The sequence below is a fragment of the Pseudomonas sp. FSL W7-0098 genome (assembly GCF_005930585.1).
GTDB classification, from domain to species: Bacteria; Pseudomonadota; Gammaproteobacteria; order Pseudomonadales; family Pseudomonadaceae; genus Aquipseudomonas; species Aquipseudomonas bubulae.
Window position 1 is genome coordinate 459,283 of sequence record NZ_RXHW01000001.1, and the last position, 115,343, is coordinate 574,625.

Consider the following 115,343-nt stretch of genomic DNA (forward strand, 5'->3'; position numbering starts at 1 on the left):
AACTACAACACCCTGAGCAAGGCACAGTTTCAGAAGTCGGGCCGTGGCCTGGACTATGCCGAAATCCCGATCTACAACAGCAGCGGCAAGTTGACCCAGTACTACAAGATCAACCGCAACCCGTTTGAAAACGCATCAGCCACCCTGACCCAGCGCTTTCAGTTGCGTGACGACCTGGCGCTGACCATCGCGCCCTACTACTTCTGGTCCAATGGCGGCAGCTTCAGCGGCCAATCGGCGACCGGGCTGTCTTCGACCAGCGACAAGGCCGGCAACTTTGACCTCAGCGGACTGGCCTACGACACCTACTACCGCCCATCATGGACCGAGAGCTGGCGCCCTGGCGTGACCACCAAACTGAAATGGGACTTCAACGAAGCCCACAGCATCGATGTCGGTTACTGGTATGAACGTGCCCGCCAGCGCCAGACCCAGCCTTTTATCAGCATCACCGAAAACGGTACGCCGGATGATATCTGGGGCGACTACAACAGTGGCAACCAGCTCACCGACAAAAATGGCGCCACGGTACAGGGCCGTCACCAGTACACCGTCACCCCGGCACAGAAAATCTGGGCCCAGGACGTGTGGACGGTCACCCCTGACCTGACCCTCACCGGCGGCATTGCCTACCAGTACGTCGAACGCGACGGCAACAACCTCGGCAGCCTGTACAGCGCTCCCGAAAAGCGTGACGCCAGGTACCACGAGTTTTTGCCCAACTTCAGTGCGCGCTACCAGATCAACGAGCAGCACCAGGCGTTCTACAACGTCACCCGCAATATGCGTACGCCGCCCAACTACGTGCTCTACAACGCCGGCGACTCCATCAGCCTGGCCCCGGAACTGAGCTGGAACCAGGAACTGGGTTGGCGTTTCACCCAGGACGACATGCTGCTGAGCGCCACCCTGTTCCATATCTCGTACAAGGATCGTCAGCTGTCGACCACCAATGCGGACGGTGACTACGAAATGCTCAACGTCGGCAGCGTGGTCAACAAGGGTCTGGAACTGGAGTGGAGCGGCCTGCTGCCCTACAACTTCAACTACTACACCTCTTACACCTATACCAGCGCCGAGCAGCAGGATGACGTGACCACACGCAACAAGGGACTGCCCACCTCCGGCAAGCAACTGGCCAACGTGCCGAAAAACATGCTCAACGCCAGCCTGGGTTACGACAACAAGCGCTACTACGGCAACGTGGCCGCCAAGTATGTGGGCAGCTACTACGGCGACCTGACCAACGACCAGGAAATCTCCGGGCGTACCACCTTCGATATCAACGCCGGGGTGCGCCTGCCGGTGGACAAGAAGATCCTCAAGTCGGCGGCCATCCGCGTTTCGATGCTCAACGTGTTTGACAAGGAGTACCTGTCATCGGCGCGCACCGTGGTGCTCAACGCTGCACCGGTCAACGGCGTCAGCGCCGCCACGCCTTACTACAACGTCGGTGAAGAACGCACTGCCATGGTCTCTTTCGAAGCCAGCTTCTGACCCCCGCACCCGGGCCTGCCAGCACGACAGGCCCGGGTCATGAACGTATTTAGAGGACACCCCGAATGAACATGAATCTGCTCCACGACATCACCTTCTACGTCATGTACGGCGCCGCTGCCCTGGCCGCTTTTGTGGTCGTCGAACGCTGCATCTTCTTCAGCTACTCGCTGCGCAAGGCGCGTCAGTTGGTGCCTGCGGTCAATGGCAAAGTCCGCAGCATCGCCGACCTGCCTGCCGGGCTGACCGCGCGCGACAGCCTGCCCCTGCAACTGCTCTCGCAGATCTACGACGGCCGTCGCCAACTGCATTCGCACCAGGAGCTTGAAGACCTCGGCCAGGCCATTTACATCTCCATGCGCGGCAAGCTGTCCCACAGCCTGTGGATCCTCGAAGCCGTGGTCGCCGGTGCGCCGCTGCTGGGCCTGCTCGGCACCATCATGGGCATCATCGACACCTTCAAGGCACTGGCCGAGGCCGGTGTTTCCGACCCGGGCGAAGTATCCCGTGGCATCGGTACGGCGCTGTATGCCACCGCACTGGGGATCTCCATCGCGCTGGTGGGCATGGTCTTCAATAGCCATCTGCAAGATCGCCTTGAACTGATCAACGACCACCTCAAGATGCTTTTGCTGCGCGCAGGCCTGGGCACGCAATACGTCACCTCGTCAGCACCTGCCGCCGCCACTGCTGGCCAGCCACGTACCGCCTGACCGGCACCAAGGAGCTTGCATGTCGAATCTTCTCTCGCGTCTGCGCAGTGCCAGTATGGTCATCCCGGCAGCATTGGTGCTGGCCGCCTGCCAGCAACCGGTCAAGCCGGTCGCTATCAATATTGCCGCGATCAACGATTTTCACGGCAATCTGGCCGCCACCCCGCTCACCTACACCGATGCCACGGCACCGGCTGGCAAAGTGTCGCTCAAGGCGGGGGGTATCAACGCCCTGAGCGGCGTGGTTGGCGAACTGCGCAAACAGGACCCGCAACTGCTGTTGATTGGTGCGGGCGACATGATCGGCGGCAGCCCGCCGATGTCTTCGATGTGGGCCGATGAGCCGACGCTCGAAGCCCTCGGCGAACTGGGGCTGAAGTTCAGTGTGGTTGGCAACCATGAACTGGATCTGGGCAAACTGGAGTTGCAACGCCAGATCAATGGCGGCTGCGTGTCGCCGCGCCCGGACAAGGCCTGCCAGTTTGACAACAACTACAGCGGCACGCGCTTCCCCTATATGGCGGCCAACCTGATCGACGCGCAAACCGGCAAACCACTGCTGCCTGCTTACCGTATCGAGCAGGCCAACGGCGCCAAAATCGCCTTTGTCGGCGCGGTGTTGCGCGACCTCCCGGCCTATGTAAGCCAGCAGAGCATGGACGGTCTGTACACCATTGACGAGGCCGAGGCGATCAACGCGCAACTGCCCGAACTGCGCAAACAAGGGGTGGATGCCGTGGTCGCGGTGATCCACCAGGGCGGTGAAACCACCGAACGCTTCGACCAGCAGGATTGCAGCCAGCTCAAGGGCGATATCGTCGATGTGGCCAGGCGTCTGGACCCGCAAATCAAAGTGGTGGTCACCGCCCACACCCACCAGGGCTACCTGTGCCGCCTGGGCGACAAGCTGATCACCCAGGGCAGCTCGTTCGGCCGCCTGCTGACCCATATCACCCTCACCGTGGACCCGGTCAACCACCAACTGCTCGATGCTAAGGCACAAAACATCGTGGTTGACCCCGCGCGCTACACGCCGCTGCCAGAAATTGCCGCGCTGCAGGCCGATATTGAAGCGCGCAGCAACGAACACCTGAACAAACCCGTGGCCCGTATCGCCACCCGCGAAATCAACCGCACCCTTAACGACGCTGGAGAATCGGCCATGGGCGACCTGATCGCCGATGCACAACTGCACGCCACCCGCGCCCTGGGCGCCGAGCTGGCACTGACCAACCTGGGCGGCATCCGCACCGACCTGATGCTCGAACCCGGCCAGCAGCACCTGACCTATGGCCAGGTAGCCTCCGTACAACCGTTCAACAACACCCTGAACATCCTTACCCTCAGCGGTGCCCAGCTCAAGCAATTGCTGGAGCAGCAATGGCAGAACAACGGCTTCGGTTTTTATCCCCTGCAGCCATCGGCCACCCTCAGCTATCGCTGGGATGCCAGCAGGCCCCAGGGCCAGCGGATCATCGCCGACAGCCTGAAAATCGATGGCAAACCGGTGCTACCCGAGCAGACCTACCGGATCACGGCCAACTCATTTATGGCCGGGGGAGGTGACAACTTCAGCGTACTCAACCAAGCCAGCCAGCGGGTGGATACCGGCCTCAACGATCTCCAGGCACTGGTCGATTATCTGCAAGCCCAGGACCGCGCCGGGCAGCCAGCGGGAGCAAGCACGCCACAACAACGGATTGAAAAAGTTGCCCAGACCCTGGCTGACGTCACCGCGAGCAACGCCCCATGAACCGCAGCCCCGAAGCTCAGGCGCAGTACGAGCGCCTGTTACCTGAAGCGATTGCCGCAGCCCGGGCAGCCTGGTGCCCGCACTCGAACTTCCCGGTGGGTGCGGCGCTGCTCACCGCCGATGACCGGATCATTCGCGGCTGCAACGTCGAGAACGCCTCATACGGCCTGACCAACTGTGCCGAACGCGGCGCCCTGTTCAGCGCCATTGCCCAGGGCCATGCACCTGCCAGCTTCAAGGCGATGCTGGTGTATGCCCCGAACGTGGCGCTGATCTCCCCGTGCGGCGCCTGCCGTCAGGTCATGCACGATCTGATGAGCCCTCACTGCGTGGTGTATTGCGTCGGCCACGAAGCGGCGGCGGTACGCGAGTGGACGGTCGAGCAATTGCTGCCCGGTGCCTTCGGTTTCTGAACCGGTGCGACCTTGATGCGTGACATACGGGAATCTGGTCAATGAGTTTCGTTGGAGTGGTGGTATTGATTCTCCTGGCGGTGCTGCTGTCCAGCAACCGCCGGGCAATCAAGTTGCAGACCGTAGTCGGGGCATTTGTATTGCAGGCAGGCCTGGGTGCCTTCGCCCTCTATGTGCCATGGGGCCAGGCAACGCTGGCTGCGATCAGCGATTCGGTTGCCCTGCTGCAAGACTATGGCAATGAAGGCATCAGCTTTGTCTTCGGCCCTCTGGCAGGTAGCAAAATGAGCGAAGTGTTTGGCAGCCAGGGCTTTGTTTTTGCGATCAAGGTGCTGCCGCTGATTGTGTTTTTCAGCAGCTTTATCGCCATCCTTTACTACCTGGGCATCATGAGTGTGGTGATCCGCCTGTTTGGCGGCGGCTTGCAGCGGGTGCTGGGCACCAGCCGTACCGAGTCGATGTCGGCCACGGCGAATATTTTTGTCAGCCAGTCCGAAGCGCCCATTGTGGTGCGCCCGTTTCTGGACGGTATGACCCGCTCTGAACTGTTTGCGGTGATGGTCGGCGGCATGGCTTCGGTCGCAGGTTCGGTGCTGATCGGCTATGCCAGCCTGGGCGTGGAGCTTAAATACCTGATTGCCGCCAGTTTTATGGCTGCCCCCGGCGGTTTGCTGATGGCCAAGCTGATGGAGCCGCAAACCGCTGAACCGCGCGACAACTTCAGTGACATCGAGGTATACCCCGACGATAAACCGGCGAATGTCATCGACGCCGCCGCACTGGGAGTCAGTAACGGCCTGCAACTGGCCCTTAATGTGGGCGCGATGCTGCTGGCCTTTATTGCCCTGATAGCCATGCTCAACGGCATCCTGGGCTGGGTGGGCAACTGGTTCGGTTTTGCCCACCTGAGCCTGCAACTGATTCTTGGCCATGTGTTTGCGCCACTGGCTTTTGTCCTCGGTGTACCGTGGAGCGAGGCCATGACGGCAGGCAGTTTTATCGGCGAAAAACTGGTGCTCAACGAGTTCGTCGCCTATGTCGATTTCGCGGCCTATCTTGACCCGGTCCAAGCCGCTGCCAAAGGCATCCAGATACTGTCGGGGCCCACCCAGGTGATCGTCACCTTTGCCCTGTGCGGTTTTGCCAACCTGTCGTCGATTGGCATCCTGCTCGGCAGCCTGGGCGTCATGGCGCCCTCGCGACGTCAGGATATTGCCCGCCTGGGCCTGCGCGCAGTAATTGCCGGCACCCTGTCCAATCTGATGAGTGCTGCGTTGGCGGGGGTGTTTATTTCCCTGTGAAGCCCGCCCCCATAAACAAGCCTGCATCCCCCCTCTCAGACCTTTATGCCTGGATAGACTGCCAATGAAACTGCTGCGTACCCATTTACTGATCGTCGTCTGCACCCTGCTGCTGACCGCCTGCGCCAATCATGTCGAGCCTGAAGCTGGCCGGGTCTCGCTAATGACCTGGAACGTCGAAAACCTGTTCGACACCGAGCACGACAACGGCAAGGACGACTTCGCCTACCTGCCCCTGAACGTCAAGCGCTCGCACCCGGAGTACCTGGCCAGCTGCGCAAAAATCCAGGTCCCGGCGTGGCGCAAGGAGTGTGAAGAAAACGACTGGACCCCGACTTTGCTCGATGAAAAACTCAAGCGCCTCAGCGCCGTGATCAAACAGATCAATCAAGGCCGCGGGCCGGATATCCTGATGCTCAACGAAGTTGAGAACATCAAGGTTGTCGAGCAACTCAATGCCCGCCTGAACACGTCCGGCTACCAGACCCGCGTACTGATCGAGGGCTGGGACGAGCGCGGTATCGACACCGCAGTACTCAGCCGTTTGCCTCAATGGGACACCGCCCGCCTGCATCCAGTGCCCTACCAGGCGCTGGGGAATGATGACCCGGCACGGGTGAGCAAAACCCGGGGCATTCTCGAAGTTCGCCTGTTGTTGCCTGATGGCCAGAAAGCGGCGATTTTCTCCCTGCACCTGCCCTCAGGCGGTGCCCCGGGCTACCTGCGCCAGCAGGCCGTCGCCTACCTGGCCCGGCTCAAGCGCGAACTGCCGGACGATGTACTGCCCATTGTCGGCGGCGACTTCAATATCAATGCCGGCGAAGAACAGCAGCACGGCTATATCGCCAAAGACCTGGCCAGCACCTGGGCGGTGTCCCAGTTCATCGGCTGCGCGGGCTGCAAAGGCAGTTACTACTACCACAGCAAACGCGAGTGGTCGTTCTTCGACATGCTTCTGTTCCCGCCACAGATGACCGCTGCCAGCGGTTTCAATGGCTGGCAGGTTGATCCGCAGAGCATTCGCCTGGTGTACAGCAGCCCTTATCAGGTCAACCGCTGGGGCACCCCGGCACGCTTCGATGGCGCCCGTCATGCCCAGGGCGTATCGGATCACTGGCCGTTGTACGCCGAGATTTTCCGCACAGCGCCCCCTGGCAATTGACCTATGCTGTGTCGTCAGCCGCAGCCCTCTCCTGTCGTGATAAATCAGGTACTCGATGAGCAACCCGAAAGTAAAGATCCGCCGCAAAAACGTCGAAAAAATCCTTTTGGCCGCAGAGAAAGTCTTCGCCGAACAAGGCTATGCCGGGACCAAGATGGCCGATATCGCCCTGCAAGCCGCACTGCCGCGCTCCAACCTGCACTACTACTTTTCCACCAAGGACGAGCTGTACCGCGAAGTTCTGGTCAACCTGCTGGACACCTGGGGGCTGGAAGGTGCCTGTTTCGAAAAGTTCGACGACCCGCGGGTGGTGCTCACCAGCTACATCATGGAAAAGATGAACCATTCGCGTACCCGGCCTCACGGCTCCAAACTGTGGGCCAACGAAATCATGCGCGGTGCACCGATGTTCCAGGACATGCTCGATGAGCATATGGCCAAGGGCGCCAAACTCATGGAGCAGAAAATACGCCAGTGGGTGGACGAAAAACGCATCAACCCGGTGGAGCCTTCAGCGTTGTTGTACATGATCTGGGCCTCGACCCAGCACTATGCCGACTTCGACTATCAGGTCTGCGCACTCAACGGCCATCAGCCGCTGTCCGACCAGCAATACCATCAGGCGGTACAGACCATCACCTCGGTAATATTGCGCGGGGTGGGGCTGAGCCTGTAGAAACTCGGTTGACGATCAGGCCCTCCTGTGGGAGCGAGCCTGCTCGGTTTTGCTGGTCAGCGTTGCATGCCCCAGCGCTTGACCGTGACGCGCTCCAGGGTATCGAACACCAGGTTCTCCACCAGCAGGCCGATCAGAATCACCACCGCCAGCCCGGCGAACACCTTGTCGGTGTACAGCTCGTTGCGGTTCTGGAAGATATACCAGCCCAGGCCGCCCTTGCCGCTGGTGGCACCAAACACCAGCTCGGCGGCGATCAGCGTGCGCCAGGCAAAGGCCCAGCCGATTTTCAGACCGGCAAGGATCGAAGGCAGCGCCGCCGGAATAAGAATAAACAGCACAAAGCGAATTCCCTTCAGCCCGTAATTGCGCCCGGCCATGCGCAGGGTCTCCGACACCCCGAGAAACCCGGCATAGGTGTTCAGGGCCAGGGCCCAGAGCACCGAATGCACCAGCACGAAAATCAGGCTGTTCTGCCCCAGGCCGAACCACAGCAGCGCCAGCGGCAACAGGGCAATCGCCGGCAGCGGGTTGAACATCGAAGTCAGGGTACTCAGCAGATCACGGCCCAACTGAGTCGAAACCGCCAGCGTGGTCAGGGCAAACGCCAGCACGATGCCGATCAGATAGCCCTTGAGCAGTACCACCAGGGAAATACCCACCTTGCTCAGCAACTCGCCGCTGATAAGGCCGTCATACAGCGCACTGGCTGTTTGCAAAAACGTCGGCAGCAGCAGGTCGTTGTCCTGATAGCGTGCCACCAGCTCCCAAAGCACAGCCAGCACGATCAGGATCAGGCTTTTACGTAACCAGCCCTGCTGCCACAGACGCTGGCTCAACGGCAATTGGCGCTCCAGCGGCACACTTAGCAGCGGTTCCAGGACCACTTCATATTCCTGGCGTACAGATGATGATTGATTCATCGGACAATCCTCCACAGCTCAATATGCGATACGGATATCGGCGAAATTCAGCGGTTGTTCGTCGGTACCGGCGTGCGCTTCATCAAACAGCAGCCGATGGATGCGCTGCGCCGTGTGCTGAAATTGCGCACCGCCAAGGCTGTGCAGGTTGTACTGATGGCTGTTGATCTCGGCCCGCACCCGCCCCGGATGCGGCGACAGCAGCAGGATACGGTTGCCGACCACCAGCGCCTCTTCGATCGAGTGGGTGACAAACAGCAAGGTAAAGCGCACCTCCTCCCAGAGCAGCAGCAATTCTTCCTGCATCTTGCGTCGGGTCAGGGCGTCGAGAGCTGCAAAGGGTTCGTCCATCAACAGGATTTTCGGCTGCATGGCCAGGGCACGGGCAATCGCCACCCGGGCCTTCATGCCACCGGACAAGGTGTGCGGGTAAGCATCGGCAAATGCCGCCAGACCGACCTTGTCCAGATAATGCAGGGCCCGCTCCTCGGCCTCGCGCCGAGGCAAGGTTTTCGACGCCAGCAACGGGAACATCACGTTTTGCTTGAGCGTTTTCCAGGGTGGCAACTGGTCGAACTCCTGGAACACCACCATGCGGTCAGGCCCCGGGGCGGTGACGGGTTGGCCCTGCAGGCGGATCTGCCCTTCACAGGGAGCATGAAAACCGGCCACAGCCTTGAGCAAGGTCGACTTGCCGCATCCCGAAGGGCCAAGCAGGATAAAACGGTCGGCCGGATCGATTTCAAAGCTGACCTGATGAGTCGCCCGCACCACACGCTGCGGCGTGCGGTATTCAAGGCTGACCTGGTCGACCGACAACAGGGCTGGCCCTGTTGCATTCAAGTGGCTGGCCGTGTGGCCTTGCACCGAGGCATTCATTATTGTCAGCTCCCCTGCAACGGTTTTGCGTCCTGGAAGAAGTAATCCTTCCAGGAGTCAGGTTTATTTTTGATCGCACCCACGCGGTACAAGAACTCGGCCAGCGGATAGGTATTTTTCGGCGTTACGCTGAACTCGTACTGCGGGTTGTCGATGATTTTAAGCAACTCGGCGCGGTCGATATTGGCCTTGGTCACGCGGATATAAGTGTCAGCGGCCGCGCCCTTGTCGTTCTGGGCAAACTCGGCGGCTTCAGCCAGGGCCTCGATAAAGGCCTTGTAGGTTTTCGGGTTGTCGCTACGGAACTTCTCGGTGGCAAACAGCACCGTTGGGGAATTGGGGCCGAGCAAGTCGTAGGTGTTGAGCACCACATGCACATTTGGATTTTTCAGCGCCTGATCCTGGAACGGCGGGTTGGAAAAATGCCCGCTCAGCTCCGTACCACCTGCGATCAGCGCAGCGGTGGCATCCGGATGCGGGACGGCGATGGTGTACTTGTCCAGCCGGTTGAAGTCCTTGTCGCCCCACTGTTTGGCAGCGGCGTATTGCAGGAAGCGCGACTGCACTGAAACGCCCACGGCCGGTACCGCGATACGGTCTTTTTCGGTGAAGTCGGCGATGGTTTTGACCTGCGGGTTATTGCTCAGCAGGTAGTACGGGAAGTTGCCCAGCGAGGCCACGGCCTTGACGTTCTGCCTGCCATGGGTGCGGTCCCAGATGGTCAACAGCGGGCCGACGCCGGCCCCGGCAATATCGATGGAGCCGGACAACAAGGCATCATTGACTGCCGCGCCACCTGACAACTGAGTCCAATCGACCTTGATATCGATGCCCTCCTCCTTACCGTGCTTCTCGATCAGGTTTTGATCGCGCACCACGTTGAGCAACAGGTAAACAATGCCGAACTGCTCGGCGATACGGATTTCGCCTTCGGCATGGGCGACGTTCGGTGCCACGAGGCTGCCGGCAAGCAGACTAAGGCTCAGGCCCAGACTTGCGGCCACGGTTTTGATGGATGCGGGCATGGCAATGCTCCTTGAAATGAGTCAATCAGAAAGGCGCGTTGCCCTGGATGGTGGTGCGATACAGCTTGCGGCGCAGATGGCTTGGGCATCCGGCGGCGAGATGGATCAGCGAACGGTTGTCCCAGAACACCAGGTCATGGGGCTGCCACTGATGGCGATAGATGTTCTGCTCCTGCACGCTATGGGCGTAAAGCTCGGCCAGTAACTGCCGGCTCTCGTCCTCGGGCAGGCCGACAATGCGAGTGGTAAAGCCCTCACTGACAAACAGCGCCTTGCGGCCGTTTTCCGGATGGGTACGCACCACTGGATGCACCACCTCGTTCACCTGTGCCAGTTGCTCCGGGGTCAGGGTCGGACGCCAGTTACCCTCGAATTTGCTTTCGCTGTAGCGCGCCGTATAGGAATGTGCAGCCGAACGCCCTTCAACCGCCTTGCGCAAGGCCTGAGGCAGGCCATCCCAGGCCTTGTGCATATCGGCGAACAGAGTGTCGCCGCCCTCGGCAGGCAGCTCCTGGGCATGCAGCATCGAGCCCAGGCTTGGCAGCTCTTTATAGGACAGGTCCGAATGCCAGAACTTGCCTGCATCGCCCAGACCAATGGACTGGCCGTTTTCGATGATGTTGGAGACGATAAGGATTTCCGGGTGACCGGTCAGCAGAAATTGCTTGAGCACATGGATCTGCAAGATGCCGAAGCGACGGCTGAAGTCGATCTGTTGTTGCGGGGTAATGCACTGATCACGAAACACCACCACGTGATGCTGCAGATGAGCACGATGGATACGCGCAAAGTCCTGGTCATTGACCGGCAAAGCCAGATCCAGACCCATGATTTCGGCACCCACGGCGCCGCTGAAAGGACGGATTTCAAAGGCTTGAGGCGCGATGCTCGCGGCAATCCCAGAGGCAGACGGTGCAGACATAAATCACTCCCACGCAGGGCACGCCCAATGGCGCGCAGATCGATCAGAAACTCACGGTGGCCCCGTGCTGGTTCATTTCGTGCGGCGCGTCGATTGGTCGACCTGTACGCAGGGGTATGACTTTATAGATATAAGAAATTAAATTTAAATACTTTTATCGCATAAGCATATGAGCGCTTGCCCGGCTTTTTTCCGCCGCGCTATTAAAGAGCCAGCGCAACCTGCCGATGTCCTGTAGGACAACGAGTCTAAAGGACGCATCGACATGGTTGGCAGCATCAATCCCCTGGCATCGAGCCTGAATATTCAGAGCACCCCCGCCGCCACGGCCAGCAAGGCCACGGACAGCACGGCCGTGAGTGATGCCGGCGCGACGGCCACCGAGCAGGTCAAGCCACGGGCGGCCCGAGACGCTAATGCGGCGCCTGCGGCTGACAGTGATGACGACAGTTCGGACACGGTCAAGCAGCTGAAAAAACAGATCGCACAGCTGCAAAAGCAGCTTCAGCAGCAGATGCAGGCCCTGCAAAGCATCCAGGCCAGCGACCAGAACGAAGCCAGTAAAGCCGCCGCCGTGGCCGGAGCCCAGGCCCAGGTGACTGCGACAGCAGCAGCGCTGCAGGCGGCGACGGCAGCCTTGCTGCAAGCATTGACGGCCCAGGGCAGTGGCAGCTCGGGGTCGATGGTCAGCACATCGGCCTGACAATCCCCCGTAGCTGCTGCCGAAGGGGTACGAACCAGCAGTGAAAAATATACCCTTTTACCTTTCCTGCACCTGTTGGACCTGGGCCTGTCCATGATCTACAACGGGGTGAAGCCCGATGAAGACAAACTTGAAGACAAGCCCTCACAACAATCCTTCTGAATTCTGGCGGTCACCCATATAGCGCCGCAGGCATCATGCACGCCATCAAAACCTTTAATGGATCCACTATCATCGACCACCTTTGCATTTTGTGTTCGGTAATCGCCACAAACCCTATTAAAACCCTATATTACTCCAGAGCAAAATTGACTTGAAAGATCCCTATACCGCCTAATGGATCCATAAGAGCAATAACACCTGATCTGGAGATTGGTCATGTACCCAAAAAACACCTGGTACGTCGCATGCACCCCCGATGAAATCACCGACAAGCCTTTAGGCCGGCAGATTTGCGGCGAGAAAATGGTTTTTTATCGCGGCCATGAAAACAAGGTCGCCGCTGTCGAGAACTTTTGTCCGCACCGCGGCGCCCCTCTGTCATTGGGCTATGTCGAAAACGGCAACCTGGTGTGCGGCTATCACGGCCTGGTCATGGGCTGCGACGGCAAAACCGTCGAGATGCCCGGGCAACGGGTACGCGGTTTCCCGTGCAACAAAACCTATGCCGTAGTCGAACGCTACGGCTTTATCTGGGTATGGCCCGGTGATCAGGATCAAGCCGATCCTGCATTGATCCACCACCTGGAGTGGGCGGTGAGCGATGAATGGGCCTATGGCGGCGGCTTGTTTCATATCGGCTGCGACTATCGCCTGATGATCGACAACCTGATGGACCTGACCCACGAAACCTACGTACACGCCTCCAGCATTGGCCAGAAGGAAATCGACGAAGTCGCACCGAACACCACGGTTGAAGGCAACGAAGTCATCACGGCGCGGCACATGGAAAACATCATGGCTCCGCCGTTCTGGCGCATGGCATTGCGCGGCAATAATCTGGCCGACGATGTGCCGGTAGACCGCTGGCAGATATGCCGCTTCTCGCCACCCAGCCACGTCCTGATCGAAGTCGGGGTCGCTCACGCGGGCAAAGGCGGCTATCACGCAGCCCCCGAGTTCAAGGCATCGAGCATCGTGGTCGACTTCATCACCCCGGAAACAGACACCTCGATCTGGTACTTCTGGGGGATGGCACGCAACTTCAACCCGCAGGATCATGCGCTTACCGCGACCATCCGCGAGGGCCAGGGCAAAATCTTCAGCGAAGACCTGGAGATGCTCGAACAACAGCAACAAAACCTGCTGGACCACCCGCAACGCGCACTGCTCAAGCTCAATATCGACTCGGGTGGCGTGCAGTCACGCCGCGTCCTGGACCGCATCATCGCCAGCGAACGCACGCCCGAATCACAACTTATCGCCACTGCGCAGTAATTTCCGCACGGGGGGGGGGGGGGCTAGCACACTTGGGCCAGCCCCTTCAATGGCAACGCTTTGAGGAAGCAGCATGATTGATGTGGTGGTGGTATCTCGCAACAACGAAGCGCAGGGCATTTGCAGCTATGAATTGGCCAGCACCGATGGCAGCGCCCTGCCCGCTTTCAGTGCAGGCTCGCACATTGATGTGCACCTGCCCGGCGGACTGATTCGCCAATACTCCCTGTGTAACCATCCTGACGAACAGCATCGCTACCTGATCGGCGTGCTCAAGGATCCAGCCTCACGGGGCGGCTCGCAAAGCCTGCATGAACAGATCAATAGGGGCGATTGCCTGCGCATCAGTGAACCGCGCAACCTGTTTCCGCTGGTCCACGAAGCTCGGCGCAGTTTGCTGTTTGCAGGGGGCATAGGGATCACCCCGATTTTGTGCATGGCGGAGCGTCTGGCCCACAACGGCGCAGATTTCGAACTGCATTACTGCGCACGGTCCGGCGAGCGAGCGGCCTTTGTCGAACGCCTGCGCAACTCGTCTTTTGCTGACCGGGTGTTCATGCACTTCGACGAGCAGCCTGAGACCGCCATGAATGCAGCCCAGGTACTGGCCAACCCGCAGCCCGGCACCCATTTGTACGTGTGCGGCCCCGGTGGTTTCATGCAACATGTTCTCGACAGTGCGCGCGCCCAGGATTGGCAGGAGCACGCCCTGCACCGGGAGTACTTCGCCGCCGCCCCGGTTGACAGCAGCAACGATGGCAGCTTTTCGGTCAAGGTGGGCAGCACCGGCCAGGTCTTCGATATACCTGCGGACAAAACCGTGGTCCAGGTCCTGGAAAGTCATGGCATTGATATACCCATGTCGTGCGAGCAAGGGGTGTGCGGCACGTGCCTGACCCGCGTGCTGGAAGGCGTTCCGGATCATCGCGACATGTACCTTACCGAAGATGAGCAAGCCTGCAACGATCAGTTCACTCCGTGCTGTTCGCGCTCGAAATCGCCCCTGCTGGTGCTGGATATCTAAGCTTCAATCGGAGCGGTGGATCACTTTCATCCGCTCATTGGCGGTGGCCGAACCGAAGATTTCGGCATAACGCAACGTCGCGTTGGCGTGCTCGCGCATGATGGCTTCGGCGCGAGCGCCCTGACGACTGACCAGCGCATCGAACACCGAATGATGCTGCATATGGGCATAGTTGAAGCGACGGTATTCACGGACCATGTCTTTGCGATCAACCGCCAGCGCCGTCACTGATGCAAACGGCAAATGATCATTGCGTGCCAGGGCATCGGCTATGGCCGGGTTGTGACTGCCCTCAACGATAACCTGATGAAAACGCATATTGAGGTCGTGATAGATCTCAAGATCGTCCTCGGTGACGAAGCCTTTATCGAACAGCTCATCCCCCTGCAGCAGGCACAACTCCAGGGCGGCCCGCGCATCTCCCGACAGCCCGCGCTCAGCCGTCAAACGTGCCGCCAGGCCTTCAAGCACCCCGCGTACCTCCACCGCACCGGCGATATCATTGGCACTGACCGAACGCACCTGAAAACCGCGCCCGCCGAAACGCACCAGCAAGCCTTCCTGCTCAAGCGTGCGAAAGGCCATGCGTACCGGCATGCGGGAGACGCCGAACAACTCGGCAGTGGGAATTTCCATGAGGCGTTCGCCAGCGGCAAGCTCGCCTGAGGCAATCATCTTGCGCAGTGCAATCAGCACCAATTGACCGGGTTTGCTCATCCAGGCAGCATCCAGAAAACATGAGCGGCCATAGTAACGCATGAGCAGCTATAGAGATTGAGCGGCGCACAAATCGGCCCTGGCGAGCACGCCATCGCAGGCAAGCCCGCTCCCACAGGCAGTGCGCCGCTCTCAAAACCTACTGCCTGGCACACCTCATTGTGGGAGCGGGCTTGCTCGCGAGGGCATCGACGCAATTCGGCAGACATTCCGAGCTGCCTGCATCGCAGCCCCCCCCTACATCGACAACGGATAACTCACGATCACACGGGTCTGGTCGAAGTCGCTGTTGAAGCTGCGACGGTTGGTGGCGTTGTTGACGCGCAAGCTGAGGTTCTTCAGCGTGCCGCTCTGGACTGTATAGCCAACCTCGGTATCGCGCTCCCACTCCTTGCCGTTAGCCCCCTGTTTGGTGGTGGCGTTGTCGCCATGACCATAGCGAACCATCGCCAGCAACCCGGGCACCCCGAGCGCGGCAAAGTTGTAGTCGTAACGCGCTTGCCAGGAGCGCTCGTCGGCATTGCTGAAGTTGCCGTTGAACATGTCGTTGCCCAGCGTGCGCCCGCTACTGCCGTACACCGACATCCAGCCGCTATCCCCGCTGACCCTCTGCAACCCCAGGTACAACGTGTGTCCGCCCGTAGCCGCCGAGAACAATCCGTACGCTGTGCGACTGCTGACCCGACCGATACGCTCGCTGCCATCGTCCTTATCAATGAAGTAACCCAGATTGGCGCCCAGCATCCAGTCACCCACCGGCTGTTTGTGCAGCAGATTGAAATAGCTCTGCTGATAAATATCCGCCAACTGCGAATGCCACGCCCCCACCTGGGTACGCTGTTCATTGAAACGGTACTCAGCCCCCGCGTAGTTGAATCGGTCCGAGGTCACACCCGGCGCAGCCCACGCCGCGAGATCCTGCATGTCCGAAGAATTGCGCAAACTCACGGCCCGGTATTGCCCTGCCTGCAGCCCCAGGCCTTCAATCTCCCTGGACACCAGCATGGCGCCACGGAAGGTCTGCGGCAGCAGTCGCCCATCGTCGTAACGCAACACCGGAACATCCGGCAGCAGTTCGCCAACCTTCATTTCCGTTTGCGAAAAACGCGCCTTGGCCGCCAGCCCTGCCCGGCCAAAGTTATCGGCCGCGCGACCATCGCTGTTCACCGGCAGCAGTTCTGAACCGCTGGCCACGCGACTGCTGTCGAGCTTGATCCCAAGCATGGCAATCCCTTCCAGGCCAAAACCCACAGGCCCCGGGGTGTAACCGGAGCTGAATTTCAGGATAAAGCCCTGCGCCCATTCATCCACCTTGCTTTTGCCTGCGCTGTGGTCACGAAAATCTCGATTGAAGTAGTAGTTGCGCAACATCAAATCTGCTTTCGCACCGTCAAAAAAACCTTCACCCTCGGCCATTGCCGAGGCACAAACAGACAACGACAGCACACCTGTAAGCATCTTCATTATTATTGTTCTCCGAATTTTGGGCGCAGCCGCTCCCCGCAGCGGACACAGCCCGCCCAGACAGATAGATAGACATGGGTATGCGCCCGGCCAGGCCGGGCTTTGATCAGAAGGTTGAATCAGGCCTGCGCCAGCGCCGGTTGGGCCTGCGAAGTAGACGGCTTGAGCAGCAGCAAGCAACCGGCCGCGATCACGAAGACGATTGCAAACACGCCATACAGGTGCAGGGGCTGCCAGCCGGCATCCAGCAGAAAACCGGCCACAATGGGCGACAGGATAGCGCCGATACGACCAATGCCGATCCCCCAGCCCACGCCCGTCGCTCGTACGGATGCGTCATACACTACTGGCGACAATGCATAGAGCCCGGCAACGCAGCCGTTGGAAAACAGCCCGATCAGCAACCCAAGCCCCAACGCGGCCATGACCGAAGACCCCGAGCCGACAAACAGCACCAGCAAGCCCGCGGTAATCAGCATGAACAGCGACAATACCCGGGTCAGCGGCCAGCGCGATGACAAGCCGCCGATCAGCGCCGCGCCAAAGATCCCCCCAACGCTCAACAGCACGCCACCGGTAATGCCCTGTTGCGCCGAAAGCCCGGACGAGACCAGCAGTTTTGGCGTCCAGCTCATCACAAAGTAAAAGCCGAACATTACCAGGAAGAACAACAGCCAGATCAGCAGCGTAGTGCGGCGCAAGGCAGGCGCCAGAAGTTTGCTCAGGCCGGTACTGTGACCCGCCGGATTCACCACTGCAGCAGGCATCTGGCTCAAGACTGGCTGCCCCAGGCGCCGGGCCAGGCTATTGATACGCTGCAAGGCCGTGGCCGGGCGGCGCGCAAGCAAAAAGTCCAGCGACTCGGGCAGCCACAACAGCACCAGCGGGATCACCGCAAAGGTCACAACCCCGCCGAAAACAAACACCGAACGCCAGCCCCAATGGGTCAACAACCAGACTGCCAGCAACCCCCCCAGCGTTGCGCCCAGGGCATAGCCGGTGGATTGCAGACTCACTGCCAGGCCACGCCAGCGCTTGCTGGCATACTCGCTGGCAATCACGTTGCTGCTGGCCAGAATCCCGCCAATCCCCAGCCCCGTAAGCCCGCGCAGAAACGCCAACTGCACCGGTGTCTGGCTCAATGCCGAAAGCAGCATGCCCGTGCCGCTGACCGCCAGGCACAACAGGATCAATGGGCGTCGACCAATGCGATCCGCCCAGGGGGCGAGAAACAGTGAACCCGCCGCCATGCCAAACAACCCGGCACTGAGCAACATGCCGATCTGCGCTCCACTCAGGCCCCACTCGGCCGACACCGAAGCCGCCGTGAACGCCATCACCAGCACATCAAAGCCATCGATCATGTTCAAAACAATGCAGATCCCGATGGCGAGCCATTGAAATCGCACCATCGGACCGTTATCAACGCGAGCTTTCAGATTGATATCCATCATTGCACCTGCCTGTCGCAAGCAACCCGGGCAAGGCAAGCGCAAAACACGGCAGTACGCGCAGACATAAAGCGGACAGAACTGTGACAGTTCTGTGCTCTGGATAAGCCTTTCATGACGAGACCCTTTTTTGTAATTTTTATGGGCGACGGTCAGGAAGAAATCCAGCCAACGCCAGGGCGCTAGTCAACCCGTTAATGGATCCACAGGCAATATGAGGGTTTGTCAGAATCTCAATAATTCGGTCCATCAGATACAGAAACCAACACATATAAATTGTTTTTATCTTTTGAATTCAATGTGTTAGCGCATCAGGACCAGCTAAACTTTAGGGTGCGATTATCGACCAATCTCGTGGCCAGAGATCTTCTCTGGCCAGAAACCCATTATTACTCACTCTAAGAACCGCTTATTGGATCCACTGAGGCCATGCGTTCCGGGTATCACTCGACAAACGCCAGCCTCGCCATTGCGCCACGGATGGAGGCAATGCGGTAGTCGGCTTCTGGCAATACATAGGCAAAAAAGAACTGCGCAGTCTGTAGTTTACTGGCCCGTACCGGGTCGCTGTCGGGCAGCAAACGGGACACACGCGCCCCTCGTACCCAGGCAAACCCCAGCAGGGCCACCCCGCACAACCGCAGAAAGTCCCCGGCAACCCGATAGGGATACTCGACGTCCTCGCCAGCGCGCTCACGAACTGCAGCCACCACCGCTTCAAGCTTGTCGCACAGTCGCTCCAGCTCAGCGGCAAAACCGGCACACTCCGAGGCGTCCAGGGCCAGCGCGGACTCCTGGCGCATCACCGCCAGCAACGCGGCAAACGCCCGACCGTCATCGCCCAGCACTTTGCGCAACAGCAAGTCATTGGCCTGGATCTCGTTGCTGCCCTCATAAATCATCGCAATACGGCTGTCGCGCAGGGTTTGCTCGATAGCGAATTCGCTGACATAGCCGTAGCCGCCGAACACCTGCAAAGCGTTGCTGGCCTGGCGAAACCCCTGATCCGTGAAAAACGCCTTGATCACTGGCGTCAGCATTTCTGCCAGCTGCAGGGCGTGCTGACGGTCAGCCTGGCTCCCTTGGTGCTCTGCCTCATCGAGCAGATGCGCCACCCAATAGCCCACGGCCCGCATGCCCTCGGTACAGGCGCGCAACTCCAGCAAGGTACGACGCATGGCCGGGTGAAAATGGATCGGGTCGGCGGCGTCAGCACTGATCCCGGCAGGCCGAACCGGCGCACGCATCTGCTTGCGCTCCAGGGCATAGTCGCGAGCGTTCTGCCACGCCGCTTCGGCGTGCCCCAACCCCTGCAGCCCCACATGCAGCCGCGCCGAGTTCATCATCACGAACATCGCCGCCAAGCCTCGGTTGGCCTCACCAATCAGCCAGCCTTGTGCCTGCTCGAACACCAGCGAACAGGTCGCGCTGCCCTTGATCCCCATCTTGTGTTCGATACCGTCGCAACGCACGCTGTTGACCTGATGGTGGTCCAGCAGCTTGGGCACCAGAAACAGCGAAATGCCCCGACTGCCAGCAGGCGCACCGGGCAATCGTGCCAGCACCAGATGCAGGATATTTGCGCTCAGGTCATGATCGCCACCAGAGATAAACAGCTTGCTGCCGCTTACCCGATAACTGCCGTCGTCTTGCGGTTCGGCACGACAGCGCAGCAGGCCGACGTCGCTGCCTGCCTGCGGTTCGGTCAGGCACATGGTGGGCAAGACTTCACCGCTGACAATCTGCGGCAAATAACGCGCCTTGATCCACTGCGGGGCATGGGCCTTGAGGCACAGATAGGCACCGTGGGCGATGCCGGTGTACATGGCCCAGCCATGGTTGCTGGCATAGAGCATCTCCTGCAGCGCCGCGTCGAGTAGCTGTGGCAAGCCCTGACCGCCGTAGGCCTCATCGCAGGCCAGGGCTGACCACCCGCCTTCGGTGTAGGCAACATACGCCTCGACAAAGCCAGCTGGCGTTGTCACCCGGCCCGCTTCGAAGCTGCACCCCTGGCGGTCGCCACTGCTGTTGATCGGCGCAAGCACCTGGGAGCTGAACCGCCCGGCTTCTTCAAGCACCTGGCGGGCCAGCGCCAGATCGAGATCCTGGAATCGCTCTGTTTGTGCCCAGGCCTGCGGGGCCTCGAGCCAGTGTTCAATGACAAATTGCATGTCGCGCAGCGGTGCCTGGTATTGCCACATGGGAAAACCTCAAATCTTGGAAAAATGCGGATTCTCGATCAGTACCGCCATGCCCTGCCCACCCCCGACACACGCAGCGGCAATGCCATAACGCAGATTCTGCTCGCGCAGCTGCCGCGCCAGGGTCAGCACCAGGCGCAGGCCGGTGGCAGCCAGGGGATGCCCCAGAGCAATGGAGCCGCCACGGCAGTTGAGTTTTTGCCGGTCCAGTTCCAGTGCCTGTGCCACTGCCAGAATCTGTGCGCCCTGCGCCTCGTTGATTTCAAACAGATCAATCGCGTCCAGCGCCAAACCGCTGCGCTTGAGCAGCAACTGGATCGCAGGTACCGGGCCGATACCCATCCGTTGTGGCGCAACACCGACCACCGCCGTCGCCAGCAAATTTGCCAGGCCCGGCTGCCCCGCCGATGCACGGGCGACCAGCGCGGCAGCGGCGCCATCCACCACTGCGCAACTGTTACCCGCCGTTTGCACACCATCTGGGTGAATGGCTCCCAGCCTGGCAAGGGCCACGGCGTCGGTGGCACGCGGATGACTGTCGAGGCTGACAGACTCACATCGACGCGGCAGGCTGATACCACGCGGCTGACAGCCCTCCAGCTCAAACACTTCATTGCGCAGGGTGACGATTTCATCCCCCAGCCAGCCGCTGGCCTGGGCGCGAAGTGCCTGCTGGTGACTATTGAGGGCATAGCCGTCCACTGCCTCACGGCTCAGGCCATAATCCTTGGCCAGGTTTTCCGCCGTGGCGATCATGTCCACGCCGGGAGCCGGGTCGTACAGCGCTTCCCAGAGAAAATCCTTGAACTCGACCGGCGCCCCCAGGCGGAATCCACCACGATGGGTGTAGGCGGCAATCGGGTTGCGGGACATGGACTCGGTGCCCACACACAGCGCCAGTTCAATGCCGTCATGCAACTGCCCGGCAGCCTGGCGCAACAGTTCAAACCCTGTGGCGCAAATACGCTGCACCGCCAGGGCAGGCACCTGTTGTGCCACCCCGCTGTAGAGGCCGATATGACGCGGCAACATGTACGCATCAAAACTGGCCTGAGCCATTGAACCCGCCAGTACCGAGTCCACTGCCTGCCCGTCCAGCCCGGCACGGGCCAGCACTTCACGGGCGACCTTGATCCCCATATCGATCGGTGAAACCTGGGCCAATGCCCCACCCAGGTCGACCCATGGTGTACGAACCGCCTCAAGAATGGCGACATCGGTGAATGCCGAGTACTGCCCTCCAGGGCTCACGACGGCTTGCCTGCACGCAGGATCGAAGGCGCCTGCCCGCGATAAAGTGCTTCCACATGCGCCGCTCGCCATTGCAGCACTGCACGCTGATTGATCGAACCCTTGTCGGTGATTTCACCGCGATCGATCGACGCGGCCTCATCCTGCAGCGCGATCCATTCCAGGCGACTGGCATTGCCACTGGCCTGGAGATTGAGCCGCTGCAACCAGTCAGCAAACCACTGGCGTACCGGTTCACTGGCCAACACCTGCGCATCGCTGGCGTCCGCAGGCAAGCCCGACAACTGTCGGCACTCGTACAGACGGGCAAATACCAACGCACCCAGACACTCGCGATCCGGCGCTGCGATCACCAGATCCTGAACATAGGGCGAACCCTCGAGCACGGCCCGGTTTCGCAGCGGCCCCACGCTGACAAATACCCCGGAGGACAATTTGAAGTCCTCGGCCAGTCGTCCATCGAACATCAACCCCCACTGCGGATTGCAAGGATCGGCCAGCTTGATGGCATCACCTGAGCGGTAAAAGCCCTCATCGTCAAACGCCTCGGCACTCTGCTCGGGGGCGCGCCAGTAACCGGGCATGATGTGCGGGCCACGAAAGCGCCCCTCCAGCTTGCCGTCCACCGGCACCAGCCGGACCTCACAGCCCGGCGCCGGCAGACCGATATAACCGGCCATCGACAACGGCCCGGTGGTGAAGGTGCATGAAGGCGAAGCCTCGGTCATGCCCAGCCCGGCCATCATGCGGATGCGCTCGCCACAGTGTTGCTCGGCAACCCGGTCGAGCCGGTCCCAGATACTTTGCGAAAGGCCCGCTGCGGCGAAAAAGAACAGTTTGATGCGGGCAAAAAATCGTGCCCGCAAGTCGCTGTCAGTTTCCAGCGCAGTGACCAGCTCTTCCCAGCCCTTAGGCACGGTGAGGTAGGCAGTCGGCGAGATTTCCTTGAGATTGCGCAGGGTTTCGGCAAAGCCCTGAGCCGTTGGTTTACCGCCATCCAGGTACAGCGTACCGCCGTTGTACAGAACGATACCGAGGTTATGACTGCCGCCAAACGTATGGTTCCAGGGCAGCCAGTCCACCAGCACCGGGGGCTCTTCGGCAAATACCGGAAAGGTCTGCAACAGCATTTGCTGATTGGCACAGAGCATGCGTTGGGTGGTAATCACCGCTTTGGGCAGTTTGGTAGAGCCTGAAGTGAAGAGGAATTTGGCGATGGTGTCCGGGCCTGACGCCATGAACGCAGCCTGGGCCTCGGCGCCGCCCGCCTGCTCCAGCAAGCTGGCAAAGCTCACCTGGGGCCGCCCCGCCATCTCGCCACGTACCGCTACCAATGGCGTCCCTGCGGGCAATACTGCGTGCACGGCACGTTGATAGTCCGCCGCATCACTGACAAAGATCAGGCCTGGCTGCAACAGGTCGCAGACATGGCGCAACTTGGCAAAATCCTGGGACAGCAACGAATAGGCAGGTGAAACCGGGCAGTAAGGAATACCGGCGTACATCGCCCCCAACGCCATCTGCAAATGCTCAATATCGTTGCCTGACAGGATTGCCAGCGGACGCTCTGCCCCCAGACCATACACCAGCAGGCTTTGCGCAATGGCGCGAACGTCTTCCAGCATTTGGGCATAGCTGATGCGACGCCACTCGCCATCACTGTCCCGTGCAGCGATAAAGGTGTGCTCGGGCCGGACCTGCGCCCAGTGCACCAGGCGATCAAGCAAGCGTTCGGGCATCGGCTCCAGGGTTTCCAGGGAGCGCATGTGCAAGATGCCGCCGACCTCAAGCACTTCGACCGCCGGGTGACCGATGGCCACCTCGCGATAACGTGCCGGGGACGTAGGGGACTTGGCCAGGGATTTGAATTCGAAACTCACGTCATGCTCCTCCAACAAGGCATGCGCGGCCCGTCCGACACTTAAGCGGCATGGCGCAGGCATGACTCCTTATTATTGTTATGCCTTGTGCAGACAATCAGATCGGGTAGTGGCGCGGCCCGTTCTGCAAGGTGATCCAGCGCAACTGGGTGAATTGCTCGATCGACGCCTTGCCGCCAAAACTGCCGTAACCGCTGGACTTGACACCACCAAAGGGCATTTGCGCTTCATCGTGGACCGTAGGGCCGTTGATATGGCAAATGCCCGATTCGACCCGTTGGGCCAGTGCCAGGGCACGCCCGGTGTCCCGACTGAAAATCGCCGCCGACAAACCGAACTCCGAATCGTTGGCCAGACTCAGCAAGGCCTCATCGCCGTCCCCGCGCAGTAGCACGGCAACCGGGCCAAAAGACTCTTCGCGGTACAGGCGCATACTCGGGGTCACACCATCGAGCAACGTTGGTTGCATGATGCTGCCATCGACCTGACCACCCACCACCAGCCGCGCGCCTTTACCGACCGCATCGTCGATCAGCGCCTTGATCCGCACACCGGCGCTGGCGTCCACCAGCGAGCCGAGTACCGAGTCGTCCGCCTGGGGATGACCGGCGCGCAAGGTGGCAACCTTGGCTGCCAGCTTGTCGATAAAGGCATCCGCCACCTTGCTGTCCACGATCAGCCTCTCGGTGGACATGCAGATCTGGCCCTGATTGAAGTAAGCGCCAAAGGCTGCGGCGTCGACTGCGGCGTCAAGGTCAGCGTCATCCAGTACCAGAAACGGCGCCTTGCCCCCCAGCTCAAGAAGGGCCGGCTTGAGGTGACGGGCTGCCAGCTCGGCAACAATGCGCCCCACGTGGGTTGAGCCGGTAAAGTTGACCCGACGCACCGCCGGATTGGCGATCAGTCGCTCTACAATCGCCGGCGCATCTACCGGAGCATTGCTGATCACGTTGACCACGCCATCGCCCAGTCCCGCGTCCTGCAATACCTGGCCAATCAGCCGGTGAACGGCCGGGCTCAGCTCGGAAGCCTTGAGCACCACGGTGTTGCCGCACGCCAGCGGCATGGCCAGAGCACGGGTTGCCAGAATCACCGGGGCATTCCAGGGCGCGATGCCCAGGATGACGCCACAGGGTTGGCGCAAGGCCATCGCAAAACTGCCGGGCACATCGGAGGGGATTACTTCGCCGTTGATCTGGGTGGTCATGGAGGCGGCTTCACGAAGCATGCCGGCCGCCAGCTTGACGTTGAACCCGTACCAGTTGGCCATAGCCCCGGTTTCACCCGCTGCCTCGATAAACTCGCTCGCCCGTGCCTGCATCAACTCGGCAGCAGCGAGCAACCGGGTACGCCGTTCATTGGGCGCCAACGCGGCCCACACGGGAAAAGCAGCCTGAGCCGCGGCAACTGCGGCATCGGCATCTTCCAGGGTGGCGGCGGCCACGCGTGATACCACCTCACCCGTCACCGGGTTGCAGCGTTCGAACGTTCGACCATCACGGGCCGGGCACGACTTTCCGCCAATGAGCAGGGGCACGTCCAACATGGTGATTCCTCTTTATTGTCGTTATCGGGAATTCATTTACAGGGTGCGCCCGGCGCACCCTGAACAGCGAGATTAGCGCTTGTAGGCTTGCAGGCCTGGCTTAATGCTCTTGTCATCGAGGAACTGCTTCATGCCCTGCTCACGCCCGCCTTCGGTATCCAGCAGTCGCGACTGGTCGAGCTTGGCGTACAGATAATCTTCGTTCTGCTCCCAGGTCAGTTCGCGGCAACGCTTGAAGCCATGCTTGGCCGCACGCAGTACAACCGGGTTTTTCTCCAGCAGATTGCGCGCCAGCTCAATGGTGACTTCACGCAACTGCGCCAGCGGTACGCTCTCATTGACCAGGCCCATCTCGGCGGCTTTACGCCCGTCGAAGGTCTTGCCGGTCATGATGTAGTACAGCGACTGGCGATGGCCTACGGTGTCTGCCATAGCCTTGCTGACCAGGTTGCCCGGTGGAATGCCCCAGTTGATTTCCGACAGGCCGAACGTTGCCTCGTCAGCGCAGATGGCCAGGTCGCACGCCACCAGCGGGCTGAAACCACCACCAAAGCACCAGCCATTGACCATGGCAATCGTTGGCTTGGCGTACATGCGCAGCAACTTCCATTGCCACTGCGACGCTTCACGGCGGATTTTCTCCTGAAGAATCTCGGGGCCAGCGTCCACTTCGCGAAAGTACTCCTTCAAGTCCATGCCCGCCGTCCAGGCATCGCCCGCGCCGGTCAACACCAAAACACCCGCCTGCGGGTCCTGCTCGAGGGTTTCCAGCACGTCGATCATTTCACGGTTCAGGGTCGGGCTCATGGCATTGCGTTTTTCCGGACGATTGAGTATCACCCAGGCGATGCTGTTTTCGATTTCGACTTTGACGGTTTTCCAGCGGCCTTCGTATTGGCTCATAGCGATTGCTCTCTTGTTGTTCGCTTGAAGATGAGTGAAAACTAACCGGCATAATTAGTTATGTCAATTAACCATTAATTAAATTAACCAATTTTTTTTGCGGCAAACGCTCGTAAAATAACGCAGCGATGGCTATCAACCAGCAACCGCGGCAAACTAGATACGTTTATTAACTTCATTCGAGCAAGGACCCCTCTATTTATGGCCAAGCCAGCCACCCCTGTCGTCGCCCAAGAGGCCATGCCTGAAAGCCCGGACGTACAGGCTCCTCTGGACACCGCGCTGGACGAACTGATCGGCTATGCCATGCGCCGCGCCCAGCTCAAGCTTTTCCAGAACCTGATCAACCGGCTGTCGACCCACGACCTGCGTCCGGCGCAGTTTTCGGCAATGGCGATCATTGATCAGCATCCCGGGCTGATGCAGGCGGACCTGGCCCGGGCGCTGGCGATTGAGCCCCCGCAAGTGGTGCCATTGTTGAACAAGCTGGAGAGTCGGGCGTTGGCGGTACGGGTTCGTTGCAAACCCGACAAGCGCTCCTACGGCATATTCCTGAGCAAGACCGGCGAAGCCCTGCTCAAAGAGCTCAAGGCCATCGCTGCCCAAAGCGACATCGACGCGACCTCGGCGCTGGATAGCGCCGAGCGTGAAGAACTGCTGCGCCTGCTGAAAAAGGTGTATCAGGAATAGCCCAGCGCTGTAGCTACCAAATCCGCAACATGCGCAGTGCCTGATCAATAGTGAAAGCTGATTTCACGACTGCTGCGCAGCCGAACGCAGCCTCGCACGGCTCGTCAGCTGCTACGTATTTCACAACTCATGCCACTGCGTAGCAGTTGACGAGTAGAACGAGGCTACGTTCGAGCGTGAAGCGGTCGCAAAACCGCAACACGCGCAGGGCCTCGCACGGCTCTCCAGCAAATAGACAATTGGCCCTACCAAATCGGCAAGGTATAGATGGCCAGGAAGCGGGTCTGGTTTTCGTCGCGAAAGGCCGCACCTGCCGGGAAGTCATTGCGGTAAATAGACTTCCTCGCCAAAAGGCCCAGGTTTTTCAGCGGCCCGCTCTGAATCACGTACCCCAGCTCCATCTGAAACTCGCGCTCCTTGCGATCATCCGCATTCAAGGACGCCAGTTCGATATTGTCACCGCGCACATAACGCAACCGCCCTTTCAATCCCACTACCCCCACCGCCGTGAAGTCGTAGTCGTAAATGGCCTGCCAGGTGCGCTCCTTGGCATTGAGAAAATCCGAACTCATGGTCATTTCGCTCATGCCCATCAACTCTGTACCCGAGATGTAAGGCGTCGCCGTATCACCGCTGGAATGCATGTAGCCCACACTTAAACGATGCCCTCCCAGCCGATAACCCAACAGCGCCGATGCGTTGATGTTGTCGACCTTGCCTGCTTTGGCACTGCCCGCCTCATCACTGAAAAAACTGCGCAGGTCGGTGGTCAGCACGCCATCACCCAGGGGCAGATCGTGCAGCAATGCCAGGGTGCTTTGCTTGTACAAATCCGCCACCTCGACATGGTAGGCGCGCACGCTCAGGTTCTTGTTGACCTGATAATCACCACCGCCGTAAGCCAGGTGCGAGGTTTCAGCCGAGCCCTTGAATCGGCCATTGGGCGACGCGATAGTCATGGCCTGGTAGTTGGTGGAGTCACGTTTGTTGATCGCGTCGATATATCCGGTGTTGAAGGTCAGGCCGTCAATTTCTTTGGAGCTGACGGTGGTCCCGCGAAAGGTCTGGGGCAACAGCCGCGACGGGCTGGCAAAGGCAAACGGCAGAAAAATCGACACATCACCGGTCTTGAGCGTGGTCTGGCTAAAACGCAGCTTGCCGGTGAAGGCCAGTCGCGAGTACTCATCCGCAGCCTGTTTGTCGCTATTGACCGGCAGCAGTTCGGTGCCGCTGCGGTCAGGCGAAGAGTCCAGCTTGACCCCCAGCAGACCACGCACATCCAGCCCGAAACCGACCGTGCCCTCGGTAAAGCCCGACTCCATGTTGGCAATGAAGCCCTGGGCCCATTCCCGCGCTGCGGTCTTGACGCCATCGTCCTTGTAATCACGGTCCATGTAGTAGTTGCGCAAGGTCAGGGTGGCGTGACTGTCTTCGATAAATCCCTGGGCCCAAACAGGGGTACTGAGCAGGCACAGGGCAATGCACGAAAGCGGGAACAAGCGCAGGGCGCCTTGGTTGAGCGTATGCATATTGAATGTCCATTTATTGTTGTTTTTGACAGAACCAGAACGCTCTCATGGCGTTTCCTGGGCCAGAGAATGGAAACAAGTCAAAGCAACGTCAATCTTGAATGATCGATAATCGAACATTATGTTTCTTATCTATTTTTGATAATTACAGGCACGCACTGGCTAAAAGCCTGTTTTAAACACGTTTAAGCTGATTTTTTAGCAAATACCTTCGCAGCTTCTTTTTTTAGTTATCTTTGTTAATCTTTATTTGGCTCGCTGAAAGCCCCCCTACAAAAACAATAACGAGGTTCGTCCATGAACACTCCACAGCATCGTTCGACGCTGACAATCGCTTTGTGCTTTATCGTTGCGCTTATCGAAGGGTTTGACCTGCAAGCCGCGGGCACTGCCGCCGCCGGCCTGCGTCAAACCTTTGACCTGGACCCGAAAATGATGGGCTGGGTGTTCAGTGTCGGGATCATCGGCCTGCTGCCCGGTGCATTCTTCGGCGGCTGGATTGCCGATCGAGTCGGCCGTAAAAAGATCCTCATCGGCGCGGTCATCCTGTTTGGCGTCTTCTCCCTGCTGACCGCCTATGTAGACAGCTACTACCACTTGCTGCTGGTGCGATTCATGACGGGCCTTGGTCTGGGAGCTGCCCTGCCCAACCTGATCGCCCTATGTGCTGAAGCGGTAGACGAACGCCGTCGTGGCACAGCGATCAGCATCATGTATTGCGGCGTGCCACTGGGTGGCGCAATGGCAGCGGTAGTGGCGATGTTCTCCCATGACCACTGGCAAACCACCTTTATCATCGGCGGGCTAGCCCCGTTGCTTGTCGTGCCGCTGATGATCATCCTGCTGCCCGAGTCCCGGGTTTTCCGCCAGGACGCCAGCCAGGCTTTGCGCGTGTCTACGGGCCAGGCACTGTTTGGTGAAGGTCGTGGCCGTTCGACCCTGGCGTTGTGGCTCAGTTACTTCTTTACCCTGACCGTGATGTACATGTTGCTGAACTGGCTGCCCACACTGCTGCTCGCCCAGGGTTTCACCAAGCCGCAAGCGGGCATGGTGCAAATGCTGTTCAACATAGGCGGTGCTTTGGGCTCCTTGCTCGGCGGCCTGCTGCTGGACCGCTGCAACCCGATCAAGGTGGTTCTGGGCGTCTATGCCGGGCTACTCGCATCACTGGCCGGGATCGGCTTTTCGGTAGGGATTGTGCCCGTGGCCACTGCAGGCTTTGCTGTGGGCCTGTTTGTAATGGCGGCGCAGTTGGTGCTCTATGCAATGGCTCCGCCGCTGTATCCGACAGCCGTACGGGCAACCGGCGTCGGCGCTGCAGTCGCTATCGGGCGCCTGGGTTCGGTTGCAGGTCCCTTGGCAGCAGGTCAGATCCTCGCCGCCGGGGCCGGAACGACCGGGGTGCTGCTGGCGACTTCACCGGGACTGGTCATTGCGGCATTGGCGGTCATCACGGTGATTACCCGTGCCAATCAAAGTGCAAGCCTGAAACCGGGACTTTGTGGCCGCTGACAAGTAACTCCAGGCTGCACTCTATGGCCTGGAGCATCTCGACAGCGTGTTTGTTCAGGTTCTGCCGATCTCAGGATTCAAAGGTTTGAATCCTGAGATCAGGGGTTGTCTCTTCTGCCTCGCCACCAACTCCATGTTGTAGTCGTTGACGAGTGGAACGAGGCTGCGATCGGGAGGGTGCTGATCATCGTGTAAACCTGCCGGGGCTCTAGCCTTGCGCCAAAGCCCCGGTATGTCAGGCCTGTGCGGCGCTGCGGTTTAGCCGGTACATGGTCCAGGCGTAGAACACCAACGCCAGCCCCGCCAGCGAACCACCTGCCAGCCCGATCCAGGCAAAACCGAAATGGCTGCCCACCGAACTGCCCAGCAATGCCCCGCCGCCAATGCCGATATTGTAGATACCGGAAAACATCGCCATCGCCACATCCGTCGCGTCCGGCGCCAGGGTCAGTACTTTGGACTGCATCGCCAGGCCAAAGCCCATGATCGCCATCCCCCAAATGATGCTCAACACCCCCAGGGATTCAATCCAGTTGCTGGCCGGCAACAGCAACAGCAGGCTCAGCGCGATCAGGCCCACAGCGGTCAGCAGGAAGCCCAGCGGGCTGTATTTGTGGAACCAGCTAAAACACAGCGAACCGAAAATCCCCGCACCGCCGAAGAGCAGCAGGATCAGGGTCACGGTAGCGCCGCTCATACCCGCCACGTTCTGCACAAAGGGTTCGATATAGCTGTACGCGGTAAATTGCGCCGTGATCACCACCGCCGTCAACAGATACACAGCCACCAGTGCAGGGCGCTTGAACAGCACCGGCAAGCTTCTGAGCGAGCCGGAATTCTGGCTTGGCAGCAACGGCAAAGTGCGCGCCAACCACAGCACCAGCAACACCGCCAGCGCTGCGATCACCAGAAAAGTGGTACGCCAGCCCATGGCCTCGCCCAGCAAACGGCCCAGGGGCACCCCCATCACCATCGCCAGCGAAGTACCGGTGGCCAGCAACCCCAGCGCTTGCACCTGCTTGCCCTCAGGCGCCAGACGCACCGCCAGAGAGGCTGTTATCGACCAGAACAGCGCATGGGACAGCGCCACGCCGATCCGGCTAAGCAACAAAATGCCGAAGCTGGTCGCCAGACTCGACAGTACATGACTGGCGATAAACAACCCGAACAGCACCAGCAGTAACTTGCGCCGCTCAACGTTGCGCGTCACCAGCATGATCGGCAAGGAAGCCAGTGACACCACCCAGGCATAGATGGTGAGCATCAGCCCGACCCGGGCCGTGGCCATGTCAAAACTTGCGCCAATCGCACTCAGCAGCCCCACCGGCACAAACTCGGTGGTATTGAACACAAAAGCGGCCAGCGCCAGCGCGATTACAGGCTGCCAGTTGGCTTTAGAGGTAGAGGTGGGGTTGCTCATTTAATGAATGCACTACTCGCTATCGATGATGAACCGGCTCCGACGCTTCAAGCCGGAACCACACAGGCTGACAGTTTATAGCCTTCACGCAGAGCCGTTGGCGAGATTTTGCAGATACTCGGCAGGCGGCGTTTGGTCGAGGCGCCGAGGTGCCCGATAAAAAGACCGCAGCAAGGATTTTGCAACAATGCGTAAAGAATAGTTAAGAGCATTGATTATCATTTGCACAAATGTAAAACTTTGTAACTAATTCTCGTTTACGCAGTTCCAGCCCGGAGTATCCGCAGATCATGCGCTCACTGTTCAGCCTTCCGACGTCCGCCCTTACACTTGTCGCACTGGGCATGCTCAATTCGGCATCAGCCGACGAATACACCTTGAACCTGCCTTCCACCAGCGTCACCGGCACCGCCGACAGTGAAGATGCACCACCGGGCTATCAAGCCAAACCCGCCGCCACTACCACGCGATTGAACCTCACCGCCGGGCAAACACCCCAGGGCATCACCAGCATCAAGCGCGAGCAACTTGACGACTTCAAGCTCAACAGTATTCGCGATGTGCTGGACAGTACCCCCGGAGTCAACGTGCAAAAGGTCGAGACCGACCGGACTTACTTCACTGCCCGCGGTTTCGACATCACCAACTTCCAGTACGACGGCATGGGCATGGGGCTCACCGGCGGCGTGCTGGTGGGTGATATCGACACCGCACCCTACGAGCAGGTTGATGTATTGCACGGCGCCAACGGCCTGATGACCGGCACTGGCAACCCGTCGGCCACGGTTAACTTTATCCGCAAACGCCCCACCTATGAGCCTGAGGCCAAGGTCAGCGTCAGCGCCGGCTCCTGGGACAAGCGCCGGGTCGATCTCGACGTCTCCGGGCCGCTGACCGATGCGGGCAATGTGCGCGGGCGAGTGATCTATGCCAACGAAGTGGGCAACTCTTATCTGGATCGTTATTCCCGGGAAAAGAACATCTTCAGTGGCATGCTCGCCTTCGACCTGAGTGACGACGACACGCTGACCGTCGGTTATGAAGACCAGAAAAGCAATGCCAACGGTGCCAGCTGGGGCTCCCTGCCGCTCACCGACAGCAGCGGCAACGCCCTGCACTACAGCAGCACCAGTGCCAACATTGCCCAGCCCTGGGTGTACTGGGATGTACGCACCAGTCGCGCCTTCGCCGAGTGGCAGCACCACTTCGCCAATGACTGGAAGTCCACGCTGACCGTAACCGCCATGGAGCATCGCGAAGACACCGACATGTTCTACATCTATGCCAACAGCGCCTCTGGCACCGGCTATACCGGGCTGGCCTCCAACTACAAAGGCAAGACCCGCGAGCTGGATGGCGACCTCTCGTTCAGCGGGCCTTTCAGCCTGGGCGGCCGCGAGCACCAGTTGACCTTCGGCGCCAACGTGGCCCGTTCCCGTACCCAGGAAACCTCGCTGTACGGCACCTCCTCGTACTACACCCCGGTGTCGCTGGAAGATGCCCTCAACGGCGTCATCCCCAAGCCTGCTTACAACATGGCCAATGCCGACGCGACCTCCAATTACACCGACCGCCAGAAGAGTCTCTACGCCGGTACACGGTTGAGCCTTACCGACGACCTGCACCTGATCGTCGGTGCGCGCATGCTCAGTGCCGACAGCGACGGTGAAAACTACGGTTCGGGGCGGGACGTGAGCATTCATGGCAAAGTCACCCCGTACGCTGGCGTAGTCTATGACCTGACGCCGCAGTACTCGCTGTATGCCAGCTACACCAAGATTTTCAACCCGCAGTACTACCTCAATACCCAGGGCCAGGTGCTCGACCCGCTGGAAGGCAAGAGCTACGAGGCCGGGATCAAGGGGCATCTGCTGGACAAGAAACTGGACGTTTCGGCAGCGGTATTTCATACCAAGCAGGATAACGTTGCCACCTACTCAGGTTTCAACCCTTCCCTGGGCGGTTACCTGTATGACGGCATGTCGTATAAGAGCAGCGGTGTAGAACTGGAAGCTTCGGGCGAACTGGCGCCGGGCCTGCAAATCAGCGGGGGCTATACCTACGTCTATATCACCGATGCCGACAACAACCGCGGGCGCAAGTTTATACCGCGCAATGCCCTGACCACCTCCATGGCCTACAAGCTGCCGATGGCACCGCAGGTGAAAGTGGGCGGCAGCCTCAAGTGGCAAAGCAAGGTCGAGAACGACGACGCCCCGGCAGCAAACCAGGCTGCCTATATGCTGGTGGGCCTGATGGCCAGCTATGATATCGACCCGCACTGGAGCACCCAGCTCAACCTCGACAACCTGACCAACGAGAAATACCTGCAAAGCGTACGTTACGGGCAAAGCAACTACGGCTCCCCGCGCAACGTCACGGCATCGGTGAGCTGGAAGTTCTGATGAAGTGCCGGGCCAGTTCCCCTGGCCCGACATGAACTGCGTATGAACGTGCCGGGTACTGAAATATCCTGCATTTAAAGCTGGCAATAACGTAATGTCAGTGACATACAGCCCTTACATATTCGTCTCGTGTTCAACTCACTGAGTGAGATCTGCCATGAGCCATACCCATATTGCTTTATCTATCGCTACCGGCCTGGGTTTGACATTCACCGTCATGTTGTCCCATGCCGCGCCCCCTGATACCTCCGACGCCCAAAACTACAAAAGCCACAAGGCCTTGTTGATTGGTGTCGACGGCATGCAATACGAAAAACTTCAGCAAGCCATTCAAAATAATATGGCCCCCCATATTGCCGGCCTGAACCCCGCCAAAAGTTACATCGGAGGGATTGACGGAACTGCGACAGAGCAAACTACCGGTAGCGGCCCGGGCTGGACGACAATACTGACCGGCACCTGGGTAGACCGACATAAAGTCCCCTCCAACAACAACGCATGGCGCAACAAAGCGCCCAGCCTGTTCAAGCAACTCAAGCAGGCGGATCCTGAACGCAAGACGAGCAGCATTGTCAGCTGGAATACCATCAACAACAACTTCGCCGATGATATTGCCCAAGGCTTTATCGACCTTGCCATCAAATGCTCCGACGTCGATCAATGCGTCGCCGACAAGGCCAGCTATGAGCTTGAATATGGTCGCTCGGACCTGGTTTTCGCGCACTTCGACGAGCCTGATAATGTCGGCCATAGATACGGTTTTTCAACCCGCTATCAGACCGCAATCCAGGGCGTCGACGACAAGGTCGGCCAGTTACTGTCGGCACTCAAGCGCCGTAAACAAAGCAACCCCGATGAAGACTGGCTAGTACTGGTGACAACTGATCATGGCCGGCGCCTGCCCGATGGGCGTAATCATGGCGCCCAAACCCTGAGCGAGAAAACCACGTTTATCGCACTCAACAAACCCGCCAACGAGCAACTTACCCGCCCCATCACCAATCCGGACAATCCGGGCCACGACAACCTCTACGGTTTTGCCAGCCAGGCGGATATTACTCCGACCCTGCTGGCCCATTTTGGCATCGAGCCCGTACCTGCCCGGCATGCCATGGACGGTCTGCCCCTGACCGGGCCTCTGGGTGCAAGGCTATTCTCTGCCCGGTTAGCGCCTGACGCAGCACAGGTGAATCTGACCTGGAATGGCGATGGCAGCGCAGACAAGCCCGTGCACATTTATCGCAATGGCAAGCAAATCGCCTCTGTCGACTACTCCCGGCGTGGTTATATCGACAACGACATCAAGGAACTCAAAGGGCCAGTCAATTACACGGCAGTGATTGATAAAGTGCCTGTGTCACGCTTGATCACTCTGGGCGACAAAAAACCATAAAAAAAAGCGCTGCCCGATCACTCGGACAGCGCCTTTTTTACGTCCAGGCGTTACGCCAGACTTTTGCTGACCACTTCAAACACATCGCTGGACAGTTCGCCCGAGCTGCGGATGCGCTCAAGCTCTGCCTTCATCAGCGCCTGTCGTGCAGCGTCGTACTTGCGCCAGCGGGTCAACGGCGCCAGTTGCCGAGAGGCAATCTGCGGGTTGAAACCATTCAGTTCGATCACCAGGTCCGCCAGGAAACGATAGCCCGAACCGTCCGCAGCATGGAAGTTGATCAGGTTTTGCCCGGCAAAGGCACCCACCAGGGCCCGCACTTTGTTCGGGTTCTTGATGGTGAACGCCGGATGTTGCATCAGCTCGCGCACGCGCTGCAAACCGCCGGGCAAGGTGCTGCCCGCCTGCACGCTGAACCATTGATCCATGACCAGCGGGTTGTCCTTGAATTGCTCGGCAAAACTGGCCAGCGCCGCAGCTTTTTCCGCCTCGTAGGGCGAGTTGACCAGCACGGCCAGCGCCGTCAGGCGTTCGGTCATGTTGTCGCTGTGCTCGAACTGCTCCAGCGCCGCCGCCAACACTTGCGGCTTGCCGCTGAGCATCAGGTAGGACAGCGCGATATTTTGCAGTGCGCGACGGGCAAAGTGCTCGGCTTCAGCCACATAAGGCGTGGCTTTGGACACTTCGCGGTTGGCCTGGTAACGCGTCCACAGGGCGTCGAACAGGCTGTCTGCCAGTTGCTTGCGAGCGAACTCGCGGGCAACGTGGATGGCTTCGACATCGGCCACGTCACTGATTTCGGTCAGATAGGCTTCGCCCGGCAGCGAGAGCATCTCTGCCACCATTGCCTGATCCAGTTGCTCATTGCCCAGCACCGTGCGCAACGCCTCGACCAGACGCTGATCCATGACCAGTGCTTCACCGCGCTGATGCTGTGCAATCAACTCTTGCAGCACCTGCACCGCCAGTTGCTGACCAGCATCCCAACGGTTGAACCCGTCGCTGTCGTGCTGCATCAGGAACATCAACTGGTCACGGCTGTAATCGAAGCTCAGCTTCACCGGTGCCGAGAACCCGCGCAACAGGGACGGCAGCGGTTTTTCGTTGATGCCGACAAAGGTGAAGGTCTGTTCGGCTTCAGTCACTGACAGCACGCGGCTGGTGCCCGAGGCCGCAGCTTCGCCCGCCAGTTGCAGGGCAATTTCACTACCCCCGGCGTCCAGCAGGCCCAGTTCGACCGGAATGACGAACGGCAGTTTTTCGATCTTGTCCGGAGTTGCCGGGCAGCTTTGCGCAAAAGTCAGGCTATAGGTGTGTTGTTGCGCATCGTAGTGCTCGCTGACGGCCAGCCGCGGTGTACCTGCCTGGCTGTACCAGCGCTTGAACTGGCTCAGGTCGGCGCCATTGGCATCTTCCATGGCCTTGATAAAGTCGTCGCAGGTCACCGCCTGGCCATCATGACGCTCGAAGTACAGGTCACTGCCTTTGCGAAAACCCTCGGCGCCCAGCAGGGTGTGGATCATACGCACCACCTCAGAACCCTTCTCGTAAACGGTCAGGGTGTAGAAGTTGGAGATCTCGATAAAGCTCTCCGGGCGCACGGCATGGGCCATGGGGCCGGCGTCTTCGGCGAACTGGTGAGTGCGCAGGTAGGCCACGTCCTGGATGCGCTTGACGGTGCGCGAATTCATGTCGGCCGAGAACTCGGAATCACGGAACACCGTGAAGCCTTCCTTGAGCGACAGCTGGAACCAGTCGCGACAGGTCACGCGGTTACCCGACCAGTTGTGGAAGTACTCGTGGGCGACGATGGCTTCGACCCGCTGGTGCGCGGCATCGGTGGCGGTTTCGGCGCGGGCCAGTACGGCGCTGGAGTTGAAGATATTGAGACCCTTGTTCTCCATGGCGCCCATATTGAAGTCGTTGACGGCCACGATCATAAAGATGTCCAGATCGTATTCACGACCGTAGGTCTCTTCGTCCCAGCGCATGGATTTTTTCAGGCTGGTCATGGCGTGCTGGCACTTGTCGATGTTTTCCGGCTCGACATAAATGCGCAGCGCCACGCTGCGCTCGCTCATGGTGGTGAAGGTGTCTTCGACGCACCACAGGTCACCGGCCACCAGTGCAAACAGGTACGCCGGTTTCATGAACGGGTCTTCCCAGGTTGCCCAGTGCCGGCCGTCTTCGTCGGGGCCGCTGGCGATCGGGTTACCGTTGGACAGCAGAATCGGGTAACTGTGCTGCTCGGCCACCACGGTGGTGGTGAACTTGCTCATCACGTCCGGGCGGTCGAGGTAATAGGTAATCTTGCGAAAGCCTTCGGCCTCGCACTGGGTGCAGAACATCCCGCCGGACTTGTACAGGCCTTCCAGCGCGGTGTTGGATTCGGGGTGGATGCGCACGCTGGTATCGACCACGAACTGTTCGCTGGTCGGGTGCAGGATCAGGTGGCTGTCGCTGAGCTGATAATCCTCGGCGGTCAATTCGATATCGTCGAGGCTGACCGACAGCAGCTCCAGCTGCTGGCCATCCAGCGCCAGGGCCGGCAGGCCGGCGCCACGGGCCGGGTTGCGGCGCATCAGCAGTTGCGCATGAACCAGGGTGTGATCCTCGAACAACTCGAAGGTCAGGTGCGTCTCGTCGATCAGGTAATCGGGCGCCTGGTAGTCCTTCAGGTAGATCATTTGCGGTTGTTCGGTGCGCATGCTGGAGTCCTTTTACTGATGCACGGCCAGCTGGTAGGCCGTGTATTTGCGGATATTGATAACGCCGGTGTCAAAGATCAGGTATTGGCCCTTGATCCCCATCAGCGTGCCTTCGACGATCGGATCTTTATCCAGATTGAAGCTGACAATCTTGGTCGGATACTGCTCGACCGGGTAGCAAATCTCGATGGGCTCGACGCTATGCAAAGGCTGTACCGCTTGCAGGCCGAAACGTTCCTGCAGGGTGTGCAGGCCTTCGGCGCAACTCTCGAACAGTTGCGCACGCACTGCGGCGAGGTCTACCGGCGCTGCGTCGCCCTTGAGCAGTGCACGCCAGTTGGTCCGGTCAGCCACTTGCGAGCGGAACAGGTCTTCGACAAACCCCGATTGCTGACGGGTCGCCACGCGCACGATCGGCAATGCCTGGCTGGCACCCTGGTCGAGCCAGCGGGTCGGCAACTGGGTGGCACGGGTAATGCCCACCTTGACCCCGGAGGAGTTGGCCAGATACACCACATGATCGGTCATGCAGAACTGCTCGCCCCACAACGGATCACGGCAAGTGCCCGCGTCATAATGGCAACGCTCCGGGCTCATGATGCACACATCACATTGTGCCAGCTTGGTCATGCACGGGTAGCAGTAGCCCTGGCTGAAGCTCTTCTTGGTTTTACGCCCGCAGTGAGAGCAGTTGATCTCCCCCAGGTATTCCAGACGCAGTTTAGTGCCAATCAAGGGATTGACCGGCACCTCGGTATCGCCCAAACGGAACGCATATTGAACGGTCGGCGTTTCCAGGCTTGCCGACATCTTGCTGATTGCACCGCGACCAATCTCAATCAATGGATGGCATCCGACTTGAACAGGATATTGGGCACCGGCGCCGATTTCGAGCTGCATTCCTGCGGGCCCATATAACCGGTGCGCTGGTCTTCAGGCAGGTTCTGCACTTCCCAGGCAATCATCGCCTGCAACGACAGCTCGCGCTGTTCGGCAGTGAGTTTGTTGCCGTCCGCCCATTTACCGATTTCCACGGCCAGTTTCAGGCTCTGGTAGATCTCGGGGGTGATGTTTTGAATCATTTCGTTGAAAGAGGACATGGTTCTGTTTCCGCTCTTTAAAAATCAGATGGCATTTCTATCTGTGGGAGCGGGCTTGCTCGCGATTCAGGCAACTCGGTGCATCTGAATCAACGGGTTGAACCCATCGCGAGCAAGCCCGCTCCCACGCGACAATTCGAAACTTTATACAGCCTGCCTGCGCCGCGCCCAAAGCCCGCCCAGCAAGCCGGTCAGGCAACCGATGACCAGTCCGCCCACATGGGCGGCATTGGCGATCTGGCCAAAGCCGATCATCGACACCAGCCCCGACATGCACAATGCCAGCCACACCAGCATCATCACCAGCACACCGCGCGGCAGGTTATACAGGGGGTTTGGCGCCATCAACTGATAGATCCAGACATGCCCCAACAGCCCGTACAACACCCCCGACAACCCGCCAAACAGGTTCGGGCCGCCCACCAGGTACTGGGCGAAGTTGGACACCAGGCTGAACAACAGGCTCAAGCCGATCAGGTTGACGCTGCCCTGGCGCATTTCAATGCGCCGCCCCAGCTCCCAGTACCACATGCCGTTCATGGCGATATGCAGGAAACCGAAGTGAATCAACATCGGCGTAAACAGTCGCCACCACTGCCCGGACGCCAGGCTGTCAGACAAGGGGACAAAGTCGATGTACTGGCCATAAATGCTGAAGTCCAGAAACGTGAAAAACCTCAGGGCCGACAAATTGTCACCCAGTTGCGTCACCGCGGCCACGATTACGCACAGCAGCAACACGATGGCTGTGGCCGGGCTATCGCGCAGCTGCTGCGCAAAACCCGGGCGGGTCATGGCCTGCGGCCGTTCGACAACGGGTAAGGCGTGATCGGGGTCACCCAGCGGAAAACGCTGGTACAGGCTGCGCACGTCGTCGGCAATGGACTCAGGTGCCCACAGCACCTGCTCGCCTGCCTCTTCACTGACCCGATGGGGCACCTGCATGCGCCGCAGCAAAGCAACAAAACCGCTCAGGTCCACAGACAACGGCAAACGCAATACCGCTACAACACTCATTGAATGGCCTCAGGGCGATCTACATTCACCCATACAAATTTGTCCGGATCGAGCCGGGTTTCCTGGTCAAGGCGATAAGCCACCAGTTTGCCGTACAACACCGCGCTGTAATCCAGGCACGCCAGGTTCGGACGGATCGGCGCGGGCCGGCCGCTGCGCCAGTAGTGCCCGACAAACAACAGCGGTTCATCAATGCCGTAACGTAACAGGGCACTTTTTTCAGTGGAGGACAGCGGCTGCTGTGCCACCCGTTCAGGCAGCGCGTCCGGCTGGAAAACGATATCGCCGTAAGTCTTGGGGTCGTCTTCCCAGAACTTGGTGCGAAAGAATGCCCGCGTCAGGCCGTCGCCACCGGTCAGGGTCATGCCCCCCGGCAGGCGCATGTCAGTGCCACGCAACAGGCGGTTGAAGCTCAGGCTGGCAAAGCTGTCCGACACCGCCGCGGCCTGCAAGAAGGCCTCGTCAATGCAGCCGTCGGGGTATTGCGCACGCAGGGTGGCGATCACTTCGCTGTCCCAGCAGGCATGTACCACCCGGAAGCGCCCGGCATCGACAAACAGCGGCATGTCGTAAAACCACTGCACAAACTCGCGCCATTCAGCGGGATACTTGTCGAACTGTTCGAGGGTTTCGTGGATCAGCCGGGCATGGCGCGGCGTGTGCTCGCGCACAAACTGCTTGCCACTTCCGGCTGGCGCGGGTGTGCACCAGCCCAGCGCGTTGAATTCATGGTTACCCATCAGGCACAGGGCCTGACCGCTGCGTACCATGTCGTAGACAATATGCAGCGACTCGCGAATGCGCGGGCCGCGATCAATAATGTCACCCAGAAACACCGCCATCCGTTGCGGGTGTCGCCAGATACCGGCGAGTTTTCGATAGCCCAGACGCTCCAGCAGGTGCTCAAGGGTATGAGCACAGCCATGCACGTCACCGATCAGATCGTAACTGCGCGCTGGATCGAGCATCAGTCAGCCCTGCCGCCCAGTCGGCTACCCCAGCCAAGCTTGGTCCGACACACTTCGTAGTAGTTGTGGTCCAAAGGATGAATCAGGCGCAGTTTTTGCGCTTTTTTGCTGACGTTGATGGTGTCGCCCGGCGCACAGGTGAAGTGGTTCTGACCATCACACGAAACCTGCGGGTAGATCTGCATGTCCTTGGCCACCACTATTTTCAACTCACTGTTGCCATCGACCACGATCGGGCGGCTGCTCAGGGTATGCGGGTACATGGGCACAATCACGATCGCGTCGAGCTTGGGGTGCATGATCGGGCCGCCCGCTGACATGGCATAGGCCGTTGAGCCCGTGGGCGTGGCCACGATCAGGCCGTCGGCCTTCTGGCTGCAGACGAACTGGCCATCGATATGCAGTTCGAACTCGATCATGCGCGTGGACTTGCCCGGGTGCAGCACCACATCATTGAGGGCATCGCCCTGGCCGATGGCTTCGCCGTGACGGCGCACTTCGGCCTGCAGCAGAAAACGGTTTTCAACCAGGTAGTGGCCGTCAAGCACCTCAGCAACTTTGACTTCCAGTTCATCGGGACGGATATCGGTCAGAAAGCCCAGACTGCCACGGTTGATACCCAGCACCGGTACATTGTGCCGGGCCAGCGCGCGGGCGGCGCCCAGCAAACTGCCATCGCCGCCGACCACAATCACCATGTCGCAGACTTCGCCAAGCATTTTGCGTGACGAAGTTTGCAGGCCGTGACCGGGCAACACCTCGGCGATCGTGTCTTCAAGGATCACGTGCATATGCCGCTCGAGCAGGAATTTTTTCAGTCGGCGAACCGTATCGAGCACTTGCGAGCTGCCCAGACGACCTATGATGCCGATATTACGAAATTGCTCCATGGGGCTCCTGCGGGATTCTATGCGTGCGAAAATAACGATTATGGGCGAAAGACGACGATAGACAAAACCCTTTCAGCCCCGTGAACGGCTATGCTCGCACAATGACCCTCTTCCCCGACTTGCTCAACCTGCCCCATCAATTGCGCCACCCCGAGGTGCGCGATCTGGCGTGGGTGATCCTCGCACCACCGATGCTGACCCATACCCCCTGGCCCCAACGCCATCCATTGGCAGGCAGCGACTGGGTCCAGGCGCCGGAGCAACTGGAGCACTGGCTGCGCGAGCTGGACCGCAACTGCCAACCACTCCTGCACTGGCTCGAACTGGCCACCACCCGACGTCTGGGGCGCTATTACGAGCGCTTGTGGCAGTTTGCAGTGCAGCATGCCCCGGGCGTCGAGCTGATTGCCGCGAACCTGCCGATCCGCCTGGGCGGGCATACCCTGGGTGAGCTCGATTTAGTGCTGCGAGACCGCGACGGCGTGCATCATCTGGAACTGGCGATCAAACTCTACCTCGGCCCCCAGGACGGTGATGGCGCAGACCCTGCGCAATGGCTAGGCCCCGGCAGCAATGACCGCCTGGACCGCAAGCTCAAGCATTTCTGCCAGCACCAGCTACCCATGTCCAGCCGCCCGGAAAGCCGTGAAGTGCTGGCCGGGCTGGATGTGCAGGCGTTCAGCGCCCATTTGTGGCTTGGCGGCTACCTGCTGTATCCGTGGCCAGGGCAGGCCCGACCACCAGCCGGTGCCAACCCGCAACACCTGCGCGGGCGCTGGTTGCATCAGCGCGACTGGACGGCGTTTATCCGCCAGAGCGCCACCGGTTGCTGGCAACCCCTGCCCCGGCATGCCTGGCTGGCTCCGGCGCGCTATGGTGCTGAGGGGATATGGGCGGCACAACAGCTGGATATCTGGCTGGCAGAACTGCACCCGCAAGCACCGGCGCAGCTGCTGGTTCGCCTGACTGAAAACGATGAGGGCGACTGGGAAGAGGCTGAACGCCTGTTTCTGGTTTCCGATCTTTGGCCTAATGTGCCGGGAAGCCCTGAAAACTGACACATCTCAAGTGCAAGATTGCTCAGGCCACTTAGAGTAAAGGAACTCCGTCAACAAGAACGGGGACTTTAGACCTGAACCGTGAGGAACCACCATGACCTGGAAAAGCACCGCCCATCACTACAGCCGGATGTCCATCGCCCTGCACTGGCTGATGGTGCTGCTGTTTATATTGATCTACGCCTCGATCGAGTTTCGCGGGATCTTCCCCAAGGACAGCGACGGGCGCAACCTGATGAAGGATGCGCACTTCATGCTCGGGTTGACGGTGTTTGCACTGGTCTGGCTAAGGCTGCTGGCCCGAACCCTGGGCGTTGCGCCGAAAATCACCCCGACACCACCCGCCTGGCAGACCGCTCTGGCCACTTTGATGCACTGGGCGTTGTACCTGTTCATGATCGCCATGCCGGTGCTGGGTTACCTGGTGCTGAGCTACAACGACAAGCCGGTGTACTTTTATGGTTTCGATATCCTGCCCCTGACCGCCAAGGACCCGGACTTCGCCAAGCAGATCAAGAGCTGGCATGAACTGGGCGGTACCATCGGTTACTGGCTGATCGGCCTGCATGCCGTGGCCGGTCTGGGGCATCACTATCTGATCAAGGACAACACTTTGCTGCGCATGTTGCCCGGGCGTTCTTAAAGCCCCAGGTCAAACCCCCGGCGGCCTTGCAGGCCGCCGGTGTGAACAAACACCACACGCATTCCCCGTGTAATGCCCCCCTTTTCAACCGCCTGGGCCAGTGCCATCAAAGCCTTGGCCGTGTAAAGCGGCTCCAGTGGTATGCCACTGGCCACTTCATTGGCCCGCATAAACGCCAGCAAGGCGTCGTCCACCTTGGCAAAACCGCCACGACTGGCATCGACCAGCTCAAAATTACGCTCCTGCAGCCCGCCAGCCTGCAAAATGGCCTCAACCTGCGGGGCCACGCCGTGGTCCTCGGGAACCGCCAGCGCGCCATATACCCGACGCCTACCCTCCTCGCCCAGCACCAGCCCGGCCAGGGTGGTGCCGGTCCCCGCGGCCAGCCACCAAGCGTCGTAATCTTGCCAACCTATAGTCGCCAATTGCTCGCGCACCCTGCTTACCAACGGCATGCAACCCAGGGCACCCGCCAGCCCGCCGCCCCCCTCGGGCACCTGATGCAGGTTCGGGTACAGGGCGTGCCACGGTTGCCAAAAGTCCGGCTCATGCCGCGCCCGATACCCGGCAAATCCCAGCCAGTGCAGTTGCATGCCAAAGCGCTCAAGGTCGAGCGTGGTGGGGGTTTGTTGAGGGTGACCGCGCAACAGCCCCACGGTGGCAAAGCCAAAACGCTTGCCGGCAGCTGCCAGGGCATGCAAATGATTGGAATGGGCGCCGCCCAGGCTGATCAGCCCGTCAGCCCCTGCTGCCCGTGCCCTGCGTAAATGGTCAGTGAGCTTGAACCACTTGTTGCCGCTGATCAGCGGGTCGATAAGGTCCAGCCGCAATACGGCTGCTTCGATCCCGGCCTGCTGCAGCCACTCTACGTTTAAAGGCTGCAAAGGTGCATGAGGGTACCAGTCGATCAGAGACAGCATTAAGGGTCGATTTCCTCTAAAAACAGGGATTTTACTTCATTGTCCCGTATTCAACATGCTTTTTGATACAGGCCGCTTACATATCAAGCCTGGCTAACTTTACCTACAACTTACGACTACAACATTAAAATGCCTACTAAATCACAAGAAAAAAACTCTATTCCCCAAGACCAAGCTCATGCAATCTGAGGGAGCTGGCAGACTACGCCGGTATCTTTCCCTACAAACAACTATGAAAAGACCGAAAGATATGAACATCAACTGTATTAGCGCAATGTTACTTGGCAGCCTATGTTCCTTGAGTGCATTCACCCCTGCTCTAGCGCAGGAGCAAACACTGTGGTGGAGAAGTCACGAGTCAAAGCCCGGATTCGTCGAAGCCCTGGCAGAATTCAACCTTTCACCACAATTATTGAACAGCGATCCCGACAAGGCCCTCACAGACAGCAATGATCCTCTGACACCCCTCTACTGGATCCGCAAAACACTAGAGCAATATACTGGCGACACCTCAGGAAATTACAAAGTACCTGTAACCGAAGGTCATACTAATGGACGAAACAGGACAAGCATGCATGGCAGGCATGGTTTTTTTACTACCCCTGTATTTTTGAGCACCTCACAGTCTGTAGAAATCACAAGAACCCCATCCGACAGCAATATAACTTGCAGTGCCTGGACCATCCCAGACTTCAATGTGCCTTCAAGTTTACATGATGAGCTCAGGCTCCCTGCTGCCCCGACCGAGTACACGGTCACTTACACAGCCTCCAGAAATGGGACTCTGCTGCTTTCGTGCCAAGACCCGACACGCGACATGCAGAACGCCGGAAAAATGATTCCCCTACACGTCAACAAGGGCAATGCACAACATGTACCGATGTTTATTTTTGGCATAACAACAAAAGAAGAATGGAAAACAACCCTCAGCCAACAGCCCAATCCATCAGGAGAGGTGCTGTTATTCGACGGGCGGACCCGCTTCTACATGCCAGCTAAAGTCGCTAACCGCAACAAGAACATTGACATTATGCGGTTAATGCGCGAGCACCTGCTCATGACACTGGTAAACGACCGGCTCAATGGATTTGACAGTCAGTCGATAGCGGCCCCGCTCGACTTGCCCACGCCAGGCTTGATCAATGCTTCTTATGCTGCATGTTGCAGTGCATCAGGTGGCCAGGGACTCATCAAGATCAACTTTGGCGGAGCTGCCGTTCCCACCTCATGGGGTTACTGGCATGAATACGGCCACATGAATCAGGTCGGATGGACGTGGGGGGGGCTCTCGGAAGTTACGGTCAACCTTTACTCAGTCGCCGCTTGCCGTCGCCTTCAAGGGTCGTATGAATTGAAGGACTGTCATCCGGGCGCTGCCTACTCGGACAAAACCTGGGATCGGGAATCCGTGGGCAACTATTTAAAATCAGGCAAGGCTTATAACTTTGACGGCGCAATTGAAGGAGGTGACTTTAATCGCTCGGTCATGTTCAACCAATTGGCGGCCTCCTATGAGAACCTTTACCCCCAACTTGGAAAAGCTTTTCGTAAAGAGTTCAACTATGCAGACAACGCGACTGCTTTCAATACCAACGCCAAGAAAAAAGATTGGTTCGTTGTCAATGCCAGTCGTTTTTCCGGCCGTGACCTAAGAAGCTTTTTCGACAAATGGGGGGTGGCTTACTCAGCCGAAGCCAGCAAGACCATCGCAAACATGGAACTGGCACAACCTTTACAACCTGTAGGAGCTGACACCCGCAATAACTGGGCTATCGCGGCAAACAGTGCAAGTTCAACACATGGCCAGATGCAGGATGGTAGTGCAAAAAATATTGCATACGTCGCATACAACATCAATGAAGGCCCTGTGGACTTGACATGGGCAGACTCCAACTACACGAAACTGATCGTGCCTGCCTGGGATCAATCAAATAAAATCAGTTACCTCACTTTCCGGGGCACACGCAGCAACGGGGGCTGTGCAAAACGCTCTTTAAACTCCGCGACTGGCTGTGCTCAACCGGGTTACAGCTATTGGAACATCGAATACCACCCTCAAGACAATCCTGGGCTTAAAGGCAACCTAAGAGGCCGTATTCAACTCGCTGCAAGGGATTGGAAGTTACCTGCCTGGGGTGCCCAACTGGATATCCCGTTTACAGTGGCTGATACATTTCAATAAATGTATTAACAGTCTGCGGGCACATGTATCCCCGCCAGCTTAAGCGTGGCTTGGCTGTAGTCCTTTTCGCTCGAAGGGAGGAGAGGACTACACGCTTTCTTGGTCGGAGTCCAAAGCCACTCAGCAGGCCCACTGCCCGTCGGCTTTCATCCACATTTCGGCCAATAAACTGACTCAAGCACAGGCTTCTTGGTAAGGTGTGCGCCGAATTTCGTAGCCAGCTAACGACCTGCTGGCTGCTGCTATCTGTTTTCTGACGCGAGACACCCCGGATATGCCTGAGCCGATCCCTCTTAAAGATCACGATTCCGAAAAACGGCTGGTCAATAAAAGACTGATCGCCTGTGCGGCGCTGGTGCTGGCTATCAGCTGCGCCCTGATCGGTCGCATGTATTTTCTGCAAGTCACCGAGTTCGACTACAACTCCACGGTCTCCGAGAACAACCGGGTGCACGTGTTGCCCATCCCCCCGGAGCGCGGTTTTATCTATGACCGCAACGGCGTGCTGCTGGCCGATAACCAGCCCAGCTTCAATATGACCATCACCCGCGAGCGGGCTGGCGATACCGCCAAGGTGCTGGATTCGGTGATCAGCATCCTGCACTTGCCCGAAGAAGATCGCGCCGTATTTGCCAAGGCGATGAAACAGGCGCGCCACCCGTTTGACCCTTCAACCCTGCTGTACGAGCTGACGGAAGATCAGATCGCCCTGCTGGCCGTCAATCAGTTCCGCCTGCCGGGTATCGATGTCGAGGCGCAATTTGTACGCCACTATCCCCAGGGCGATCACTTTGCCCACTCAGTCGGCTATGTCGGGCGCATCAACGAGAAAGAAGCCAAGCAGCTGAATGCCACTCAATACCGTGGCACCCAATCGATCGGCAAAACCGGCATCGAACGCTTCTATGAGAACGAACTGCACGGTCAGGTCGGTTTTGAAGAAGTCGAAACCAATGCACAGGGCCGGGTCATGCGCGTGCTGCGCCACACCGATGCGGTGGCGGGCAAGAACATCGTGCTGAGCCTGGATATCAAATTGCAGGAAGCCGCCGAGGATGCCCTGGGCGACCGCCGTGGCTCGATCATTGCCCTGGACCCGAAAACCGGCGAGGTGTTGGCGATGGTCAGCAAACCGAGTTTCGACCCCAACCTGTTCGTGACCGGTATCAGTTCCAGGGACTACTCGGGCTTGCGCGATTCCATCGACAAACCGCTGTTCAACCGGGCCCTGCGCGGGCTGTATGCACCGGGATCGACCATCAAGCCCGAGGTGGCGATTGCAGGGCTGGACAGCGGCGTAATTTCCGCCTCGACCCGGGTGTTTGACCCCGGCTATTTCCAGTTGCCCAATGTCGACCACAAATACCGCAACTGGAACCACAGTGGTGACGGCTGGGTGGATTTGAACGCGGCGATCATGCGCTCCAACGACACCTACTTTTACGACCTGGCATCCAAGCTGGGCATTGACCGCATGCACGATTACATGGCCGAATTCGGGCTGGGGCAAAAAGTCTCGCTGGACATGTTTGAAGAGTCATCTGGCCTGATGCCGTCCCGCGAGTGGAAGCGCAGCACCCGCCGTCAAGCATGGTTCCCTGGCGAAACAGTGATCCTGGGCATCGGCCAGGGTTATATGCAGGTTACCCCGCTGCAACTGGCCCAGGCCACCGCGCTGATTGCCAACAAGGGCGTATGGAACCGTCCGCACCTGGCCAGGACCGTGGACGGTACGCCACCGGTGGATGAACACCCGATCCCCAATCTGGTGCTGCGTGATCCGCGGGACTGGGATCAGGTCAATCACGCCATGCAGTTGGTGATGCACGACCCGCGCGGTATTGCCCGGGCAGCAGCCCAGGGCGTGCAATACCGGATTGCCGGCAAAAGCGGTACGGCGCAGGTGGTGGCAATCAAGCAGGGCGAGCGTTACAACCGCCTCAAGACCGCCGAGCGCAATCGGGACAACGCCCTGTTTGTTGGCTTTGCCCCGGCGGAAGATCCGCAGATCGTGATTTCGGTGATGATCGAGAACGGCGAAGCCGGTGGCCGGGTGGCCGGCCCGGTGGTGCGCAAGGTGATGGATGCCTGGTTGCTGGACAACCAGGGCCTGCTCAAGCCGCAGTACGCCAGCCCGCAGGTCAAGGGCCATGCCACGCCGCATGTGTGAAAGCCGCACCCTCGCCCTCAGGGTGAGGGTGGCCATGGCGATTTGACTCAAGCTCCCGAGTCACCCACTCTTGCACCCATATGCATGCCTGTTTCTGGATATTGGATGACCCAGCCCCGCCGTTACCTCGTAATCAGCCTTGTGTCAGCACTTGTTGCCGGCGGCCTCTGGTATTCGATGCGCCCTGATCCTGCCGCCCCTACTCCTTCGGTAAACCAGCGCTACTCCATCGCACTGGATATGGCCCATAACGGCAAACCCGGTGCCGCCCGCGTGCTTTACCAGCAACTGGCTCGCACCGACTTGACCGATACCCGCCGCGCGGGCCTGCATGCCGAACTGCCCAACTACCCGAGCCCGCAAGCGCTCAAGCTGGCCGACGCCGATTTGCATAATCCTTCACCCCTGGTACGCAAAGCCGCGATCCAGAGCATAGCCGGGCTGGTGCCCAACGCCCAGCGCACGCTATTGCTGGGACCATTGCTCGATGACAGTGAACAGAGTGTGCGTTTTGCGGCTGCCAATGCCCTGCTTGGTCTGTCGCCAGATGAACAGGGGCTGTACTTCGGCCCCTTGCAGCAAGTGGTCGACGAATTCGAACGCGACCTCAAGACCCGCCCCGATGATCCGCAGGCTCAAGGCCAACTTGCCCGGCTGTACCTGCATGAAGGCCAGCTGGACGACGCCCAGGCTGCACTGGAACAAGTCACCCGCCTGGACCCCGACAACCTCAAGGCCGTCGTTGCGCAAATCGAACTGCTGGACAAGCGCGGTAAAGCCGACCAGGCCCGGCAATTGCTGGCCAGACAACTTCAAGCCCATCCTGACTCAGCCTATCTGCAGCATGCCCTGGGCATCTGGCTGCTCAATCACGGCCAGACCGAGTACGCCCTGCTTGGCCTGGCCAGGGCCGTTGAGCTGGAGCCCGACAACAGTGATTACCGTTACAAACTGGCCACAGCCCTGCACGACCTCGACCAACTGGAAGCCGCGCAACGTCAGCTCGAAGAGCTGCTGCAACGCCAGCCTGCCAATCGCAAGGCTCGCGTGTTGTTGATTCGCTACTGGAAGGAGGCCGGGCAATTGCAGAATGTGCAGGTGCTGCTCGCGCAACTGGAGCAGCAAAACCCGGATGACCCGGCGTTGCAACAGGGCTTGTGAAGCACTGAACCTGCAGTGGCGGGCTTGCTCGCAATGCAGGCAAGCCGGCCTGTCTGAGGGGCGCGGGTGATGCCATCGCGAGCAAGCCCGCTCCCACAGGTTTCGGCATGAATCAGATGCTCAGGCCAGCAGCTTCTGGATCTGCGCCTGCAAGGTGTCGAGGTCGAACGGCTTGGCCAGGATCGGCGCCGTCAGGGTAATGGGGCTGCCCGTGTCGCGGATCTCGGCCGGGTAACCGCTGATAAAAATGACTTTCAGGTCCGGGCGCAGCTTGAGCGCAGGCTCGGCGATCTGTACCCCGGAAATCCCCCCCGGCAAACGGAAGTCGGTAACCATAAGGTCCAGATGCGGCTTGCTCGCCAGGATCTCGAACGCCTGTTCGCCGTTTTCGGCCTGCAAGACCCTGTAGCCCTCGCCCGACAGATAGGCGCTCAGGACCATCAGGATTGAAGGATCGTCTTCGACAATCAAAACAACATCTTGCGCATCTTCACTCATAGGAAACCTTAATTCATGCCATCGCTGCCAGTATGACCCCAGGCGCGGTCATAGGTTGCGCCCAATTTATGTCTTTTGTACCAACGGCAGGCAAACCCTGAATAATGCCCCCTCACCCAATGTACTCTGCACGCTGATGGTGCCGCTGTGCGCAGCCACAATCTGCTCCGAGATAAACAGCCCCAGGCCTAGACCTGCAGTGACATGGCTGGCTGAAACCCGTTCGAATTGCTGAAAAACCCGCTGCTGGTTTGCTTCGCTGATGCCGATGCCCTGATCGCGCACATCGACCACGGCTTGATCGTCGTCAATGTAAACAGATACCTCAATGGGCTTTTTCGCACCATAACGTAGGGCATTAGTCAGCAGGTTGCTGATTACCTGCTCGATCCGGAACTCATCCCACTGCCCCACCACCGGCTGCACCGCCGTGAAGTTGACACTTGATTGCGCTGCGCTGATCTGTGCGGAGAAGCTCTCCAGCAACTGTGCAACGACCTGGGCCAAATCAACCGGCGCAGGGCGGATAGACAGCTTGCCGGTGCGAATACGCGACACATCGAGCATGTCTTCAATCAAGCGAATCAGGCTCTGGATCTGGCGTTCGTCACGCTCGACCATGGCCTGCATTTTGTCCAGGGTAAATGCCGCGGCGTTGTCGCGGGCCAGGTGCATCTTGCGCAGCTGGGTCTCGAGAATCAGCCCGTTGAGCGGCGTTCGCACCTCATGGGAGACGATCGACATAAAGTCATCACGCATTCGCACAGCATGCTCCAGCTCCACCTGGGTCAACTGGAGCTGCGCCAGCAGGGTCTCCTGCTCGCGGCGGCTCTGCTCCAGTGCTTCGACCTGCTGCTTCATGGCCTTGCTCTGACGATACAGCTCAACGAACACGCTGACCTTGCTTTTGACCGCATGGATATCCAGCGGCTTGTGCAGAAAGTCTACCGCACCGCTTTCGTAGCCCTTGAAGGCATAGTTCATCTCACGGCCGGCGGCACTGACAAACACGATGGGGATGTTTTTGGTCTTGGCCGTACCACGCATCATCTCGGCCAGTTCAAAACCGTTCATGCCGGGCATCTGCACATCCAGAATGGCCATTGCGAACTCGTGCTGCAACAGCAGCGACAACGCCTCGTCGGCAGACAGGGCCTTGTAGACGAGGCGATCCTCACGCTTGATCAGCGCTTCAAGGGCCAGCAGATTTTCCGGCAGATCATCGACGATCAGCAGTTTGGCTTGAATATCATTTAGCAGCATTGGATATGTTCCAGCTCGACAAGCAGACGGCCAATGCCGCGCAAGGGAAGGATGCAGTCCGGTTGAAAAAGCTCCAGGGCTGCGCGGGGCATGGTCGATACATGGGCTTCGTCCGGGTCCTGGATAATGGTCAGGCCGCCCGCCTGCTTGACCTGGCTCAGCCCCAGCGCACCATCGCGATTGGCACCTGTCAGCAATATCGCGGCCAGGCGTTGTTGATACACGTCGGCCGCAGACTCAAAAAGGTAATCAATCGCAGGTCGCGAAAAATGCACCCTCTCCTCCTGGCTCAGGGAAAAACTCTGATCCTGCTCCACCGAGACATGGTAGCCGGGCGCGGCAAAATACAAGGTACCCGGCTCGATCGGCTGCTTGTCCTGAACCTCCCGCACCGGCAGGGCCACGCGCTTGGCAAACACTTCTGCCAGCTGGCTGCGGCGCTCGTCGGGCAAGTGCAACACCACGATGATCGGCAGACAATAGCCAGGTCGCAAATCGCCCAGCAGGGCCAGCAAGGCTTCGACCCCGCCCGCCGAGGCACCGATCACCACGGCTTCTACTGGTCTGTGTGCAGCCATCAGGCTGTGCCGGGCTGTCATAGCTTGCGGTAGATCCGTTCTTGCTTGAGCACCGGGGTGAACTGTTTGCTGTAGTTCGAAAAATCCAGGGTTTCCTTGCTGCCCAGCATCAGAAAGCCACGGTGGCAGAGCGATTCATGAAACAGGCCAAAGGCTCTGTTTTGTAAATCTTTATTGAAGTAAATCAATACGTTACGGCATGAAATTAAATTGGTTTCTGAAAACACGCTGTCCGTTGCCAGACTGTGGTCGGCAAAGGTCACGTTCTCACGCAACGTCTTGTCAAAAATCGCGTAGTCGTAGGCGGCGGTGTAGTAATCGGCAAACGAACGCTGACCACCGGCCTTCTGGTAGTTGTGGGTATAGGCGCGAATGTTCTCCAGGGAAAAAATCCCCTGCTTGGCTTTTTCCAGAGACCGCGGGTTGATATCAGTGGCGTAAATGATAGTGCGATCCAACAAGCCTTCTTCGCGCAACAGGATGGCCATGGAGTAAACCTCCTCACCGGTGCTGCACCCCGCAATCCAGATTTTCAGCGACGGGTAGGTCTTGAGGATGGGCACCACCTCCTGGCGAATGGCCAGGAAGTGTTCCGGATCGCGAAACATCTCGCTCACTGGAATGGTCAGGAACTGCAATAACTGCATAAAGGCCGTAGGGTCATGCAGGATGCGCTCCTGCAAGGCCGAAATGGTCTGGCAATCGAACTGACGCAATGCATGATTGACCCGGCGCTTGATCGAAGCGCCGGAGTAATCGCGAAAGTCGTAACTGTATTTGAGATAGATCGCTTCAATCAGCAACCGTAACTCGATATCGGTGTTTCGTTGCACTTAGAGTCGTTCCATTTTCGGTAGCCAGACCCGGATCAACGAAAACAGTCGATCCAGATCGATAGGTTTGGCCAGGTAATCATTGGCGCCTGCCTGCAGGCAACGCTCCTGATCGTCCTTCATCGCCTTGGCCGTCACCGCAATGATTGGCAGCTTGCGCCAGCGCGGGTTCTTGCGAATTTCGACGGTGGCCTCGTAGCCATCCATTTCCGGCATCATCACGTCCATCAACACCAGGTCGATGTCTTCAACTTCATCCAGGCGTTCGATGGCTTCGCGGCCATTACGGCCGATCACCACAATGGCGCCTTTTTGTTCCAGTGCGCTGGTCAGGGCAAAGATATTGCGGACATCGTCATCCACCAACAGAATCTTGCGCCCTTCGAACACCTTGTCGCGGCTGCGGGCGGTCTTGAGCATTGTTTGCCGCTCATGGGACAACTGAGATTCAACTTTGTGCAGAAATAATGTCACTTCATCGAGCAAGCGCTCCGGTGAGCGGGCGCCCTTGATGATGATCGAGCGCGAATACTTGCGCAGTTCAGCCTCTTCATCGCGGGTCAGGTTACGCCCCGTATAAACAATAACCGGCGGGAACGAGCAGATTTCCTCGGTGGACATGCGCTTGAGCAAGTCGTTGCCGAGCATGTCCGGCAGTTTGAGGTCGATGATCATGCAGTCGTAGATCGTGTCGCGCAGCAGGTCCAGTGCCTCCTGGGCAAAACCTACGGCGGTGATTTCAATGTCATCGTCGCCGATCAGGCGGGCAATGCTGTCACGCTGCAGGTCGTCGTCCTCTACCAGCAGCACGCGCTTGACCTTCTGGGTCAGCTTGGCTTCCAGGCGGGCGAAGACGTTTTTCAGCTCTTCACGGGTGGTCGGCTTGACCGCGTAGCCCACCGCGCCCATATGCATCGCGGCCTCGACCCGATCCTCGACGGAAATCACATGCACCGGTATATGCCGGGTCGGCGCAAGGGCCTTGAGGCGCTGCAACACGGTGAGCCCCGAGTGGTCCGGCAGGCGCATGTCCAGCAGGATGGCATCGGGAATAAACTGTGCGGCCAGGCTGAAACCTTCGTCGGCACCGTGGGCGACCAGGCAACGATAGCCGAGTTCATGTGCAAGATCGAAGAGGATATGCGCAAAGTTGGGCTCATCTTCAATTACCAGGATGCAACGCGTGGCAAACGGCGCCTGCTCGCGATCATCCATAAAGCGCGCAATCTCTACCGGTGGCACAACGACGGGTAACGGCTGAGACCTGAGGGCCGCGGGTGCTGGCCGTGGCGCGGCAGTGGCGGACAGTTGCGCCAACTCCTCGGCCGACTCCACATATTGCTCCGGCAGCACCAGGGTAAAGGTGCTGCCCTGCCCCGGCTCGCTGCTGACCGTGATCGAACCACCGAGCAAGGTCGCCAGGTCGCGGGAAATCGACAGGCCCAGGCCAGTTCCGCCGTAGCGGCGGTTGCTGGTGCCATCAGCCTGGCGGAAGGCTTCGAAAATGCTTTCCTGCTGATCCGCGGCGATGCCTATGCCCGAATCGGTCACAGCAAAGGCCACTCCTTCTCCCGGCTCACGGGACACGACCAGGCTGACCTGGCCTTTCTCGGTGAATTTGACCGCATTGGACAGCAGGTTTTTCAGGATTTGCTCCAGACGCTGACTGTCGGTGTAGATCATCGGCGGCGTGCCGGGTTGAACTTGCACGTCAAAGCCCAGGATTTTTTCACCTGCCAGTGGCTGAAACATCCCGCGCAAGCCTTCAACCACACGCCCGACGCTGGTGTTCTCGGGGCGCACTTCAAGCTTGCCGGCTTCGACCTTGGAAATATCCAGAATGTCGTTGATCAGGTTGAGCAGGTCATTGCCCGCCGAGTAAATCGACTCGGCAAACTTCACCTGCTCTGCGCTAAGGTTTTGCTGCGGGTTCTCGGACAGCAGCTTGGCCAGAATCAGCGAGCTGTTCAACGGCGTGCGCAGCTCATGGGACATGTTGGCGAGGAACTCCGACTTGTACTTGCTGGAGCGCTGCAACTCATCCGCGCGGTCTTCAAGCTGGATCTGGACCCGGTTCAGCTCGGTGTTCTTGCGATCCATCGCGTCACGCTGGCCAGCCAGCTCTTCGTTGGTCTGCTCAAGTTCCGCCTGCTGGGTTTCGAGGCTGGTTTGCGACTCTTTGAGGATGCGCGACTGCTCTTCGAGTTCTTCGTTGGCGGTTTTCAATTCTTCCTGCTGGACTTGCAGCTCCTCGTTGAGCTGCTGGGTTTCGGCCAGCACTTCCTGCAGGCGCTGACGATAGCGGGCAGCTTCGATCGAAGTGCCGATATTGTCGGCAATCAGTTCGAACAGCTCGATATCGCGCGCGCTCAGCGGGCGCAGAAACCCCAGCTCAATCACCCCGTTGACCCGGTCATCATCACTGGTCGGTACCACCAGCACACTGTGCGGGCTGCCCTGGCCCAGCCCGGAGGTTACTTTGAGGCTGTAGTCGGCAGGCACATTGTCCAGACGAATCAGCTTGTCCTGCTGCGCGGCCTGCCCGACGATGCCTTCGTCGTTGTGAATCAGCTGGTCCTGTACCTCTTGCTCACGGGAAAAACCGTAGCTGGCCACACGCTTCAGGCCGCCATGATCTTCACGCACGTAAACCGCCGCCACCACCGACCCCAGATACTGGGCGCAGAATTGCAGGATATTGCGCCCCAGCATATTCAGGGTCAGACGCCCCAGCACCTGTTCGGCCAGTTCAGTCTGACCGTTGCGTAACCACGCCTGCTGCTCCAGGCGCTGCGCAGTCTTGATCTGCGACTCGAAGACATTGTTGTAACTATTTGAAAGCTCTATTAAATCTCGACGCCCTACATAGGCCAGAAAGCCGCTCAAGCCCAGTACAAAACACAGGTACAGGGCGATACAGATAATCGTGGTACGGCTGACGTCTTCACTGCGCGCCATGCGCAGTTGCTGCTCCATTTGAATAAAATCGTCATATTCCTTACGGATTTCATCACTCAGGCGCTTGCCGCGTCCGGCCTGCACTGCCGAACGGTAGTCACCGTCCTGGCGGCGCAGGTCGACCATCGACTGTGCGTAGACATTCCACTCATCCTGCAACGCTTCAAGACGCTTGAGGCGGTCAATCTGCTGGGGGTTATCGCTGACCAGCTCCTGCAAACCTTTTAATTGCACATTGATTTGCGGCTTGGCGACGGCATAGGGGTCGAGGAAATGCTCATCACCGGTGATGAGAAAACCGCGCATGCCGGTTTCGAGGTCGACCGTCAGGCGCACCGCGTCATTGGCATTGCTGATGACCCGATCACTGTGCTCGACCCACCTGATCACCGACAGCAAATAGCTGACCATAACCACAAACAATGCAGCACTGAGCACACCGACGGCCAAAGGCAAACCGACGTTGCGACTCAGGAGCTTGCGAAAGCTTCGCTCGTCGATTGATGCAGGTGCGTTCATTTTCAGGCCCGTGACAGTCATAAAAAACTGGAGTTTGCCGGATTATCGAGCAATAGTTCTAATTTCTTACCTTTAAATACGTTTTTACACACATAGGGAGGCAGGTGAAGGCTATGCTTACTCGCTGTGGCAACTGCGCTTAAATTTTTATCGAGATCATGATTATGTCCGCAACACCCTCCACCATCCTTGTGGTCGAAGACGACGCCATTGTTCGCATGCTGATCGTTGATGTACTGCAAGAACTGGAGTTCAGCGTGCTTGAAGCCGATGGCAGCGAGCGCGCTCTGGAACTGCTTGAGGACACAGCCCGCAACATTGACCTGCTGATGACCGACGTTGGCCTGCCGGGAATGGACGGCCGCACACTGGCTGCCAAGGCCCGCGAACTGCGCCAGACATTGCCAGTGCTGTTTGCCAGCGGCTACGCCGAGACCCTGGAGATTGCAGAAGGCATGGCGGTGATCGGCAAGCCTTTCTCCATTGACCAACTGCGCGCAAAAGTCAAAAGCATGCTGATCAATGCATGAGAAGTCTGTGGGAGCGGGCTTGCTCGCGATCGCGTCACTGCGGTGCCCCTGAAAGACCGCGTTACCCGCATCGCAGGCAAGCCACACACATGAAAATCAAAAGCCAGGCATACCTCTGCAATTGACGGCCCCACAGGGCTGTGGTTTCCTACACATCTTGTATCAGGTGCCCTTCACAGGGTGAAACGGGAAACCGGTGCGTCAGGCTTTTGCCCTGACAAGTCCGGCGCTGCCCCCGCAACGGTAAGCGAGAGAAACATCACGTCCACTGTGCCACTGGCATGGGAAGGAGATGTTTGCAGGTTCAGCCCATGACCCCCTCGCAAGCCCGGAGACCGGCCTGATTATTTCGAATAACAAACCCGCGGTGGGCGGGCGCTGTTAAACCCTGCGAGCTTCGTTCGCGGGGTTTTCTTGCGCTTTGCTGCCCGTCGTCCGACCCGAGGCAAGCGCCATGTCCATCAGCACCAGCCGTACCCACTCCGCTGCGAGTAGCACCACCCAAAGCCAACGTATCGTGGCCGCTGTCGGCGCTGCCGTACTGGGCGCTTTCCTCGTTTACTTCGCCGGTTTTTCGCATATCGATGCCGTGCACAACGCAGCTCATGACACCCGTCACAGCTCCGCCTTTCCGTGCCATTGAGACTGCCTGCCATGATCACGCGTATCGCTCGAACGGCAGGCTTTACCGGCCTGCTTTCCGCCCTGCTGCTGACCCTGCTGCAAAGCTTTTGGGTTGCCCCGCTGATTCTGCAGGCCGAAACCTACGAAAAGCCCGCAGCTAGCGAAGTGCACGAACATGCCGACATGGCCATGCCTGCACATGAGCATGACGCCGAGGCCTGGGAGCCGGAAGATGGCTGGCAACGTGTACTGTCGACAACCGGTGGCAACCTCGTGGTCGCCGTCGGTTTTGCCCTGATGCTGGCGGGCCTGTACACCCTGCGCGCACCCGCCCGCACATCCCAGGGCCTGCTCTGGGGCCTGGCCGGCTATGCCGTGTTCTGCCTGGCACCGACCATGGGCTTGCCGCCTGAACTGCCGGGCACTGCCGCGGCGGATCTGTTGCAACGCCAGCTCTGGTGGGTCAGCACTGCAGCCTCGACGGCCGTGGCCATTGCCTTGCTGGTATTTGGCAAGCATTGGGCACTCAAAGTGCTGGGTGTGGCGATTGTGCTGGTGCCGCATCTCTTTGGCGCGCCGCAGCCGCTGGTGCATTCAAGCCTGGCACCTGAGGCACTGGAGTCGCAGTTCAAGCTTGCCGCGCAACTGACCAACCTGGCCTTCTGGCTGGCCCTGGGCGTGATCAGCGCCTGGCTGTTCCGCCGCAAGCCTGAAGGTCAGTACTCGGCATGACAGCGACCGGCGCAGCGCCAAGCCTGGTGATTGGCCTGGGTTGTCGCCGGGGTTGCAGCGCACAAGCGCTATTGGCGTTGATCGAAGACAGCCTGAGCCAGGCCGGCATTGCACTGAGTGCGATCCGTGCCCTGGCCAGTATTGACCTCAAGCGCCACGAGCCCGGGCTGCTGCAACTGGCAACAGAGCTAAACCTCGAACTGGAACTGTTCAGCGCCGCGCAAATGGCCGAGTTTTCACCCCGGCTCAGCCATCACTCGGCTACCGCGTTCGCTCAAACCGGTTGTTTTGGCATTGCCGAAAGTGCTGCCCTGGCCCTGGCCACACAGCTGGCCGGGGCACCGGCGACTTTGTTGATCACACGTAAAAAAACCTCCATGGCCACCTTTGCGTTAGCCTGCGCCCGGTAAAACCCGCGATAATCCCCCGCCTCACTATGAGCGTTGTTCACGAACAGCTCTATCTCGACCTTTTCAAGAGACTGCCATGACCGTTTATTTCATCGGCGCCGGGCCCGGCGATCCAGAGCTGATTACTGTCAAGGGCCAGCGCCTGATTCGCAGCTGCCCGCTGATCATTTATGCAGGTTCACTGGTGCCGCAAGCGGTCCTGACAGGCCACCAGGCCGAGCAAGTGATCAATAGCGCCGAGCTACACCTTGAACAGATCATCGAGCTGATCAAGGTGGCCGACGCCAAAGGCCAGGATGTGGCCCGCGTACACTCCGGCGACCCGAGCCTGTATGGCGCGATTGGTGAACAGATACGCTGCCTGCGCGAGCTGGGCATCGCTTTTGAAATCATTCCGGGAGTGACAGCCACGGCGGCCTGCGCAGCCATTTTGGGGGCGGAACTGACCCTGCCTGATATTTCCCAGACCGTGATCCTGACCCGCTATGCGGAGAAAACCGTGATGCCCGCCGGCGAAGAACTGGCCAGCCTGGCACAGCACAAGGCAACCATGGCGATTCATCTGGGGGTCAAGAATCTGGACAAAATCGTTGCCGAGCTGATCCCGCATTACGGTAGCGACTGCCCTATTGCCGTGATTCACCGTGCCAGTTGGCCAGATCAGGACTGGGTGCAAGGTACGCTGGCGGATATTGCGGCCAAGGTTCAGGCCAAGGGCTTCCGGCGTACCGCGCTGATTCTGGTGGGCCGGGTGCTGGCCAATGACAGTTTCGCCGAGTCGTCGCTGTACCGGGCGGGGCATGCACACTTGTATCGACCTTGAGTGCGGCCTGAGGGCTTTTAAACAACCATAAAAAAACGGTGCTCACGGGGCACCGTTTTTTCTTCAGCTTCGCAGCGAACGCCCTGTTAGTAGTAGGCGTTTTCTTTCTGCGAGTGGTCGGTCACGTCACGTACGCCTTTGAGCTCCGGCACACGCTCCAGCAAGGTGCGCTCGATGCCTTCACGCAAGGTCACGTCCGCCTGGCCGCAGCCCTGGCAACCGCCACCGAACTTGAGCACCGCGATACCATCTTCAACCACTTCGATCAGGCTGACCTGACCACCGTGGCTGGCCAAACCGGGATTGATCTCGGTTTGCAGGTAGTAGTTGATGCGCTCGTTGATCGGGCTGTCGGCGTTGACCATCGGCACTTTGGCGTTTGGCGCCTTGATGGTCAGCTGACCACCCATACGGTCCGTTGCGTAGTCCACCACGGCATCGTCCAGGAACGGTTCACTGAAAGAATCGATCCAGGCCGTGAAGCTTTTCAGGCCAATGGCGGTGTCTTCAGGTTTGACTTCAGCCGGCTTGCAGTAGGCAATGCAGGTTTCAGCGTACTGAGTACCGGGTTGGGTGATAAAAACGCGGATACCGATACCCGGGGTGTTCTGCTTGGACAGCAGATCAGCCAGGTAATCGTGGGCAGCGTCGGTAATCGTTATGGCGCTCATGGAATCTCCTCGCAGACATGGGACGCAGTTTACGCCAATCGGCGCGCCTGACAAAGTCCTAGTATTTTTGTCAGGAAAGCTGCGTCCCATTCGTTCAATTTCAACCGCCCCTTTACAGGTTTTCGTAGCGGTTCATGTCCAGTACGCCCGCTTCAACCGGGTCGGTTTCATTGATGTACTGGCCTATATCATGGAAGTACTGCCAAAACTGCGGGTGGCTGCGGCGGATGCCCCAACGCTCGACGATGGTGTCGAACGTTGCCTGATCCTTGCATTGCTCCATGGCCTCGACAAAGGCTTCGACCTGATCCGCAGGGATGTTGAACATGAAATTGGGGTAGCTGCTCAGCACTCCCGGGTAGATGGTCAAGGTGTCCAGCCCCGGCTCAAGGCGGTACTCCTCGCCCAGCATAAAGGCCACGTTGGTGTGAGCACGGTTGCGCAACATGCTGTACATCTCGCGCTTGCCGTCTGCACCTTCGATACGCAGCATGGTGGCTTCAGGCAATTGATTGATCACGTCCAGCCCGGCAGCAGGCCGCGAGGTCAAACGGCTGAGCGCTTGCTCGGCGTATTTGAATTCCTGCGCAATATTGGGCCGTGAGCAGTATGCACCCGAGCAGCGGTTGATCGGGTCGGGGCGCGCATTCAGGGTGCCGGTGCGCTCAATCAGCTTGAGGGCGAAGTCACGCTTGGGGTCGGCCGGATCGAGCTTCATGCCGGTCGGGGTGTCTGTGTCAATTTTCTGGTAGTCCATCCACATCTTCAGCTTGCCGCTGTTCTGATACCAGTCGCTGAGGATCGACGCTCTGGAATCGGCGGGCATCAGGCGCAGGAAGTTGACTTCGGCACCGTTGCGGATCAAGTCAAAGTACAGACGGGTCTGAGCCTGGTGCGAGACATTGCCGAATACGTCGAAGTTGACTGCCAACTGGTAGTAGGTGCGCTCCAGCAACGGGTAGTCGAACAGCCACATGGTTTGCGGGATCTCGCCGATCAGGCCCTTGCTGACACTGGCGCTGTCAAAGTGGCGGAATACCGTGAGCAAGGCGTTATCGTTGCCCGCCCACAGGGTCGACCAGCTTGGAGGCGGCATATCGGCATAGGCCTTTTGCCGCAGCTTTTCATAGTCGTTACGCTTGTCGCGGTAGTTGTGCCACAGCGAAATAACGCTGCCAACGTCGTCGATCTGCCCGGGCATTGCCAGCAAGGGCGTTGCCAGGCCGCGATACACCGCGTCGGTGACATAACGGTCCCGGGCAGGCTCCTGAAACACGGTCCAGAAGTTGTCGCGGATTACATCGGTGGCAATTTGACCACGGCATACCGGCCCGCGGATAAAGGTGCGCACAAAGTATTCAGCGTTATCGAGCATAAATTGATAGCGCGCGACTGCCGGGATAGCCTCAAAGGTTTCAAACGGATTGGCACGCCCGCGTGGCCCGTAACCCGGCAGTTTGGTGGCATGCCAGTCGCCGCTGTAGAACAGCTGCTTGACCCGCGCCAGCTTATGCGCCCCCATCGGGTAGGTGATATGGGTCTTGTGCACGATCACGCCCTGCACCGGCTGCAAGCGATAGTAAAACGCCGTGCCCGGGTCATCGTTGGGGCGACGGGTGGCGATCAGGTCGACAGGTTGCCCGCTGGGCGTGCGCGAGCGCACCCATTGGAAATAATGCCCCGGCACACCGTTGTCAAAAAAGGTATGGGCAAGAAACAGATGCTCGTACAACCAGCGCGCCACCAGTGCTTCGGTAGAACCCGGACGGTTGAACAGCTCTTCCCACTCGGCAATTTGCGCAGCCTCGACCGCTGTGGGCTTGATGGCCTGCTGATCAACTTTAGCGCCCTGCGCCAGCCAGGTCTGCACTGTGCTGTATTGCTGGTCGGTCAGGCCGGTAACGGCCAGCGGCATACCCTCCTTGGGATGGCTCTGGGCATAGGCATTGAACTCACCTGGCGCCGGGCAGACGTTTTCACGGTTCAGGCCCAGGACGATGTCTTCGGGCAATTTGGCATTCGGGGTCAACGGCGTGCTATGCCCCAGCTCCAGCATGCGGGCCATCAGGGCTGCTTGAGCGCCCTGGGCGTCGAGTACCGAGTAAAAGCCCTTGTTGCGCCATTCATTGGGGCCGCTGGCATCGTAGAAAATCCGCGTTGGTGCCACGGCATCCACCCGGTCGCCCTTGTAGACCGGTACCTTGCTGGCACCGCGGGTCGCGCCCTCTGCACTGCCGAGGTTGAGCTGGCAGGCCGCATCATTGCAGGCGTGACAGGCAACGCATTTTTCGGTGAGGATCGGCTGAATATCCCGCGTATAGGAAATAGCCGGGCTGACCAACGGGGCCTGTGCCAACGCTGTACTGCACACCACCAGCGTCACGGCGCTGGTGAGTAGGCGAAAAAACATGTGCCATTGTCCTGATATCAAAAATATGTCGCGATTCTACCTGTCGAACAAACGCCGGAACATGAATCAAATTCATGTAAAACAGCAGACGCTCAAATCCCACGCAGGTTTGTTATGATTTCGCATCTTTTGCATGGCTCTAACAGGTAGTCCTATGTCTGACCGCAGCGCTCGTCTCCAAGCACTTCAGCAAGCCCTCAAAGAGCGCATTCTGATTCTCGATGGCGGCATGGGCACTATGATCCAAAGCTACCGTCTAGAGGAACACGACTATCGTGGCACACGCTTCGCCGACTGGCCGAGCGACGTCAAGGGTAACAACGACCTTCTGGTGCTCACCCGCCCCGACGTGATCGGCTCGATTGAAAAGGCCTATCTGGATGCCGGTGCCGATATTCTCGAAACCAACACCTTCAATGCCACCCAGGTTTCCCAGGCCGACTACGGCATGCAGGCACTGGCCTACGAGCTAAACGTAGAAGGCGCCCGCCTGGCGCGCAAGGTGGCTGATGCCAAAACGCTGGAAACCCCGGACAAACCACGCTTTGTTGCCGGTGTACTGGGCCCGACCAGCCGCACCTGCTCGCTGTCCCCGGACGTAAACAACCCCGGCTACCGCAACGTGACTTTCGATGAGCTGGTGGAGAACTACACCGAAGCCACCAAAGGCCTGATCGAAGGCGGCGCCGACCTGATCCTGATCGAGACCATCTTCGACACCCTCAATGCCAAGGCCGCGATTTTCGCCGTACAGGGCGTTTTCGAAGAGCTGGGTGTCGAGTTGCCGATCATGATTTCCGGCACCATTACCGACGCCTCCGGGCGTACCCTGTCGGGCCAGACCACCGAAGCGTTCTGGAACTCGGTGGCCCACGCCAAACCGATTTCCGTGGGTTTGAACTGCGCCCTGGGTGCCAGCGAACTGCGTCCGTACCTCGAAGAGCTGTCGAACAAGGCCAGCACCTACGTCTCGGCGCACCCCAACGCCGGCCTGCCCAACGAATTCGGCGAGTACGACGAACTGCCGGCGGAAACCGCCAAGGTCATTGAAGAGTTCGCCCAGAGCGGTTTCCTCAACATTGTCGGCGGTTGCTGCGGCACCACGCCGGGGCATATCCAGGCCATCGCCAACGCCGTAGCCGGTTATGCTCCGCGCCCGATCCCGGACATTCCAAAGGCCTGCCGTCTCTCCGGGCTTGAACCGTTCACCATCGATCGCAGCTCGTTGTTCGTCAACGTCGGCGAGCGAACCAACATCACCGGTTCTGCCCGCTTCGCCCGGCTGATTCGCGAAGACAACTACACCGAAGCCCTGGAAGTGGCCCTGCAACAGGTTGAAGCCGGTGCGCAGATCATCGACATCAACATGGACGAGGGCATGCTGGACTCGAAGAAGGCCATGGTGACCTTCCTCAACCTGATCGCCGGCGAGCCGGATATCAGCCGCGTACCGATCATGATCGACTCCTCCAAGTGGGAAGTGATCGAAGCGGGCCTCAAGTGCATCCAGGGCAAGGGCATCGTCAACTCGATCAGCATGAAAGAAGGCGTCGAGCAGTTCATTCATCACGCCAAACTGTGCAAACGCTATGGTGCCGCCGTGGTGGTGATGGCTTTCGACGAAGCCGGCCAGGCCGACACCGAGGCGCGCAAAAAAGAAATCTGCAAACGCTCCTACGACATTCTGGTCAACGAAGTGGGCTTCCCGCCGGAAGACATCATTTTCGACCCGAACATCTTTGCCGTGGCCACCGGCATTGAAGAACACAACAACTACGCTGTGGACTTCATCAATGCCTGTGCCTATATCCGCGACGAACTGCCCTATGCCCTGACCTCGGGCGGTGTATCCAACGTATCGTTCTCGTTCCGTGGCAACAACCCGGTTCGTGAGGCGATCCACTCGGTGTTCCTGCTGTATGCGATCCGCAACGGCCTGACCATGGGTATCGTCAACGCCGGCCAGCTGGAAATCTATGACCAGATCCCGGCCGAGTTGCGCGATGCCGTGGAAGACGTGGTGCTCAACCGTACCCCGGATGCCACCGACAACCTGCTGGCGATTGCCGACAAGTACAAGGGCGATGGCAGCGTCAAGGAAGCCGAAACCGAAGAGTGGCGCAGCTGGGACGTCAACAAGCGTCTGGAGCATGCACTGGTCAAGGGCATTACTACCCATATCGTTGAAGACACCGAAGAGTCGCGCCTGTCGTTCAAGCGCCCGATCGAAGTGATCGAAGGCCCGCTGATGTCGGGCATGAACATCGTCGGCGACCTGTTCGGTGCGGGCAAAATGTTCCTGCCCCAGGTGGTCAAGTCTGCCCGCGTGATGAAACAGGCCGTGGCCCACTTGATCCCGTTTATCGAACTGGAAAAAGGCGACAAACCGGAAGCCAAGGGCAAGATCCTGATGGCCACGGTCAAGGGCGACGTGCATGACATCGGCAAGAACATTGTCGGCGTGGTGCTTGGCTGTAACGGCTACGACATCGTTGACCTGGGCGTGATGGTGCCGGCAGAGAAAATCCTGCAGGTAGCCAAAGAGCAGAAGTGCGACATTATCGGCCTTTCCGGCCTGATCACGCCGTCGCTGGATGAAATGGTGCATGTTGCCCGCGAGATGCAGCGTCAGAACTTCCACCTGCCACTGATGATCGGCGGTGCGACTACATCCAAGGCGCACACCGCAGTCAAGATCGAACCCAAGTATCAGAACGATGCCGTGATCTATGTCACCGACGCTTCTCGCGCCGTGGGCGTGGCCACGCAATTGCTGTCCAAGGAACTGAAACCGGCCTTTGTTCAGAAAACCCGCGAAGAGTACGTTGAGGTCCGCGAACGCACCGCCAATCGTAGTGCCCGCACCGAGCGCCTGAGCTACCCGGCATCGATCGCCAAAAAACCGCAGTTCGACTGGGCCGGCTACCAGCCGGTCAAACCGACCTTCACCGGTGCCAAGGTACTGGACAATATCGACCTCAAGGTACTGGCCGAGTACATCGACTGGACGCCGTTCTTTATTTCCTGGGACCTGGCTGGAAAATTCCCGCGCATCCTCACCGACGAAGTCGTCGGCGAAGCGGCCACGGCGCTGTATGCCGATGCCCAGGAAATGCTCAAAAAACTGATCGACGAGAAGCTGATCAGCGCCCGGGCAGTGTTCGGTTTCTGGCCGGCCAATCAGGTTAACGATGACGATTTGGAACTGTACGGTGACGATGGCCAGCCATTGGCCAAACTGCATCACTTGCGCCAGCAGATCATCAAGACCGACGGCAAGCCGAACTTCTCCCTGGCCGACTTTGTCGCACCCAAGGACAGCGGCGTGACCGACTACGTGGGCGGTTTTATCACTACCGCAGGCATCGGTGCCGAAGAAGTGGCCAAGGCGTATCAGGACGCGGGGGACGACTACAACTCGATCATGGTCAAGGCCCTGGCCGATCGTCTCGCCGAGGCCTGCGCAGAGTGGCTGCACCAGCAGGTGCGGACCCGCTACTGGGGCTACGCCAAGGATGAGCAGTTGGCCAATGAAGAGCTGATCAAGGAGCAATACAGCGGTATCCGCCCTGCTCCCGGCTACCCGGCTTGCCCGGACCACACCGAGAAAGCCACCCTGTTCAAGCTGCTGGATCCGGAGGCCGAAGAGATGCGTGCGGGCAAAAGCGGCGTGTTCCTGACCGAGCACTACGCCATGTTCCCGGCGGCAGCGGTTAGCGGCTGGTACTTCGCACATCCGCAAGCGCAGTACTTTGCGGTGGGCAAGGTCGACAAGGACCAGATCGAAAGCTACACGGCGCGCAAAGGGCAAGATTTGAGCGTGACCGAGCGCTGGCTGGCGCCAAACCTGGGGTATGACAACTAACAGGTAGCAACGCTTCCGACACCCTGCAGTCGCTGCCGGATGCGATCGATGACCAATCGATCGCAATGTCCGGCAACGACGACAGTCACTATGGGTTAATCAGGCTGCGTGGACAGCGTTGCGAGAACCTCTCCCGAGAGACGTTCACGCAAAAGTTGCTCTTCGCTGCGCTTGCGCTCATCCAGAGCGCCAAGCTCCTGTTGATACACCTCCCCGAGATCGGCATGTCGGTCTTCCAGCGCTTTATGCTCCACTTCAAAACGTTCCTCCAGGGCCAGGAATTCCTCTGGATACTGGCGCTTGAGGTAATTGATCCAGTAGCCCTGCAGGATCAACTGCTCCATAAAGGCCGGCGAATTTTCGGCTGCCTTTATTTTCAAATAAGCACTTTCAATCTCTTGCTCAGTGACTTTCGCCGCATGGCTGTATTGCATGCCCCTGGGCTGCGCAGGCAGGTCGAGGCGCTCGCTCAGGCTAATGCGATAGGCCAGTCGAACCTCCGCAGCGTCCGCTCCACGGCGTGATTGATAGGCAAATTGCGCGACCTCCTCCACTTGCCCCAAGCGAAACAGGCGCCGGCCCAGCTCGAGCAACGCAGGCCCTTCCTGGCCAGCCACCACTGAGCGCAGGGCATTGAACTCAAACACCTTCACTTCCAGATCGCTGAACAGCAGGATTCGACCATCGCCACAGGTCACATCGGAATGACCGATGATAAATAGCTCGTCGCGTAACTGGCTATCGGATGCAGCTGCCTGCAGTACATTCCAGACCCGCCGGGTCAGGCCCGGTCTGTCCTGGATATAGTCCTGGGTGAATTGCAGCTGATCCAGCAAATAGAACAGCCCCCTGCTCTCCTTTTGCGCCAGCAGGTCGTCCCAGATCTCTGGCCTCGGCGAGCCTTGCGGCTCCCCCACACACCAGCGGGCCTTTTGCTCGTTCAGTTGCTCGGGTGTCAGGTGCTCCAGATGATCGAGGTTTTCGTCGACACCAGCGGCCCCGTACTCAGGCTCATCACTGCTGAGCGAAGCGTTATCGGAGAAGGCCAGGCCGTCTTCAATGTCCTCAAGGGAGCATCCGAGGTCATTGCCCGAAAAGCTCCTGTAGTCTCTTAAGGTTGCATAGCCTGATGTGGAGAGCAGGTTATGGGACAAATCAGTATGAGCCATCAATGCGTCGTTATCGCCCTCAAACAGCTCAACAGGGATCGTATCGATCTGGTTGTTGCTCAGGTTGAGGGTTCTGAGGGTCGGGGTTGTGAGTACCCGGGTCGGCCAGCGCACCAGCCTGTTCCCCCTCAGGTTCAGGGTTTGCAATTCGCTCATGCCAGTAAGGTCAAATGTGTCGAGCCTGTTGTAGCTCAGATCCAGCCATTCCAGGTGCGCCAGTGATTGCAACTGGCGACTCAAGCCCTCCTCGTCCTGCAAGCGGTTGTGGGCAGCCTCCAGCCGGGTGAGGTTTTCAAGCGAGCCGATACCCTCCGGCAAACGGGTCAGCTCATTATTATTGAGGTGCAAGGTACGCAAGCCGGGAAATTCGCGGATAAACCCTTGCGAGCCCCCGGCAGTAATGCGTACACCGCTGAGGTTCAGTGTGGTGATATGCGTCTGGGACACATTCAGCGGCGGTATATCCCCCAGGCACAGGTCCGAGAAGTCCAGGGTATGCACAGACTCGGGCTGCGCCGTTGTGACGGTCTCCAGCCCATCGCGCCAGGCCTGCATGATCCTGTCAGCCGCACGCCTGCGATCGACGGCACTGACCCAGCGTCCGCTTTCCCTGTGGCCCGGAATATTGATCCAGCCATTCAGGCGCTGGACCAGAGCGTCGTATTGGTGATTCCACTCGGCAAGCCGGGCGTCGATTTCCAGCACACCCATGCCACGGGCCTGCATCTGTTCAAGGTATTGCACTGCATCATGCAGGCTCAGATCGGGATGGACCCTTTGCAGCAGGGTGGTGCGGTTCAATTCCGGGGCACCGGGCTGAAATATCGGTGCGGGGCTCAACAAGACTTCATCCGTCTTCAATACTGGAGCGGCCGCCAACAACAGGTCCGGCTTGTCAGCGACAATGGCAGGGAAAAACTCGGGCGTTCCCCCGGTCCTGCGTGCTGCCAGTAATCCGATCGCTATATTGCCTGCCGTGTCGCGTCCCGAACGCTGGGCATGAGCCAGCAAATCGGCACAGCTTTGCGCATCCAGCTGGCAACCATTCAACTTCACCCCCTGCATCAGTGCCTCATGACCCACGAGAGCCGTCGCAGGGACAGTCCTGATTGCGCTGTTGCTCATATCCAGAAACCGCAACCGGGGCAGATCAAAAACCCCGGCTGGCCAGCTGCGAATGGCCGTATGACTGAGATCAAGCGACTCCAGCTTGGTCAGCGCCCCGATATCCAGCGCTGTCACCCGGTTGCCCTGCAGATTCAAGCGCACGAGCCCATGCAGGCCACTCAACTGCATCTGCAACGAGGGGCTCATCACCAACTCGTTGTGCGCCAGGTTGAGGTCTGTGAGCTGGCGCAAATTACCCAGAGCATTCGGCAGCAAATCCAGGCCGTTGCGGCTCAGGTCCAACTCCCGGAGCTGGCCGAACGCCTGCAGAAACCGATCCATTTCCTCGACAGCCACCTCCAGCTCGCTCAAGTTGAGGCGATGGACATGGGCAAACGCCTGCCCCCCCGGCACAGGTGGCAGAGAACTGATTATTTCGTCTGCCAGATCCAGCTCCTGATTTACAGTACTGACCCGCCAGGAAGGCCCGGCGCCAGCATCCTCCAACCCCAGTCGGGGTGAAATTCCAGCACGCCAGCAGCGCTGAATCTTGTCAGCCGCTTGCCTGCGCAACAGCGTTTGCGTCGTCTCAGGATCCTGAGACACCCAAGCCTCCAGAGCCTCGGCAAACCTGTAGTGCTCTTCATGCAAGCCGTTAACGCGCCGCATCAGCTCAGCCACGGCTTGTTCGTCAAGGGACCAACGCGTAATTACCGTACTGGCAAACAGTCGGTCATGGGGCATGAAACGGGTCAGGCAACCTGTGCAGTAAGCGATTGTCCATTTCTCCAGATCCACCGTTCGCACAGGATGGGTACGCAGGCGCTCGTAGGCTCTCATGGCCGTTGACGGCTCAATGCCTGACCAATCCAGAAGCAAGCCCGCCCATAACTGCTGATGTCCGGTGAACAGCTCATCGGGCAACGTTGTTATCGAGGTTCCAAACAGGTCCAGGGTTTCAAGATCAGTGAGATCGAACAGGCCTGCTGGCCACTGAACAAGTCGTCCTTTGACCTGCAATTGCCGCAGCCGCGGCCAGCCACTGACATCCAGCGTTTCCAGTGCCCCCTGCACAGACAGGCATTCGATCTGCCCAAGGGTTGTCAGCCGGTCCATGAACTCACGGGTCAAGCCCTGCCAGTCAGCTTCCAATGACAGCTCGCTGACCGTGGGCAACTGCGCCAATGCATCGGCAACGGGCATCATCTGTGATCGCTGAAGGCTTATTTCCAGGCGCTCCACGCTGGGGAAGCGCTTGACAAATCCGGCATCGGGCTCGCTCACCATCAGGTCGGCGCTCAGCCGCAATGTCCGCACATGGGAAAAGTCAGCGTCCAGTACAGGAAATTCACTCGCCCAGCTAAGGTCAAATTCAAGATCCAGATAAGCAAAAGGTTCAATACGACTCAGTACACCCTCCCGCCAACAACCTACCAGCCGGTCAGCCGTCAAGCGCCGCATCCGTTGGTTAAAGGGCCCGCTGGCTGTGCTCGACCACAGTTCCAGTGTGGTACGCAATGTGTCCAGCTCACGTTGGCGACTGGCTAGAAAATCGAAGATATGCTGGGCAGACTCTCCATCGTCGATGCGCTTGCGCACATAGGCCTCGGCCTGTTCGTCGCTGATTTGCGGGCAAATATCGCGCACACGGCTTATCAACGACGGACTCATGTCAAAGGCTGCCCCTTTGCCAGACAAGGCATAGCCGATCCGACCATTGATTCTCTGCAAGGCGGGTCTTGCTGCCACAGGATGCAATTTCAGCGTGCGGGCCATTTCCCTGCGATGCGAAGTGGCGTAGCGAGCCACTGCAGCCGGGCTGACGACGTTTTGACTGGCGCTCAGGTGCAACATTGCCTCAATGGCCAGACGCTCACTGTCGAGATTCGCCAGCCCCGGCACATACAAGCCGGCCAGCGCCCGGTTCAAACGGCCCTGTTGCGCGTACTCACGCGCCAGCCGGTCCAGCCGCCTCGACCCCCGACCTGTCCGGCGCAGGCGTGCCACATCATTCTCACCGGCAAGCTCAAGCACTTCCTGAGCCGCAGACTCAGACAGCATGGGAAATCGTCGACGTACTAATTCGACATTCGCTTGAGCCGTCCGGCCTGTGCCGGTCAGACGGGCAAGCAGTGCGTGCTTGCCCGCTCTTGTGCCATCGACCAGCATGCCCAGCTCCCGCTCAACCCGCCATTGTTGCAATGTGTCCCTCAACAAAGCAGGCACGGGCAGGCAGTCCACATGCACCCTGCGCAAGGTTTCGTTACTGACAGCACTGATGTCGCCGATCTGCCCCAGTTCTTCATCATCGAACATGCGGGTCACGTGCCCCAGTCGACGCAGCAAGGTCGGGCGCTCCCATTGCAAGGGCTGTTCATGCTCGAGACGCCAGGCTCCTTCATGGTTATGCATGAGGATTGGCTGATAAGCATTTTCGTCGCTCGGATGCTTTATCCTCCAGGCATTAAGCTGCTGATCGAAGGCCTGTTCGTAGAACTGCCGGCCCACCTGGACCCAGGTTTTGCCGTTTGCCCGATACTGGCCCAGAGCATTGGGCTCAAGCCGCTGATTGAGCGGCAACTGGCATTGATAGGCCTCGATTTCGGGCCGCCACAGACGGGTTTCACCGTTGGGCAGGACGATTTGCCTGAACCTGTCGATCCCGGCGGGGTCAGTCGCCAACCTGCCACTGGCTACGTGGCCTGCAACCCCTGTTGCACCACTCAGCACGATATTCAGCGCAACGGACTCCACATGCGACCAGGCATCCTCGACATCGCCTGCCTGCCACGACTCGATGCCCTGGTAGATGTCCATACTCATCTGTAGAGCCATCACTGCCATCATGACCTCCCCTGCACCGGGGATTAAAAACGCTGCCACGTTCAACACATCAAGACCAAGGCCAAGGTAGTCATCAAGACGCTGCTGCAAGCGCTTGCTGTCGGCATCGGCTGTGGGCACTGCAAGTGCCCGGGCATTGGCTTTGAGCCTGTCCAGATGAAGGGTATTGAGGGCCGTGAACAGCCCTGCTGATGACGTTTCGATGCTTACCAGCTCCAGCTTCAGGTCCACCTCATCAACATAATCTGCTGGCTCGATACCTCTCGGATCAGGCGTGGTCTTGTACAACTGATGATTCAATCGCTGCAAAAAAAGTGCGCCGTTCCCTTGGGGGACCAGACTGGCAAACAGCTGCTGATACGCGGGCAGACGCAAATTCAGACCCAGCTCATACTGAAATGCTTCCAGCGAGGGGTATTCTTTGAGTGCCGAGAACGGTGCCCCCGGGATATAGACCACCACGGGCTCAACCTCAGGTTTTTTCATCAGCGGCACACCGCTCAATCCGGTGCGCTCCCATTCCAGAACCGGCCACCTGGAACGATCCGGGCCGATAATCAACACCTCGTCCAAGACCTGGCCATAGAGCTGGAGCTGGCTGAACACTACAGGTTTTGCATATAACGACACGCGCGGTTGCTCCTCCAGCAACGTACTGATCATGGCAAAACCAGAGTCAGTGATATGCCGTTGCAGCAGTGCCCGATGCAAGCGTACGGCCAGCAGTGCTTTTTGCGCCCGGATCATTAGGGCGCGCACCGCTGGTGGAGCAAAAACCGCCTGCAGATGGGCCTGGTACTGCTGCCCCAAATCCAGGGATCTGCACAGCTGTGAGAACACTTCGGGTGACATGGGTAATGTTTCGCGGTAAGCAAAACCGGGAACCGGCCGAAGACTTTCCCACTCCTGTCGGAATCTGTGTGCCACAACCCCAGAACCATGCACCAGGGTGTCCGACACAATGGCCAGTTGATCAGGGCCCTTGTCTGGCTGGAACCGTTCGACAGGCAAAGCGCCCTGCGGCGCCAACGCGCTAAGTTGTCCTGCGACCCTTTGGGAAAAATCTTCACTGCCGTCAAAGTTGAGCAAGGCAGCCTGTAACAGGCTGTGTTGGCGCACGGGCTGATTGCGGCGCAGATAAAACAGCCGGTCTGTGTTGACGTCCATTGCCCGGCCTTGGCCAAGGTGACTGTGCAATGCCTCCTGCAAGCGGGGCTCGGCAAACTGGGTGATCCCCTGCAGGCCTTTCAGTGCCCTGGCCAAGGCCTGATTGGCAGCCCGGCTGCGAGCCTGGCTGTCGAGCAGGGCCTGACGCAGCCACCGTGGTGCGCGGCCGAGCCCATCGGCTGCTCCAGCCTCTGAAGCATGCGCCGGAAACAATCCCGGCTTGAGGCGTTTGATATCTGCCACAGCGCTGTGTTTGACCCAGGCGGGTATTCTGGATTTTATGAAGGCTGCGTGGGGCCCCGGCCCCGAGACAATGTACGAACTTTCCATGACCGGCTTCTTCCTGAAACGCATGTGAATGAGCGCCTCAGTACAACCGACAGTGCCCGGGCATGGGTGGTAGATAGTTAATGGGCCTTGAAGTTGACTACGCTATGGGATGTAGCCGTTCCAACCTCAGACAGCCGAGGCATCTATGAACGATCCTGCCGACAACAAGCCGCCGAGCTTCTGGCAAATGCTGCACAGCGTCATGGCCGCTGCCTTTGGCGTGCAAAGCGGAAAAAACAGGACTCGGGATTTTTCCCACGGAAAAGCCTCCCATTTCCTTATCATGGGGCTGCTATTTACCTTGGTGTTTGCCTTGACCCTGTACGGGATCGTCACGCTGGTGGTTCATCTGGCGGGGGTTTAGGGAGGCAAATTGGCGGCGCGTACCTGAGTGCCGGGCACGCGAAGGCCTGGGGGCCATGCACAACGTTGGCATTGTTGAGCATGCCAACGGCAGCGAGGGCGGCGCCAGGTAATGTCGACAAGCTCTTTAGCGGCTACATCCGCCTGATCAGCCTCGACCTTGCACGCTTGCTACTGGTGGCTGACCCAGTACACGGCAGTAGAAACCACCAGAATGATCAGGAAGAAAATGGCCCATGCATCGACCTTGCTGTCGCTTTTACGCGCTTTGACTGGAGTACTCATCGCATCGCCTTTTTTCGGTTTTATGGGTGATTGCTTGAAGTCCTTAAAACAGTTAAGTCCAGCAATGCCCTTCCCACAAGTAAGGGATTGAGAATCAAACGCTTATAGTCGTTTTGGTTCTTTGCATATGCTTAAACATCACTTTTGCGCATAACTACAAACTGGTATCGTGCCCCGCTCCTTGGGGAGTGCGCGGCCGTGCGCGCAGATAAGCTGTTAGCAGCCTGAGAACAGGACCTATATGTACGTATATGACGAGTACGATCAGCAGATCATCGAGGACCGCGTCAAGCAGTTCCGGGATCAGACCCGACGCTATCTGGCAGGTGAGCTGAGCGAAGAAGAGTTCCGCCCCCTGCGCCTGCAAAATGGCCTTTATGTTCAACGCTTTGCCCCAATGCTGCGGGTCGCTGTGCCTTATGGCCAGTTGACTTCGCGTCAGGCGCGAATGATGGCCAAAATCGCTCGTGACTATGACAAGGGCTATGCCCACATCAGTACCCGCCAGAACGTGCAATTCAACTGGCCTGCGCTGGAAGACATCCCGGACATCCTGGAAGAACTGGCCACCGTGCAGATGCACGCCATTCAGACCAGCGGCAACTGCCTGCGCAACGTCACCACCGACCAGTTCGCCGGTGTTGCTGCGGATGAACTGATCGATTCGCGCCCTTGGTGCGAAATCGTGCGTCAGTGGACGACTTTCCATCCGGAATTCGCCTACCTGCCACGCAAATTCAAAATTGCAATCAACGGTTCGACATCTGACCGTGCAGCCATTGAAGTGCATGACATCGGCCTGGAGCCGGTGCTCAACGACGCCGGCGAAGTGGGCTTCCGTGTACTGGTAGGTGGCGGCCTGGGCCGTACCCCGGTAATCGGTGCCTTCATCAATGAGTTCTTGCCGTGGCAAGACCTGTTGAGCTACCTCGAGGCCATCCTGCGTGTCTACAACCGCTATGGCCGTCGTGACAACAAGTACAAGGCGCGGATCAAGATTCTGGTCAAGGCGCTGACGCCTGAAGTGTTCGCAGAGCGTGTTGAGGCCGAAATGGTTCACTTGCGCGGCGGTTCGAACACCCTGACCGAAGCCGAAGTGCAGCGTATCGCCAAGCACTTCGTCGATCCTGACTACAAAGCCCTGCCCGACTTCGGCGCCGAACTGGCCGAACTCGACAAGCAGCACCCGGGTTTTGCCCGTTGGCGCGTACGCAACACGTTGGCCCACAAAAAACCGGGCTATGTCGCCGTTACTTTGTCGCTCAAACCTACAGGTGTAGCCCCGGGCGATGTGACCGACAAGCAGTGGGATGCCATCGCCGACATGGCCGACCGTTACAGCTTTGGCCAACTGCGTACTTCCCACGAGCAGAACATTATCCTGGCCGATGTCGAAGAGAGCCAGCTGTTCACCATGTGGGGCGAGTTGCGCGAAAATGGGTTCGCCACGCCCAACATCGGTTTGCTGACCGACATGATCTGCTGCCCTGGTGGTGACTTCTGCTCCCTGGCCAACGCCAAGTCGATCCCGATTGCCGAATCGATCCAGCGCCGCTTTGAAAACCTGGACTACCTGTTCGATATTGGCGAACTGGATCTGAACATTTCCGGTTGCATGAACGCCTGTGGTCACCACCACGTCGGGCATATCGGGATTCTCGGCGTAGATAAAAAAGGCGCCGAGTTCTATCAGGTATCCCTGGGTGGCAGTGCCAGCCGTGATGCCAGTCTCGGCAAGATTCTGGGCCCGTCCTTTGCCCAGGACGCCATGCCGGATGTGATTGAAAAGCTGATCGACGTCTATGTTGAAAAACGTACCGAAGACGAACGTTTTATCGATACCTACCAGCGTATCGGCATTGACCCTTTCAAGGAGCGCGTCTATGCAGCGAATAATTAAGAACAACCAGGTCATCGATGAAACCTGGCACTTGCTGCCCAAGGAAACCAGCTTTGACGAAATCTCCAATTGCGACGACCTGATCGTGCCTTTGGTGATGTGGCGCGAACACGGCCACGCACTCAAGGCCCGCGACGGCGGCCTGGGCGTGTGGCTGGACAGCGACGAAGAAGCTGAAGAGCTGGGCGAGGACGTGGCGAACTTTCAGGTTATTGCCCTGAACTTCCCGGCTTTCACTGATGGCCGCAGTTATTCCAACGCCCGTTTGCTGCGTGACCGCTATGGTTATAAAGGCGAACTTCGCGCCATTGGCGATGTTCTGCGCGACCAGTTGTTCTATCTGCATCGCTGTGGCTTTGACGCATTCGCCATCCGTGCCGATAAAGACCCTTACGAAGCGCTGGAAGGCCTCAAGGACTTCTCGGTGACCTACCAGTCTTCAACCGACGAGCCGATGCCGCTGTTCCGTCGTCGCTGATGCTGTGGCTGGCCCTGGTTACCCAGGGCCAGCGCCTGCATAACCCTGCGCAGGGTCAAGATTGCTCCTGGTCGAAAGGGTGTTTTTCAACTTCTTCACGGGTCAACTGGCTGATCAGTTCTTGCCTGGCCAGCAAACGACTTTCCCCTACAGCTTGGGTTTTCGACACATACTCCTGACTGGACAGCCTCTCCCTAGCCAGGTAAAGCCCCTGCATGCGTTCATGCAGCGGTGAGTCAACCGACTGAAAATGCTCGGGGTATTTCTTCTCCAGAAAGCGCTCCCAGAACCCCTGCTTTTCAATGTAAGCAATCCTCGCTTGCGCTGTATCCTCAGTCAAAACATACAGCTTGGCGGCTTCAAGCTGCTCGAGCGTGACATTGGCGACTCTTTCAAAAATCATGCTCTTGGGCCGCGCCGGCAAGCCAAGGTCAGCAGCCAGTTTGACCTGATAAAACATCTGTATCTCCAGCGGATCAACCTTTGCAATTCGCGCCTGCAAATCAGCCGGGCTGAGCCTCTGCGCCAGACGCAGCGCTTGTGCCGAACCCAAACGATAAGCCACTCCCTGCTGTTCCTCCGCCGTCATGTTCGCCAAGGGCTCAGATGCAAAATCCGGGCTGACCTCATCGATCAAGCCCTGCAATTGGCGCACGTACTCTGATTGCTCGGCATGGACTGCAGCAATTCGCGCCTCAACAACCCCCTGTACATGTTTATCCAGCAGTTCGATCCGCAGAAGTCCTTGTGCCAGTTGCAGCAGCTCTGCTTCGGCATTGACCGAGCTTTGCGCAATAAAGATCCGGTAACGAAGTTCAAGATCCGAAAAAATCATGGGAATCCCATCGGCGCAGGTATTGGGATTGGCTGAAACCTCAAACAGCTGGTTACGTAATTCGCTGAAATCGTGCATGGCATTGAGAACTTGCCAGACCCGTTGGCTTAAACTTTCACGTCCATGCAAATACTGGGAGGACGCACTGAGGTCTTCCAGCACGCGAAAAAAATCACTCGACCCGGCGATATCCCTCAAGCTGTTCCATACACGCGTCTCTGTGAACGTTGGCCGGGACGCCCAGTGAAAGATGCCGCGTACCTGGTCAACATGCCGACGTCGCGGAGCAATACCAAAACTGATGCCGTACTCTCGCCGATAATTCTCAAGGCGGCGTAACGAGTCGGCACTCAAAGGATTGTCATGCAGGTGAGTAACACTATTGATCGCTGTTCTGCCAGGTGACAAAACCTCCAGTGGAATGCGACTAATATTGTTGTCACGCATATCCAGGGTCTGCAGGTGGCTGAGCGACTCAACCCCTTCAGGCCAAGTCAGCAGACCACTGTAGCGTAGATACAAACGCTCAAGGTCAACCATGCGAGTCACCGAAATACGCCTGCCCAAGGGATTTCCCGTTAAATTCAAAGATTTCAACCGGGTCAGTCCCGCCAGAGCCGAAGCGGTTCGCCCGCTCAATACAATATGATTGTCCTGCAAGTTCAAGTTGACCAATTCGGACATACCGGCAATTTCCACGGGCAACTCACTGAGCTGGTTACTTTTCAGGGACAGGATGCGTAAGTTGGGAAACTTTTCCAAAAATGAACCGGGAAACTTTCCATTGGGTGAGTTGCTCAAGTGCAGTGCACTGACATGGGAAAAATCTGCCGATATCTCAGGCAAGCAATCAACTGGCCAACTATTGAGGTTCAGCACATATCCGGTGTGCTCACCCACGCTCACGGTTGCAGTCTGTCGGCGCCAGACATGGAGCAAAGCCTGGCTGATTGCACGCTTGTCCTGGGTCGTCACCAGTACCCGCGGGCCATTGCGCCGCTGACTCCAGACCGGCGAGTCCACCCAGCGCTCAAGATCGCTACGCAAGGTTTGAAGTTCGGCCTTGAACCTGGCCAGTACCCGGGTGGTCAACGCAGGTGAAAGTTCAAGATGGTATAAAAACTGGCTGACCGTTTCCTCACTCATCAACGGAAAAAGATCCATCACAAGATCCTTTATCACCAATGGCCTGCTCGCTTGCGCGGCATGGCCTGAGCGACCGCTGAGCCTGTAGCCTGCCCGCCCATCGGCCAGGCGCATGGGCGATTTGAACCAGGGTTTAACCTGCTGCATCCCCAGCGCATTGGCACTTTGCGCGCGATGACCGGCCGCATGGGATGCAATTTTCCAGCTTAAAAACACCCCCGGGTCAGTGTCGGGAAGCCCAAGCGACATACGCGCGGAAGACGGCAAGGCTTTGGCCACACATCTGCAAAGATAAGGGCTGCTGTATATATCATCTGTCGCGAGGCCCAAAAAATGGTACTCGCCCGCGCTTTTAAAAATCTCCTGGCTGTATCTGGACAACGGATTACCTACGGAGCTCAGTACTTGACCTGTGGCTCTGTCGCGCAATAGCAAGCGCTGACTGGGTGGCCAATCAGGCAAGTGGGTAAGGGTTTGCCATGCCAATGTATTGCTATCAACGTTACTTAGAGCCTCGAAATAGAGTCCCTCCAGTGCCCGGTTCAAACGCAATACCTGCGTGTAGCTGCGCGCCTCTTCCAGGATATGCAGCGGCAGGCGCCCGGTGCTCTGCACTGTTGCCATTTCGGCCGGGGCAAGTTGATCCATCAACTCGCCCATCACACTTGCCGGCAAACTCGGAAACTGTTTTTGCAACAGCTCCATCCGGGCTGTCACCACCTCGCCCCGTTTATACAGATGCGAGAACAGGTCAGACTTTGTAGCTTGGGCAAAGCGACCCAACTGGCGCGCCAATGCCTGTTCCTGTTGCTCAAGGCCATCGACAGATTGCCCCAACAAAACCTCGATTTGCGCCGAGGAGAAGGACTCCAGCGTGGTCTTGAGCAATTCTGCGTTCTTGATCTGGGCTTCGGTAACTTGCAGGCGGGGATGCGTAGACTCCACTTCAGGCCCGTACTCCATGACCATGGACCCGCGCATGTTCACCACGCGTAAAACTCTGTCCGCAGGCCAGCCATCAAGACGAGTCAACAGCTCCAGTTGCAATTGCGCAGTATCGGTAGACACTTTGCCCCCCTGCTGCATTTGTACGATGAAACGTTCGATCATTTGACTCAACTGCACGCGCCTCATGCTGTCTGCCAACGCAGGAGGTGGCGGCAGGTTATCCATGTGCAGCCTGCGCAACGCATCATCACTGGTATTGGATGCAGCCAGCACACGCTCGACCATAGCGTCCGATAACCCTTGGGCCGCAGGGCCCAACCGACGGAACAACTGCATGCGCGACATTTGCATCGGATCATCGAGTTCATGCGCCCACGCACCGCTGCCGTTATGCCTGACGCGTGGTGTGTAGGTGTACGGCTCGGTTGGGTGCTGGATATGACACCTTTGTGTCGCAGCATCGATTTTGACCTGATACACCTTGTCTTCCAGCTTGATAAACTGCTTGTTACCCATGCTATAGAGCCCTCGCGCATCGGGCTCGGCATCACCCAGCGCAAGGTTTGGGTATTGGTAGGGCCTGAGATCCGGCCGCCACAATCGTTTTTGACCTTTAACTGACGTGACTGCAACCAGTGCATCCACGACCGGCGATGGCCTGAGTGCTTTTGCCGCTGCAGTGCTGCTGGCAGCCAGCGCAAAATTCTCGGCAACATCGAATAAGTACTCCAGCGCGGCGGCACGGTCTCCCCGCTGCCATGCCTTGATACCGTCATACACCTCAACCCCCAGTTGCATGACACTGGTTACCAGCAAGATCTCACCCAGAACAGGGACAAAACCCAACGCAACCATCAACAAGCTCACCCCCAGATTCAAGAAAGAGGCCTGACGTGCCAAACGACTTTTAGAGTCTTCATCTTCCGTGGGGACGATCAGCAACCTGGCATCATCTTTAATTTTGGCCAACTGCAGCCCCCAGGCAATCAAAAATGGATCGTCAAACTTGGGCAGATGCCGGGTTTCGGACATCAATGCAGGCTCATTGATGATCGGTGGGCGGCGTAACAACAACGAATCCCAGGTTATATTTTTCAAGTCCGTGCGCCGCATAAACTCGGCGCGGTAACGCAAGGGAACCAATTGAAAGAAATACGTGGCAAAATCGCTATTTTTTAACCACTCGCGCAGCGTTGCCTTTAATAAATCAAACGACTCGAATTCGTGAAACGCCTTGCCGGAACTGTTCGGCAAATAAAGCACGCAGGGCTGCGCCTCTTCGGGCGGTTTTCTCTGCGGCCAAAAAACAATAACTCCGGGGACCTCAAAGCCCATGATATGAAGCGTGCTATGGCCTGAATGAATATACGAAAAGAGGGCACCCGGCGGAATCAAAAAATTCAATATATAGTGATATGATTGTGTCGTGACCTCCGCCTTCATATAGGCCGCATGCAAGGCGCAGGCAAATTCCTGGCGCAGATTCTGCACAAATACAGCTTGCAACTTATACGCCTTTGAATTGGCATTATCGGCAGGCAAATTATCATCCGCCGGCTCAAACACACGCGTCAAATGCCATTGATATTGCATGCCCAGGTTCAGGTCGCGGCAGATCTGCGCGAAACCTTCGGGTTTTAATTCGGCCTGTTCAATCTGCTGCGTACCTCTGAGTGCATAAATGCACGACCCCTGGTCGAAGCCGCCTTCAACAGCCTCAAAAGCCTCATAGTTCTGCAACGCTGCCTGCAGCAGGCTGTGATGACTGACGCTCGATACCAGGTTCAGCTCCAATGACTCAGGTGTGAACTTCTCGGGCAAGGCAAACTGGATCAGAGAATCAACTAGCCTGAATTGTTGCCGAGCAAAAAACAGCAACAGATTACTCAACAAGCGAACCTGTTTTATGCCATACCTCTTGGGGTCAGCATCTGTCCAGCCACGTGCCTTCAGCGCCTCCTTGAGCAACGGCTCGGCGAACGACTCTATCGGCTTGATTTGGGCCAGCACGCGCGCGACCTCGCGCTGAGCCATTTGCCCTAATTTGAAACTGTTAAGTAATCTTTCGCGCAACATCGGCGACGCATATTTAAACCAAGGTGCAAGCAACCCCGCAATATAGGTTTCGTGCTGGTTTTCAACCGGCACATTCGCCAATCGACGGGCATAGTCGACAACGGATCGTTCAGACTCTGATAACGGATAACTAATAGCATCGGTCATGGTAAAGGCTCGATAGGGATTCGTGCCTTCAGCTTATAGACAACACTAAAAAATAGTCGGCTGAATACTTGATAAAGAATCAGGTTATTTATTAAAAAACATGTTTTAAACGATAATTAACTACCGCACCAGACACAGACGCAGGCGCTGTTGTAAAACTTACAACAGCGCCTGACTAATCACCAGAAACGTGATTGGGTCAAACGACTCCACAATGAGTCAACAACATGTTCCGCCGAACTGCTGGCAGCCAGCCCCACACGCTCCTGCAAACTTTTGCGCTGGGCATAGTGCAGGTGATACAGCTGTGCATTCGCGGCCCGCTCGGACAAATACTCATCGCTGGTTTTCAATTCGTCGACCAGCTGTTTATCGACCGCAGCAACGCCCAGCCACACTTCGCCGGTAGCCACTTCATCAATCGCCAGCTGCGGGCGGTACTTGGACACGAAGTTCTTGAACAGCTGATGGGTGATATCCAGGTCCTGCTGGAACTTTTCACGACCTTTTTCGGTGTTTTCGCCAAATACCGTAAGCGTTCGCTTGTACTCGCCCGCCGTCAGCACTTCATAATCAATGTCGTGCTTTTTGAGCAGGCGATTGACGTTGGGCAACTGCGCCACCACACCGATGGAACCCAGAATTGCAAACGGTGCACTGATAATCTTCTGGCCGATACAAGCCATCATGTAGCCACCGCTGGCAGCAACTTTATCGATGCAGATGGTCAGCGGAATGCCTGCCTGACGGATACGTGCCAATTGCGACGACGCAAGGCCATAGCTGTGCACCATGCCACCACCACTTTCCAGACGCAGCACCACTTCGTCAGTCGGCCTGGCCAGGGTCAGCAAGGCAGTAATTTCATGGCGCAGGCTTTCTGTCGCCGAGGCCTTGATATCACCGTGAAAATCCAGCACGAAGACATTTGCCTTGGTTTCTGGCTGTTTTTTCAGTTTTTTGTCGGCCTTGGCAGTCTGCTTGCGCAGTGCCTTGAACTGGTCTTTGGACAGCAGCGATTGCTCCAGGCGTTCACGCAGGCCCTTGTAGAAATCATTGAGCTTGGTGACCTGCAATTGCCCGGTAGAACGGCGCCCTTTGCCACGCAATGCAGCAACAGTCACCAGCACCACCACAATGGCGACCACCAGAGTCACGGTTTTAGCCAGAAAACTGGCGTACTCGGCAAGAAATTCCACAGCATCTCCTTGAAAACGATTGCAGCCCGAGGGTCAGGGCTGCGCAATGGCAACCAGCATACCGACGCCAACCGGGGCCTGCCAGCCGTGAAACACCTTGATCAGGGGCATTGGCAGCAATTCAAACAAGCGTATGTTTTTTCATTGACAGCCACTTGCCATCCTCCTAACCTCGCCTGACTTTCAGTGCTCAGGAATGACGCGCACGTGGGCAGCATCTATTTGATCAGACATGGCCAGGCCTCCTTTGGTGCAGATGACTACGACAAGTTGTCACCACTGGGCGTGCACCAGGCGCAAATTGCCGGTCAGCATCTGGCCGAACTCGATTTGCGCTTTGACCGTTGCCTGGCCGGTGATCTGACACGTCAGCAAGACACCGCACGCCATGCCCTGGCACAACTGCACGCCGCCGGGCTGCCCGCCCCTACACTGGAAACAGACGCTGCCTTCAACGAATTCGATGCTTACGCCATCCTTGATGCCCTGCTTCCCGGCTTGCTGCCGGACGAGCCAGAGGCCCTGACGGCGATGAACAATGCCGCCCACAATCCGGCCGAGTTCCAGCGTATCTTTGAGCTGATCATCGAGCGCTGGCTCAGCGGCACCTGGGACACCCCCGGCCTGGAAACCTGGCTGGGCTTTGTCGAACGGGTTCAGGGCGGACTCAATCGCCTTCTTGACCTTGCCAAAGGCCAGCAGAACATTGTCGTGTTCACTTCTGCAGGCACCATTACGGCCCTGGTCCACCTATTGACCCGAATTCCGGCCACCGATGCTTTCAAGCTCGGCTGGCAAATCGTCAATACCTCGCTCAGCCAGCTCAAGTTTCATGGCCGCGAGGTCACCCTGGCTTCCTTCAACAGTCATGTGCATTTGCAACTGTTGAAGACGCCGTCACTCATCACCTATCGTTGAGCGTCGGCAACCGCGGCCTTCGGGCCGCCGTACTCCACCCTATATAAGGATCGAACCATGACTTCTGTAGCTGATGCCGTTCAAGCAATGAAAGCCAAATTCAACCCAGCCGCTGCTGCAGGCCTGGACCTGGTTTTTGGTTTCCGCATCGATGAAGATAAACACTTCTCGCTGATCGTTAAAGACAGCACTTGTGAACTCAAAGAAGGTGAAAACCCTGACGCCCAGGTCACCCTGGTGATGGACGGCGAGACCCTGGAAGGCATCGTTAGCGGCGAAACCGATGGCATGCAGGCATTTATGGGCGGCAAACTGCGCGCTGAAGGCGACATGATGCTGGCCATGAAACTGAGCGAACTGTTCCCGGCCTAAGCCACACGCAGCACCGAAAACCGAAGCCCACGCGCTTCGGTTTTTTTTGCCCTGCGGTTTATTGAGGCAGTGGCCATCAAAGACGCTGATCCCCTGCTAACAGCCCTGCCTATTAAGGCAGCAGCCGACTTGTCGAGACCCGGGCCGCCCATTAGATTAGCGAATGTTGTCAGGCCTCAACTATAAACAGAAGAGATAAACATGGCGCTTACCGACTCGTCCACCCGCATCCGCACCGGCGAAGAACTCGACGCCAGCCGCATTGACCCTTACCTCAAGGCAAATATTCCTGGCCTTGTGGGGGAACCTGCGATCAGCCAGTTCCCCGGCGGCGCCTCGAACCTGACTTACCTGATTGAATACCCGGGTCGAGAGCTGGTGCTGCGCCGCCCGCCCTTTGGCCAAAAGGCCAAATCGGCGCACGACATGGGCCGCGAGTTTCGCATCCTCAATCAGCTCAAGGACGCCTTCCCCTACTGCCCCAGGGCCTACGCCCACTGCTCCGACGAAAGTCTGATCGGCTCCGGGTTCTATGTCATGGAACGGGTCAGGGGCATCATCCTGCGCTCGGATCTGCCGCAGGAACTGGCATTGGGCGCCGACGCCACCCGAACCCTGTGCAAGAGCTTTATCGACAAACTGGTCGAGTTGCATCGCGTTGACTACAACGCCTGCGGCCTGGCCGATCTGGGTAAGCCGCAAGGCTACGTGCAGCGCCAGATCAGCGGCTGGAGCGAGCGCTACGAAAAGGCCCTGACCCCGGATGCACCCCATTGGCACACAGTAAAAGACTGGCTGCACGCCAAAATGCCAACCGACTACCCGACCCCGGCTATCGTTCACAACGACTACCGCTTTGATAACGTGATCCTCGATCCCGCCAACCCGATGCAGATCATCGGCGTGCTGGACTGGGAGCTGACTACGCTGGGTGATCCGCTGATGGACCTGGGCAACACCCTCGCCTACTGGATCGAGGCGGATGACCCAGCGCCGGTGCAACTGATGCGGCGCCAGCCGAGCAACGCTCCGGGTATGTTGACCCGCCGCGAATTTGTGGATTACTACGCCGAGCGTTCCGGGATTCAGATAGACAACTACGATTTCTACTACACCTACGGCCTGTTTCGTCTGGCGGGTATCGTTCAACAGATCTACTACCGCTACTACCACGGCCAGACCGCAGACAAACGTTTTGCCCAGTTCATACAAATGAACGCTCTGCTGGAGCAGATGAGCCTTAACGTCATTCGCCGCTCCAGCCTCTAAGCCCCAGATAACAGGGAATCAACATGTCCAGGACTCAACTGTTCGACCTTGATGGCAAAATCGCTTTTGTTTCCGGTGCCAGCCGTGGCATAGGTGAAGCCATTGCCAGGCTGCTGGCCCAACAAGGTGCCCACGTCATTGTCTCCAGCCGCAAACTCGAAGGCTGCCAGCCAGTGGCCGATGCAATCATCGCCGAGGGCGGCAAGGCCACTGCGATCGCCTGCCATATCGGCGAAATGGAACAGATCACTCAGACCTTTGCGCGCATACGCGCAGACTTTGGCCGCATCGATATCCTGGTCAACAACGCCGCGACCAATCCGCAGTTCTGCAACGTACTGGACACCGACCTTGGCGCTTTCCAGAAAACCGTCGACGTGAACATTCGCGGCTATTTTTTTATGTCCGTGGAGGCAGGGAAGCTGATGCGCGAGCACGGCGGCGGCAGCATCATTAACGTAGCCTCGATCAACGGCGTATCACCGGGAGTGTTCCAGGGTGTGTATTCGATGACCAAGGCAGCGGTGATCAATATGACCAAGGTGTTTGCCAAGGAATGTGCAGGGTTCGGCATTCGTTGCAATGCGTTACTACCGGGGCTGACCGACACCAAGTTTGCCTCGGCGCTGGTCAGCAACGACGCCATTCTCAAGACCGCCCTGCAACACATCCCGCTCAAACGCGTCGCCGCCCCCGGCGAGATGGCCGGGGCTGTGCTGTATCTGGCAAGCGATGCATCGAGCTACACCACGGGTATCTCGCTGAATGTAGATGGCGGATTTCTGTCCTGATGCCAAGCGCTGCCACGATGATCTGGCAAGCCTCAGACAGCGTGGGCAGCACAATGCCTGCGGTGCAGGCAGCGTGGCGTATCACACCAAACCGGAGCACTATCATCGCGAACAGGCCCGCCGCCGCAGGTTATCCATCATCAGTGCTTGACCGGTCTCCAACGCTTGAACAGGCTGTTGTAACCACTTCTGGCCGTTTGCAGCAAAAGCCCACGCACCTCGGTCAGTGCCGATACCGCCCCTTTGGCAGCCCCCACCCAGGCCCTGGCCCGTGAACTTTGCTGCGCTATCGGCGAACCTGTGACATACGCGGCGATGGCCTCGATCCCGACCCCGGCCCAGTAAACCCACGTCTGATTGAACATCCTGCTCATGCCTCCATGAAACGTGGCCATCCCTGGCGGGATCTGCAGCGTATTCACGTGACGATCCAGCTGAGCAGATTGATGGCCTGCGCGAATGTAAGTACCCGCCGCCCCGTCATAAGCCTCGATCACAGGGGCTATATTCGGCTGCAGTGGCCCTGGCACAAACTGACCATAGACCGCGTTGGGAACAGTAGCCAGGCCATAGGCACCTGCGCTCATCATCGTTCGCATGACTCTGGAGCTTACCGGGGTCTGGCCCCAGGACACGCTGTCACCGTAACCTCTCAAGGTCTGCTGCAGGACTTCACGTGTAAGTGAGCGCACATGCCCCGCCAGCCTCACTCGAGCCACGGGATCCCAAACCTCATCAGAACCCGCCCCCTCGCTGGCACCTCGCATTTCAAAGCCCCTGTGCGTAACGTTTGCGGCAATAAAACCGATAAAGGGGCTCCAGTGAGTCAAGTTTGCAAAAAGCCCGGTACCCATGTGCATGACAGCCAGTGCATCAATGGCATTTACCGTACTTCGCAAGGCAACATTGAGCCCGTGAGTCGGTTGACGACCCTCAAACAGGGCCAGGTCGACCCCCACCCCGACAACATTACTGATCCAGGTTGCCAGCCCATCACGAATCGCGGCGGCACTCGAAGCCTGCCACCGCGACCTGATCTGCCTGGACAGCCCGGAGATGGCCGAGTGCAATCCGGCAAACCGGCCAATAGCCGCCTCCGAACTCAGCAGGCCCTGCTCGTCGACCCTGCCGACGGGATTGCCCAGCGCCATCGCGTACAGGTTCATGCCATCAATATCATCGCCCGGATCGGCGCTGATCCAGCGCGCCAGCCACGGTGCGTAATACCGCAAGCCGTAATAGTAAAGCCCGCTGGCATCGCGCTCCTTGCCCGAATAGCGAATAAATTTATAACGGGCTTCAAGGGTATTTTTCGTCGCCCACCAGGCAGTGGCTCCATAGGGGTAGTAGCTTTCCTGACTGAGTAACCGCCCAGAGCCGTCCAGCTCCAGCATGCTGCAGCCCAGATGGTCCGAGAGGCTTAAACGCATGTGTTCGTTATCGATGCTTTCGGGGCGCCCCTTCTCCCACTGCAATATGCTCGCGCTATTGAGATCACCGGCCACCGTCAGCACATTCAACCATTCGCCCGTGGCGCTGTTGCGCCGGACTTCGAGACCGGGCAAGTAATACACCTCTTCACGACGGGGCTGACGATGGCCATGGGACTGTCTGATTTTAAGCGCCCTTGCCCCGCTGCTGTCGTAGACATAGGCCTCATCATCGTTGGCACCGTCCTGGCGTGTGACACGGGTAACTCGCTGCAATTGATTGCGCAGGGTCCAGCTCAGCCACTGCCCCGGTTCGAGTACCTGCTGGTTGCCATTCGCGTCAAAGCCGCTTGCCAGCCCGGGGCGGGCGGGCAGCCCCGACTTTTGTTCAAGGCCGTGATTGCTGTGGTCAGCCACGTTCATCTGTCGCGTATAGCCAGAACCGTGGCTGGGCATGTGTTGCAGCAGGGCAAGATTGCCGCCTGCATCGTAGGTATACGACTGACGGTAGTTACGCATACGCTGACCGTTGGCCGCACCCAGGCCCGCAGCAACGGGCAGCTGCGGGCCATTGAGATTGCTGGCGTTTTCACGGCCCGTGGCTTCTATCAGCTGGTAGAGCGAGTCGTAGGTATAAGTGCTCAATGCTTGCAGCCGGGTATTATCAGACCACAGCACAGGTTGCGCTGCATCACGGATATTCAGCACATTGCCAACCCGGTCATAGACATAGTTCAAGTCCTGCAAGGCTTCACCCGGATTACTGGTGCGCCATGTTTTCAGTTGCTGCAGGCGGTCATCCAACGGGCTGTAGGCCAGGGCACGCACTACCCCGTTGCCCGACCGTTCAACTTCTATCTGGCCGCTCGCGTTATAGGATCTTTGCTGCACCACACTGTGCTGGCGACCGCTGCCGAGATTGACCATCACCGCAGCCAGCAGACCGTCCACATCATGGCGCATACGCTGCCGATTGCCCTGGGCATCGATTTGCTCAACCAACTGGCCCACAGCATCACGGCGCCATTGAGTGCGCCAGCTTCGGGATTCAAGGTGCTGCTCACGCAACCCGGCCTGCGGCGACCAGTTGGGCGCTTGGGATGCGTCACGTACGAATCGCCGTGACTGACTCGTCACCTGCCCCAGCAGGTCATAGCCCTCAAACCACAGCGTGCCGGCAGGGTCGTCATGACGGATCAGCCGGGCGCAGCCATTTTGGCGCGCATGCACAGCGCTGTTGTCGGCATAGGTCAGACGCTCGACACAATGCGCAACCTCAGTTCCGGCGCCCTGTTCGAATACGGCGTTCAGGCGCAGCAGTTCATCGTATTCCCAGATGCTGCGGGTACCCCGGGCATCCCAACTAAAGCGCAGTTGCCCGCCCGCCCCTGCCAGGCTGATACGCACGCCGCGGTCAACACTGTCGCTGCGCAGCAGGCGCCCCGACAGCGAAGATCGATTGCGCTGATTGGGCACCGTAGTCGGATTTTTACGGCGCAATGCCACCAGACGCGGATCCCACTGTTCGGTCAAAAAACCGCTGGGGCCAAACACCTGGCGGCTGATCCGCGCTTCAGGTTCCTGCGCCGCAGTGCGCCGATGACAGGCCACCGTGCAGATGGCCAGCCCGCGAGGGTCATAAGCGGTTAGCAAGGGAGTATGGCGATGCAAGGCTTGGGGCATAAATCAGCTTCCTGAACTGCACAATAATTAAAAAGTGTAGTGATCAGAATGCTTGCCCCACGGGCCAGAGCGGACAGGCTTTGTATCCAGATAAGTTAAATTACAGCATAGCCAGCCGTTTCAGATGGCTGCCGCTTCCCCCGCCTTACAGCGCGCTGCCTGATGACGTGCATTCACCGCTATCAGGCAGCGCTCGGCCTCTTGCACCATCTCGTCGATCAGGCTCTGGCAACTTTTCAGTTCGCCAATGGCAGCGGCCACCTGCCCGCTGGACAAAATCCCCTCATCCGGTACGCCATCCACCATCGAGCGCTGCAACAGCACCGGCTGATTGGCCGCCATCACCGTCTGCGACAGCGCCGCAGGGTCTTCTTTTATTGATTTGGCAAATACACCGAGCATATGCCCAAGGCTCATGCCGGTGTGTTGCTTCCAGTGCCAGGCGCTGCCCAGGGCAATGCGCAGGCGGCCAAAGGCACCGGCTTTTTCCAGACGATTGATAAAAGCGTTTTCGATCATCCGGTGGCGCATGCCATCCACTGCCGTCGTCACGCGAATCTGCTGTGGGTCGGTCACTTTCACGTAACGCTCCAGCGTCGCGATCGGGGTGGGCGATTCCTGGGTCATCAGGAACCGCGTGCCCATGGCCACCCCGGCCGCACCTGTGGCCAGCGCTCCGGCCAGCCCGCGCCCGGTGGAATAGCCCCCCGCGGCGATCACCGGCACCCGCACCGCATCCAGCACCTGCGGCAGTAAAATGGTGCTCGGCACGCCCCCGGTATGCCCGCCACCCTCGCCGCCCTGTACGGTGACCATGTCTGCGCCCAGTTCCACGGCCTTGAGTGCGTGTTTAAGCGCACCCACGGTGGGAATGCACAACACCCCGGCCTTTTTGAAACGCCCGATGGTCTGGCGGTCGGGGCCGCGGCCATAGCTGACGGCTCGCAGGCGGTACTTGATGGCCAGATCCACGCACTGCGCAGCGTTTTCCTGGAACATATGGAAATTGAGGCCGAAATTACTCCCCCCCGTGGCCTCGATCACCCGCAGGATTTGGCCCTCCAGCTGATCCGCGGCAATGGTCGCTCCGGCCAGAAAACCGAAGGCCCCCGCACGGGTACTGGCGATCACCAGATTGGCGTCCGCTACCCAGCCCATCGCGGTTTGCACTATGGGGTAACGGCAGCCCAGGGCATCGGTCAACGCCGTTTGCAGATAGTCACTCATCCACGCTCTCCCGCAGCACTCTTGTTCGCTTCAATCATGGCTTTTGCGTCATAGCCGCCCAGCTTGTCCCCGGACAGCAGCTCGTTATGGCTATGGGCGAAGTGATGCCAGGCAAACACCGCGTCCATCGCCGTACGCTTGCCCTGCAAATCCTCGACGTGATTGATCGCCTGCTTGGTCAGGGCCAGGCCCATCCGCGGCTGTTTGGCGATGGCCGCTGCCAGCGCATAGGTACCGGCCTCCAGCCCTTCGCGGGTAAACAGGCGATTGACCATGCCCATCTGGTAGGCGCGTTCGGCGCTCATGCGATCGCCAGTAAACAGAAACTCCTTGGCAATGCGCGGGTTCAGTTCATAGGGGTGGGCAAAATACTCAACCCCCGGAATGCCCATGCGTACCACCGGATCCTGAAAAAAAGCATCGTCACTGGCCACGATCAAATCACAGACCCAGGCCAGCATCAGCCCGCCGGCAATGCACGCCCCCTGCACCATGGCAATGGTCGGCTTGGGCAGTTCGCGCCAGCGCCGGCACATGCCCAGGTACACCTCTTGCTCGCGGGCATAGAGGTACTCGCCGCCCGGCTTGTTGGTGTGGTCCCACCACAGGCTGGCGCGCTCAAATTCCTTGTTGATATCGCGCCCCGGCGTGCCGATATCGTGCCCTGCGGAAAAATGCTTACCATTGCCGCGCAGCACAATGACCTTCACCGCATCGTCATTGACGGCACGGCGCAAGGCGTCGTCCAGGGCGTAGGTCATCTGCGAGTTTTGCGCGTTATTGACGGTCGGCCGGTTCATGGTCAGCGTGGCGATACCATCGGCCACCCCATAAAGCACCGGGTCCTCGGTTTCATACACAGCGGTGTCAGCCCGCTGCACAAATTCGCTGTCGCTGCTCATATGAACTCCTGGCCATCAGGCCTGACGAATGCCGGGCGGGTTGCCCTTGAGCGCAGAGGCGCGATAGTCATGGGGATCGAGGCGGCGGATCAGCGCCAGTTGCTCCGGCGTCGGCGCCACGGTCTGCTTGAGGTCGGCGGCCTTGAGCAGCGGGAAACCGGTTTTCTCCTGTACCTCTTCAAAGCTCACGCCCGGATGCAGGGAACGCACCTGCACGGCCCGGTCCGGTCCGCCGAAGTCCATCACACACAGGTCGGTGACGATCAGGCGGATGTCCATCAGGTCGCTGCGCATGCCCTCTTCCCAGCGCTCGGGCTTGAAGCCGACACCCGAGACCATGTCCACTTCCCCGGCGACAAACGCCCGGGTGTTGTGCGACGGCACGAAGAACGAGTTGATATGGTTGATGCTGTTGCCCGGCAAACCGCGCACCCCGAGCATTGCCACCTTGGGCTTTTGGTAGTCGCCAATGCACGACAGGTTGGTCTGGCCCCAGCGGTCGATCTGGGTCGGACCGATCATGGCGTGGCGACGCCCGCCCCACACGCACTCGAACACCCGCTCGAACGACAGATAACCCGAATAACGCGGTACAAAATCTCCACGCGGCCCCAGGGGAATAGGCTCTTCCACCAGAAATGCCTCGCTGTCGGTCATCAACAGTTCCGGGCTATGGGTCAGTTTGGCCAGGCTCGCGCCCAGGCGCGGGATTACCCCCAGGCCCGAAGCAATCACTTCGCCGTTACCGCGCCAGGCTTCACAGGCGGCCACGATCAACAGTTCAGCCAGGGTAAATTCGCAAGTAGCAGTCATGTCCACACTCCTCAAAACACGGGCAGCGGCAAAGCGCTCAATCGATCGACCCCGCCATTGCTGGCCTGGTAGGCGCTTTCGCCCGGGGTCACAAACTCGGCTACATAACCTTCCCAGCCACCTTCTTCGGCAGCGCTGGCGCTGTAGCGTTTCAAGTGGCTAAGGTCCCAGCCGTAATCGGACGGGCAGGCTGTCGGATGCGCACCAAAGGGTGCATGCACCACGCCGCTGACCAGATAACGTTCGAAGGTGTTGAAGCGGGCCTGGGCAGCATCCAGGTTCAAGCGCTCCTCGATCCGCTCACAGGAGACAAAGCACTGTTTGGCGGCACGGGCATACAAATGATCGAAATAAGGATCGGGGCCCGTTACCAGGGTATTGCCCAGGCGGTCGGCAACGTTGACGTGCAAAAAGGCGATATCCAGATTCAGCGCCGGCATGGCCAGCAACACCTCGCCATCCGCATAGGGCGACTGCACCTGCTTGATCCCGGGGTTCAGGCGGCTGACATCGGTGGCCAGGCCACAACGGGTCGGCAAGAACGGCAGACGCATGCCGGCGGCCCGCAGGCCCCATTGCAGCATGCCCTCGTCCAGTTCCATCAGCTCCAGTTCTCCGGCCTCGCGGGCCTTGCGAAAGTAGGCTTCGAGCGGGATGGCATCGAGGGTGGCAAAGCCGAAAATCAGTTTTTTGACCTTGCCGGCAGCGCAGAGCATGCCGACCTCGGGACCGCCATAGGCGACCACGGTGAGATCCTTGACGTCAGAACGCAGGATCTCGCGCACGATCGCCATGGGCTTGCGCCGCGGGCCCCAGCCGCCGAAGCCGATGGTCATGCCGTCGCGCAGTTGGCCGACCACGTCTGCCGCTGTCATTTGCTTGTTCATGTAGTGCTCCTTACGACTGTCCTGCGGAGAAGTCATGGCCCCACAGGCTTACCCGGGTGAATTCAAAAGCGCTGTGGTCCTGCCAATCCACCAGCAAGCCGCCATAGCCATACTCCAGGTCAAAACCTGAAGGGGTTTTCATATAGAAAGAGGTCATGCGGTCATTCAGATGCTGGCCGAGGGTGGCCGACAGCTGTACGTCATGCGCGATGCGCCGGTCATGGGCGCGGCCCACTTCAGTCATCGACTCGACCTCGACCATCACATGCACGCAGCCGGACGGCACCGGGTACTCGGCCAGGGCCAGGCTGTGGTGACGGCTGTTTTTGCAATGCAGAAAATGGATGCGGATCGGTGGTGCCGAAGGGTCGGGACGGAAGTTGAAAATATCCGACAGTTCAAAGCCCAGCACATCCTTGGCAAACGCCAGGGTGGCATCGAAATTTGGCGCGGGCAGTACGGTGTGGCCCAGGCCCATATCACCGGTGACAAAACCCGGCACTCCCTGGGGCGAGACAAAGGGCTGGCAATCGGAGCGATGGCCCCAGCTCAATTCATGGCGGTTACCTGAAGGGTCGGTGACGTGCAGCAGTGCTTGCACACCGCGCTGATCGCACTGTTCGGCGCTGCCCAGGCGCCAGTTGACGTCGGCCTGATCCAGCACTTCGATCGCGGCGTTGAAAGCCTTTTCGCCGGCCAGCTCCCAACCGGAAGCCAGATACCGCGACTCACCGCCCGGCACGATAAGCATGCGATACGGACGCTCATCCATCTTCACGTACAAGCCGCCGGCGGGTGCTTCGCTGACCATCATCCCGAGCACGTCTTCGGCGTAACGCTGCCATTGAACGGGATCTGCAGATTCTGCAACGAAGTAGCTCAAACCACGAATGTCGATCATGTGCCTGCTCCTCAATGCCTGTATTTATTGGCTTGGAGGAGTATGGGAAGGATGGGGGTGGGGTTCATCGTCCGTTGAGACTAAAGCGCTCGGGTGGGGCGCCTTAAACCGGTGGGAGCGGGCTTGCCCGCGATGCAGGCGGCGCGGCGTGTCATTAAAACCGCGTCGATAGCATCGCGGGCACGCCCGCTCCCACAGGGCATCACATATACAAAATCACCAGTTCATTGATCACCGACGGCCGCTCGCTGCCCAGCACATGGGTATTGAGTTCCAGGGTCAGCTGAGTACCGCTTCTGACCCGCTCTACCCGCTTGACCCGGGCCCGCGCATGGATGGTCGAGCCCGCCGGCACCGGTGCCGGGAAGCGCAGGCGATCCGAACCATAGTTGACCATATTGGTGAACCCGGTGATCTCATAACCCAGGTTGAGTTTCATCCGTGACTGCAGGATCTGCACCAGCGCACCGTGGGCGATGGTCCCGCCAAACGGGCTTTGCTTGCGCGCACGTTCCGGATCGGTGTGGATCCAGTAATCATCCCCGGATAACTGGGCAAAGCTGCCAATCAGGCCCTGATCGACCACCACCTGGTTGCTCCACGGGCTGAACTCGTCGCTGACCAGCGCCTGCAGGCCCTCTTCGTCATCCAGGGCAATCTGGCGCACTGGCACTGCGGTTTCTGGCACCGGTTGCTCAACCGTACGCAGCGTCTTCAACGCCTCGGCATCCTTGTCCAGCCCGGTAAAACGCAGCAGCCGGTTGCCCTTGGCATCGACCTCGGCAAATACCGGTTGCAGGCGCATGCCCACTTTGACTTCAGACTCGTCCAGCCCGACCAGATTGGTATTGATGCGCACACCCTGATCCAGCTCGACCACCGCCAGTATCTGCGGCATTTCATCAGCAAAGTCCGGCAGGGTCGCGATGCGGGTCACGGTAAAGCTGTACAGCGTCGCGCCACCACTGACTTCACGCCAGGTCAGGGCATGGGTAAAGCACGCCGGGCAGTGCCTGCGCGGGTAAAACACCCAGTGGCTGCATCGTTCACATTGCTGAATCAGCAGGCGCTCGGCCTTCAGGCCTTCCCAGAACGGTGCAGAAATCTCGGTCGGAACCGGCATTGGTTTGTTGTTCGACATCGGATTTATGCTCCCTGAAGTATCAATGCGCCCTGCTCACTCATCACCCCACCGGTGCCTGAGACATATACCGTGTCGCAGCGTTTGAGCTGGCGCTCGCCCGCTTCACCGGCAATTTGCGTCACCGCCTCGATCACCTGACTCATCCCCCCCGCCGCGCCGGCCTGGCCAAAGCTGAGCTGGCCGCCGTGGGTGTTCATCGGGAAATCGCCGCGCCAGGTCAGGTCGTGTTCACGGACAAAGTTCATGCCTTCGCCCTTGGCGCAAAAACCGGCGTCTTCCAGGGTCAGCAAGGCGGTGATGGTGTAGCAGTCGTAAATTTGTGCCGCATCCACATCGGCCGGTTTGAGCCCGGCCATTGCGAATGCGCGCTGCGAGGCAGGCCCGATAGGTGTGTGCAGCATGTCCTGGGCATAGGACGGCGACTTGAACGCCAGGTGCTCGCCGAAGCCGGTGATCCACGATGGCCGCTTGCGCGCCCGTGCTGCCACCTCTTTGGAGGCGATAATCATCGCGGCGCCACCGGCCACCGGCATGACGATTTCCAGTACATGCAGCGGGTCGGCAACTTTTTTACTGGCCAGCACTTGCTCGATGGTCAGCGGCTGGCCGTAAAACATCGCTTCTGGGTTGTACTGCGCATTGGTGCGCTGATCGACCGCGATTTTTGCCAGTGCCCGCGGGTCATAACCATATTGCGCGGCATAGCGCTGGGCGATCATCGCGTAGCCGGTGTTCTGGCCCATATGCCCATACGGCAAGTCGAACTCGGCTTCAGGTGCACCGAACGCTGTGCTGTGGCCGCCAAAGCGCATGGCCCGGGCCATCCAGCTGGCGTCTTCATCCGGGCCCATGGGCGCCATGCGTGCGGGCAGCACACACAGCACCGCCTGGCACAAACCCAGCTCAATCGCAGCGGCAGCGCGCCAGACCATGCCCACCGAGGTACAGCCGCCAAGGTCGACCACTTCGGCAAAATTCAGGCGCAAGCCCAGGTACTCGGCGGCCATGGCCGGGACGAACACTGAGGCTTCATGAAAATGCGGGCCATTGATCACCAGCCCATCGAGATCCGATGCCTGCAAGCCGGCATCCTGTAACGCCCGGGCCGCCAGGTCAGCCACTTGTTCCAGATGGAACATGCGCGGGGCCGTGGCGTATTTCTCCGGTTTGTACTGAGCGCTGCCAACAATGGCGGCATGACCTTTAAGACCCATGGTTTTCTCTCTTTAAAAGTGCAAATCAGGCCGTTCCGTGGGAGCGGGCTTGCTCGCGCTGGCACCGACGCGGTTCTGCTGCAAAACCTCAGTGCCTGTATCGCGAGCAAGCCCGCTCCCACACAGGGGCAGGCAAGTCGTCAGAACGTGTATTTCATCGAGAACGTGGCGTAGTCACGGTCTGCCAGCGGGCGGTAGATCGGGTCGGGGGAGCCCAGGTACCCGATATACCTGAGGGATACTTCCAGGTTGCCCAGGTATTTGAAGGTGGTACCCGCACTCAGGCGCCTGTCCCCCGCCACCCCGGCAATGGTTCCCGACATCGGTGCCGCACCGCTGAATACGTTGGAGAAGGTGAACGGCACTTCAAGGTCCCAGCCCTGGAATACGCCCGGGTAACTGAACGAGGCGCCCACGGTGTAAGCGCTCGAAGAGCGGGTACGCCAGGCCGTGGCCGTTTTGTAGGTGTACTGATCGGACGGTTGCACGGACGGCACCAGCGACGGCAACAGGCCCACACCTTCAAGGTTCGGCGCGGCAGAGGTTTCGTCGGCGTGGTCGGCACGCACCGTGACAAACTCACCGGTCAGGGTGGTCTGGCTGGCCCAGGGGCGGTCCCCCAGGATGCGCATGGCCGACAACTGGAACTGTTGGCCCTTACCCTTGGCCGGCACCGGGCCCAGACCGGTATTGACCATCACCGGAGCACCGTCGCGATAAGACCACTCCGCACCAAGCTGGTACTCGCCAAGCTTGGTGGTGGCACTGATACCGGTGAGTTTGATGTCTTCAAAATATTTGACCCGGTAGCCGTTGGCCTTGTAAGCCAGGCCACCGGGGCCTGCCGGTATCGGGTCCCAGCCCACCAGCGCAGTGGCCGGGTTTTTGTCGTGGTACACAACATGGAACAGCGATACTTCGAGGTCGGTAATCGGCCTGTAGCGGACCTGAGCACCCCACTGGCCGCTGTCGCGCGGCTCGTCGGTGCCCAGGTAAGGCACCTTGTTGGCGCCCATATACAAAAATTCGCGGCCCGGGCCGATCACGTCGGAAGTCGACAAAAAGCTGCCCACCGGCGGCAGTTCGGTGCCCTTCCACTCGTACTGCACATAACCGCCCAGGGTAATTTGCGGGTTGATCCGGTAAGACGCCGAGAACTGCCCCACCGGCAGCAGCACCTCTTTGACCTCAACCCCCGGCTGCGCGGCCTTGACCGCATCGGACGGGTTCTGCACGCCGTTGACGCCAGGGTAGTAAAGGCTCTCGCCCCATGACTCGATATGCCGACCCGCTTTTACGTCGAGCATGGTGTCGTTTTCAAAACGCCAGCCGCCAAACACATAAGCGTCGAGCAGGCGCGTGCGGCCACCGCTGTAGTAGCGGGTGTCACTGGTGAACTCGTCGTTGTCGCCGTATTTGTTGACGGTGGCTGGTGAATCGTTGTCATTCTTGCGGTGATACACATCGTCGTAAAAGGTACTGGCGCGCACCACCGCACCGTAGTTGTCTTTGCGCAGGATCATTTCGCCCAGCGCGCCCACCCGGTTGGTGGTGAGGCTGTGCTGATCAAAGTTGCGGTTCGGATCATCGACGTTGACCCCCATCAACCGGCCGCTGGGATTGCCCAGCCGCGTACCGATGCCATAGCTGGTGGTGACCGACCAATCAATCGTGGTGCCGTCATCGAACTCGATGGTGTCCCCTGCCCACAGCGGGCTGCAGACCAGCGCCACGGCAACGGCCAGGCCACTGGCCTGGAAGTTGTGCGGGCGCTGCCCTGAACAATTATTGTTATTTTTATTGATCACTCTGCCTCTCCTGATTAGCGACTCGGTGGCCGCTTCGATGGGTTCAAGCGTCATTGCGTTGTGTTCAAAGCAACTCAAGCGGGTCGAACTTCACGACTCCTGTCGGGGCCTGTCGATAACGATGCAGCCCTCCTTCTTCCTCACGAACGAGCGCCCCCTCGGCCATAAGGTAATTGGCATGCGCCAACGTCTCGCCTAGCGCCATCAGCTCGTCGAAACGGCCTGACAGTTTCTTGAACAGCACCGCCATCATTTCCAGCCCGGTGCGCGGTTGTTCGCACGCTGCCAGCAACTGCTGCAAGTGCTGGCGATGGTGGTCGCGCAACTGGTCCAGGCGCAGATGCAGGTTGTAAAACGGCCGTTCATGGGCCGGTAGCACCAGTACGTGGTCGGGGATCGTGCGCAACCGTTCGATCGAGTCCAGCCAGTCCCGCAAAGGGTTGGCCTGAGGCTCGCTGACATACACGGCAATGGTGGAAGTGATGCGCGGCAACACCTGGTCGCCGGAGATCAGCAAACCATCGTCCGGCGCATACAGACAGGCGTGTTCCGGTGAATGACCGTTCCCCATCACCACCTCCCAGCGCCGCCCGCCGATGGTCAACTGGCTGCCCTGGTTCAGCCGGGTAAAGCCCGCCACCAGTTGCGGGCGAAAGTGCTCGCCCTGGATCAGCGGCAGCAACGCCGTCGCGCGCTCGGCGCTGAAGCCGGCCTTTTGATAAAAATCCAGAAACGCCCAGTCCGGTGCCGTCGCTCGCGGCGGGCCATGGTGCAGCGCCTCGAACTCGCCATGGGTCATCAGCACCGGGCAACGAAATCGCTCGGCCAGCCAGCCCACCACACCGGTGTGGTCACTGTGAAAATGGGTGCAAATGACCGCCTTGAGGGGCAAGCCAGCCATGGCTTCGACAAACACCTGCTCCCACACGGCGCGACATTGATCGCTGTTCAGCCCGGTATCCACCGCCACCCAGCCGTCACCGTGACGCAGCAGATACAGGTTGATGTGATCAAGGCCAAACGGCAGCGGCATGCGCAGCCAGAGCACGCCCTCGGCCACTTCCTGCACCTGGCCGCTGGCCGGGGCCTGTGGCCAGGGGTAGCGCAGGCCATCACGCCATTGATGGCCTTGAGCGTCGAGTTCATTCATGGCCGGCACCTGCAAACGGCAGCAGACCGTTACGGGCCAGCACTTGCAGGGAGTACGGCTGATAGGTGCGGCTACTTTCATCGCGCACAAATAGCGGATCGGCAAACAACTGCGGCGCGTAACCCTGACGCTGCAAATCAACCTTGCGCAGCTTGAAGGTGCTGGTCAGGTCCGCCGCCAGTGTTACCCGTACAAACACCGGCGCGGCATAACGCGGCAAACGGGTTTGCGTCAGCTCATAAAAAGCCTGCGGGTCAAAGCTATGCCCGGGCTGCATCAAGATCGCCGCCATCCCCGCACGGCCTTCGTGTTCAGGTACCTGCACGCCGTACACGTTGATCAGTTCAAGCCCCGGCATATCACTCAGGGTGTCGGCCACTTCCAGGGTCGAGACGTTCTCGCTTTTCCAGCGGAAGGTGTCGCCGATGCGGTCGACAAAATAGAAATAGCCGTCGTCGTCATAACGCAGCAGATCACCCGAACTCCAATAGGCATCACCACGTTGAAACACATCGCGGCGGATCTTGCTCTCGCTGGCCGCAGTACTGGTGTACCCCTCGAAACGCCCACCGCCTATCTGCGGGTGATCAACGATAAAGCCCATTGCCTCGCCGATTTCTCCCGGTTGGCACAACTGGTAAAAACCGTTTGCATCCCGCGGATGGCTGTCGCTTTCCACGTCGTAACGCACCAGGCGCAGATTGGTGCGGCTCCAGTCCGGCACGCGACCACAGGAGCCCACATAGTTATCGACATTGATCAGGTTGGCGTTGGCTTCGGTGGCACCCCAGCCCTCGAACACCTGGATCGGGCCAAAACGCTCCAGCCAGCGCTGCCAGGATTCAGGCGTGAGCCCGGCGCCGAGCATATGGCGCAAACTGTGCTCGCGCTCACCGGTCACCACTGGCTGGTTGAGCAGGTAGCGGCAGATTTCTCCAATGTACTGAAACACGGTGATGCAGTTGCGGCGCACATCCGGCCAGAACTCACGCACGCTGAACTTGCGCCGCAACACAATGCTCGCACCTGCGCGCAGTGCCGTGGACGTCACCGAAGTGGCCGCCGCGCCGTGGTACAGCGGCAGGCAGCAGTAAAATACGTCGTCACAGGTGGCCCCCAGGGTGACTTCCATCACGTCACCCGAGGACAACCAGCGCATATGGCTATAGCGTGCCGCCTTGGGCAGGCCGGTGGTGCCCGAGGTAAATATCAGCAGCGTGGTGGTTTCGGCCGTAATCGCCGCACGCACGTCACGGGCGAAGACCGTGGCCGGGGCAGCGGCGACGTGCTGTTCAAAGTCAATATCGACAATGGCCGGCAGCTCGCCGTCAAAGGGGTTCAGTGCATCGTTGACCAGCCACAGCGGGACATCGGGCAAACCTTGAGTGCCCAGCAGATTGGCCAGGCATTCTTCGCCCACCACCACCGCCCTGGCCGCCGTGGATTGCAAGGCATGCACCAGTGGCTTGCCACTGACCTGGGTGTTGATAAACGCCACCACCACACCGAGCTTGACCAGTCCGAACCAGCTGTAGAAGAACTGCGGACGGTTCTCCATGGCAATCGCGCACACATCCCCGGGGCGCAGACCCTTGGCATAAAACACATGGGCCATGCGATTGGCCTGGGCTTCCACGGCGGCGTAGGTGATACGCTGCTCGCCGTCGATCAAAAAAGGCCGATCGGGGAATGCACGGGCCTGCCCTTCAAGACGGTCGGCCAGGGTATACAGGTCCGCCGGTTTGATCTGGCCGCTGGCCGCAGAACGCAAATCCAGCAGTGCCTGGGTCTGATCACGGGGCACGGGCTGTTGTCTGACTGCCGTCAGAGTGCTGATGCGGGACATGTCGTTCATGGCGCCACCGCCTCGGCCAGCGGGTAATCGCTGTAGCCTTCCGGGCCAGGTGAGTACAGGGTCTTGCGGTCGAAGCGGGCAAGGGGCAAGCCCTTGCGCAAGCGCTCGACCAGGTCCGGGTTGGCAATAAAGTGCCGGGCAAACGACACCGCATCGCCCTGCCCGGCCTGCAGCGCGGCTTGTGCCGATTCGCCGTCAAAACCGTCATTGAGGATCAGGCCGTTGCTGCAATGACGCTGGGCCAGGGCAAAGGCATCCAGTTCCGCCAGCGGTGAGCGCATGATATGCACATAAGCCAGGCCCATCGGCTCGGCGGCCTTGCACAGGGCAACTGCGGTGGCCAGCGGGTCTTCGTCATCGATATCGTTGAACGGATTGCCCGGGCACAGGCGCAAGGCGACACGCCCGGGGCCAATAGCCGAAGCCATCGCTGCCAGCACCTGCTGCGGGAAGCGCACGCGATTTTCAACACTGCCACCGTACTGGTCTTCACGCCGGTTGCTGCCCGAGGCCATGAATTGCATCGGCAGATAACCGCTGGTGCAGTGCAGCTCGACGCCATCAAAACCGGCCTGGCGTGCATTGAGTGCGGCCTGGCGGTAATCTTCGATGACCTGTTCGATGTCGTGCGGCGACAAGGCCTGCGGCTCGTCGGTATCGACCATCCCGGCAGTGTCGGTAAACAGCTGGGTGCGGGCGCGCAAGGCCGACGGCGCTACCGTGGCGGCGCCTGCCGGTTTGTTGTGGGCGCTGGCTGCACGCCCCACATGCATCAGTTGCAGCACAATCAGGCCACCTTCGGCATGCACTGCATCGGTCACGGCTTTCCAGGCGGCAATTTGTGCCGGGGAGTAAATCGCCGGGGTGCGACAGTAGCCCAGGCCACTGGCCGAGGGCGCCGTGCCTTCGGCGACAATCAGTCCGGCCGAAGCGCGCTGACGGTAATACTCGACCATCTCGGCCGTCGGCACCCCGTGTTGATCGGCGCGGCTGCGGGTCATGGGCGCCATGACGATACGGTTGGCCAGTTCAAGCTCACCCAGGCGCACGGGTTCAAACAGAATGCTCATGGTATTTCCTCAGCGCACGCGGATTTTCGGTGCGCCAGCCCCACGGCGCAGGGTGGCAAGAAAGTGCTCGAGCGGAGCCGCTGTCGCCACTTGCGGCAGTTGCTCCTTGTCCGGGCGGCTGGCCCAGAACTCGGTCCACGACGGGAACAGATCGTGGAACGTACCGGCGTAGGGTTCGCGCCCCGGCCAGCGCATTTTTTGCGTGCCGATCGGCGGTTTGTTGAGGTCACTGGCGTACCAGTAGCACGGCAGGCGACGGCGGAAATACCAGCGCCCCTGCATGCGCTCATAGTCATCCCAATAGAGCATTTGCATGGTCACCCACTCGGGGCCGGTCTCGTGCTCGTTCTTGGAATACACCACGCCCACGGCATGGTCCGGGTCGGTGAACTCGATCAGGTGCTGGCCCAGGTGATGGGAAGTGCCATGAAACTGGTCGCGTAACGTGTCGTCGACCCAGGCCTTGAGGTGCGCACGCCCGGTTTTCTCGCGGCCTACGCGAATGTCTTCGGCAAACAGATTGACGTGGGCATCGAGGTCACGCATGTCCAGCGACAACGAATATTTACCAGCCAGCTGGCGGATCTCATCAATCGATTCCAGCCGATCGAGACGGGCTAACAAAGCGCTCTGTTCCATAAAAGGGTCCTTATTCCAATACCGTGTACAGCTCACTGCTGCGTCCGCCATCCACCGGCAGGCAAGCACCGGTGATGTATGAAGCTTCGTCACTGGCCAGGAACAGAATGGCGTTGGCCACTTCCACCGGCTGGCCGACGCGCTTGAGCGGGATCAGTTTTTCGGTATTGGTGCGCGTCTTGTCATCGGTGAGCATGCCTGCCGTGGCCGGTGTCTCGACCACACCCGGGCTGACCACGTTGCAACGGATGTTGTGGCTGGCACCTTCACTGGCCGCAGCGCGGCTGAAGTTGATCACCGCGGCCTTGGCCGCCGAGTAACCGGCCATCCACGGCGTACCGAACTGCCCGCAGATCGAAGCCAGGTTGATGATCGAACCGCTGCCCTGGGCGCGCATCAGGCCCATGGCCGTGCGTGTTCCCCAAAAGGTGCCGTCCACCGTGGTGGCGAAGTTCGAATGCCAGTCAGCGGTCGAGGTGCTGTCAATCGCGCCCCAGCTGTAGGCCATGGCGTTGTTGACCAGAATATCCAGACGGCCGTGGCGCTGTGCCGTCTCGCTGATGGCGCCGACATAAGCGGCTTCATTGCTGACATCGGCCACCGCGCATTCGGCACGGCCGCCGCTGTCACGGATCTGTGCCGCTACGGCTTGCAGCGGCTCGATGCGCCGCCCGCACAGCACCACCAGCGCGCCTTCTTCGGCAAAGCGCAACGCCGTGGCCGCGCCGATGCCTGAACCGGCGCCGCTGATAAAGGCAATTTTGTCTTGTAAACGAGTACCCATGATCTGCTCTCCCATTGCTGTGCGCGGCACTCAGATAAACGCCATGCCGCCGTTGACCGCGAGGTTCTGACCGGTGATGAACGCTGCGTCATCACTGGCCAGAAAGGCCGCGACGCGAGCGATTTCATCGGTTTCACCCATGCGACCCAGGGGGATGGCCTTGAGCATGCTTTGCATCCAGTCGTCCGGGATGTCAGCCATCATCGGCGTGTTGGTCGGGCCGGGAACGATGGTGTTGACCCGTATGCCGTTGCCTGCAAGTTCGCGCGCCATACTGCGGGTCAGGCCCATTACCCCGGCCTTGGCTGCACAGTAATGGCTCGGACCTTCGCCCGTCAGGGCGGCGGTGCTGGAGATATTGATAATCACGCCGGGCGTGGCAGCGGCGAGCATCAGCTTCACCGCTTCTCGGCTGCAGAAAAACGGCCCGGTCAGGTTGACCCCGATCACTCGTTGCCAGTGTTCGTCCGGGGTTTGTGCGAAGGCATCGATGGAGCCGATACCGGCATTATTGACCAGCACATCGAGGCTGCCGAAATGTGCATGCACGGCAGCCATCGCGGTGGCGACCGAGTCGCTGTCAGCGACGTTACAGGACACTGCCAGGGCCTTTTCGCCCAGCCCTTCAATACTTTGACGCGCGGCATCGAGGTTGATGTCGGCGGCGACCACCTTGGCACCCTGCTCGGCAAAGTGACGAACAATCGCTCGTCCCATGCCCTGGCCTGCACCGGTTACAAACGCCACTTTGTTAAGCAATTTCATCCTGTTCTCCCACCTGCCCGAAGTCGGCCCGCCGGTAAGCCCGGACGGTGTATGGGAGCAATCATTGACTGCGGCTAAAAGCTGAACATCGTCCGATGGGACTAAGCAGCTCAAGAGCGGATGACGACCGTAGCAGCTGACGAGCAGCCTAGTTCCTACGGCAGCTGCAGAAACACTGCAACTGTGGGAGCGAGCCTGCTCGCGAAGGTCGTTCGCGAGCAGGCTCGCTCCCACAATAGGGCTTGACCTGCAACAGAGTATCTACAGCTTTCATCCCCAGAGAGATTCTGTGCATGACCGGCTGGTCTAAATGGACGATGTTCCTCCAGCCGGTTCGTGGAATAACTCACTCACTAGAACAAAAACCGGGAGACCCGTCGTGTCCATACCCTTGCGCCCCACCTGGCGAACCCATTACGCACTGGGCGTATTGGCAGCCATCTATATCTTCAACTACATAGACCGGCTGCTGATGGCCATTTTGATCGAACCGGTGAAGGCCGAGTTCGGCATTTCCGATACCGGTATAGGTCTGCTTTCAGGTGTGACCTTTGCCGTGTTCTACACCCTTTTCGGCTTTCCGCTGGGGCGCCTGTCCGATCGGATCGGGCGCAAAAAAGTCATCGCCTTCAGCTGTATTGCCTGGAGCGTCATGACCATTTTCTGCGGCTTTGCCGCCAGCTTTACCATGCTGGTGATCGCCCGGATCGGGGTCGCTATCGGCGAAGCCGGGGGCACCGCGCCGTCAATGGCCATGGTCTCGGACCTCTACCCGCCCGACCGCCGCTCGACCGCCCTGTCGGTATTGATGCTGGGCTCAAGTCTGGGGGCGATTTTCGGCCTCGGTCTGGGCGGCTGGATTGCCCAGCATTACGGCTGGCGTTTCGCTTTTGTGGTGATCGGCGCACCGGGGATTTTGCTCGGCTTGATCCTGCTGTTTACCGTGCGGGCACCCAAGCCGGCGATGCTGGTCAGCCCCAATCTGGTCGCGCAAGACCACTGGCTGGTCACGGTTCGCGAGTTGTTCCAGACACCGTCCTTTCTCTGGCTGGTGTGCACCGGCGGCTCGGCGGCCATTGCCGGTTATGCCATCGGCACCTGGAGCCCGAGCTTCCTGATCCGCTCCCACAGCCTGAGCCTGCAGGACGCGGGCCTGCTGGCCGGGGTCGCAGGCGGTGCCGGGGCAACCATCGGCACCCTGACCTGCGGCATTTTGTGTGATCGCCTGGTGCGTCGCGACAAGGGCTGGCAAATCGGGGTGCCGCTGCTGGGCACGCTGATCAGCATCCCGTTCGGTCTGGCGTATTTCCTCTGGCCAGTGGGCACTGCATTTTATATGGGCAGCACACCCATGCCGACCGCGTTTCTGTTTTATTGCGTATTCAGCTTTTTTGGCACCTGGTGGGCAACGCCCTGCCTGGGCGCCATCTCCCATCTGTTTCCAGCCACCCGCCTGGCCCAGGCCACTGCAATTTTTGTAATGGCCATGACCCTGCTCGGGGTCGGTGTCGGGCCGCTGCTGATCGGCATGCTCAGTGACGGCTTTGCCCATACCCTGGGCAACGAAGGCCTGCGCTATGCCCTGGCTTCCTGTATCTCGCTGCTGGTTCTGGCCTCGGTGTTTCTGGCCATGGCCTTGCCGCGCTACCGCAACCACCTGATGAACAAGACCCCGACCCCAGCACCGCTGGCTGACGCGGCCACTGCCTGACAACTGGAGATTGAGTGATGACCGAACAAGACCTTCCCCTGCCCATCGGCCACTTTGTGACACTGGACAGCGGCCTGCGCCTGCACTTTCTCGACGAGGGCAGCGGCCCGGTCGTATTGTGGTTGCACGGCAGTGGCCCGGGCGCCAGTGGCTACAGCAACTTCAAGGGCAACTATCCGCAGTTTGTGGCTAACGGCTTTCGCAATCTGGTGGTGGATTTGCCGGGCTTCGGCCGCTCCGACAAACCGGAAGATGTGAACTACGACCTGGCGTTCTTCGTCAACGCCATGTCGGGCTTTCTCAAGGCAGTGGGGGTCAAGCGCGCCACCTTGCTCGGCAATTCCCTGGGCGGTGCGATTGCCCTGGGCCTGGCGCTGGCTGAGCCGGAGCGCGTCGAAAAACTGATTCTCATGGCGCCAGGCGGTGTTGAAGAGCGCGAAACCTACTTCAAGATGATCGGCATCCAGCGCATGGTCGAGCTGTATAACGCAGGCCCGCTGGGCATCGAGCAAATGCGCCGGATCATGAGCCTGCAACTGTTCGACACCGCGCTACTGGACGACAACCTGCTGGCCGAGCGCGTGGCCGTGGCCGTGCATCAGCCGCGCAATCTGTTCAGCACCATGATGGTGCCCAACATGACCGAGCGCCTTGAAGAGCTGCAGGCACCGATCCTCGGGTTCTGGGGCACCGACGACAATTTCAACCCCGCATCCGGCGCGCTTAAAGTGCTGACCCACGCTCCCAATGCGCGTTTTATCATGCTCAATCAGTGCGGCCACTGGGTACAGGTCGAACACCGCGACATGTTCAACAAGGCGTGCCTGGAGTTCCTGCGCGGCTAACCGTATACCTGCATGACCTGCGGCTGCCTGCGGGCGGCCGTAGCCCTTCCAGACACCCGCTCGGGCTGAAATAACAATGACAAAATACCCTCAGTTACTGGCACCCGGTCGCATAGGTTCTCTTGAACTGCGCAACCGCATCATCATGGCGCCCATGGGCTCCAACTTCGCCGAGGCCAATGGCCAGTGTGGCGAGCGCATTCAGGCCTATTACGAAGCCCGCGCCCGTGGCGGCGCCGGGCTATTGATCATGGGTGTGTGCTCGGTGGCGTTTCCGGCCGGGACCGCCGAGCCATTCCAGGTCGGCGTTTCCAGCGATGACTTTATCCCCGGTTTGAGCCGGCTCGCCGAGCGCGTCCACCAGCACGGCGCAAAAATTGCCATGCAGTTGCAGCACGCCGGCAAGACGGCAGTGCGCGACATGGCCGAAGGCCGGCAACTATGGGTGCCCTCGGTGCCACCGGTGCTGCAAAGCGACATGATGGCCGCGCTGACGCCCGAAGAACTGGCCAATTTTGTCAGCTCCATGAAGCGTCGCGCCGAAGGCTCACCGATCCGTGTAATGGACAGCGCCGATATCGCGCAGATGATCGAGTGGTTTGCCAGTGCCGCCGACCGCGCCAGGCGAGCGGGTTTCGACGGTGTGGAAATCCATGCGGCCCACGGCTACATCATCGCCGGTTTCCTCTCCGGCTATTACAACCAGCGTGAAGACGAGTACGGCGGCTCGCTGGAGAACCGTGCCCGGCTGCTGCTGCAAATCATCGCTGCAATACGGGCCAAAGTCGGCCATGAATTTGCCGTATGGCTGCGCCTGGATGCCGAAGAACTGCACACCCCCGGCGGCATCAATCTTGAGGATGCCATCGCCGTGGCACGCATGGCCGAGGCGGCAGGTGTAGATGCGGTCAGCGTTTCGGCCACTGCGCGCATCACCAGCGGCGTGGTGTTTACCGAGGCACCACTGGTGCACAAGCCTGGGGGGTATCTGGAATGGACCGCTGCGCTCAAGCGTAGCGTGCAAGTCCCGGTGATTGCCGTGGGGCGGATCGAGCCGGAGGTCGGTGAAGCCGCCCTCAAGCGCGGCGACTGCGACTTCATTGCCATGGCCCGCAAGTTCCTCGCCGACCCGGACCTGCCCAACAAATTGCTCAACGACCAGGAAGCGAGTATCCGCCCGTGCATTTACTGCTACGTGTGCGTGAGCCAGATTTTTATCAACGAGCGGGTCAAATGCGCGGTCAACCCCATGACCGGCCATGAGTTCGAATACGTCATCGGCCCCACTGCCACACCCAAGCATCTGGTGGTGGTGGGAGCCGGGCCTGCCGGGATGGAAGCCGCACGCATCGCCGCGTTACGCGGCCATCGCGTGACCCTGCTCGAGCGCAGCGACCGCCTCGGTGGCACGTTGTTTTTCGCCGGCCTCGCCTATGCCGAAAACGCCCGCCTGCTGGAAAATCTCAAGGTGCAGGTGCAGCAGTCGGCGATTGATATCCGCCTCAACACCCTGGCCAGCCCTGCCCTGCTGCGCGACCTGGGTGCCGATCAGGTGCTGGTGGCCGTAGGTGCAGAACGTGCTGCACCGGCCATCCCCGGCGCCGATCAGGACCATGTCTGGAGTGGCGACGAACTGCGCCGTTTGATGACGGGTGACCGTGCTGAAGAAATAGCCAAACGCAAACTGTCCTTCACCCAGCGTGCACTGATGAAGGCCGGCAGCCTGACTGGCGTGACTGATAGCCGTGAAGCCATGGAAAAACTGTCGCGGGTGTGGATGCCGCTGGGCAAGCGCGTGACCATTATCGGTGGCGGCCTGGTAGGCCTGGAGCTGGCGGAATTTTTGATTGCCCGCGGACGTCAGGTCACCGTACTGGAAAGCGGTACTCACCTGGGCCGGGAGCTGGCCATTGTGCGGCGCTGGCGGGTGCTGCATGAAATTCGTGTGCATGGCGGCGAGTTGATCACCGGGGCCAGCGTTACGGCGATCGACGGCCACAGCGTGCGCTATCAACTGGCCGATGGCACTTCGGCGCAGAGTGACGCCGACTCCGTGGTACTTGCCATCGGCGCCCAGCCCGATACCGGACTGCTCGACGAACTGACCCGAGCGGGGTTGAGCGCCAGCAGCATCGGCGACTGCCACAGTATCGGCTATATCGAAGGCGCAATCAGCGCCGGGCACAAAGCCGGACGCGAGGCCTAGCGGTTCATCTGTGGGAGCGGGCTTGCTCGCGATGCAGGCGGCGCGGTATAGCGGTTGAACCGCGTCGATGCCATCGCGAGCAAGCCCGCTCCCACAACCGCGATTACCAGGTTCTTTCCAACAAGCTGTCGAACATCGCCTGGGCCGCCGACGAAAGCTCATGGCCTGGCTTGGTCAAAACGCCAATGGCCCGCTCCACCACCGGCTCATGCAAGGTGATGCAGCAGGCTCCCAGCTCACGCATCTGTTCGGCACACAGGGCCGGCACCACGCTCACGCCCAGCCCGCTGGCGACCATGCGGCCCACCGTGGCCAACTGATGGCTTTCAAATTCAACCGGCAATTTCATCTGCCGCGCCTGCAAGTGTTCTTCCAGCAGCACCCTCACTGCAGACGGTCGTTGCAGAGTGATAAAGGGCTGTTCCAGCAGGGTCTGCCAGTCGATCAAGTCAAGCCCGGCCAGTGCCGAGTCACGGGGCACCACGGCGACAAAACGGTCCAGATACAGCGGGGTGAACGTCAGCGACGAAGCGCCTGCCGGCTCGAAGGCCACACCCAGCTCCACCTCCCGGTCACGCACCATCTCCAGTACCTGCTCGTTGATCACATCGTTGACCGTGACGTTGACCTTGGGATGCCGCGCGCGAAAATTTTTCACAATGGCCGGCAGCAAGTTGCCCGAAAACGACGGGATGGCGGCCAGGGTGACGCGCCCGCGCTGCAGGGTGAAGCGCTGGCGCATTTGGTCTTCGACATTGTCCCAGTCAGCAATCAAACGCCGGGCCAGCGGCAACAGCGACTCGCCCTCCGGGGTCAGGGCGACATTGCGCGTGGTGCGACTGAACAATCGCCCGCCCAGGCCCTGTTCCAGCGCCTTGATGGTCAGGCTCAGGGCCGACTGCGACAAATGCAGACGTTCGCAGGCCACGGCAAAACTCAGGCTTTGGGCCACCGCAAGAAAGGCACGGATTTGTTTTACGGTCATGGCCAGGCCTCAGGCTTATTGATTTGTTTTATCTATTAATCCGACGCAAAAATCAACTTATCAAATCAATGATACGCAGTAACACTCATCACCAATGGCTGAGCACAGCCGGCGAACAATAAAAGAGGTGCATATGGCAGGTTTCGACAAGCGTGTGGCGTCCTATGAAGAAGCTCTGGCCGGGCTCAAGGATGGCATGACCGTGATCTCTGGCGGCTTTGGCCTGTGCGGCATCCCGGAGAACCTGATCAACGAGATAAAGCGCCAGGGCATCCGTGACCTGACCGTGGTATCCAACAACTGCGGAGTCGACGGTTTCGGCCTTGGCGTACTGCTGCAAGACCGTCAGATCCGCAAGGTCATTGCCTCGTACGTCGGTGAAAACGCCCTGTTCGAAAAACAGTTGCTCAGCGGCGAAATTGAAGTGGAGCTGACCCCGCAAGGTACGCTCGCGGAAAAAATGCGCGCCGGCGGTGCCGGTATCCCGGCGTTTTTCACCGCTACCGGGGTCGGCACCCCGGTCGCCGACGGCAAGGAAACCCGTGAATTCAAAGGGCGTACCTATTTGATGGAAGAGTCCATCACCGGCGATTTTGCCATTGTCAAAGGCTGGAAAGCCGATCACTTCGGCAACGTGATTTATCGCCACACCGCGCAGAACTTCAACCCCCTGGCCGCCACGGCGGGCAGGATCACCGTGGTCGAAGTCGAAGAAATCGTCGAGCCCGGCGAACTGGACCCGACGCAGATCCACACTCCCGGCATCTACGTCGACCGGATCATTTGCGGCACGTTTGAAAAACGCATCGAGCAGCTCACCGAGCGCGACTGATCCTCAGCCCCCCTGCCCCAAGCTTTTGAACCTGAGCACGGAGAACAAAAATGGCTCTTACCCGAGAACAAATGGCACAGCGCGTCGCCCGTGAAATGCAGGACGGTTTCTACGTCAACCTGGGTATCGGTATTCCGACCCTGGTTGCCAACTACATCCCCGAAGGCATGGAAGTCATGCTGCAATCGGAAAACGGCCTGCTCGGCATGGGTGCCTTCCCCCGCGTCGGTGAAGCCGACGCCGACATGATCAACGCCGGCAAGCAGACTGTGACTGCGCGCACCGGGGCGTCGATTTTTTCCTCGGCAGAATCCTTCGCAATGATCCGGGGTGGCCATATTGATCTGACCGTGCTCGGCGCATTTGAAGTCGATGTACAGGGCAATATCGCCTCCTGGATGATCCCCGGAAAACTGGTCAAGGGCATGGGTGGAGCGATGGACCTGGTGGCCGGTGCCGAGAACATCATCGTCACCATGACCCATGCGTCCAAGGACGGCGAGTCCAAACTGCTGGCGCGTTGCAGCCTGCCACTGACCGGCGCCGGATGCATCAAGCGCGTGCTGACCGACCTGGCCTATCTGGAAATCGACAACGGCGCCTTCATCCTCAAAGAACGTGCCCCGGGTGTCAGTGTTGAAGAAATCGTCAGCAAAACCGCCGGCAAACTGATCGTCCCCGAGCATGTGCCCGAGATGCAGTTTTAACCGAAATTCCTGTAGCTACTCTGTTACCGGTCAAGGGCTCTGTAACAGCTGACTCGCGGCCTTCGTTCCTCAGCAGCGACTACAGAAACACTGCAACTGTGGGAGCGAGCCTGCTCGCGAAGGTCGTTCGCGAGCAGGCTCGCTCCGACAATAGGGCTTGACCTGCAACAGAGTATCTACAGGTGCAAGCGTGATCCGAGTGTGAACTCTGAAGCCGCAGCGGCTGCAGGACTCAAGACTTCACACCTCGATTTTTTTACCCGGATTTGCCCGGGCCCAATCACCCGACCATCCGCAGCCACCGGTTGCATCAAGGCCAGCGGCTGTTCGGTGGCGGTGTCCACCAACTGCGAGGGCTGTGACAGTGCGTCAAACACCAGCCATGGCCCTGCCCGCGTAGTCGCCTGCATCAAGGGCATGATTTGTCATGGCCGCTCACATATTTGTCCTGCTGTGATGAAGGCCGGTGGCTAGTCTTTTTCAAGACCACCACCCAAGCCGCAACCACTCATCGGAGCAAATCATGCTGACATACAACAAGGCTTGCAAATCGTCTCCAAATGGAGACAATCATTGATGAATCACGAGATACGGCAAACCATAATTTTTGCTGATTGGCTGCTGAATTTAAGAGACATGCGTGCACGGATCGCCATCGCCCGAAGAATTGACCGGGTATCAACCGGCAACTTGGGTGACTTCAAATCCGTGGGCAATGGCGTATCTGAGCTGCGCATTGATATCGGCGCAGGCTATCGGGTGTATTTCACCCTGCGCGAGGTCTCGATCGTGATTTTGCTGGCCGGGGGTGACAAGTCCACACAGCCTGGCGATATCCGCCAGGCGCATAAAATGGCAAAGGAGATTTAACATGACCACTACGCTACTGCCCTTCGACATGGCACAGCTGCTGAACAGCGATGAGGCCATCAGCGAATACCTGACTCAAGTGCTTGCCGACGGTGACACTGACGAACTGATCCGTGCCGTTGGCTACGTTGCAAAAGCTCGTGGCATGGGGCAAATAGCCAATGCCACCGGGCTTGGTCGTGCCAGTTTGTACAAGGCTTTCGCTGCGGGTGCCAAGCCCCGCTTTGAAACCGTGATCAAAGTGATGCACTCCCTGGGTATTGATTTGCAGGCTACAACCCAGGGCAACAGGCCTTGAATTAATGCGGCGCCTGCTCTTCCCTGACATCCGGAATGGTCAGAATCCGCTTCAACAGCTCTGCCGTCTCAACCCGGCTGGTTCTTTTGAACTCCACCGTGATGCTCTCGGTCCCCATGTCCGGCCCCTGCTCAACCACCACCTGCTTGAGTCGCGCAGCATCCTCACCGAGAAACTCCTCAAGGCTCTGGCGATTCACCACCCCAAGAGGGGCCACCAGCTTGATCACATGGACCTTTATATAATCGCGATAGCGGTGCTCGATAGGCCCGATGGCAATCAAAATGGCCAGAATCAACACGGTCGCAGCTACGCCCAGCACATACATGCCGCCGCCAATGGACATACCGATAGCCGCCACTGCCCACAGGCTAGCCGCCGTGTTCAAGCCCTTGATCACTTCACCGCGCATCATGATCGACCCTGCCCCGAGAAAGCCGATGCCGGTGACAATTTGCGCAGCAATCCGCGAAGGATCCAGTTGCGTGCCCGGCTGGGTCAGCGCCTGTTGGAAACCAAATGCCGACACGGTCATAAACAAGCATGCCCCGGTCGCCACCAACATGTGCGTCCGCAAACCTGCTGTCCAGAATTGATGCTCGCGCTGCAGGCCAATCAAGCTGCCGAGCACCGCTGCCAGCAGCAAACGGCCAATCATTTCCCATTCTGAAATCATCCCAACCCCTCTAACCAGAGCATCTGCCTGCGCAGTAAGTGCCCACAGCATAGTCAAGGATCGGCACTGTGCCGGGCTGAGTTATTTGACCAGGCGCACTTCCTTGGATGGTCGATAGCCGAAATAGGCGCTGTAGCACTTGCTGAAATGACTGGGCGAGACAAACCCGCATGCCACCAAAACATCGACTTGAGACAGCTCGGTGTGCTGCAGCAACCGCCGCGCTTCAGTGATGCGCAGTTCCAGGTAATAGCGCTGCGGCGTGGTACCCAGTTGCTCCTTGAACAGACGCTCGAGCTGACGTCGGGACCGGCCGACATAAACCGCAAGCTGTTCAAGCTCCAGAGGGTCCTCGAGGTTGGCGTCCATCAGCTTGACCACTTCGCGCAAGGGCGCACTGACGCAGATATTTTCCGCCGGTTTGATCCGTCGGTAGCGTGATTCCTCAAATGCCAGAATATCCTCGATGCCTTCCACCAGTGCCTTGTCATGCAGGCTCTTGATCCAGCCCAGAGCCATCTGGAAGGCTCCGGCAGGACTGGAGGCGGTCATCCGGTCACGATCGATAACATAGGGTTCGCTGGTGACCTGCGCTGCCTTGGCCACTTCGGTCAGTGCCGGGCGATGCTCTGGGTGGATTGCGCAACGATAACCGTCCAGCACCCCGGCACTGGCGAGAAACCAGGCGCCGTTCCATAACCCGCCCAGCGTGATACCCGCACGCGCAGCCGTCCTGAGCAGGCTGCTCAACTCATCGTTGAGCTTCAACTCGGTCCGGTAACCCCCGCAGATCACCAGCAGGTCCAGTTCATGGATCATCGCCGGATCAATACACGCATCGGGGCGGATCACCAGGCCCAGATCGCTGACCACCTCACCGTCGCTCAAGCCATAGGTGCGCGAAGAAAACAAACCGGCACGCAGCAGGTTGGCGGTAATGATGGTGTCCAGCGCCTGGGTGAAGGCCGGCAGCGAGAAATGCTCCAGCAACACAAAACCGGTACGCACCATGGGCCCTGGCTCTATGGCACTGTCTTTGAGGTAGCGAAGGTTCTTGCCCTTCATGCCGGTGCTGAATTGACGTCGTTCGGTCAAGATTCGATCCGTTTCTTGTGTATTTATAAGGCGCAATGCTAACCGTAGGCAGGTGAAAAAGCTCCTGCCTCAGCTCTCCTGCTTCCCCTCCCTGATAGGCCGATACTCCCAGACCGCCTGGGAGTATCGGCCGATGCGCAACCTGACGCACAAACCCATAGTTGAGATCTGTCGCAATAAATCCCCAGCGGTCAGCTCTGTGACCGGAATCAGCCAGGAGAGCGTCATGGCTATCATCTTGAACAGCAGTATCACGGTCGATGAAACGAGCGGTTTGCAGAACGCCGCCACCTCCACCGATATCGAAGATATCAACGATAACGACATCCCCGTCGCGGCCATTAATGGTACCGATGATACCGGCGACCTGCCCTTCGCATTCGAGTCCCGTCTGTTCACTCTGCTGGGCGCCACACCGGTCAAGAATGCGGCGCTGAGTGGCTATACCGGCGCCGCCGGCAACAGCGGTGCCGACCTGATCACCATCACCGGTACCTACGCGGACCTGGCCTTTACCGATGCCCAGGGCAAGGCGCTGGGCGACCCGACCAACGCCAACAGCGGCTCGGACTGGAGCGGCCTGTATACCATCGATGGCACCAGAATCTTTCTTTATACGGACACGACCAACAATATCGTGCTGGGCCGTGCTGGCACTGAAGGGGCGACACCCGCACCCGAGGACGACCTGGCAGATCCGGGCGGCACTCTTATTTTTGCTGCCTATCTGGAGGAAACCGCAGCCGGGGCCAAGGTCTGGATGGTGCAGCAAGAACCGCTGCTGCACCCGGACACCGCCAACCCCGATGATGTGGTCGACATGACCAACCACCTCTGGGTAACCGCCAGCCAGGATCTGGCTTTTGATTTCGCCGGTTTGCCCTCCGGGCAGAACGGCTTTCTGATGTTCAAGGCAGGTGGCAGCACCACAGGCCTGATCGTTACCGGCATGGATCCGGATCAGGTACCCGCCAATCAGGCTGACACCGTCAATACCAGCCAGGGTGCCGGCCCTACCACCATCGGCACCAACAGCCAGGGGATCAAGGCTGGCGAAGGCATGATCTTCAGTTTTGTGAGCAACCCGGACGCGCGTTACACCGTGCCAGACCTGACCCATGGTGAGGCGACCAACGAAAGCAACATCCTGTTTGGCGGGCTCTTCGCGGCAAGCGGCGCAA

Annotated in this window: 90 protein-coding genes and 1 riboswitch (2 of these 91 only partly in view); of the genes, 40 read left to right on the plus strand and 50 right to left on the minus strand. The window is 59.0% G+C overall.

Annotated features, from left to right (window positions below; translation table 11 throughout):
- The 7 genes from FHL07_RS02040 to FHL07_RS02070 all read left to right on the plus strand — a co-directional run.
- On the plus strand, positions 1 to 1,497 hold the 3' portion of the coding sequence (locus tag FHL07_RS02040; RefSeq protein WP_138738027.1) for a TonB-dependent receptor family protein. The gene continues 744 nt to the left of window position 1, outside the view; 1,497 of the gene's 2,241 nt are visible here — the last part of the coding sequence; the start codon falls outside the window, past its left edge; the stop codon is at positions 1,495 to 1,497.
- Positions 1,498 to 1,562: 65 nt separating this feature from the next.
- The gene (locus tag FHL07_RS02045) at positions 1,563 to 2,210 is read left to right on the plus strand and encodes a MotA/TolQ/ExbB proton channel family protein (protein WP_095000357.1); all 648 of its coding nucleotides are present in this window, start codon (positions 1,563 to 1,565) and stop codon (positions 2,208 to 2,210) included.
- A gap of 19 nt (positions 2,211 to 2,229) precedes the next feature.
- The gene (locus tag FHL07_RS02050; RefSeq protein WP_138738028.1) at positions 2,230 to 3,963 is read left to right on the plus strand and encodes a bifunctional metallophosphatase/5'-nucleotidase; all 1,734 of its coding nucleotides are present in this window, start codon (positions 2,230 to 2,232) and stop codon (positions 3,961 to 3,963) included.
- On the plus strand, positions 3,960 to 4,376 hold the full coding sequence (locus FHL07_RS02055) for a cytidine deaminase (protein ID WP_138738029.1): 417 nt from the start codon (positions 3,960 to 3,962) through the stop codon (positions 4,374 to 4,376). The genes FHL07_RS02050 and FHL07_RS02055 overlap by 4 nt, the downstream gene beginning before the upstream one ends.
- A 41-nt stretch (positions 4,377 to 4,417) precedes the next feature.
- On the plus strand, positions 4,418 to 5,677 hold the full coding sequence (locus tag FHL07_RS02060) for a NupC/NupG family nucleoside CNT transporter (RefSeq protein ID WP_138738030.1): 1,260 nt from the start codon (positions 4,418 to 4,420) through the stop codon (positions 5,675 to 5,677).
- Between the two features lie 64 nt (positions 5,678 to 5,741).
- Positions 5,742 to 6,839, plus strand: a complete 1,098-nt coding sequence (locus tag FHL07_RS02065) for an endonuclease/exonuclease/phosphatase family protein (protein ID WP_138738031.1) — start codon at positions 5,742 to 5,744, stop codon at positions 6,837 to 6,839.
- Between the two features lie 55 nt (positions 6,840 to 6,894).
- Entirely contained in the window at positions 6,895 to 7,515 is a 621-nt protein-coding gene (locus FHL07_RS02070; RefSeq protein WP_095020006.1) for a TetR/AcrR family transcriptional regulator, read from the plus strand.
- A gap of 56 nt (positions 7,516 to 7,571) precedes the next feature.
- On the opposite strand, the gene FHL07_RS02075 is transcribed toward FHL07_RS02070, so the two are convergent.
- Genes FHL07_RS02075 through FHL07_RS02090 form a run of 4 tightly spaced genes read right to left on the minus strand, consistent with a single transcriptional unit; the run spans position 7,572 to position 11,264 of the window.
- Positions 7,572 to 8,438, minus strand: a complete 867-nt coding sequence (locus FHL07_RS02075) for an ABC transporter permease (protein WP_095023836.1) — start codon at positions 8,436 to 8,438, stop codon at positions 7,572 to 7,574.
- A gap of 18 nt (positions 8,439 to 8,456) precedes the next feature.
- On the minus strand, positions 8,457 to 9,317 hold the full coding sequence (locus FHL07_RS02080) for an ABC transporter ATP-binding protein (RefSeq protein ID WP_095000364.1): 861 nt from the start codon (positions 9,315 to 9,317) through the stop codon (positions 8,457 to 8,459).
- Positions 9,318 to 9,322: 5 nt separating this feature from the next.
- A complete protein-coding gene (locus FHL07_RS02085; protein WP_095024728.1) occupies positions 9,323 to 10,342 on the minus strand; it encodes an ABC transporter substrate-binding protein in 1,020 nt (339 codons plus the stop codon).
- Between the two features lie 25 nt (positions 10,343 to 10,367).
- A complete protein-coding gene (locus tag FHL07_RS02090; RefSeq protein WP_138738032.1) occupies positions 10,368 to 11,264 on the minus strand; it encodes a TauD/TfdA dioxygenase family protein in 897 nt (298 codons plus the stop codon).
- A gap of 265 nt (positions 11,265 to 11,529) precedes the next feature.
- On the opposite strand from FHL07_RS02090, the gene FHL07_RS02095 reads away from it, so the two are divergent.
- From FHL07_RS02095 to FHL07_RS02105, 3 genes are all read left to right on the plus strand, one after another.
- On the plus strand, positions 11,530 to 11,967 hold the full coding sequence (locus FHL07_RS02095) for a hypothetical protein (RefSeq protein WP_095000367.1): 438 nt from the start codon (positions 11,530 to 11,532) through the stop codon (positions 11,965 to 11,967).
- A 378-nt stretch (positions 11,968 to 12,345) separates the two neighbouring features.
- The gene (locus FHL07_RS02100; protein WP_095023832.1) at positions 12,346 to 13,404 is read left to right on the plus strand and encodes an aromatic ring-hydroxylating oxygenase subunit alpha; all 1,059 of its coding nucleotides are present in this window, start codon (positions 12,346 to 12,348) and stop codon (positions 13,402 to 13,404) included.
- A gap of 73 nt (positions 13,405 to 13,477) precedes the next feature.
- Positions 13,478 to 14,428 carry a PDR/VanB family oxidoreductase gene (locus FHL07_RS02105; protein WP_095023595.1) on the plus strand — a complete coding sequence of 317 codons (951 nt, stop codon included), beginning with the start codon at positions 13,478 to 13,480 and terminating at the stop codon, positions 14,426 to 14,428.
- 3 nt (positions 14,429 to 14,431) lie between these two features.
- On the opposite strand, the gene FHL07_RS02110 is transcribed toward FHL07_RS02105, so the two are convergent.
- The 8 genes from FHL07_RS02110 to FHL07_RS02145 form a co-directional block, all read right to left on the minus strand.
- Positions 14,432 to 15,145 carry a GntR family transcriptional regulator gene (locus FHL07_RS02110; RefSeq protein ID WP_095000370.1) on the minus strand — a complete coding sequence of 238 codons (714 nt, stop codon included), beginning with the start codon at positions 15,143 to 15,145 and terminating at the stop codon, positions 14,432 to 14,434.
- Positions 15,146 to 15,382: 237 nt separating this feature from the next.
- A complete protein-coding gene (locus tag FHL07_RS02115) occupies positions 15,383 to 16,609 on the minus strand; it encodes an OprD family porin (RefSeq protein WP_095023594.1) in 1,227 nt (408 codons plus the stop codon).
- Between the two features lie 119 nt (positions 16,610 to 16,728).
- Positions 16,729 to 18,060 carry an MFS transporter gene (locus FHL07_RS02120; RefSeq protein ID WP_138738033.1) on the minus strand — a complete coding sequence of 444 codons (1,332 nt, stop codon included), beginning with the start codon at positions 18,058 to 18,060 and terminating at the stop codon, positions 16,729 to 16,731.
- Between the two features lie 443 nt (positions 18,061 to 18,503).
- Entirely contained in the window at positions 18,504 to 20,261 is a 1,758-nt protein-coding gene (locus FHL07_RS02125; RefSeq protein ID WP_095000372.1) for an acyl-CoA dehydrogenase, read from the minus strand.
- A 9-nt stretch (positions 20,262 to 20,270) separates the two neighbouring features.
- Positions 20,271 to 21,512 carry a thiolase family protein gene (locus tag FHL07_RS02130; RefSeq protein WP_138738034.1) on the minus strand — a complete coding sequence of 414 codons (1,242 nt, stop codon included), beginning with the start codon at positions 21,510 to 21,512 and terminating at the stop codon, positions 20,271 to 20,273.
- The gene (locus FHL07_RS02135) at positions 21,509 to 23,392 is read right to left on the minus strand and encodes a feruloyl-CoA synthase (RefSeq protein ID WP_138738035.1); all 1,884 of its coding nucleotides are present in this window, start codon (positions 23,390 to 23,392) and stop codon (positions 21,509 to 21,511) included. The genes FHL07_RS02130 and FHL07_RS02135 overlap by 4 nt, the downstream gene beginning before the upstream one ends.
- Positions 23,393 to 23,489: 97 nt before the next feature.
- Positions 23,490 to 24,938, minus strand: coding sequence for an aldehyde dehydrogenase (locus FHL07_RS02140; RefSeq protein ID WP_095000375.1), 1,449 nt, complete (start codon positions 24,936 to 24,938; stop codon positions 23,490 to 23,492).
- A 72-nt stretch (positions 24,939 to 25,010) separates the two neighbouring features.
- Positions 25,011 to 25,841: a p-hydroxycinnamoyl CoA hydratase/lyase gene (locus tag FHL07_RS02145; protein WP_095020015.1), complete on the minus strand. Its 831-nt coding sequence runs from the start codon at positions 25,839 to 25,841 to the stop codon at positions 25,011 to 25,013.
- Between the two features lie 201 nt (positions 25,842 to 26,042).
- Between FHL07_RS02145 and FHL07_RS02150 the strand changes: the two genes are divergently transcribed.
- Complete coding sequence (locus FHL07_RS02150; protein WP_095020016.1) at positions 26,043 to 26,531, plus strand: MarR family winged helix-turn-helix transcriptional regulator; 489 nt, start codon at positions 26,043 to 26,045, stop codon at positions 26,529 to 26,531.
- A gap of 245 nt (positions 26,532 to 26,776) precedes the next feature.
- Here the strand turns inward: FHL07_RS02150 and FHL07_RS02155 are convergent, their stop codons facing one another.
- Positions 26,777 to 28,060: an OprD family porin gene (locus tag FHL07_RS02155; RefSeq protein ID WP_095000377.1), complete on the minus strand. Its 1,284-nt coding sequence runs from the start codon at positions 28,058 to 28,060 to the stop codon at positions 26,777 to 26,779.
- Between the two features lie 297 nt (positions 28,061 to 28,357).
- Here FHL07_RS02155 and mhpT point away from each other — a divergent pair, with 297 nt between their 5' ends.
- Positions 28,358 to 29,572, plus strand: coding sequence for a 3-(3-hydroxy-phenyl)propionate transporter MhpT (gene mhpT, locus FHL07_RS02160; protein ID WP_095000378.1), 1,215 nt, complete (start codon positions 28,358 to 28,360; stop codon positions 29,570 to 29,572).
- Between the two features lie 235 nt (positions 29,573 to 29,807).
- Here mhpT and FHL07_RS02165 read toward each other — a convergent pair whose 3' ends face one another.
- Entirely contained in the window at positions 29,808 to 30,992 is a 1,185-nt protein-coding gene (locus FHL07_RS02165) for a sugar transporter (protein WP_095000379.1), read from the minus strand.
- Between the two features lie 290 nt (positions 30,993 to 31,282).
- Here FHL07_RS02165 and FHL07_RS02170 point away from each other — a divergent pair, with 290 nt between their 5' ends.
- A complete protein-coding gene (locus FHL07_RS02170; protein WP_138738036.1) occupies positions 31,283 to 33,397 on the plus strand; it encodes a TonB-dependent siderophore receptor in 2,115 nt (704 codons plus the stop codon).
- Positions 33,398 to 33,554: 157 nt separating this feature from the next.
- Positions 33,555 to 34,790 carry an alkaline phosphatase family protein gene (locus tag FHL07_RS02175; protein ID WP_138738037.1) on the plus strand — a complete coding sequence of 412 codons (1,236 nt, stop codon included), beginning with the start codon at positions 33,555 to 33,557 and terminating at the stop codon, positions 34,788 to 34,790.
- 50 nt (positions 34,791 to 34,840) lie between these two features.
- Here the strand turns inward: FHL07_RS02175 and pepN are convergent, their stop codons facing one another.
- The 6 genes from pepN to FHL07_RS02205 form a co-directional block, all read right to left on the minus strand.
- Complete coding sequence (gene pepN / locus FHL07_RS02180; RefSeq protein WP_095018021.1) at positions 34,841 to 37,498, minus strand: aminopeptidase N; 2,658 nt, start codon at positions 37,496 to 37,498, stop codon at positions 34,841 to 34,843.
- 12 nt (positions 37,499 to 37,510) lie between these two features.
- Positions 37,511 to 38,341: a DUF2797 domain-containing protein gene (locus FHL07_RS02185; RefSeq protein WP_095000383.1), complete on the minus strand. Its 831-nt coding sequence runs from the start codon at positions 38,339 to 38,341 to the stop codon at positions 37,511 to 37,513.
- Entirely contained in the window at positions 38,338 to 38,598 is a 261-nt protein-coding gene (locus FHL07_RS02190) for a YeaC family protein (protein ID WP_016780738.1), read from the minus strand. The genes FHL07_RS02185 and FHL07_RS02190 overlap by 4 nt, the downstream gene beginning before the upstream one ends.
- A 144-nt stretch (positions 38,599 to 38,742) precedes the next feature.
- Positions 38,743 to 39,615: a rhomboid family intramembrane serine protease gene (locus FHL07_RS02195; RefSeq protein WP_138738038.1), complete on the minus strand. Its 873-nt coding sequence runs from the start codon at positions 39,613 to 39,615 to the stop codon at positions 38,743 to 38,745.
- Positions 39,612 to 40,583, minus strand: coding sequence for a metallophosphoesterase (locus FHL07_RS02200; RefSeq protein WP_095000385.1), 972 nt, complete (start codon positions 40,581 to 40,583; stop codon positions 39,612 to 39,614). Before FHL07_RS02200 ends, FHL07_RS02195 begins: the two co-directional genes overlap by 4 nt.
- Positions 40,583 to 41,473: an NAD(+) kinase gene (locus FHL07_RS02205; RefSeq protein ID WP_095000386.1), complete on the minus strand. Its 891-nt coding sequence runs from the start codon at positions 41,471 to 41,473 to the stop codon at positions 40,583 to 40,585. Before FHL07_RS02205 ends, FHL07_RS02200 begins: the two co-directional genes overlap by 1 nt.
- 101 nt (positions 41,474 to 41,574) lie before the next feature.
- On the opposite strand from FHL07_RS02205, the gene FHL07_RS02210 reads away from it, so the two are divergent.
- Both FHL07_RS02210 and FHL07_RS02215 read left to right on the plus strand, forming a co-directional pair.
- A complete protein-coding gene (locus FHL07_RS02210) occupies positions 41,575 to 42,531 on the plus strand; it encodes a DUF1853 family protein (RefSeq protein ID WP_138738039.1) in 957 nt (318 codons plus the stop codon).
- A gap of 94 nt (positions 42,532 to 42,625) precedes the next feature.
- On the plus strand, positions 42,626 to 43,174 hold the full coding sequence (locus FHL07_RS02215; RefSeq protein WP_095000388.1) for a cytochrome b: 549 nt from the start codon (positions 42,626 to 42,628) through the stop codon (positions 43,172 to 43,174).
- Here FHL07_RS02215 and FHL07_RS02220 read toward each other — a convergent pair.
- On the minus strand, positions 43,171 to 44,094 hold the full coding sequence (locus FHL07_RS02220; RefSeq protein WP_138738040.1) for a 1-aminocyclopropane-1-carboxylate deaminase/D-cysteine desulfhydrase: 924 nt from the start codon (positions 44,092 to 44,094) through the stop codon (positions 43,171 to 43,173). The genes FHL07_RS02215 and FHL07_RS02220 overlap by 4 nt on opposite strands.
- 250 nt (positions 44,095 to 44,344) lie before the next feature.
- Here FHL07_RS02220 and FHL07_RS02225 point away from each other — a divergent pair, with 250 nt between their 5' ends.
- The 3 genes from FHL07_RS02225 (at position 44,345) to FHL07_RS02235 (ending at position 49,607) form a co-directional block, all read left to right on the plus strand.
- Positions 44,345 to 46,276 (plus strand): M60 family metallopeptidase, encoded by a 1,932-nt coding sequence (locus FHL07_RS02225; protein WP_176464262.1) that lies wholly within the window; start codon positions 44,345 to 44,347, stop codon positions 46,274 to 46,276.
- Positions 46,277 to 46,550: 274 nt separating this feature from the next.
- Positions 46,551 to 48,446 (plus strand): penicillin-binding protein 2, encoded by a 1,896-nt coding sequence (mrdA, locus tag FHL07_RS02230; RefSeq protein WP_095000391.1) that lies wholly within the window; start codon positions 46,551 to 46,553, stop codon positions 48,444 to 48,446.
- A 105-nt stretch (positions 48,447 to 48,551) separates the two neighbouring features.
- The gene (locus FHL07_RS02235) at positions 48,552 to 49,607 is read left to right on the plus strand and encodes a tetratricopeptide repeat protein (protein ID WP_138738041.1); all 1,056 of its coding nucleotides are present in this window, start codon (positions 48,552 to 48,554) and stop codon (positions 49,605 to 49,607) included.
- 120 nt (positions 49,608 to 49,727) lie between these two features.
- Here the strand turns inward: FHL07_RS02235 and FHL07_RS02245 are convergent, their stop codons facing one another.
- The 5 genes from FHL07_RS02245 to FHL07_RS02265 form a co-directional block, all read right to left on the minus strand.
- Positions 49,728 to 50,105: a response regulator gene (locus tag FHL07_RS02245; RefSeq protein WP_095000393.1), complete on the minus strand. Its 378-nt coding sequence runs from the start codon at positions 50,103 to 50,105 to the stop codon at positions 49,728 to 49,730.
- Positions 50,106 to 50,171: 66 nt separating this feature from the next.
- Complete coding sequence (locus tag FHL07_RS02250; RefSeq protein WP_095000638.1) at positions 50,172 to 51,365, minus strand: hybrid sensor histidine kinase/response regulator; 1,194 nt, start codon at positions 51,363 to 51,365, stop codon at positions 50,172 to 50,174.
- Positions 51,359 to 51,946 carry a chemotaxis protein CheB gene (locus FHL07_RS02255; protein WP_095000639.1) on the minus strand — a complete coding sequence of 196 codons (588 nt, stop codon included), beginning with the start codon at positions 51,944 to 51,946 and terminating at the stop codon, positions 51,359 to 51,361. Before FHL07_RS02255 ends, FHL07_RS02250 begins: the two co-directional genes overlap by 7 nt.
- Before the next feature lie 17 nt (positions 51,947 to 51,963).
- Complete coding sequence (locus FHL07_RS02260; RefSeq protein WP_095000394.1) at positions 51,964 to 52,779, minus strand: CheR family methyltransferase; 816 nt, start codon at positions 52,777 to 52,779, stop codon at positions 51,964 to 51,966.
- A complete protein-coding gene (locus FHL07_RS02265) occupies positions 52,780 to 56,256 on the minus strand; it encodes a response regulator (protein WP_138738042.1) in 3,477 nt (1,158 codons plus the stop codon).
- Between the two features lie 164 nt (positions 56,257 to 56,420).
- Between FHL07_RS02265 and FHL07_RS02270 the strand changes: the two genes are divergently transcribed.
- The 5 genes from FHL07_RS02270 to cobM all read left to right on the plus strand — a co-directional run bounded on the left by FHL07_RS02270 (position 56,421) and on the right by cobM (position 59,375).
- Positions 56,421 to 56,786: a response regulator gene (locus FHL07_RS02270; protein ID WP_095024740.1), complete on the plus strand. Its 366-nt coding sequence runs from the start codon at positions 56,421 to 56,423 to the stop codon at positions 56,784 to 56,786.
- Positions 56,787 to 56,933: 147 nt separating this feature from the next.
- A riboswitch (cobalamin riboswitch) is annotated at positions 56,934 to 57,144 on the plus strand.
- 96 nt (positions 57,145 to 57,240) lie between these two features.
- Positions 57,241 to 57,429: a CbtB domain-containing protein gene (locus tag FHL07_RS02275; RefSeq protein ID WP_095000396.1), complete on the plus strand. Its 189-nt coding sequence runs from the start codon at positions 57,241 to 57,243 to the stop codon at positions 57,427 to 57,429.
- A gap of 11 nt (positions 57,430 to 57,440) precedes the next feature.
- Complete coding sequence (locus FHL07_RS02280) at positions 57,441 to 58,142, plus strand: CbtA family protein (RefSeq protein ID WP_138738043.1); 702 nt, start codon at positions 57,441 to 57,443, stop codon at positions 58,140 to 58,142.
- Entirely contained in the window at positions 58,139 to 58,552 is a 414-nt protein-coding gene (locus FHL07_RS02285) for a cobalamin biosynthesis protein (protein WP_095000398.1), read from the plus strand. Before FHL07_RS02280 ends, FHL07_RS02285 begins: the two co-directional genes overlap by 4 nt.
- A gap of 76 nt (positions 58,553 to 58,628) precedes the next feature.
- Positions 58,629 to 59,375, plus strand: coding sequence for a precorrin-4 C(11)-methyltransferase (gene cobM, locus FHL07_RS02290; RefSeq protein ID WP_095000399.1), 747 nt, complete (start codon positions 58,629 to 58,631; stop codon positions 59,373 to 59,375).
- Between the two features lie 86 nt (positions 59,376 to 59,461).
- On the opposite strand, the gene nfuA is transcribed toward cobM, so the two are convergent.
- Positions 59,462 to 60,046, minus strand: a complete 585-nt coding sequence (gene nfuA / locus FHL07_RS02295; protein WP_016781101.1) for a Fe-S biogenesis protein NfuA — start codon at positions 60,044 to 60,046, stop codon at positions 59,462 to 59,464.
- A 112-nt stretch (positions 60,047 to 60,158) separates the two neighbouring features.
- Complete coding sequence (locus FHL07_RS02300) at positions 60,159 to 62,456, minus strand: fatty acid cis/trans isomerase (RefSeq protein ID WP_138738044.1); 2,298 nt, start codon at positions 62,454 to 62,456, stop codon at positions 60,159 to 60,161.
- 154 nt (positions 62,457 to 62,610) lie between these two features.
- Here FHL07_RS02300 and metH point away from each other — a divergent pair, with 154 nt between their 5' ends.
- The gene (gene metH / locus FHL07_RS02305; protein WP_095023579.1) at positions 62,611 to 66,321 is read left to right on the plus strand and encodes a methionine synthase; all 3,711 of its coding nucleotides are present in this window, start codon (positions 62,611 to 62,613) and stop codon (positions 66,319 to 66,321) included.
- 95 nt (positions 66,322 to 66,416) lie between these two features.
- Here the strand turns inward: metH and FHL07_RS02310 are convergent, their stop codons facing one another.
- Positions 66,417 to 72,938 carry an NEL-type E3 ubiquitin ligase domain-containing protein gene (locus FHL07_RS02310; protein ID WP_138738045.1) on the minus strand — a complete coding sequence of 2,174 codons (6,522 nt, stop codon included), beginning with the start codon at positions 72,936 to 72,938 and terminating at the stop codon, positions 66,417 to 66,419.
- A 145-nt stretch (positions 72,939 to 73,083) separates the two neighbouring features.
- Here FHL07_RS02310 and FHL07_RS02315 point away from each other — a divergent pair, with 145 nt between their 5' ends.
- From FHL07_RS02315 to FHL07_RS02325, 3 genes are all read left to right on the plus strand, one after another.
- Positions 73,084 to 73,302, plus strand: a complete 219-nt coding sequence (locus FHL07_RS02315; protein WP_095000403.1) for a DUF2970 domain-containing protein — start codon at positions 73,084 to 73,086, stop codon at positions 73,300 to 73,302.
- A 525-nt stretch (positions 73,303 to 73,827) separates the two neighbouring features.
- Complete coding sequence (locus FHL07_RS02320) at positions 73,828 to 75,486, plus strand: nitrite/sulfite reductase (RefSeq protein ID WP_016781107.1); 1,659 nt, start codon at positions 73,828 to 73,830, stop codon at positions 75,484 to 75,486.
- On the plus strand, positions 75,470 to 75,964 hold the full coding sequence (locus tag FHL07_RS02325) for a DUF934 domain-containing protein (RefSeq protein WP_095000404.1): 495 nt from the start codon (positions 75,470 to 75,472) through the stop codon (positions 75,962 to 75,964). The genes FHL07_RS02320 and FHL07_RS02325 overlap by 17 nt, the downstream gene beginning before the upstream one ends.
- 55 nt (positions 75,965 to 76,019) lie before the next feature.
- On the opposite strand, the gene FHL07_RS02330 is transcribed toward FHL07_RS02325, so the two are convergent.
- Together FHL07_RS02330 and sohB are read right to left on the minus strand one after the other, a co-directional pair.
- Positions 76,020 to 81,116 (minus strand): NEL-type E3 ubiquitin ligase domain-containing protein, encoded by a 5,097-nt coding sequence (locus tag FHL07_RS02330; RefSeq protein WP_138738046.1) that lies wholly within the window; start codon positions 81,114 to 81,116, stop codon positions 76,020 to 76,022.
- 179 nt (positions 81,117 to 81,295) lie between these two features.
- A complete protein-coding gene (sohB, locus tag FHL07_RS02335; RefSeq protein ID WP_095000406.1) occupies positions 81,296 to 82,315 on the minus strand; it encodes a protease SohB in 1,020 nt (339 codons plus the stop codon).
- 207 nt (positions 82,316 to 82,522) lie between these two features.
- On the opposite strand from sohB, the gene FHL07_RS02340 reads away from it, so the two are divergent.
- From FHL07_RS02340 to FHL07_RS02355, 4 genes are all read left to right on the plus strand, one after another.
- The gene (locus FHL07_RS02340) at positions 82,523 to 83,233 is read left to right on the plus strand and encodes a histidine phosphatase family protein (RefSeq protein ID WP_095024746.1); all 711 of its coding nucleotides are present in this window, start codon (positions 82,523 to 82,525) and stop codon (positions 83,231 to 83,233) included.
- Between the two features lie 57 nt (positions 83,234 to 83,290).
- A complete protein-coding gene (locus FHL07_RS02345; RefSeq protein WP_095000408.1) occupies positions 83,291 to 83,605 on the plus strand; it encodes an SCP2 sterol-binding domain-containing protein in 315 nt (104 codons plus the stop codon).
- Positions 83,606 to 83,806: 201 nt separating this feature from the next.
- On the plus strand, positions 83,807 to 84,874 hold the full coding sequence (locus FHL07_RS02350; RefSeq protein ID WP_138738047.1) for a phosphotransferase family protein: 1,068 nt from the start codon (positions 83,807 to 83,809) through the stop codon (positions 84,872 to 84,874).
- Between the two features lie 23 nt (positions 84,875 to 84,897).
- Positions 84,898 to 85,665 (plus strand): SDR family oxidoreductase, encoded by a 768-nt coding sequence (locus FHL07_RS02355; protein ID WP_095018034.1) that lies wholly within the window; start codon positions 84,898 to 84,900, stop codon positions 85,663 to 85,665.
- Between the two features lie 140 nt (positions 85,666 to 85,805).
- Here the strand turns inward: FHL07_RS02355 and FHL07_RS02360 are convergent, their stop codons facing one another.
- The 15 genes from FHL07_RS02360 to FHL07_RS02430 form a co-directional block, all read right to left on the minus strand.
- Positions 85,806 to 88,778: an RHS repeat domain-containing protein gene (locus tag FHL07_RS02360; RefSeq protein WP_138738048.1), complete on the minus strand. Its 2,973-nt coding sequence runs from the start codon at positions 88,776 to 88,778 to the stop codon at positions 85,806 to 85,808.
- Positions 88,779 to 88,898: 120 nt separating this feature from the next.
- On the minus strand, positions 88,899 to 90,005 hold the full coding sequence (locus FHL07_RS02365; RefSeq protein WP_095000412.1) for an NAD(P)H-dependent flavin oxidoreductase: 1,107 nt from the start codon (positions 90,003 to 90,005) through the stop codon (positions 88,899 to 88,901).
- Positions 90,002 to 90,907, minus strand: a complete 906-nt coding sequence (locus FHL07_RS02370) for an enoyl-CoA hydratase (RefSeq protein WP_095000413.1) — start codon at positions 90,905 to 90,907, stop codon at positions 90,002 to 90,004. The genes FHL07_RS02365 and FHL07_RS02370 overlap by 4 nt, the downstream gene beginning before the upstream one ends.
- A 15-nt stretch (positions 90,908 to 90,922) precedes the next feature.
- Positions 90,923 to 91,720: a CoA-transferase subunit beta gene (locus FHL07_RS02375; protein ID WP_138738049.1), complete on the minus strand. Its 798-nt coding sequence runs from the start codon at positions 91,718 to 91,720 to the stop codon at positions 90,923 to 90,925.
- 11 nt (positions 91,721 to 91,731) lie between these two features.
- Positions 91,732 to 92,607 (minus strand): CoA transferase subunit A, encoded by an 876-nt coding sequence (locus tag FHL07_RS02380; RefSeq protein ID WP_095000415.1) that lies wholly within the window; start codon positions 92,605 to 92,607, stop codon positions 91,732 to 91,734.
- Between the two features lie 10 nt (positions 92,608 to 92,617).
- A complete protein-coding gene (locus tag FHL07_RS02385) occupies positions 92,618 to 93,508 on the minus strand; it encodes a VOC family protein (RefSeq protein WP_095000416.1) in 891 nt (296 codons plus the stop codon).
- Positions 93,509 to 93,710: 202 nt separating this feature from the next.
- Complete coding sequence (locus FHL07_RS02390) at positions 93,711 to 94,649, minus strand: bifunctional OB-fold nucleic acid binding domain-containing protein/MaoC family dehydratase (protein ID WP_138738050.1); 939 nt, start codon at positions 94,647 to 94,649, stop codon at positions 93,711 to 93,713.
- A 5-nt stretch (positions 94,650 to 94,654) separates the two neighbouring features.
- Positions 94,655 to 95,866: a thiolase family protein gene (locus FHL07_RS02395; protein ID WP_095000418.1), complete on the minus strand. Its 1,212-nt coding sequence runs from the start codon at positions 95,864 to 95,866 to the stop codon at positions 94,655 to 94,657.
- A gap of 140 nt (positions 95,867 to 96,006) precedes the next feature.
- Positions 96,007 to 97,674: a DUF1302 domain-containing protein gene (locus FHL07_RS02400; protein WP_095023571.1), complete on the minus strand. Its 1,668-nt coding sequence runs from the start codon at positions 97,672 to 97,674 to the stop codon at positions 96,007 to 96,009.
- Between the two features lie 64 nt (positions 97,675 to 97,738).
- Positions 97,739 to 98,824: an MBL fold metallo-hydrolase gene (locus FHL07_RS02405; RefSeq protein ID WP_095026492.1), complete on the minus strand. Its 1,086-nt coding sequence runs from the start codon at positions 98,822 to 98,824 to the stop codon at positions 97,739 to 97,741.
- Positions 98,817 to 100,679, minus strand: coding sequence for a long-chain-acyl-CoA synthetase (locus FHL07_RS02410; protein WP_138738051.1), 1,863 nt, complete (start codon positions 100,677 to 100,679; stop codon positions 98,817 to 98,819). Before FHL07_RS02410 ends, FHL07_RS02405 begins: the two co-directional genes overlap by 8 nt.
- Entirely contained in the window at positions 100,676 to 101,749 is a 1,074-nt protein-coding gene (locus FHL07_RS02415; RefSeq protein WP_095000422.1) for an alkene reductase, read from the minus strand. The genes FHL07_RS02410 and FHL07_RS02415 overlap by 4 nt, the downstream gene beginning before the upstream one ends.
- Before the next feature lie 9 nt (positions 101,750 to 101,758).
- The gene (locus FHL07_RS02420; protein WP_095000423.1) at positions 101,759 to 102,388 is read right to left on the minus strand and encodes a nuclear transport factor 2 family protein; all 630 of its coding nucleotides are present in this window, start codon (positions 102,386 to 102,388) and stop codon (positions 101,759 to 101,761) included.
- A gap of 10 nt (positions 102,389 to 102,398) precedes the next feature.
- Entirely contained in the window at positions 102,399 to 103,172 is a 774-nt protein-coding gene (locus tag FHL07_RS02425) for an SDR family NAD(P)-dependent oxidoreductase (protein WP_095000424.1), read from the minus strand.
- Between the two features lie 30 nt (positions 103,173 to 103,202).
- Positions 103,203 to 103,937 carry an SDR family NAD(P)-dependent oxidoreductase gene (locus FHL07_RS02430; protein ID WP_095000425.1) on the minus strand — a complete coding sequence of 245 codons (735 nt, stop codon included), beginning with the start codon at positions 103,935 to 103,937 and terminating at the stop codon, positions 103,203 to 103,205.
- A 379-nt stretch (positions 103,938 to 104,316) separates the two neighbouring features.
- Between FHL07_RS02430 and FHL07_RS02435 the strand changes: the two genes are divergently transcribed.
- The 3 genes from FHL07_RS02435 (at position 104,317) to FHL07_RS02445 (ending at position 108,699) form a co-directional block, all read left to right on the plus strand.
- Positions 104,317 to 105,648 carry a spinster family MFS transporter gene (locus tag FHL07_RS02435; protein ID WP_138738052.1) on the plus strand — a complete coding sequence of 444 codons (1,332 nt, stop codon included), beginning with the start codon at positions 104,317 to 104,319 and terminating at the stop codon, positions 105,646 to 105,648.
- A 17-nt stretch (positions 105,649 to 105,665) separates the two neighbouring features.
- A complete protein-coding gene (locus tag FHL07_RS02440) occupies positions 105,666 to 106,493 on the plus strand; it encodes an alpha/beta fold hydrolase (protein ID WP_095000427.1) in 828 nt (275 codons plus the stop codon).
- Between the two features lie 76 nt (positions 106,494 to 106,569).
- Positions 106,570 to 108,699 carry an oxidoreductase gene (locus FHL07_RS02445; protein WP_095018046.1) on the plus strand — a complete coding sequence of 710 codons (2,130 nt, stop codon included), beginning with the start codon at positions 106,570 to 106,572 and terminating at the stop codon, positions 108,697 to 108,699.
- Between the two features lie 103 nt (positions 108,700 to 108,802).
- Here FHL07_RS02445 and FHL07_RS02450 read toward each other — a convergent pair whose 3' ends face one another.
- A complete protein-coding gene (locus tag FHL07_RS02450; RefSeq protein ID WP_095000429.1) occupies positions 108,803 to 109,684 on the minus strand; it encodes a LysR family transcriptional regulator in 882 nt (293 codons plus the stop codon).
- 133 nt (positions 109,685 to 109,817) lie between these two features.
- On the opposite strand from FHL07_RS02450, the gene FHL07_RS02455 reads away from it, so the two are divergent.
- Together FHL07_RS02455 and FHL07_RS02460 are read left to right on the plus strand one after the other, a co-directional pair.
- Positions 109,818 to 110,516: a CoA transferase subunit A gene (locus FHL07_RS02455; protein WP_095020044.1), complete on the plus strand. Its 699-nt coding sequence runs from the start codon at positions 109,818 to 109,820 to the stop codon at positions 110,514 to 110,516.
- A gap of 50 nt (positions 110,517 to 110,566) precedes the next feature.
- Positions 110,567 to 111,223 (plus strand): CoA transferase subunit B, encoded by a 657-nt coding sequence (locus tag FHL07_RS02460; protein ID WP_095000431.1) that lies wholly within the window; start codon positions 110,567 to 110,569, stop codon positions 111,221 to 111,223.
- Between the two features lie 176 nt (positions 111,224 to 111,399).
- Here FHL07_RS02460 and FHL07_RS23760 read toward each other — a convergent pair whose 3' ends face one another.
- Positions 111,400 to 111,642, minus strand: a complete 243-nt coding sequence (locus FHL07_RS23760) for a hypothetical protein (RefSeq protein WP_238705490.1) — start codon at positions 111,640 to 111,642, stop codon at positions 111,400 to 111,402.
- Between the two features lie 157 nt (positions 111,643 to 111,799).
- Between FHL07_RS23760 and FHL07_RS02470 the strand changes: the two genes are divergently transcribed.
- Together FHL07_RS02470 and FHL07_RS02475 are read left to right on the plus strand one after the other, a co-directional pair.
- On the plus strand, positions 111,800 to 112,093 hold the full coding sequence (locus FHL07_RS02470; RefSeq protein ID WP_095000432.1) for a type II toxin-antitoxin system RelE/ParE family toxin: 294 nt from the start codon (positions 111,800 to 111,802) through the stop codon (positions 112,091 to 112,093).
- A gap of 1 nt (position 112,094) precedes the next feature.
- Complete coding sequence (locus FHL07_RS02475) at positions 112,095 to 112,391, plus strand: addiction module antidote protein (protein ID WP_095000433.1); 297 nt, start codon at positions 112,095 to 112,097, stop codon at positions 112,389 to 112,391.
- A gap of 1 nt (position 112,392) precedes the next feature.
- Here the strand turns inward: FHL07_RS02475 and FHL07_RS02480 are convergent, their stop codons facing one another.
- Both FHL07_RS02480 and FHL07_RS02485 read right to left on the minus strand, forming a co-directional pair.
- Entirely contained in the window at positions 112,393 to 113,067 is a 675-nt protein-coding gene (locus FHL07_RS02480) for an MgtC/SapB family protein (protein ID WP_095000434.1), read from the minus strand.
- An 81-nt stretch (positions 113,068 to 113,148) separates the two neighbouring features.
- Positions 113,149 to 114,162, minus strand: a complete 1,014-nt coding sequence (locus tag FHL07_RS02485) for a GlxA family transcriptional regulator (protein WP_169917002.1) — start codon at positions 114,160 to 114,162, stop codon at positions 113,149 to 113,151.
- Between the two features lie 226 nt (positions 114,163 to 114,388).
- Here FHL07_RS02485 and FHL07_RS02490 point away from each other — a divergent pair, with 226 nt between their 5' ends.
- On the plus strand, positions 114,389 to 115,343 hold the 5' end (the start) of the coding sequence (locus FHL07_RS02490; RefSeq protein WP_178084363.1) for a beta strand repeat-containing protein. The gene runs 4,688 nt beyond the window's last position; only the first 955 of its 5,643 coding nucleotides appear in the window; the start codon lies at positions 114,389 to 114,391; the stop codon falls past the right edge of the window.

Excerpts from the sequence above, each read along its gene's own strand:
- FHL07_RS02055 (WP_138738029.1), top strand. The coding sequence starts at position 3,960 with ATGAACCGCAGCCCCGAAGCTCAGGCGCAGTACGAGCGCCTGTTACCT.
- FHL07_RS02065 (WP_138738031.1), top strand. The coding sequence starts at position 5,742 with ATGAAACTGCTGCGTACCCATTTACTGATCGTCGTCTGCACCCTGCTG.
- FHL07_RS02325 (WP_095000404.1), top strand. The coding sequence starts at position 75,470 with ATGCAGCGAATAATTAAGAACAACCAGGTCATCGATGAAACCTGGCAC.
- FHL07_RS02315 (WP_095000403.1), top strand. The coding sequence starts at position 73,084 with ATGAACGATCCTGCCGACAACAAGCCGCCGAGCTTCTGGCAAATGCTG.
- FHL07_RS02175 (WP_138738037.1), top strand. The coding sequence starts at position 33,555 with ATGAGCCATACCCATATTGCTTTATCTATCGCTACCGGCCTGGGTTTG.
- FHL07_RS02070 (WP_095020006.1), top strand. The coding sequence starts at position 6,895 with ATGAGCAACCCGAAAGTAAAGATCCGCCGCAAAAACGTCGAAAAAATC.
- FHL07_RS02345 (WP_095000408.1), top strand. The coding sequence starts at position 83,291 with ATGACTTCTGTAGCTGATGCCGTTCAAGCAATGAAAGCCAAATTCAAC.
- FHL07_RS02375 (WP_138738049.1), bottom strand. The coding sequence starts at position 91,720 with ATGACTGCTACTTGCGAATTTACCCTGGCTGAACTGTTGATCGTGGCC.
- FHL07_RS02140 (WP_095000375.1), bottom strand. The coding sequence starts at position 24,938 with ATGTTGGACGTGCCCCTGCTCATTGGCGGAAAGTCGTGCCCGGCCCGT.
- FHL07_RS02170 (WP_138738036.1), top strand. The coding sequence starts at position 31,283 with ATGCGCTCACTGTTCAGCCTTCCGACGTCCGCCCTTACACTTGTCGCA.
- FHL07_RS02445 (WP_095018046.1), top strand. The coding sequence starts at position 106,570 with ATGACAAAATACCCTCAGTTACTGGCACCCGGTCGCATAGGTTCTCTT.
- FHL07_RS02275 (WP_095000396.1), top strand. The coding sequence starts at position 57,241 with ATGTCCATCAGCACCAGCCGTACCCACTCCGCTGCGAGTAGCACCACC.
- FHL07_RS02150 (WP_095020016.1), top strand. The coding sequence starts at position 26,043 with ATGGCCAAGCCAGCCACCCCTGTCGTCGCCCAAGAGGCCATGCCTGAA.
- pepN (WP_095018021.1), bottom strand. The coding sequence starts at position 37,498 with ATGCGCACCGAACAACCGCAAATGATCTACCTGAAGGACTACCAGGCG.
- FHL07_RS02330 (WP_138738046.1), bottom strand. The coding sequence starts at position 81,116 with ATGACCGATGCTATTAGTTATCCGTTATCAGAGTCTGAACGATCCGTT.
- FHL07_RS02385 (WP_095000416.1), bottom strand. The coding sequence starts at position 93,508 with ATGATCGACATTCGTGGTTTGAGCTACTTCGTTGCAGAATCTGCAGAT.
- FHL07_RS02210 (WP_138738039.1), top strand. The coding sequence starts at position 41,575 with ATGACCCTCTTCCCCGACTTGCTCAACCTGCCCCATCAATTGCGCCAC.
- FHL07_RS02235 (WP_138738041.1), top strand. The coding sequence starts at position 48,552 with ATGACCCAGCCCCGCCGTTACCTCGTAATCAGCCTTGTGTCAGCACTT.
- FHL07_RS02460 (WP_095000431.1), top strand. The coding sequence starts at position 110,567 with ATGGCTCTTACCCGAGAACAAATGGCACAGCGCGTCGCCCGTGAAATG.
- FHL07_RS02215 (WP_095000388.1), top strand. The coding sequence starts at position 42,626 with ATGACCTGGAAAAGCACCGCCCATCACTACAGCCGGATGTCCATCGCC.
- FHL07_RS02350 (WP_138738047.1), top strand. The coding sequence starts at position 83,807 with ATGGCGCTTACCGACTCGTCCACCCGCATCCGCACCGGCGAAGAACTC.
- FHL07_RS02045 (WP_095000357.1), top strand. The coding sequence starts at position 1,563 with ATGAACATGAATCTGCTCCACGACATCACCTTCTACGTCATGTACGGC.
- FHL07_RS02195 (WP_138738038.1), bottom strand. The coding sequence starts at position 39,615 with ATGAGTGTTGTAGCGGTATTGCGTTTGCCGTTGTCTGTGGACCTGAGC.
- FHL07_RS02100 (WP_095023832.1), top strand. The coding sequence starts at position 12,346 with ATGTACCCAAAAAACACCTGGTACGTCGCATGCACCCCCGATGAAATC.
- mrdA (WP_095000391.1), top strand. The coding sequence starts at position 46,551 with ATGCCTGAGCCGATCCCTCTTAAAGATCACGATTCCGAAAAACGGCTG.
- FHL07_RS02050 (WP_138738028.1), top strand. The coding sequence starts at position 2,230 with ATGTCGAATCTTCTCTCGCGTCTGCGCAGTGCCAGTATGGTCATCCCG.
- FHL07_RS02390 (WP_138738050.1), bottom strand. The coding sequence starts at position 94,649 with ATGTCGAACAACAAACCAATGCCGGTTCCGACCGAGATTTCTGCACCG.
- FHL07_RS02440 (WP_095000427.1), top strand. The coding sequence starts at position 105,666 with ATGACCGAACAAGACCTTCCCCTGCCCATCGGCCACTTTGTGACACTG.
- FHL07_RS02270 (WP_095024740.1), top strand. The coding sequence starts at position 56,421 with ATGTCCGCAACACCCTCCACCATCCTTGTGGTCGAAGACGACGCCATT.
- FHL07_RS02090 (WP_138738032.1), bottom strand. The coding sequence starts at position 11,264 with ATGTCTGCACCGTCTGCCTCTGGGATTGCCGCGAGCATCGCGCCTCAA.
- FHL07_RS02360 (WP_138738048.1), bottom strand. The coding sequence starts at position 88,778 with ATGCCCCAAGCCTTGCATCGCCATACTCCCTTGCTAACCGCTTATGAC.
- FHL07_RS02365 (WP_095000412.1), bottom strand. The coding sequence starts at position 90,005 with ATGAGTGACTATCTGCAAACGGCGTTGACCGATGCCCTGGGCTGCCGT.
- FHL07_RS02255 (WP_095000639.1), bottom strand. The coding sequence starts at position 51,946 with ATGGCTGCACACAGACCAGTAGAAGCCGTGGTGATCGGTGCCTCGGCG.
- FHL07_RS02450 (WP_095000429.1), bottom strand. The coding sequence starts at position 109,684 with ATGACCGTAAAACAAATCCGTGCCTTTCTTGCGGTGGCCCAAAGCCTG.
- FHL07_RS02430 (WP_095000425.1), bottom strand. The coding sequence starts at position 103,937 with ATGAAATTGCTTAACAAAGTGGCGTTTGTAACCGGTGCAGGCCAGGGC.
- cobM (WP_095000399.1), top strand. The coding sequence starts at position 58,629 with ATGACCGTTTATTTCATCGGCGCCGGGCCCGGCGATCCAGAGCTGATT.
- FHL07_RS02220 (WP_138738040.1), bottom strand. The coding sequence starts at position 44,094 with ATGCTGTCTCTGATCGACTGGTACCCTCATGCACCTTTGCAGCCTTTA.
- FHL07_RS02355 (WP_095018034.1), top strand. The coding sequence starts at position 84,898 with ATGTCCAGGACTCAACTGTTCGACCTTGATGGCAAAATCGCTTTTGTT.
- FHL07_RS02225 (WP_176464262.1), top strand. The coding sequence starts at position 44,345 with ATGAACATCAACTGTATTAGCGCAATGTTACTTGGCAGCCTATGTTCC.
- FHL07_RS02155 (WP_095000377.1), bottom strand. The coding sequence starts at position 28,060 with ATGCATACGCTCAACCAAGGCGCCCTGCGCTTGTTCCCGCTTTCGTGC.
- FHL07_RS02285 (WP_095000398.1), top strand. The coding sequence starts at position 58,139 with ATGACAGCGACCGGCGCAGCGCCAAGCCTGGTGATTGGCCTGGGTTGT.
- FHL07_RS02200 (WP_095000385.1), bottom strand. The coding sequence starts at position 40,583 with ATGCTCGATCCAGCGCGCAGTTACGATCTGATCGGTGACGTGCATGGC.
- FHL07_RS02420 (WP_095000423.1), bottom strand. The coding sequence starts at position 102,388 with ATGGAACAGAGCGCTTTGTTAGCCCGTCTCGATCGGCTGGAATCGATT.
- FHL07_RS02080 (WP_095000364.1), bottom strand. The coding sequence starts at position 9,317 with ATGAATGCCTCGGTGCAAGGCCACACGGCCAGCCACTTGAATGCAACA.
- FHL07_RS02085 (WP_095024728.1), bottom strand. The coding sequence starts at position 10,342 with ATGCCCGCATCCATCAAAACCGTGGCCGCAAGTCTGGGCCTGAGCCTT.
- FHL07_RS02165 (WP_095000379.1), bottom strand. The coding sequence starts at position 30,992 with ATGAGCAACCCCACCTCTACCTCTAAAGCCAACTGGCAGCCTGTAATC.
- FHL07_RS02265 (WP_138738042.1), bottom strand. The coding sequence starts at position 56,256 with ATGAACGCACCTGCATCAATCGACGAGCGAAGCTTTCGCAAGCTCCTG.
- FHL07_RS02095 (WP_095000367.1), top strand. The coding sequence starts at position 11,530 with ATGGTTGGCAGCATCAATCCCCTGGCATCGAGCCTGAATATTCAGAGC.
- FHL07_RS02470 (WP_095000432.1), top strand. The coding sequence starts at position 111,800 with ATGAATCACGAGATACGGCAAACCATAATTTTTGCTGATTGGCTGCTG.
- FHL07_RS02075 (WP_095023836.1), bottom strand. The coding sequence starts at position 8,438 with ATGAATCAATCATCATCTGTACGCCAGGAATATGAAGTGGTCCTGGAA.
- FHL07_RS02370 (WP_095000413.1), bottom strand. The coding sequence starts at position 90,907 with ATGAGCAGCGACAGCGAATTTGTGCAGCGGGCTGACACCGCTGTGTAT.
- FHL07_RS02280 (WP_138738043.1), top strand. The coding sequence starts at position 57,441 with ATGATCACGCGTATCGCTCGAACGGCAGGCTTTACCGGCCTGCTTTCC.
- metH (WP_095023579.1), top strand. The coding sequence starts at position 62,611 with ATGTCTGACCGCAGCGCTCGTCTCCAAGCACTTCAGCAAGCCCTCAAA.
- FHL07_RS02205 (WP_095000386.1), bottom strand. The coding sequence starts at position 41,473 with ATGGAGCAATTTCGTAATATCGGCATCATAGGTCGTCTGGGCAGCTCG.
- FHL07_RS02475 (WP_095000433.1), top strand. The coding sequence starts at position 112,095 with ATGACCACTACGCTACTGCCCTTCGACATGGCACAGCTGCTGAACAGC.
- FHL07_RS02380 (WP_095000415.1), bottom strand. The coding sequence starts at position 92,607 with ATGAACAAGCAAATGACAGCGGCAGACGTGGTCGGCCAACTGCGCGAC.
- FHL07_RS02320 (WP_016781107.1), top strand. The coding sequence starts at position 73,828 with ATGTACGTATATGACGAGTACGATCAGCAGATCATCGAGGACCGCGTC.
- mhpT (WP_095000378.1), top strand. The coding sequence starts at position 28,358 with ATGAACACTCCACAGCATCGTTCGACGCTGACAATCGCTTTGTGCTTT.
- FHL07_RS02415 (WP_095000422.1), bottom strand. The coding sequence starts at position 101,749 with ATGAGCATTCTGTTTGAACCCGTGCGCCTGGGTGAGCTTGAACTGGCC.
- FHL07_RS02405 (WP_095026492.1), bottom strand. The coding sequence starts at position 98,824 with ATGAATGAACTCGACGCTCAAGGCCATCAATGGCGTGATGGCCTGCGC.
- FHL07_RS02115 (WP_095023594.1), bottom strand. The coding sequence starts at position 16,609 with ATGAAGATGCTTACAGGTGTGCTGTCGTTGTCTGTTTGTGCCTCGGCA.
- FHL07_RS02245 (WP_095000393.1), bottom strand. The coding sequence starts at position 50,105 with ATGAGTGAAGATGCGCAAGATGTTGTTTTGATTGTCGAAGACGATCCT.
- FHL07_RS23760 (WP_238705490.1), bottom strand. The coding sequence starts at position 111,642 with ATGCCCTTGATGCAGGCGACTACGCGGGCAGGGCCATGGCTGGTGTTT.
- FHL07_RS02300 (WP_138738044.1), bottom strand. The coding sequence starts at position 62,456 with ATGTTTTTTCGCCTACTCACCAGCGCCGTGACGCTGGTGGTGTGCAGT.
- FHL07_RS02060 (WP_138738030.1), top strand. The coding sequence starts at position 4,418 with ATGAGTTTCGTTGGAGTGGTGGTATTGATTCTCCTGGCGGTGCTGCTG.
- FHL07_RS02110 (WP_095000370.1), bottom strand. The coding sequence starts at position 15,145 with ATGAGCAAACCCGGTCAATTGGTGCTGATTGCACTGCGCAAGATGATT.
- FHL07_RS02105 (WP_095023595.1), top strand. The coding sequence starts at position 13,478 with ATGATTGATGTGGTGGTGGTATCTCGCAACAACGAAGCGCAGGGCATT.
- FHL07_RS02480 (WP_095000434.1), bottom strand. The coding sequence starts at position 113,067 with ATGATTTCAGAATGGGAAATGATTGGCCGTTTGCTGCTGGCAGCGGTG.
- FHL07_RS02410 (WP_138738051.1), bottom strand. The coding sequence starts at position 100,679 with ATGAACGACATGTCCCGCATCAGCACTCTGACGGCAGTCAGACAACAG.
- nfuA (WP_016781101.1), bottom strand. The coding sequence starts at position 60,046 with ATGAGCGCCATAACGATTACCGACGCTGCCCACGATTACCTGGCTGAT.
- FHL07_RS02425 (WP_095000424.1), bottom strand. The coding sequence starts at position 103,172 with ATGGGTACTCGTTTACAAGACAAAATTGCCTTTATCAGCGGCGCCGGT.
- FHL07_RS02455 (WP_095020044.1), top strand. The coding sequence starts at position 109,818 with ATGGCAGGTTTCGACAAGCGTGTGGCGTCCTATGAAGAAGCTCTGGCC.
- FHL07_RS02125 (WP_095000372.1), bottom strand. The coding sequence starts at position 20,261 with ATGTGGCAATACCAGGCACCGCTGCGCGACATGCAATTTGTCATTGAA.
- FHL07_RS02120 (WP_138738033.1), bottom strand. The coding sequence starts at position 18,060 with ATGGATATCAATCTGAAAGCTCGCGTTGATAACGGTCCGATGGTGCGA.
- FHL07_RS02310 (WP_138738045.1), bottom strand. The coding sequence starts at position 72,938 with ATGGAAAGTTCGTACATTGTCTCGGGGCCGGGGCCCCACGCAGCCTTC.
- FHL07_RS02395 (WP_095000418.1), bottom strand. The coding sequence starts at position 95,866 with ATGGGTCTTAAAGGTCATGCCGCCATTGTTGGCAGCGCTCAGTACAAA.
- FHL07_RS02190 (WP_016780738.1), bottom strand. The coding sequence starts at position 38,598 with ATGTCCTCTTTCAACGAAATGATTCAAAACATCACCCCCGAGATCTAC.
- FHL07_RS02145 (WP_095020015.1), bottom strand. The coding sequence starts at position 25,841 with ATGAGCCAATACGAAGGCCGCTGGAAAACCGTCAAAGTCGAAATCGAA.